The sequence below is a fragment of the Vibrio casei genome (assembly GCF_002218025.2).
Lineage (GTDB): Bacteria > Pseudomonadota > Gammaproteobacteria > Enterobacterales > Vibrionaceae > Vibrio > Vibrio casei.
Genome location: NZ_AP018680.1, coordinates 57,672 through 173,014, shown reverse-complemented (window position 1 = coordinate 173,014; position 115,343 = coordinate 57,672). Strand labels below are relative to the sequence as shown.

At 42.3% G+C, this 115,343-nt stretch carries 88 protein-coding genes, 9 tRNA genes and 3 rRNA genes (1 of these 100 only partly in view); 45 read left to right on the top strand and 55 right to left on the bottom strand.

Annotation, left to right across the window (positions count from 1 at the left end; all coding sequences use genetic code 11):
- The 3 genes from hslO to VCASEI_RS00785 form a co-directional block, all read left to right on the top strand.
- A protein-coding gene (hslO, locus tag VCASEI_RS00795; protein WP_089111204.1) for an Hsp33 family molecular chaperone HslO crosses the window boundary here: on the top strand, window positions 1–203 show its 3' portion. It extends 664 nt beyond the left edge of the window; 203 of the gene's 867 nt are visible here — the last part of the coding sequence; its start codon lies beyond the left edge, outside the window; it ends in the stop codon at window positions 201–203.
- A gap of 281 nt (window positions 204–484) precedes the next feature.
- Window positions 485–2,116 carry a phosphoenolpyruvate carboxykinase (ATP) gene (gene pckA / locus VCASEI_RS00790; protein ID WP_089111203.1) on the top strand — a complete coding sequence of 544 codons (1,632 nt, stop codon included), beginning with the start codon at window positions 485–487 and terminating at the stop codon, window positions 2,114–2,116.
- A gap of 238 nt (window positions 2,117–2,354) precedes the next feature.
- Window positions 2,355–4,352: an AsmA family protein gene (locus VCASEI_RS00785; RefSeq protein WP_089111202.1), complete on the top strand. Its 1,998-nt coding sequence runs from the start codon at window positions 2,355–2,357 to the stop codon at window positions 4,350–4,352.
- A gap of 90 nt (window positions 4,353–4,442) precedes the next feature.
- Here VCASEI_RS00785 and VCASEI_RS00780 read toward each other — a convergent pair whose 3' ends face one another.
- The 4 genes from VCASEI_RS00780 to typA all read right to left on the bottom strand — a co-directional run bounded on the left by VCASEI_RS00780 (window position 4,443) and on the right by typA (window position 8,913).
- Window positions 4,443–5,366: a bifunctional GNAT family N-acetyltransferase/hotdog fold thioesterase gene (locus VCASEI_RS00780; protein ID WP_086962313.1), complete on the bottom strand. Its 924-nt coding sequence runs from the start codon at window positions 5,364–5,366 to the stop codon at window positions 4,443–4,445.
- Window positions 5,367–5,416: 50 nt separating this feature from the next.
- Complete coding sequence (gene dtd / locus VCASEI_RS00775) at window positions 5,417–5,854, bottom strand: D-aminoacyl-tRNA deacylase (RefSeq protein WP_086962315.1); 438 nt, start codon at window positions 5,852–5,854, stop codon at window positions 5,417–5,419.
- The gene (locus VCASEI_RS00770; protein WP_086962317.1) at window positions 5,851–6,723 is read right to left on the bottom strand and encodes a virulence factor BrkB family protein; all 873 of its coding nucleotides are present in this window, start codon (window positions 6,721–6,723) and stop codon (window positions 5,851–5,853) included. The genes dtd and VCASEI_RS00770 overlap by 4 nt, the downstream gene beginning before the upstream one ends.
- Window positions 6,724–7,083: 360 nt before the next feature.
- Window positions 7,084–8,913, bottom strand: a complete 1,830-nt coding sequence (typA, locus tag VCASEI_RS00765; RefSeq protein ID WP_086962319.1) for a translational GTPase TypA — start codon at window positions 8,911–8,913, stop codon at window positions 7,084–7,086.
- A 551-nt stretch (window positions 8,914–9,464) separates the two neighbouring features.
- Here typA and glnA point away from each other — a divergent pair.
- The 5 genes from glnA to VCASEI_RS19835 all read left to right on the top strand — a co-directional run bounded on the left by glnA (window position 9,465) and on the right by VCASEI_RS19835 (window position 14,757).
- A complete protein-coding gene (gene glnA, locus VCASEI_RS00760; protein ID WP_086962321.1) occupies window positions 9,465–10,874 on the top strand; it encodes a glutamate--ammonia ligase in 1,410 nt (469 codons plus the stop codon).
- Between the two features lie 252 nt (window positions 10,875–11,126).
- Window positions 11,127–11,765 (top strand): DUF4124 domain-containing protein, encoded by a 639-nt coding sequence (locus VCASEI_RS00755; RefSeq protein ID WP_089111201.1) that lies wholly within the window; start codon window positions 11,127–11,129, stop codon window positions 11,763–11,765.
- A gap of 165 nt (window positions 11,766–11,930) precedes the next feature.
- Complete coding sequence (gene glnL, locus VCASEI_RS00750) at window positions 11,931–13,016, top strand: nitrogen regulation protein NR(II) (protein WP_089111213.1); 1,086 nt, start codon at window positions 11,931–11,933, stop codon at window positions 13,014–13,016.
- A gap of 48 nt (window positions 13,017–13,064) precedes the next feature.
- The gene (glnG, locus tag VCASEI_RS00745) at window positions 13,065–14,477 is read left to right on the top strand and encodes a nitrogen regulation protein NR(I) (RefSeq protein WP_086962325.1); all 1,413 of its coding nucleotides are present in this window, start codon (window positions 13,065–13,067) and stop codon (window positions 14,475–14,477) included.
- Window positions 14,478–14,622: 145 nt separating this feature from the next.
- The gene (locus VCASEI_RS19835; protein WP_086962467.1) at window positions 14,623–14,757 is read left to right on the top strand and encodes an EAL domain-containing protein; all 135 of its coding nucleotides are present in this window, start codon (window positions 14,623–14,625) and stop codon (window positions 14,755–14,757) included.
- 33 nt (window positions 14,758–14,790) lie between these two features.
- Here the strand turns inward: VCASEI_RS19835 and hemN are convergent, their stop codons facing one another.
- The 4 genes from hemN to VCASEI_RS00720 form a co-directional block, all read right to left on the bottom strand.
- Complete coding sequence (hemN, locus tag VCASEI_RS00735) at window positions 14,791–16,164, bottom strand: oxygen-independent coproporphyrinogen III oxidase (RefSeq protein WP_086962326.1); 1,374 nt, start codon at window positions 16,162–16,164, stop codon at window positions 14,791–14,793.
- Window positions 16,165–16,283: 119 nt separating this feature from the next.
- Window positions 16,284–16,772 carry a DUF2489 domain-containing protein gene (locus tag VCASEI_RS00730; protein ID WP_086962328.1) on the bottom strand — a complete coding sequence of 163 codons (489 nt, stop codon included), beginning with the start codon at window positions 16,770–16,772 and terminating at the stop codon, window positions 16,284–16,286.
- A 51-nt stretch (window positions 16,773–16,823) separates the two neighbouring features.
- A complete protein-coding gene (yihI, locus tag VCASEI_RS00725) occupies window positions 16,824–17,399 on the bottom strand; it encodes a Der GTPase-activating protein YihI (protein WP_086962329.1) in 576 nt (191 codons plus the stop codon).
- 504 nt (window positions 17,400–17,903) lie between these two features.
- Window positions 17,904–18,521, bottom strand: coding sequence for a c-type cytochrome (locus VCASEI_RS00720; RefSeq protein ID WP_086962331.1), 618 nt, complete (start codon window positions 18,519–18,521; stop codon window positions 17,904–17,906).
- A gap of 157 nt (window positions 18,522–18,678) precedes the next feature.
- On the opposite strand from VCASEI_RS00720, the gene yihA reads away from it, so the two are divergent.
- Entirely contained in the window at window positions 18,679–19,407 is a 729-nt protein-coding gene (gene yihA / locus VCASEI_RS00715) for a ribosome biogenesis GTP-binding protein YihA/YsxC (protein ID WP_226983319.1), read from the top strand.
- An 846-nt stretch (window positions 19,408–20,253) separates the two neighbouring features.
- Here the strand turns inward: yihA and polA are convergent.
- The 4 genes from polA to recQ all read right to left on the bottom strand — a co-directional run bounded on the left by polA (window position 20,254) and on the right by recQ (window position 26,995).
- Entirely contained in the window at window positions 20,254–23,073 is a 2,820-nt protein-coding gene (polA, locus tag VCASEI_RS00710) for a DNA polymerase I (protein ID WP_089111200.1), read from the bottom strand.
- Between the two features lie 844 nt (window positions 23,074–23,917).
- Window positions 23,918–24,655, bottom strand: a complete 738-nt coding sequence (locus VCASEI_RS00705; RefSeq protein WP_089111199.1) for a 7-cyano-7-deazaguanine/7-aminomethyl-7-deazaguanine transporter — start codon at window positions 24,653–24,655, stop codon at window positions 23,918–23,920.
- A 190-nt stretch (window positions 24,656–24,845) separates the two neighbouring features.
- Window positions 24,846–25,151, bottom strand: coding sequence for a DUF3630 family protein (locus tag VCASEI_RS00700; RefSeq protein WP_086962469.1), 306 nt, complete (start codon window positions 25,149–25,151; stop codon window positions 24,846–24,848).
- Window positions 25,152–25,153: 2 nt separating this feature from the next.
- A complete protein-coding gene (gene recQ, locus VCASEI_RS00695; protein ID WP_086962336.1) occupies window positions 25,154–26,995 on the bottom strand; it encodes an ATP-dependent DNA helicase RecQ in 1,842 nt (613 codons plus the stop codon).
- 231 nt (window positions 26,996–27,226) lie between these two features.
- Here recQ and rarD point away from each other — a divergent pair, with 231 nt between their 5' ends.
- Window positions 27,227–28,228 (top strand): EamA family transporter RarD, encoded by a 1,002-nt coding sequence (rarD, locus tag VCASEI_RS00690; RefSeq protein ID WP_086962338.1) that lies wholly within the window; start codon window positions 27,227–27,229, stop codon window positions 28,226–28,228.
- An 851-nt stretch (window positions 28,229–29,079) separates the two neighbouring features.
- On the opposite strand, the gene VCASEI_RS00685 is transcribed toward rarD, so the two are convergent.
- Window positions 29,080–29,613: a Spy/CpxP family protein refolding chaperone gene (locus tag VCASEI_RS00685; protein WP_162620991.1), complete on the bottom strand. Its 534-nt coding sequence runs from the start codon at window positions 29,611–29,613 to the stop codon at window positions 29,080–29,082.
- Between the two features lie 237 nt (window positions 29,614–29,850).
- Here VCASEI_RS00685 and VCASEI_RS00680 point away from each other — a divergent pair, with 237 nt between their 5' ends.
- The 3 genes from VCASEI_RS00680 (at window position 29,851) to trmL (ending at window position 32,460) form a co-directional block, all read left to right on the top strand.
- Window positions 29,851–30,534 carry a response regulator gene (locus VCASEI_RS00680; protein WP_086962341.1) on the top strand — a complete coding sequence of 228 codons (684 nt, stop codon included), beginning with the start codon at window positions 29,851–29,853 and terminating at the stop codon, window positions 30,532–30,534.
- Window positions 30,534–31,904: an envelope stress sensor histidine kinase CpxA gene (gene cpxA / locus VCASEI_RS00675; protein ID WP_089111197.1), complete on the top strand. Its 1,371-nt coding sequence runs from the start codon at window positions 30,534–30,536 to the stop codon at window positions 31,902–31,904. Before VCASEI_RS00680 ends, cpxA begins: the two co-directional genes overlap by 1 nt.
- 76 nt (window positions 31,905–31,980) lie before the next feature.
- On the top strand, window positions 31,981–32,460 hold the full coding sequence (gene trmL, locus VCASEI_RS00670) for a tRNA (uridine(34)/cytosine(34)/5-carboxymethylaminomethyluridine(34)-2'-O)-methyltransferase TrmL (RefSeq protein ID WP_086962345.1): 480 nt from the start codon (window positions 31,981–31,983) through the stop codon (window positions 32,458–32,460).
- Between the two features lie 120 nt (window positions 32,461–32,580).
- Here trmL and VCASEI_RS00665 read toward each other — a convergent pair whose 3' ends face one another.
- Window positions 32,581–33,066, bottom strand: a complete 486-nt coding sequence (locus VCASEI_RS00665) for an FxsA family protein (protein WP_086962347.1) — start codon at window positions 33,064–33,066, stop codon at window positions 32,581–32,583.
- A 348-nt stretch (window positions 33,067–33,414) separates the two neighbouring features.
- On the opposite strand from VCASEI_RS00665, the gene aspA reads away from it, so the two are divergent.
- The 8 genes from aspA (at window position 33,415) to VCASEI_RS00625 (ending at window position 44,142) form a co-directional block, all read left to right on the top strand.
- Window positions 33,415–34,860 carry an aspartate ammonia-lyase gene (gene aspA, locus VCASEI_RS00660; protein ID WP_086962349.1) on the top strand — a complete coding sequence of 482 codons (1,446 nt, stop codon included), beginning with the start codon at window positions 33,415–33,417 and terminating at the stop codon, window positions 34,858–34,860.
- A 192-nt stretch (window positions 34,861–35,052) separates the two neighbouring features.
- A complete protein-coding gene (locus tag VCASEI_RS00655; protein ID WP_086962351.1) occupies window positions 35,053–36,351 on the top strand; it encodes an anaerobic C4-dicarboxylate transporter in 1,299 nt (432 codons plus the stop codon).
- A gap of 202 nt (window positions 36,352–36,553) precedes the next feature.
- Window positions 36,554–38,434 (top strand): protein-disulfide reductase DsbD, encoded by a 1,881-nt coding sequence (locus VCASEI_RS00650; RefSeq protein ID WP_089111196.1) that lies wholly within the window; start codon window positions 36,554–36,556, stop codon window positions 38,432–38,434.
- A 194-nt stretch (window positions 38,435–38,628) separates the two neighbouring features.
- Complete coding sequence (locus VCASEI_RS00645) at window positions 38,629–39,264, top strand: response regulator transcription factor (RefSeq protein ID WP_086962355.1); 636 nt, start codon at window positions 38,629–38,631, stop codon at window positions 39,262–39,264.
- Window positions 39,265–39,526: 262 nt separating this feature from the next.
- Window positions 39,527–41,245: a potassium/proton antiporter gene (locus VCASEI_RS00640; protein WP_086962356.1), complete on the top strand. Its 1,719-nt coding sequence runs from the start codon at window positions 39,527–39,529 to the stop codon at window positions 41,243–41,245.
- A 34-nt stretch (window positions 41,246–41,279) separates the two neighbouring features.
- Window positions 41,280–41,903, top strand: a complete 624-nt coding sequence (locus VCASEI_RS00635) for a MarC family protein (RefSeq protein WP_086962357.1) — start codon at window positions 41,280–41,282, stop codon at window positions 41,901–41,903.
- Window positions 41,904–42,159: 256 nt separating this feature from the next.
- A complete protein-coding gene (locus VCASEI_RS00630) occupies window positions 42,160–42,426 on the top strand; it encodes a DUF4212 domain-containing protein (RefSeq protein ID WP_017026593.1) in 267 nt (88 codons plus the stop codon).
- A 12-nt stretch (window positions 42,427–42,438) separates the two neighbouring features.
- The gene (locus VCASEI_RS00625; protein WP_086962359.1) at window positions 42,439–44,142 is read left to right on the top strand and encodes a sodium:solute symporter family protein; all 1,704 of its coding nucleotides are present in this window, start codon (window positions 42,439–42,441) and stop codon (window positions 44,140–44,142) included.
- Window positions 44,143–44,230: 88 nt separating this feature from the next.
- Here VCASEI_RS00625 and VCASEI_RS00620 read toward each other — a convergent pair whose 3' ends face one another.
- From VCASEI_RS00620 to VCASEI_RS00610, 3 genes are all read right to left on the bottom strand, one after another.
- On the bottom strand, window positions 44,231–44,482 hold the full coding sequence (locus tag VCASEI_RS00620; protein WP_086962361.1) for a hypothetical protein: 252 nt from the start codon (window positions 44,480–44,482) through the stop codon (window positions 44,231–44,233).
- A 15-nt stretch (window positions 44,483–44,497) separates the two neighbouring features.
- A complete protein-coding gene (locus tag VCASEI_RS00615; protein WP_089111195.1) occupies window positions 44,498–47,938 on the bottom strand; it encodes a hybrid sensor histidine kinase/response regulator in 3,441 nt (1,146 codons plus the stop codon).
- Window positions 47,939–48,088: 150 nt separating this feature from the next.
- Window positions 48,089–49,261 carry a 3-phenylpropionate MFS transporter gene (locus VCASEI_RS00610; protein WP_086962364.1) on the bottom strand — a complete coding sequence of 391 codons (1,173 nt, stop codon included), beginning with the start codon at window positions 49,259–49,261 and terminating at the stop codon, window positions 48,089–48,091.
- Window positions 49,262–49,484: 223 nt separating this feature from the next.
- Here VCASEI_RS00610 and VCASEI_RS00605 point away from each other — a divergent pair, with 223 nt between their 5' ends.
- From VCASEI_RS00605 to VCASEI_RS00540, 13 genes are all read left to right on the top strand, one after another.
- Window positions 49,485–51,281, top strand: coding sequence for a DUF294 nucleotidyltransferase-like domain-containing protein (locus VCASEI_RS00605; RefSeq protein ID WP_089111194.1), 1,797 nt, complete (start codon window positions 49,485–49,487; stop codon window positions 51,279–51,281).
- Window positions 51,282–51,284: 3 nt separating this feature from the next.
- Complete coding sequence (locus tag VCASEI_RS00600) at window positions 51,285–51,917, top strand: 3'-5' exonuclease (protein WP_089111193.1); 633 nt, start codon at window positions 51,285–51,287, stop codon at window positions 51,915–51,917.
- Window positions 51,918–52,154: 237 nt separating this feature from the next.
- Window positions 52,155–54,101 (top strand): acetate--CoA ligase, encoded by a 1,947-nt coding sequence (gene acs / locus VCASEI_RS00595; RefSeq protein ID WP_089111192.1) that lies wholly within the window; start codon window positions 52,155–52,157, stop codon window positions 54,099–54,101.
- A gap of 382 nt (window positions 54,102–54,483) precedes the next feature.
- Entirely contained in the window at window positions 54,484–54,939 is a 456-nt protein-coding gene (aroQ, locus tag VCASEI_RS00585; protein WP_086962471.1) for a type II 3-dehydroquinate dehydratase, read from the top strand.
- A 166-nt stretch (window positions 54,940–55,105) separates the two neighbouring features.
- Window positions 55,106–55,561 (top strand): acetyl-CoA carboxylase biotin carboxyl carrier protein, encoded by a 456-nt coding sequence (gene accB, locus VCASEI_RS00580; protein WP_086962371.1) that lies wholly within the window; start codon window positions 55,106–55,108, stop codon window positions 55,559–55,561.
- 25 nt (window positions 55,562–55,586) lie between these two features.
- Entirely contained in the window at window positions 55,587–56,933 is a 1,347-nt protein-coding gene (gene accC, locus VCASEI_RS00575) for an acetyl-CoA carboxylase biotin carboxylase subunit (protein ID WP_086962373.1), read from the top strand.
- 426 nt (window positions 56,934–57,359) lie between these two features.
- Window positions 57,360–57,644, top strand: a complete 285-nt coding sequence (locus tag VCASEI_RS00570) for a YhdT family protein (protein ID WP_086962375.1) — start codon at window positions 57,360–57,362, stop codon at window positions 57,642–57,644.
- Entirely contained in the window at window positions 57,637–59,106 is a 1,470-nt protein-coding gene (gene panF, locus VCASEI_RS00565; RefSeq protein ID WP_086962377.1) for a sodium/pantothenate symporter, read from the top strand. Before VCASEI_RS00570 ends, panF begins: the two co-directional genes overlap by 8 nt.
- A 130-nt stretch (window positions 59,107–59,236) precedes the next feature.
- Complete coding sequence (prmA, locus tag VCASEI_RS00560; protein ID WP_086962380.1) at window positions 59,237–60,127, top strand: 50S ribosomal protein L11 methyltransferase; 891 nt, start codon at window positions 59,237–59,239, stop codon at window positions 60,125–60,127.
- Window positions 60,128–60,286: 159 nt separating this feature from the next.
- Complete coding sequence (dusB, locus tag VCASEI_RS00555) at window positions 60,287–61,252, top strand: tRNA dihydrouridine synthase DusB (protein WP_162621052.1); 966 nt, start codon at window positions 60,287–60,289, stop codon at window positions 61,250–61,252.
- 71 nt (window positions 61,253–61,323) lie between these two features.
- On the top strand, window positions 61,324–61,620 hold the full coding sequence (gene fis / locus VCASEI_RS00550; RefSeq protein ID WP_086962384.1) for a DNA-binding transcriptional regulator Fis: 297 nt from the start codon (window positions 61,324–61,326) through the stop codon (window positions 61,618–61,620).
- Between the two features lie 263 nt (window positions 61,621–61,883).
- Window positions 61,884–62,906 (top strand): LacI family DNA-binding transcriptional regulator, encoded by a 1,023-nt coding sequence (locus tag VCASEI_RS00545; protein ID WP_086962386.1) that lies wholly within the window; start codon window positions 61,884–61,886, stop codon window positions 62,904–62,906.
- A gap of 158 nt (window positions 62,907–63,064) precedes the next feature.
- Complete coding sequence (locus VCASEI_RS00540) at window positions 63,065–64,564, top strand: PTS transporter subunit EIIC (RefSeq protein WP_086962387.1); 1,500 nt, start codon at window positions 63,065–63,067, stop codon at window positions 64,562–64,564.
- A 118-nt stretch (window positions 64,565–64,682) separates the two neighbouring features.
- Here VCASEI_RS00540 and VCASEI_RS00535 read toward each other — a convergent pair whose 3' ends face one another.
- The 3 genes from VCASEI_RS00535 to VCASEI_RS00525 all read right to left on the bottom strand — a co-directional run bounded on the left by VCASEI_RS00535 (window position 64,683) and on the right by VCASEI_RS00525 (window position 67,919).
- Window positions 64,683–66,749, bottom strand: a complete 2,067-nt coding sequence (locus tag VCASEI_RS00535; RefSeq protein ID WP_086962389.1) for a starch-binding protein — start codon at window positions 66,747–66,749, stop codon at window positions 64,683–64,685.
- 152 nt (window positions 66,750–66,901) lie between these two features.
- Complete coding sequence (locus tag VCASEI_RS00530) at window positions 66,902–67,081, bottom strand: hypothetical protein (RefSeq protein ID WP_086962391.1); 180 nt, start codon at window positions 67,079–67,081, stop codon at window positions 66,902–66,904.
- Between the two features lie 13 nt (window positions 67,082–67,094).
- Window positions 67,095–67,919, bottom strand: a complete 825-nt coding sequence (locus VCASEI_RS00525; protein ID WP_309598717.1) for an AraC family transcriptional regulator — start codon at window positions 67,917–67,919, stop codon at window positions 67,095–67,097.
- A gap of 150 nt (window positions 67,920–68,069) precedes the next feature.
- Here VCASEI_RS00525 and VCASEI_RS00520 point away from each other — a divergent pair, with 150 nt between their 5' ends.
- Window positions 68,070–69,020 (top strand): DMT family transporter, encoded by a 951-nt coding sequence (locus VCASEI_RS00520; protein WP_086962395.1) that lies wholly within the window; start codon window positions 68,070–68,072, stop codon window positions 69,018–69,020.
- 44 nt (window positions 69,021–69,064) lie between these two features.
- Here VCASEI_RS00520 and VCASEI_RS00515 read toward each other — a convergent pair whose 3' ends face one another.
- Window positions 69,065–70,249 carry a MalY/PatB family protein gene (locus VCASEI_RS00515; protein ID WP_086962397.1) on the bottom strand — a complete coding sequence of 395 codons (1,185 nt, stop codon included), beginning with the start codon at window positions 70,247–70,249 and terminating at the stop codon, window positions 69,065–69,067.
- 125 nt (window positions 70,250–70,374) lie between these two features.
- A complete protein-coding gene (gene malX / locus VCASEI_RS00510; RefSeq protein ID WP_089111190.1) occupies window positions 70,375–71,955 on the bottom strand; it encodes a maltose/glucose-specific PTS transporter subunit IIBC in 1,581 nt (526 codons plus the stop codon).
- Window positions 71,956–72,230: 275 nt separating this feature from the next.
- Here malX and malI point away from each other — a divergent pair, with 275 nt between their 5' ends.
- The 4 genes from malI (at window position 72,231) to purD (ending at window position 77,036) form a co-directional block, all read left to right on the top strand.
- Complete coding sequence (gene malI, locus VCASEI_RS00505; protein WP_086962401.1) at window positions 72,231–73,253, top strand: Mal regulon transcriptional regulator MalI; 1,023 nt, start codon at window positions 72,231–72,233, stop codon at window positions 73,251–73,253.
- Between the two features lie 73 nt (window positions 73,254–73,326).
- A complete protein-coding gene (locus VCASEI_RS00500) occupies window positions 73,327–73,530 on the top strand; it encodes a hypothetical protein (protein ID WP_226983320.1) in 204 nt (67 codons plus the stop codon).
- A gap of 215 nt (window positions 73,531–73,745) precedes the next feature.
- Entirely contained in the window at window positions 73,746–75,356 is a 1,611-nt protein-coding gene (gene purH, locus VCASEI_RS00495; RefSeq protein WP_086962475.1) for a bifunctional phosphoribosylaminoimidazolecarboxamide formyltransferase/IMP cyclohydrolase, read from the top strand.
- Window positions 75,357–75,737: 381 nt separating this feature from the next.
- Window positions 75,738–77,036 (top strand): phosphoribosylamine--glycine ligase, encoded by a 1,299-nt coding sequence (gene purD / locus VCASEI_RS00490; protein WP_086962403.1) that lies wholly within the window; start codon window positions 75,738–75,740, stop codon window positions 77,034–77,036.
- Between the two features lie 117 nt (window positions 77,037–77,153).
- Here purD and VCASEI_RS00485 read toward each other — a convergent pair whose 3' ends face one another.
- The 3 genes from VCASEI_RS00485 to VCASEI_RS00475 form a co-directional block, all read right to left on the bottom strand.
- Window positions 77,154–77,882 carry a DUF1481 domain-containing protein gene (locus tag VCASEI_RS00485; RefSeq protein WP_086962405.1) on the bottom strand — a complete coding sequence of 243 codons (729 nt, stop codon included), beginning with the start codon at window positions 77,880–77,882 and terminating at the stop codon, window positions 77,154–77,156.
- A gap of 87 nt (window positions 77,883–77,969) precedes the next feature.
- Complete coding sequence (gene hupA, locus VCASEI_RS00480) at window positions 77,970–78,242, bottom strand: nucleoid-associated protein HU-alpha (protein ID WP_017026563.1); 273 nt, start codon at window positions 78,240–78,242, stop codon at window positions 77,970–77,972.
- A 255-nt stretch (window positions 78,243–78,497) separates the two neighbouring features.
- On the bottom strand, window positions 78,498–79,097 hold the full coding sequence (locus VCASEI_RS00475; protein ID WP_287031623.1) for a YjaG family protein: 600 nt from the start codon (window positions 79,095–79,097) through the stop codon (window positions 78,498–78,500).
- Between the two features lie 104 nt (window positions 79,098–79,201).
- On the opposite strand from VCASEI_RS00475, the gene VCASEI_RS00470 reads away from it, so the two are divergent.
- Both VCASEI_RS00470 and VCASEI_RS00465 read left to right on the top strand, forming a co-directional pair.
- Window positions 79,202–80,137: a D-2-hydroxyacid dehydrogenase gene (locus VCASEI_RS00470; RefSeq protein ID WP_086962409.1), complete on the top strand. Its 936-nt coding sequence runs from the start codon at window positions 79,202–79,204 to the stop codon at window positions 80,135–80,137.
- On the top strand, window positions 80,137–80,721 hold the full coding sequence (locus tag VCASEI_RS00465; protein ID WP_086962411.1) for a uracil-DNA glycosylase family protein: 585 nt from the start codon (window positions 80,137–80,139) through the stop codon (window positions 80,719–80,721). The genes VCASEI_RS00470 and VCASEI_RS00465 overlap by 1 nt, the downstream gene beginning before the upstream one ends.
- 2 nt (window positions 80,722–80,723) lie before the next feature.
- On the opposite strand, the gene VCASEI_RS00460 is transcribed toward VCASEI_RS00465, so the two are convergent.
- The 6 genes from VCASEI_RS00460 to nudC form a co-directional block, all read right to left on the bottom strand.
- Window positions 80,724–81,908, bottom strand: coding sequence for an ABC transporter permease (locus VCASEI_RS00460; protein WP_086962413.1), 1,185 nt, complete (start codon window positions 81,906–81,908; stop codon window positions 80,724–80,726).
- A complete protein-coding gene (locus tag VCASEI_RS00455) occupies window positions 81,905–83,062 on the bottom strand; it encodes an ABC transporter permease (protein WP_086962415.1) in 1,158 nt (385 codons plus the stop codon). The genes VCASEI_RS00460 and VCASEI_RS00455 overlap by 4 nt, the downstream gene beginning before the upstream one ends.
- Before the next feature lie 5 nt (window positions 83,063–83,067).
- The gene (locus tag VCASEI_RS00450; RefSeq protein WP_086962417.1) at window positions 83,068–84,054 is read right to left on the bottom strand and encodes an HlyD family secretion protein; all 987 of its coding nucleotides are present in this window, start codon (window positions 84,052–84,054) and stop codon (window positions 83,068–83,070) included.
- Window positions 84,054–85,439 carry a TolC family protein gene (locus tag VCASEI_RS00445; protein ID WP_086962419.1) on the bottom strand — a complete coding sequence of 462 codons (1,386 nt, stop codon included), beginning with the start codon at window positions 85,437–85,439 and terminating at the stop codon, window positions 84,054–84,056. The genes VCASEI_RS00450 and VCASEI_RS00445 overlap by 1 nt, the downstream gene beginning before the upstream one ends.
- A 273-nt stretch (window positions 85,440–85,712) precedes the next feature.
- Window positions 85,713–86,783 carry a uroporphyrinogen decarboxylase gene (gene hemE / locus VCASEI_RS00440; RefSeq protein ID WP_089111189.1) on the bottom strand — a complete coding sequence of 357 codons (1,071 nt, stop codon included), beginning with the start codon at window positions 86,781–86,783 and terminating at the stop codon, window positions 85,713–85,715.
- Between the two features lie 270 nt (window positions 86,784–87,053).
- Window positions 87,054–87,821 (bottom strand): NAD(+) diphosphatase, encoded by a 768-nt coding sequence (gene nudC, locus VCASEI_RS00435; RefSeq protein WP_086962423.1) that lies wholly within the window; start codon window positions 87,819–87,821, stop codon window positions 87,054–87,056.
- Between the two features lie 186 nt (window positions 87,822–88,007).
- Between nudC and rsd the strand changes: the two genes are divergently transcribed.
- Window positions 88,008–88,496, top strand: a complete 489-nt coding sequence (gene rsd / locus VCASEI_RS00430; RefSeq protein ID WP_086962425.1) for a sigma D regulator — start codon at window positions 88,008–88,010, stop codon at window positions 88,494–88,496.
- A 75-nt stretch (window positions 88,497–88,571) separates the two neighbouring features.
- On the opposite strand, the gene VCASEI_RS00425 is transcribed toward rsd, so the two are convergent.
- The 14 genes from VCASEI_RS00425 to VCASEI_RS00360 form a co-directional block, all read right to left on the bottom strand.
- Window positions 88,572–89,465, bottom strand: coding sequence for a DMT family transporter (locus VCASEI_RS00425; RefSeq protein ID WP_086962427.1), 894 nt, complete (start codon window positions 89,463–89,465; stop codon window positions 88,572–88,574).
- A 198-nt stretch (window positions 89,466–89,663) separates the two neighbouring features.
- Window positions 89,664–93,863: a DNA-directed RNA polymerase subunit beta' gene (gene rpoC / locus VCASEI_RS00420; RefSeq protein WP_086962429.1), complete on the bottom strand. Its 4,200-nt coding sequence runs from the start codon at window positions 93,861–93,863 to the stop codon at window positions 89,664–89,666.
- 133 nt (window positions 93,864–93,996) lie between these two features.
- Window positions 93,997–98,025 carry a DNA-directed RNA polymerase subunit beta gene (gene rpoB / locus VCASEI_RS00415; RefSeq protein ID WP_086962431.1) on the bottom strand — a complete coding sequence of 1,343 codons (4,029 nt, stop codon included), beginning with the start codon at window positions 98,023–98,025 and terminating at the stop codon, window positions 93,997–93,999.
- Between the two features lie 275 nt (window positions 98,026–98,300).
- Entirely contained in the window at window positions 98,301–98,666 is a 366-nt protein-coding gene (gene rplL, locus VCASEI_RS00410) for a 50S ribosomal protein L7/L12 (protein ID WP_086962433.1), read from the bottom strand.
- Between the two features lie 59 nt (window positions 98,667–98,725).
- Window positions 98,726–99,220: a 50S ribosomal protein L10 gene (gene rplJ / locus VCASEI_RS00405; protein ID WP_086962434.1), complete on the bottom strand. Its 495-nt coding sequence runs from the start codon at window positions 99,218–99,220 to the stop codon at window positions 98,726–98,728.
- 287 nt (window positions 99,221–99,507) lie between these two features.
- On the bottom strand, window positions 99,508–100,212 hold the full coding sequence (gene rplA, locus VCASEI_RS00400; protein WP_086962436.1) for a 50S ribosomal protein L1: 705 nt from the start codon (window positions 100,210–100,212) through the stop codon (window positions 99,508–99,510).
- Between the two features lie 4 nt (window positions 100,213–100,216).
- Complete coding sequence (gene rplK, locus VCASEI_RS00395; RefSeq protein WP_086962438.1) at window positions 100,217–100,645, bottom strand: 50S ribosomal protein L11; 429 nt, start codon at window positions 100,643–100,645, stop codon at window positions 100,217–100,219.
- A gap of 144 nt (window positions 100,646–100,789) precedes the next feature.
- On the bottom strand, window positions 100,790–101,338 hold the full coding sequence (gene nusG, locus VCASEI_RS00390; protein WP_086962439.1) for a transcription termination/antitermination protein NusG: 549 nt from the start codon (window positions 101,336–101,338) through the stop codon (window positions 100,790–100,792).
- Between the two features lie 12 nt (window positions 101,339–101,350).
- Window positions 101,351–101,728 carry a preprotein translocase subunit SecE gene (secE, locus tag VCASEI_RS00385; protein WP_086962441.1) on the bottom strand — a complete coding sequence of 126 codons (378 nt, stop codon included), beginning with the start codon at window positions 101,726–101,728 and terminating at the stop codon, window positions 101,351–101,353.
- 252 nt (window positions 101,729–101,980) lie between these two features.
- Window positions 101,981–103,165 carry an elongation factor Tu gene (gene tuf, locus VCASEI_RS00380; protein ID WP_110957749.1) on the bottom strand — a complete coding sequence of 395 codons (1,185 nt, stop codon included), beginning with the start codon at window positions 103,163–103,165 and terminating at the stop codon, window positions 101,981–101,983.
- Between the two features lie 111 nt (window positions 103,166–103,276).
- Window positions 103,277–103,353 (bottom strand) — tRNA-Thr (locus VCASEI_RS00375).
- 29 nt (window positions 103,354–103,382) lie between these two features.
- Window positions 103,383–103,457, bottom strand: a tRNA-Gly gene (locus VCASEI_RS00370).
- A gap of 65 nt (window positions 103,458–103,522) precedes the next feature.
- Window positions 103,523–103,607, bottom strand: a tRNA-Tyr gene (locus tag VCASEI_RS00365).
- Between the two features lie 38 nt (window positions 103,608–103,645).
- Window positions 103,646–103,721 (bottom strand) — tRNA-Thr (locus tag VCASEI_RS00360).
- Between the two features lie 206 nt (window positions 103,722–103,927).
- On the opposite strand from VCASEI_RS00360, the gene coaA reads away from it, so the two are divergent.
- A complete protein-coding gene (gene coaA, locus VCASEI_RS00355) occupies window positions 103,928–104,851 on the top strand; it encodes a type I pantothenate kinase (protein WP_086962480.1) in 924 nt (307 codons plus the stop codon).
- Window positions 104,852–104,878: 27 nt separating this feature from the next.
- Here coaA and birA read toward each other — a convergent pair whose 3' ends face one another.
- Together birA and murB are read right to left on the bottom strand one after the other, a co-directional pair.
- Window positions 104,879–105,841, bottom strand: coding sequence for a bifunctional biotin--[acetyl-CoA-carboxylase] ligase/biotin operon repressor BirA (birA, locus tag VCASEI_RS00350; protein ID WP_086962487.1), 963 nt, complete (start codon window positions 105,839–105,841; stop codon window positions 104,879–104,881).
- Window positions 105,842–105,865: 24 nt separating this feature from the next.
- Entirely contained in the window at window positions 105,866–106,921 is a 1,056-nt protein-coding gene (gene murB / locus VCASEI_RS00345) for a UDP-N-acetylmuramate dehydrogenase (RefSeq protein WP_086962482.1), read from the bottom strand.
- Window positions 106,922–106,987: 66 nt separating this feature from the next.
- Between murB and VCASEI_RS00340 the strand changes: the two genes are divergently transcribed.
- Together VCASEI_RS00340 and pssA are read left to right on the top strand one after the other, a co-directional pair.
- Complete coding sequence (locus VCASEI_RS00340; protein ID WP_086962484.1) at window positions 106,988–107,425, top strand: GNAT family N-acetyltransferase; 438 nt, start codon at window positions 106,988–106,990, stop codon at window positions 107,423–107,425.
- 85 nt (window positions 107,426–107,510) lie between these two features.
- Window positions 107,511–108,851 (top strand): CDP-diacylglycerol--serine O-phosphatidyltransferase, encoded by a 1,341-nt coding sequence (gene pssA / locus VCASEI_RS00335; RefSeq protein WP_110957748.1) that lies wholly within the window; start codon window positions 107,511–107,513, stop codon window positions 108,849–108,851.
- A 584-nt stretch (window positions 108,852–109,435) separates the two neighbouring features.
- Here pssA and VCASEI_RS00330 read toward each other — a convergent pair.
- From VCASEI_RS00330 to VCASEI_RS00295, 8 genes are all read right to left on the bottom strand, one after another.
- Window positions 109,436–109,512: transfer RNA gene (locus VCASEI_RS00330), tRNA-Asp, on the bottom strand.
- Between the two features lie 30 nt (window positions 109,513–109,542).
- A 5S ribosomal RNA gene (gene rrf, locus VCASEI_RS00325) occupies window positions 109,543–109,658 on the bottom strand.
- 119 nt (window positions 109,659–109,777) lie between these two features.
- A 23S ribosomal RNA gene (locus tag VCASEI_RS00320) occupies window positions 109,778–112,665 on the bottom strand.
- Window positions 112,666–113,015: 350 nt separating this feature from the next.
- Window positions 113,016–113,091: transfer RNA gene (locus VCASEI_RS00315), tRNA-Val, on the bottom strand.
- A 28-nt stretch (window positions 113,092–113,119) separates the two neighbouring features.
- Window positions 113,120–113,195: transfer RNA gene (locus tag VCASEI_RS00310), tRNA-Ala, on the bottom strand.
- A 19-nt stretch (window positions 113,196–113,214) separates the two neighbouring features.
- A tRNA-Lys gene (locus VCASEI_RS00305) sits at window positions 113,215–113,290 on the bottom strand.
- Window positions 113,291–113,309: 19 nt separating this feature from the next.
- Window positions 113,310–113,385, bottom strand: a tRNA-Glu gene (locus tag VCASEI_RS00300).
- Window positions 113,386–113,476: 91 nt separating this feature from the next.
- Window positions 113,477–115,033: ribosomal RNA gene (locus tag VCASEI_RS00295) — 16S ribosomal RNA — on the bottom strand.
- The 16S, 23S and 5S rRNA genes sit together here with 5 tRNA genes alongside, the layout of an rRNA operon.
- Window positions 115,034–115,343 lie beyond the last annotated feature (310 nt).

Below are 115,343 nucleotides of genomic sequence, written 5' to 3'. Positions count from 1 at the left end.
CTCAAGAAGTTGAGTTTTTCTGTGGTTGTTCTCGTGAACGCAGTGCTGGAGCAATTGCAACGGTCGCCAAAGAAGAGCTAGATGATATTCTCAGTGCAGAAGGCCAAGTCGCCCTGCATTGTGATTACTGTGGTACGACTTATTCTTTTGATACTGGTGAAGTTGCTCAGATCCTTAAAGCGGCGAAGAACAGCCTTCATTAATTCATTGTATACAATAAGTAACGTAATACATTGATAAAAGCCGTGTAAAAGCGGCTTTTTCATTTCTAATACATTTAAAATACTCACTTTTTTGCCTTTTCTTTATAACTTATTTTATTACAGATAATAATAAGACTGCTCTTGATCACAACTTTTTCTATTTCTTTCTTTGCTAAGATAAAGTTGTATACACCATCATAAAACCATACATATAAAGTGGTTATAGTGTATCTCATATAAAACGTATAAATATCCTACAAATTTCCTATTAAGGAGTCCCTATGACCGTTACGGAGACAGCCACCAAAATGGCAGCGCAGTTAGATTTAACCCCTTATGGTATTAACAATGCCAGTGAGATCATCCGAAACCCAAGCTATGAACTTCTATTTACAGAAGAAACGAAACCAGAATTAACAGGTTACGAAAAAGGCATCGTCACAGAGTTAGGTGCCGTTTCAGTCGATACAGGCATTTTTACTGGGCGCTCACCAAAAGATAAATACATTGTTAAAGATGCCGTCACCCAAGATACACTTTGGTGGTCTGATCAGGGAAAAAATGATAACAAACCGATCACGAAAGAAGTCTGGCAAGATCTAAAATCATTAGTCACAAAACAGCTTTCTGGAAAACGCGTTTTTGTCGTCGACTGTTTCTGTGGTGCGAACCCAGAGTCTCGCTTACAAGTTCGCGTGATCACCGAAGTCGCTTGGCAGGCACATTTTGTAAAAAACATGTTCATCCGACCAACTGATGAAGAACTAAAAACCTTCACACCTGATTTCGTCGTGATGAATGGGGCAAAAACCACCAATCCTAATTGGCAAGATCAAGGCTTGAACTCTGAGAATTTTGTTGCCTTCAATTTAACCGAACGTGTTCAAATCATTGGGGGCACTTGGTACGGCGGCGAAATGAAAAAAGGCATGTTCGCAATGATGAACTACCTATTACCATTACAAGGCATAGCCTCAATGCATTGCTCTGCTAACGTAGGCGAAAAAGGCGATGTTGCCATCTTCTTCGGCTTATCAGGCACAGGTAAAACAACCCTGTCAACCGATCCTAAGCGCCAACTAATTGGTGATGATGAACACGGTTGGGATGATGATGGTGTCTTTAACTTTGAAGGTGGTTGTTACGCCAAAACCATTAAATTATCCAAAGAAGCAGAACCGGATATTTATCATGCGATACGCCGTGATGCTCTACTAGAAAATGTCTCAGTCACTCAAGATGGCATCATTGATTTTGATGACGGTTCAAAAACTGAAAATACACGTGTGTCTTACCCTATTTACCACATTGATAATATCGTTAAGCCCGTATCTAAAGCTGGCCATGCTCAAAAAGTTATCTTTTTAACCGCCGATGCCTTTGGAGTACTCCCTCCGATCTCTAAATTGACACCAGAGCAAACCAAATACCATTTTCTATCCGGTTTTACGGCCAAATTAGCGGGGACAGAGCGAGGCATTACTGAACCAACTCCAACCTTCTCGGCCGCTTTTGGTGCTGCGTTTTTAACATTACATCCAACACAATACGCCGAAGTATTAGTAAAACGCATGAAAGCCTCTGGTGCTGAAGCTTACTTGGTCAATACGGGTTGGAATGGCAGTGGTAAACGTATTTCAATCCAAGATACTCGCGGTATTATTGACGCTATTTTAGATGGTTCAATTGACCAAGCAGAAACAAAAGTGATTCCAACATTCAATTTGGAAGTACCTACATCACTGCCAAATGTTGATCCGTCGATTCTTGATCCAAGGGATACCTACGCTACAACAGATGAATGGCAAACTAAAGCCGATGAATTGGCCGCATTGTTTATTAAAAACTTTGCTCAATACACCGACAATGATGAAGGGAAATCTTTGGTAAGTGCTGGGCCACAGCTGCCTTAAACATTAATTAAGCTATTCATAAATAAACGGGAAGCCACAAGGCTTCTCGTTTTTTATTCGCTTATGCTATTTTCAATCAAGATTATCAAGCTGACTTTTCTTACATCCATCAGTTAATAAAAAGAAAGCTTCAACCTTGGTGCTATTTTCTATAAATTACCCTCTATCGAAACTAATATTAAAATGTGGGTATAATCTAAATATCGCACCACATTGAATATGTACAACAGGATGTTACATGAGAAAGTTGCTTGCCATCATTGTCGGCTTGGTTTCATTATTAATGGTTGCTCTCGCCGCATCTTATGCCGCCCTTCATACTAAATATGCCCCACAGGTGGTGAATGCCGCACTTAAGTATGGCTTTAATCAACCCGTTAAAATTCGTTCAATTAATTATTCCTATCAACAACCTAAGCATATCCAGTTAGCAAGTGTATTAATCCAACGAAAAAATAAAGCCCCTATTTTGCTCGATCAAATGGATATTTGGTTAGGAGAATCTCTATGGCAAGACAACCGCCTTCAAGTAGATAACATACTAATTGACGGGCTAAAAATGAAAAATGGCTGGCCTAAACTCTTCACCTCAAACTATATTCAGTTAAACAAATTATCCATTGCTAACATCGACCTATCCACACAAGGCTGGGTTGGCCGTGATGTGAATATTCAAATAAAATCGCCCCGTGTTAGCCCATCAGCTATGTTACCTTTTTATGGGCAAATTCAACTTTCTGCTGAACAACTTTACTGGCAAGGAGAGGCGTTGAATAATGTATTTATTGATGGTGATATTACCGAAGATAACGCCACTTTTTATGACATTCACTTCAAATGGCGACAAGGTTCTTTCTCTGCTCAAGCCACCAAACCACGCAATCAAAAAGAATGGGTATTACCACGTGTTACAGTCTCAGGCTTGCGTTTACAGCAAGCGGATTTGGATAATATCAACCGCACCACGATCGATTTGATTAATTCTATACCTATGAATATTGAGCAATTAGATATCTCAAATTCAAGCTTTGAAACATCGGTGTTAACGGCAAATAACGTAATGGTGAATGCCACCAATTTAAATCTTCCTCTGAAACCTTGGCAACAACAAAATGCGACCGTTTTTGCAACCGCAGACAATATGAGCTTATTAGGCCAAGCCATTCATGCACCAGCTTTCGACATTAACTTTCAGCCAAACTTTATGAATATTCAGGATGCTTCTCTTGAAATGCTACAAGGTAATATGCATTTACAAGGGGAAGCGACTCCTACCAGCTTGCGTTTAAATCAACTTAACTTAAATAGTCTAAAATGGTTTCCAACTGACCAATCGAAACAAATTCTACAGGGTTATTTTGAACAACTTCAAGATATTCAAGCCAAAATGGTAACGATTAATAATGTTCAATTTATCGATCTCACCACGCCACCAAAGCAAGCATCAGGGTTAAGTATTGATGGCGATAATCTCCACATTAAACAAAATGGGAAATGGGGATTATGGAACGGCCAATTGAGTATTAGTGCTAGCAGTGCAAGCTATGACAGCGTCAACAGTCGCAATATATTAATGAATATGCATAGCAAAGAAGGCCACTTTTGGTTGGATAAATTATTTGCCCCACTGGATGATGGCTTAGTGAAAGGTACTGCAGACATCGCCTTTAACCAAACTAGCCAACCTTGGAAACTAGACTTAGAAGCATCCGGGATTCCGTTGCGCTTTTTTACTAGTTGGTTCAAGTTCCCTTTTCATTTAGATGGGATCACAGACTTTACCGTAAAAGGTGAAGGCTTGTATGGCGATCAACTCATTTTCAATCATAGTGTCACAGGCTCACTCAATGCGAGCGTCACACGGGCATTTAGCCATGATGATTTTCAAACGTTGTGGCTGCATCATCAAGGAATCAACATTCCTCCTTTAGTGCATCCTGATACCGTAAACGCTCAAAGCACCGAAAAGGTAGCATTAGAAAAAACCAATAAACCGAAAGCCGCACACCCCGTTACAATCAGTGATATTCACTTAACTGCCGATCGCGGGCGCTTATCATTAAAACCATTTGATATTGAAGCTAACGATTTCTCGGCGCATTTCGGTGGGGAGTATGATTTCTTATACCCAGATAAAGGTAATTTACAGTATCGTTTAGAAGGAAAATGCCAAGCCTTAACCTTTAATTTGCTTGGTAAACAAGATTCAGTACTTGTTGAAGATAACTGCAAATAGCCCCAAAAGACTACTTGCAATAATTCATTGAATCGCTGTGACTATTTAGCTGAAATAAACTTAAATGACCATTCGCTTAGTAACGTTAAATCATTTAATGAGCGGAGCTTCACCAAGAAAATCAGTCATCAGCATATAAGTGCCCGTAAACTCAACTGCCGCCACATCACCACTGTACACCGTCACTTTAACGATAATACGGGCGCGACGGCCACTGACTAATCGATCGAGATCACCGCTAATACCATCCAATGATGTCACTGCCGTTGGGCTTTGAGTGACGGGCGCTCTAAAACGTATTTGGCTATCTGCTAGAATAATATCGGCTTCAAGGCCTTTTTCCCTCATTAACAACCAAGCCATTCCCCAACCAGTTAATGTTGTCAGTGTAAACAACGACCCAGCAAACATGGTTTCATGTGGGTTGATATTTGGGTTCAATGGCGCCGAGCATTCAAACTGGTAACCCGTATATTGGCTAATACGAATCCCCATCGATGCACAAATTGGAATCTCTTGCCGCCAACGCTTTTGCAGCTCATCACACCAATCAGGGCGACGAGAAACTTTCGCAATCGCGTTAAGTTTCTTTACCATTTGTTGATGACGAATCGGGCCTCTCTCATCGCTGAGTTCACCTTGGTTTTCAAAACCATTACTCTTATAAAAATGAATCGCATCTTCGCGTGAGTTGCACACTAAACGCTTTGCGCCTTCTTGAAGCGCATAAGACTCTAAAGCCACCAAGATCAAAGAACCAAGGCCTTTGCTTCGATGTTGAGGGTGAACGGCCATATAGCGTACCTGACCTTCGCTATTAGGCGTTAAATACATGCGCCCCACCGCCATAATCCGCCCCCGTCCATCAACAATCATTCGATGGGCACTCATTTCATCATATTCATCACGCTCTGATCCAGCGGGTTGATGAAAGGGTTCACGCAACATTTGCCAACGAAAATGATAATACTTTTGCAAGTCAGATTCAGTCTTGGGCGTCACTAACTTAAACATGTAAATCCCTTACTATTCAATTTATTGATAATCCATTATTTGAGAGGTTGTTACACTTGAAGCCAAAATGTCACGGGGCCATCATTCACTAAGGAGACTTTCATATCTGCCGCAAAACGACCATTTTCAGTGGTGATACCCGTCTCGCGGCAACGGCTTGAAAAATAGTCATACCAAAGCTCCGCATCTTTAGGGTCTGCACCTTTAGAAAAACTCGGGCGAGTGCCTTTTTTTGTATCGGCAGGTAAAGTGAATTGAGACACCACCAACACACTACCACCAGCTTGTTGAACATTTAAGTTCATTTTACCGGCATCATCTTCAAAGATTCGATAACCTAGCACCCGCTCGACTAAGCGTTTAGCTTTCACTTCATCGTCCTCTTTTTCGACCCCAAGAAGCACTAACAAGCCTTTTTGTATTTCACCAACCGTTTCACCATCAACTTTAACACTGGCTTCACTTACTCTTTGGATAAGGGCGATCACAAATCATTCCTTTTTTTAAATTTTTCTTTGAATTGTACGATCGGATGGTAAGGTTCTTCATTATACCATTCATCTCTTTCCCCTAAACTTGCTGTCACTTCAGCGCCAATTAACACAATAAACCAGCACAAATAAATCCATACAAATAAGATAGGGATTGCGGCCAAGGCACCATAGATTAACTCATAAGAAGGAAACGCGGTGATGTACATCGCAAACGCTTTTTTTGATAATTCAAACAAGAGACCCGATACGATAGCCCCCGTGAGAGCATGGCGTATTTTTACTTTAATATTAGGCACTAATATATAAAGCCCAACAAACGCTAAAATCGACAACATGATAGGTAAAACACGATAAATACCACTGACAACTTCCTGGCTAATCATTCGCTCCGAAGTAATGTAAGAACTTAATGCTAAGCTAGAACCAATGAAAATAGGACCAAGCGTTAATACCATCCAATACATCGAAAAAGAATACACCAAGCGACGCTTGCGTTGTACACGCCAAATGAAGTTTAAATTTTTATCAATGGTTGAAATCAATAACATTGCGGTAATAAAAACAAAGGCACCACCAACTGCACTCATTCCGGATGTATTCGAAATGAAAGTATTCAGAGCTTCTTTAACGGCATCTCCCGCGGCAGGAACAAAGTTTTCAAAAGCAAAATCTTGTATTTGGTGACTGATCCCTTCAAAAACAGGAAATTTGGATAATGCAGTCACGACAACCGTCAATAAAGGTACTAAAGACAATAAAGTAATATAGGCCATATAACCTGCATTAACCGCTAATCGATCATGTATAACTCTATCTTTAAGATGAGAAAAGTAATGTAAAATAATACTGATTTTTTTTTCCATGACCTTTCCTCTATCCATGTTATTTATCACTAAAGCCACTCACTGACTATGTACTTTACCATAACTTAAAATGCTCATACTCTTAATAATTTTTCAGCCATAGTAGCACCAGAGCAGACACCACGACCAATATTGCAACGTAGGTCAAATACACTAACTTAAGATGGGTAGCTAGAATAGCAAATTGTCGACAAGCCTGAATTATCAGAACCACACTCGATAATCGATATAAACCATCTAATATTTCCATTTTCCAATGAAATAATGACTATTGCACTAATTAATAAGCACAAAAAAGCCGATGTCATTAACATCGGCTTTCAATAGAGTTTTTTCTAAAATGTATTTAGAAACACTGCTTTATTTAGGAGCACGACCCGCACGTTTACGCTCATTTTCACTCAAATGACGCTTACGGATACGGATGCTTTCTGGTGTTACTTCTACTAACTCATCATCATCGATGAATTCTAGTGCTTGCTCTAGCGTAAACTTGATTGCTGGAGAAAGCGTTTGAGCTTCATCAGTACCAGATGCACGAACGTTCGTTAACTGCTTACCACGAAGACAGTTGATGGTTAAATCGTTATTACGGTTATGGATACCGATAACTTGACCTTCATACACTTCATCACCGTGCTCAGCAAATAAACGGCCACGATCTTGAAGGTTGAATAAAGAATACGTTACCGCTTTACCCATACCATTCGAGATAAGTACACCGTTTGCACGTTGACCAATCACGCCGCCTTTATAAGGGCCGTAGTGATCGAATGAGTGGTAGATTAAACCTGAACCAGAAGTCATGGTTAAGAATTCTGTTTGGAAGCCAATAAGACCACGAGAAGGCATCATGAAATCCATACGAACACGGCCTTTACCATCCGGTGCCATATCGGTTAATTCACCCTTACGGATACCGATACTTTCCATGATTGCGCCTTGATGCTCTTCAACTACATCAATGGTTACGGTTTCAAACGGTTCTGTTTTTTGTCCGTCTTCTTCTTTAATAATTACTTCAGGGCGTGATACTGCAAGCTCGTAACCTTCACGACGCATGTTTTCAATCAGAATAGAAAGGTGAAGTTCACCACGACCAGAAACGCGGAAACGGTCTGGGCTATCGGTTTCTTCAACACGCAGTGCAACGTTATGAACTAATTCTTTTTCAAGACGCTCAAGGATATTACGAGACGTCACGAACTTACCTTCTTTACCAGCAAACGGAGAGTTGTTTACTTGGAAAGTCATGGTGACTGTTGGCTCATCAACAGAAAGTGGTTTCATCGCCTCAACTGTATTTACATCACAGATAGTGTCTGAAATTTTCAGTTCACCTAAACCTGTAATTGCGATGATATCACCAGCAAACGCTTGGTCAACTTCAGTACGATTAAGGCCCATATAGCCAAGCACTGTACCGACTTTACCGTTACGTTTCTTACCGTCAGCGCCAACAATAGTCACTTGTTGATTTGGTTTAACGCTACCACGAGTAACGCGGCATACACCGATAACACCAACATAAGAGTTATAATCTAGTTGGGATACTTGCATTTGCAGTGCGCCATCAACATCAACACTTGGGCATTCAACGTTATCAACAATAGCTTGGAATAGTGCTTCCATGTTTTCGCAAACTTCGCCTTCATCCATCGATGCCCAGCCATTCAATGCTGATGCATAAACGACTTTAAAGTCGAGTTGTTCATCGGTTGCGCCTAAGTTATCAAACAAATCAAAAATTTGATCCATAACCCAATCAGGACGAGCGCCAGGACGGTCAACTTTGTTGATAACAACGATTGGTTTTAAACCGTGTGAGAATGCTTTTTGAGTTACGAAACGAGTTTGAGGCATTGGGCCATCAACCGCATCAACGATAAGAAGCACAGAATCGACCATAGACATGATACGCTCCACTTCACCACCGAAATCGGCGTGTCCTGGAGTGTCTACGATATTGATACGGTAATCATTCCAGTTGATTGCCGTGTTTTTAGCTAGAATGGTAATACCGCGCTCTTTTTCGATGTCATTTGAATCCATGACGCGCTCTTCAGCTTCACCACGAGATTCAAGTGTACCCGATTGCTGTAAAAGCTTATCAACCAAGGTGGTTTTACCGTGGTCAACGTGCGCGATAATCGCGATATTTCTTAACTTATCAATCTGTGGAGTAGTCATGGAATTTGATTCACTTATAAAAGACACCCAATAGTGGGCGAACTTGATTAAAAAAACGGTCGTAAATGTACCAGATTCTAGAAAAAATCCTAGAAATATGTGATCAAAGTGGCGATTATTTACTCTTTTTTTTCGATTTACCCCTTTGATCAAGCATTCTGTTCCAAATACATGCTCAATCTAACCATAAATCTCAACATTTACGTCATTCATTTTGGTTTACAAAAACCCGATCTCATCTTCATAAACTCCATTGACAAACGATCAAATTCTCGGCTGAATAGAACGGTTATTTAACCGATTGCATCAACATCGCGCACCAAGCACCAATTTGGCGCATTGACGCACCAATAAAGTGCATAAGCGTGTACTTCACTGGTCATTGTAGCATTAGTTATTTGAATTTAAAGGATTTTATTTTTTGGCACGATTTTAGCTTAATATAAAATATCATTGATCATTTATTGTAAAAGAATCAAGATCGCCTAGAGCTCATATTTGAATGGCTTGAATCGTTCAGACCGTATTAATAACACCGGAGGTTATCCAAAATGTCAGTTGAAAACGTACTTTCTCTAATCGCTGAAAATGAAGTTAAGTTTGTTGATTTACGCTTTACCGACACTATAGGTAAAGAACAGCATATTTCTATTCCTGCACACCAAGTAGATGCTGACTTCTTTGAAGACGGTAAAATGTTCGACGGCTCTTCTGTCGCTGGTTGGAAAGGCATTAATGAATCTGACATGGTGATGATGCCAGATCCATCAAGTGCAGTATTAGACCCATTTACAGAAGACGCAACGCTCAATATTCGTTGTGACATTCTTGAACCTGCAACGATGCAAGGTTACGATCGCGATCCACGCTCTATCGCAAAACGTGCCGAAGACTTTATGCGCTCAGCGGGCTTTGCTGACACCGTGCTTGTAGGTCCAGAACCAGAATTCTTCCTATTTGATGATGTTAAATTTGGCAACGAAATGTCAGGTTCATTCTTCAAAATTGATGACGTAGAAGCTGCTTGGAATACAGGTACTGAATACGAAGGCGGTAACAAAGGCCACCGTCCTGGCGTTAAAGGTGGTTACTTCCCAGTCGCACCCGTTGATTCATCTCAAGATATTCGTTCTGCAATGTGTTTAATCATGGAAGAAATGGGTCTTGTGGTTGAAGCTCACCACCACGAAGTGGCAACAGCCGGTCAAAACGAAATCGCCACTCGTTTTAATACCTTGACTGAAAAAGCAGATGAGATTCAAATCTATAAGTATGTTGTTCATAACGTTGCTCATGCATACGGTAAAACAGCGACTTTCATGCCGAAGCCATTAGTTGGTGATAATGGGTCTGGCATGCACGTTCACATGTCTCTTAATAAAGATGGTGTTAACCTATTTGCTGGCGATAAGTACGGCGGCCTATCTGAAATGGCACTTTACTACATCGGTGGTATCATTAAGCATGCGCGCGCAATTAACGCCTTTGCTAATCCATCGACTAACTCATACAAACGTCTTGTACCTGGATATGAAGCGCCAGTTATGCTTGCATACTCTGCTCGTAACCGTTCGGCATCCATTCGTATTCCAGTCGTACCAAGCCCTAAAGCTCGTCGTATTGAAGCGCGCTTCCCAGATCCAGCGGCTAACCCATATTTATCGTTTGCTGCGCTATTGATGGCTGGTCTTGACGGTATTAAGAACAAGATTCACCCTGGTGATGCTATGGATAAAGACTTGTACGACCTACCGGCTGAAGAAGCAGCAGAGATCCCGAAAGTGGCTGAGTCTCTAGAAATCGCGTTGAAAGCACTAGATGAAGACCGTGCATTCTTAACCTCTGGTAGTGTATTCTCTGATGATTTCATTGATTCTTACATCAAACTGAAATCTAAAGATGTTGAGCGCGTTAATATGGCCGTTCACCCACTTGAATTTGAACTGTATTACTCTGTTTAATTTTCGTTGATTGATGCCTTCAGATTTATGTCTGTAATGGTGTAATAAATAAGAAAATTTTAGGCTCGCCTCTCAGGTGGGCCTTTTTTTTATTGTGGTTAAAACGCCATCAATTAATCTATATCAACGGCATTATTCCAATAATCATCAAAGTGGAAATGCGCCCGTCAACCACACGGCAACTTTAAGTATGAAGGCCATGAATACCATAAAATACAATAAGCCCAGCTAAAGTCATTAACGGAGATCATCATGAAATATTTATATCAGCTCCTTTTATTTACCTCCTTTATGTCGAGCTCTCCATTACTGGCAACTGAAGTTTATAAATGGACAGATAAGCAAGGTGTCTTACATTTCAGTGATACTCCGCCTCCCAAGCAAGTGAAAAATGAAGAGAAACTGAAACTGCCCGACATTAAAGCCCCTGCGCCAGCGCCTCAATATAGCGCTAAATCAGATGTGAATAAGCCACTATCTGATGTGGATAAACTAAAGGAGCAGCATAATACGCCAAATAAGGCTTCACAGATGGCAGACAGTTCAACCCCAGCAGTCCTACCGAACGCTGAACCTCAAATAGCAAAGCCAACCGTACCGAAAAAAATCACCGTCACGATTAACAATTTAGTAGAAGATCAAACCATACGCAGCAACCGAGGCTTGATGACCATACAGGCCGTAATAAACCGCCACTTAGACATTGGTGAGCAATTACAATTACTCCTCGATACGCAACCTTATGGGGCCCCACAAACCAAACCATTGTGGGAACTAAAAAATATCAACCGAGGAACACACACTTTTTCAATCAACATTGTCGAAAACGGCAAGGTTATTGCATCATCTCATCCAATCACGGTGCACTTACATAGAACAACCGTAAAGTAGTGGCATGATGTCGAAAAATTCAAAACCTAAGACAAGGCCTAGGCCCATCGAGCTTTGTTAAATCGCTTTACAGTGTTTGTTTTTTTATTTGTACTCATTTTTATCATGCCCCATACTGACACTTATTAATGCACCATTTAGGTGCAAGAAATGGGATTGAGCTTGATGACACTGTCTTCTGACGAAAGTAATGCACTATCAACGGCTATCTTAAGCAATTTAGTCACGGCGACTTTATTGCTCGATGACAAGCTGACCATTTATTACGCTAACCCTTCCGCTGAACAATTATTTTCTCAAAGTGCCAAAAGATTACAGCGCCAGCCACTATCTGGGTTAATTCAACACGCTTCCATGGATTTAGCGCTATTCACGCAACCACTGCAAAGTGGTCAAAGCATTACTGACAGCGACGTCACCTTTGTGATCAATGGTAAACCAATATTGCTCGAGGTCACGGCAAGCGCCTTATCCTTAACAGCCAATAATACGAATCAATTAATGTTATTGGTTGAAATCCGGAAAATTGACTCACAACGTCGTCTGAGCCAAGAGCTGAACCAACATGCTCAACAACAAGCGGCAAAATTACTCGTTCGTGGATTAGCACATGAAATTAAAAACCCACTAGGAGGGCTACGCGGGGCCGCACAATTGCTAGGAAGAATGCTGCCTGATCCTAACTTAAACGAATACACTCAAATTATCATCGAACAAGCCGATAGACTTAGAGCATTAGTAGATCGCTTACTCGGACCGCAAAAACCGGGAAAGAAAATCCCAGTCAATCTGCATGAAGTATTAGAAAAAGCTCGCCAGTTGGTCGAACTCGAATTTGGCCACCAAGTGGTTATCGAGCGTGATTATGATCCAAGCATGCCTCACATTGTGATGGATGCGGATCAAGTTGAGCAAGCCTTTCTCAATATCACCAGTAATGCGGCGCAAATACTTTCGAGCCAACCCAATGGCACCATCACTATCCGTACTCGAACCGTTTATCAAGCAAACATTCATGGCCACCGACATAAACTGGTTGCCAGAATAGAAATTAGTGATAACGGCCCAGGGATTTCAAGCGAATTACAAGACACCTTGTTTTATCCCATGGTCAGTGGGCGTGAAGGAGGAACTGGGCTAGGGCTCTCTATTTCACAAAATATTATCGATCAACACAACGGAAAAATAGACGTTGAAAGTTGGCCTGGTCACACCGTTTTCACCATTTATCTACCAATTCAAACTGCGTGATTAAATCATGTTGAATCACGCTATCGAACTGCACAAGGAATATAGGATATGAGTAAAGGATTTGTATGGGTCGTGGATGATGACAGCTCAATCCGATGGGTATTAGAGAAAACACTATCTTCTGCCAATATACATTGCGAAACCTTCGCCGATGCAGAAAGTGTTTTATTATCACTAGAAAGAGAAACCCCTGATGTTTTAATCTCTGATATTCGCATGTCAGGCATGGACGGATTAACCTTGTTAAAACAAATCCAAGGTAGTCATCCCGATCTGCCCGTGATCATCATGACAGCCCATTCTGATCTCGATGCTGCCGTCAATGCTTATCAAACTGGCGCATTTGAATATTTACCAAAACCTTTTGATATTGATGAAACCTTAACATTGGTTGAACGAGCAATAACTCATAGCCACGACCAAAGGAAAACCACACCAACAGAAGACGTGATTCAATCGGTAACACCTGAAATTTTAGGGGAAGCCCCTGCCATGCAGGAAGTATTTCGCGCGATTGGCCGCTTGTCTCGCTCTTCGATTTCCGTATTAATTAATGGAGAATCAGGCACAGGTAAAGAACTCGTGGCTCATGCACTACACCGCCATAGCCCTCGTTCAAAGAAACCTTTTATCGCGCTCAATATGGCAGCTATCCCTAAAGATTTAATTGAATCAGAGTTATTTGGTCATGAAAAAGGTGCATTTACAGGGGCGAATGCCGTTAGACAAGGGCGGTTTGAGCAAGCTAATGGCGGAACCCTTTTCTTAGATGAAATAGGCGATATGCCACTTGATATTCAAACACGATTACTTCGAGTTCTCGCCGATGGACAATTTTATCGTGTCGGCGGCCACTCACCTGTGAGCGTCGATGTGCGTATTATCGCCGCAACGCATCAAAATTTAGAAAAGTTAGTGAACCAAGGAGATTTTCGAGAAGATTTATTTCACCGACTGAACGTTATACGAGTGCACATCCCTGCATTACGCGAGCGTCGCCAAGATATCGAGAAACTGGCAAGCCATTTTCTCGCTCGTGCAGCAGACGAATTAGAAGTAGATGTGAAAACATTACACGTTACCACCATAGAAAAATTAACCACACTTCCATGGCCCGGTAATGTACGGCAACTTGAAAACATTTGTCGATGGTTAACCGTTATGGCAAGTGGAAGCGAAGTTCTGCCCAATGATCTCCCTTCAGAATTAGTTAATGAAAAACGCCATTCAAGTAGCGAACAGGGAACCGGTTCTTGGCAACAACTGCTCGCCTCATGGGCTCAACAAGCTTTAGTTCGCGGGGAGTCTGAGTTACTGAATATTGCCCAACCAGAATTTGAACGCATATTATTGCAAACCGCACTCAATCACACCAATGGGCACAAACAAGATGCTGCAAAATTGTTAGGATGGGGGAGAAACACACTCACAAGAAAACTCAAAGAACTCGATATTCCGTAGACTCTCATCCAAAAAATCAATCACGCTAAGCAGCCAGACGGAGATGATATATCACCATATCCGTCTGGCCTCACCATCTATTCATAAGAAGAATGCACAATCGTCCATTGCCACCGCTATTTTAAATATAACTAAATAATTAGATATTACGATTATTTCTGAATGGGTTGAGACTCAATATCAAGCAGATATATTAAAGAAGTTAGGCTGTCAGCAAGCGCAAGGTTTCCTATACAGCCATCCTTGTCCATTAGATGAATGGGCTAATTTTGTTAGCTAATTAATTTAAGCAGTAGGTGCTTACAGAACAGGTCTAAATCACCCGAGAAAATTGCTGTTGCCTCGCTCGACTGCGTAAATACTTATCAAAACACATACAAATGTTACGAATCAATAAACGACCTCGTAATGTTACCGTAATGTGAGATTCATTCACCTCGACCAATTCATCATCAACGAACGTTTGTAACAAACCAAGATCTTCTTGAAAATATTGTTCAAAATTTAAAGAAAAGTGCTTTTCAACCCACACTTTATCTAATGTAAAATTACAGATTAGTTGTTTGATCACTTCACGGCGAATAAGATCATCTTGATCCAATACAACACCTCGCCACAATGCTTGACGCTGCTCATCCACTTGAGCGTAATATTTTTTCAATTCTTTTTGATTCTGTGCGTAACTATTACCGACCATAGAAATCGCTGAAACACCAAAACCAATTAAGTCACAATCGCCCTGTGTGGTATAACCTTGAAAATTACGATGCAATACACCCGCTCTTTGCGCAACCGCCAACTCATCATCCGGTAAGGCAAAATGATCCATACCAATGAACTGGTAACCTGCCACCGTTAATGTGTTAATGGTATATTGTAAAATTTCCATTTTTTGCTCAGCCGAAGGCATGTGTTCTTCTTTCAATTTTGCTTGAGCCGCAAATAGTTGTGGCATATGCGCATAATTAAATATCGATAAACGCCCCGGTTTCATCGCTAAGACTTTTTCAAGCGTATTTGAGAAGGTCACCAATGTTTGCTTGGGTAAACCATAAATTAAATCTAGATTGGTCGAGCGAAACCCTAGATCTTTTGCCCGAGACACCATCTGAACAATAAAGTCTTCCTCTTGCTCACGGTTAACCAGTTTTTGTACTTCTTTATCAAAGTCTTGCACACCAATACTCAAACGGTTAAAACCTTCTAAGCGTAAGTGATCCAACATATCCAATTCAATTTCACGTGGGTCAACTTCAATACTAATTTCTGCGTCCGACGTAAAATGAAACTCGGATCTTAGCGCCGTCATAATACGAGTCATCTGAATTTTGCTCAAAAAGGTCGGCGTTCCACCACCAAAATGAAGCTGGCTCACTTGTCGTTGATTAATCAAGGGGGCTCGTTCACGGATTTCTTGGATAAGAACTTGTAAATAATCATCCGCTTTATGTTGATGGCGTGTAATCACTTTATTACAACCGCAGTAATAACAAAGCTTATGACAAAAGGGAATATGGATATAAAGGGACAATGGGCGTTCAGGGTAATCGGCACATGCCATGTCAAGATCAGAAATCGTAAAAGCTTCGTGGAATTCAACAGCCGTTGGATAAGAGGTATAACGCGGGCCAGAGTAATTGTATTTCTCTAGCATAGCTTGATCCCAAACAATTTGTTCTTTCAACATGTTATTTACCACTTAGATTCTAGACAATGAAGCTCACTTACACAGTGAGCATATAATGAATACCGATTATCGACGAACATTACCATACCAATAAAGATGTAAATGCCGCTCAACTTGTTCTACATCATTTTAATGGGAATTTGATTATTCAAGGGAGTGATTCTTTCTTTTAAATCCGCTAGTTCTTTTAAGATTTCATTGCTTAAACGTGCTTCGGCTTTTTGGCGTTCTAAGGTTTGCTTCATACGAACTTGTTTTGCCAATTTCTGACGTTCTTCACCACGAGCCATATCTTTAACGATATTATACAGCTCATAAATAGCTGGAAAATTAACAGAAAAATCGATTCGATCTTCCCCTTGAACATAATCCATGATGCAATACACACGAATGACAATTTCTGATAAGTCACACTGCTGTTGCATTCCTGCCATGCACAAGGTGTAAACATTTTCAAAAATATTAACGTTACGCTTCTCAATGGCTTTTTGCTGTTGAATTTGAATCAATCGTTTTTGTTTTTTCACCTTAACCAGTAAAAAACCAGCATAGCTGGCTAAAGCAACAATAACGATCGCTCCTGCAATAGATAGCAATACAATTGACATGACATTCCTTTTATAAGCCCCCTTACGGATACCAATAAAGGGGCATAGGTATTATTTAAAATCGTTAAGATCTAAGTCTTCAAATTGAGATAACAAATCATCATCTGAAGCTGGTTTTTTCGATTTTTTAGAACGCATTTCTTGTTTGAACTCATCTTCAGAATTTGGTTCCAATTCAGCGTCTTCTTCATCATAGATGCCAAGTTGTTTCATTAAAATCTCTAATCGATCCAACTTTTGATCTACATAATTTTGTAAACCAGCGCCTAATTTTTCACCATTATCCAAACGATCAATCAACACGTTCAACTGTGGATCATTCTGAATAAGTTCTAACTCTTGTTGCGCGTTAACTTTACGCTGCTGCTTGCTCGGTTTGGCTTTCGCTTCAACAACAAGCGGAATAAGTTTTTTGCTGCCATGGCGAGGATCTTTCATTTGGCCTCTGTTGCCAGAATTGCCTTCATTTGAACCATCTGAATGACGACTTCCTGACTTTAAGCCTTTACGCTTATTCACACGCTTACGTAAACGACCTTCTACATCTGATGCAGAACGATTACGGGTAACAATCACTTCTTCAGAACCTGTTGAGCCTGGCTTTCTAGATTTTTTATTACGAGACATTATTTATTTTCCTATCTACAGACACCGATATTAACGGTGTCTTTTCAGCAACATTATTACTGACAATTTTGAGATCAAGCTGATCTTGTGACCAAACTAACCATCAAATTCTACATATTCAACCATTGCAACAACACTAAATTAGACACTAGAAAATAGGCAATGGATTGATAAGAATAGCACCGTTATTTTGGCATTAGCATCTGTATATTGGAGTATAGTAAAAGGTATAAATAGACGACTTGACGATCTTATTATCCAATCATGAGAGATAATTAGTATGTTCATCCTCAAAACAAACTAAAGCGTAAAACTTTAGAGTGGAATGAACCCATTAGCTACCCCAAAATATTAGGATGCGCAACATACCAGAAATAGGGTTTATAGTGGAGTTTTATTAAGCAATTTTCCGAAACAAATTAAAAAATCCCCTTATCGTTTAAACCAATAAGGGGATTTTCGTGCAACGGTGGTGACAATACAAATTAAAGTGCGTTAATACGATTAATGCAGGCCACCAATATATTGAGATAAAATATCAATTTCATCATCGGTTAGATTCTTAGTGACATCTTGCATCATCTCATTCATATCGTTAGAACGTTCGCTGGAACGGAATTTGATAAGTTGAGCTTTAACATACTCCGCATGTTGACCTGAAATTCTAGGAAAACCGCCAAGCTCCATGCCTTCACCACGAGGGCCATGACAAGCACTACACGCAGTCAATCCTTTACTTGCATCACCAGCAAAGTACAACGCTTTCCCTTTTTCTACCACATTTTCAGGTGTTGAACCTTCTGATTGTGGTAACGAAGCATAGTAAGCTGCAAGATCAGCAATATCTTGATCGCTTAACGGCATCGCCATTGCGCTCATCACTGGATCATAACGGCCTTGCTTACCACCACTCGTCATGCCCAGTTTTAAATCATGAAGTTGTTTTTCAAGATATTTCACATGCTGGCCAGCAATTTTTGGATATTGAGTAACCAAGCTATTACCATCTGCGCCATGGCAAGCGCCACAAGTAACTGATTTTTCTTTTCCTGCGTCAATATTACCTTGTGCCCACACCGAACAACTGGCAACTAAACTAAAAATAAGGATTAATTTTTTCATGACATTCCATTTATAATTATTCAGCTTCCATTACCACGATACGCAAACGTTCATGGTACACTACATTGAGTCTTGCCAGTGACAAGTAAACTAATTGTACACAATTATACATAAAAGCAATCATTCCTCTACAAAAGTGGAGATGGAGTTAACAAATATGGAAAAAATCCATTATCAAAATACTCACTTTATTACGAGTGCCCCAGATATTCGCCACCTACCTGAAGATGAGGGTATTGAAGTTGCTTTTGCTGGTCGCTCTAATGCGGGAAAATCCAGCGCATTAAATCGCCTGACGAACCAAAAAAATCTCGCGAAGACCAGTAAAACGCCAGGTCGAACTCAGCTGATTAACTTATTTAAAGTGACAGAAAATTGTCACATTGTCGATCTTCCTGGCTATGGTTTTGCCCAAGTTCCGGTCGAATTGAAAAAGAAGTGGCAAAAATCTCTGGGTGAATATTTACAAAAACGCGAATGTCTAAAAGGCCTAGTGGTGCTGATGGATATTAGACACCCAATGAAAGATCTCGATCAACAATTGATCTACTGGGCGGTAGAAGTCAATATCCCAGTTCAAGTACTTTTAACCAAAGCGGATAAGCTAAAACAAGGCCCACGTAAGGCACAGTTACTCAAAATTCGTGAAGCTTCCATGGCTTTTTGCGGCGATGTACAAGTCGATGTATTCTCTTCCTTAAAAGGAATTGGCGTTGATCAATTACGCAATAAACTGGATTCATGGTTTGCCCCTGCATTACAACTAACAGATGAAACCCTAGAGCAACTTCGTCGTGAAGAATTAGCAGAAGAATTTGCAAATGAAGATGTGATTATCGCAAATCCTGAATTGGAACATAATATATCGAACGATAAAGAGAATTAATTTGATAGCATTATTCTAAATACTGAGCATTCAAACTTTCTAAACATCCTAAAAACCTGAACGGCCCCCAAGCCTTGGACAACCAACAACGGGGGTTTTTATATTTTAAGAAATCAAAGCAAAGAAATCCCCAAAAGCATGGCGACCAATGGGGTAAATAGGAGAGAAATGGAGGTTTTCTATTTTTATGATTTAAGCATCGTCTAGTTCAGAAAAAAACTCAAGCTCCCCCTATTTCCGCTTCATCACTCGACCTTATCTAGACCGGTATTTATTCCCCAAAAAGCCATATTTCATTCTGATTACAACTAAAATTTGATCTTATTCCCAATCTTATTTTCAAACGTAAATTAATAAGATTTTCAATTGAAATTGAACATCAAAAAATGATCGTTTTACTACATACTAAAAAAAGAGTCATTGAAGATAAAATAAAATTTTAAGTAAGCGTTACCGAGGAATAAAAAGTCTATGTATTTTTATTGTCACGATAGTTCTACGTTATCCATTCAAAATTAAACTCTTTAATTATCAATTACTTAACATTAAAGCTTTTTCTTTTCTGCAATAAAAAACGCCCCAGTCAAAAACTGACTGGGGCGGCTGAAACAGCCTAATCCAATAACGTGAAACAAAAGGTCTTAAAGATAGAACATCTTACCTATGTACCCTACGCCTATTAATTTACCGTAAATGTTGCTCAGTTCAAAGTTTTTTTGTGCTTTTTTTTCATAAACTTCGTTTTAATAACAATTTATCAAAATAAATCATGAGCTTATTTCGCATAAAAAAAAGCCACCTCGTGAGGTGGCTCATGTAATCTAATGTAATAAAAGTAACATAATTCTAATGGGCTTGATCCCAGTTATCTCCATGACCAAATTCAGCGACTAAAGGCACATTTAATTCCGCCGCCGACTCCATCAGTTTTTGTATTTTTATTTCAATCCGCTCTAATTCGCTTTCTTTCACTTCAAACACCAGTTCATCATGTACTTGCATCAGTAATTTCACATCACCATTGCCTTCTGCTTGAATCCATTGATCAACTATCAGCATCGCCTTTTTAATAATATCAGCAGCAGTCCCTTGCATTGGCGCATTAATAGCCGCTCGTTCAGCCCCTTTACGGCGCATTCCATTGCTCGATTTAATTTCAGGTAAGTGTAAACGACGACCGAACAAGGTTTCAACATAACCTTGATCTGTCGCTTGTGAGCGTGTGTCTTCCATGTATTGCATCACACCGGGATAGCGCTCAAAATACACATCCATATATTGCTGAGCTTCACCACGAGGGATTCCAAGTTGTTTAGCAAGCCCAAAGGCACTCATTCCGTAAATCAAACCAAAGTTGATCGCTTTCGCTCGACGGCGTTGTTCGCTAGAAACATCTTCTATGCTACACCCCATCACTTCTGCCGCGGTAGCAGAGTGAATATCTTTACCTTGAGCAAAAGCTTCTAATAATGCTTTATCACCTGATAGGTGCGCCATAATGCGCAGTTCAATTTGTGAATAGTCGACCGCTAAAATTTTCCAACCATGTGGTGCAATAAAAGCTTGGCGTATACGACGTCCTTCTTCATTACGAATGGGAATATTCTGTAAATTTGGATCGGTTGATGACAAGCGCCCAGTCGCGGTAACCGCTTGATGATACGAAGTATGAACTCGCCCTGTTTGTGGATTGATCATTTTCGGCAGTTTGTCGGTGTACGTTGTTTTCAACTTAGATAAGCCACGATGTTCTAAAATAAGCTTAGGCAGCGAGTAATCTAGTGCAAGTTCTTGCAGCACCTCTTCATTGGTCGACGGCGCGCCCGATGGGGTTTTCTTCACAACTGGCAAGCCCATTTTTTCAAACAAAATCGCTTGCAGTTGTTTTGGTGAACTTAAATTAAATTCTTGTTCTGCCACATCAAACGCTTTTTTTTGTAGCTCTTCTAAACGAATGGCAATTTCATGTGATTGAGTATTTAACAGCATGTCATCAATCATGACACCGGTACGTTCAATACGAGAAATCACAGGCACAAGGGGAACTTCAATCTCTTTATAAATAGAAAGCAGCCCTTCATCTTGTTCTAATGCAGCTTGTAGGCGATGATGAAGACGCAAAGTAACATCGGCGTCTTCAGCAGCATAAGGAGCGGCTTCTTCTAAATCTAATTGATTAAACGTTAACTGTTTTTTTCCTTTGCCCGCTAAAGATTCAAACGAAATACAATTATGTTGTAAGAAGCGGAACGCTAAGCTATCCATATCATGCTTACCACCCACGCTGTTAAATACGTAAGAGGCCAGCATAGTGTCAAACTCAATGCCCCGCATTTCAATATTGTATCGCGCTAAAACACTGGCATCGTATTTTAAATTCTGTCCCACTTTCGCTTGATTTGGATCTTCTAAGATAGGTTTAAGCTGTGCCAATACCCAATCACGATCAAGCTGCTCTGGCGCATCTAAATAATCATGAGCAACGGGGACATAAGCGGCAACGCCTTCTTCGGTGGCAAATGATAACCCAACTAAATTCGCGACCATGTAATCTAAGCTGTCGGTTTCAGTATCAAAGGCAAACACTTTCGTTTGTTGCAATTTTTCCATCCAAGCAAGAAAAGTCTCTTGATCAAAGATCGTTTCATATTGACTACGATCAATGTTCGCTGGACTCATATTTACTTCAAGTGCATCGGCAGTAGTCGCTGACTTCTTATTGGCATTTCCTTTTTCCGCTTTAACTTGCGCTAAACCATCGACTGCGGCGATTTTTCCATCTCCACCTTCCAATAATTCATTCAACCAAGATTTAAACGTGAGTTCACCGAATAATTTAATCAATGAATCTTTATCGGGTTCCGCTTTACAAAGATCCGTTGGCTTACAATCCAATTCTACATCCAATTTTATGGTCGCTAATTGATAAGACATATCGGCATTATCTTTATTGTCTAATAATTTCTTTGCCATGGTTTTTGAACCACGAAAAGACAACTCAACAATTTTATCCAAATTTTGATAAATGGTTTCTAAGTTTCCTAAGCCTTGTAGTAATGCAACTGCCGTTTTATCCCCCACCCCAGGAACACCAGGAATGTTATCCACTTTATCGCCCATTAAGGCTAGATAATCGATAATAAGCTCTGGCGGTAAACCAAACTTTTCAATCACTCCTTCTCTATCCATCACAACGTTCGTCATTGTGTTGATCAAGGTGACATTATCATCCACTAATTGAGCCATATCTTTATCACCAGTGCTGATTAATACTGGCATACCATCTTTAGACGCTTGAGAAGATAAAGTCCCTATCACATCATCAGCTTCCACACCCGGAACACAGATTAATGGTAACCCCATCGCACGAATAATATTATGCAAAGGCTCTATTTGATCGCGTAACTCTTGCGGCATCGAAGGACGATTGGCTTTATATTCTGAATACATGTCATCACGGAATGTTTTGCCTTTTGCATCAAAAATGACCGCAATACGTTCAGAAGAAAACTGTTTCATCATACTGCGCAACATATTCACCACACCATAAACGGCATTGGTTTGAATATTGCCATTATTCATGCTTTCAGGATAAGCGTGAAATGCGCGGTATAAATAAGATGAGCCATCAATGAGGATCAATGAATTGTCAGCGATTGTTGCCATAGTGTCTGATATCCAAGCTGAGAGAAAACAAAGGTAATAAGAGTAGAATGCCACGTCTAAGGATTCGAATCTATGTCTATACTCTTGTTACTCTAATTGCAAAACATCGCTTTTAACAAATATTTGTCTGCTCGCTTAAGATTGCAACGAATAGCGCCCCTTTCCTAACCATCCAGTTGCCCTTTTGTACATTTAATGCACCTAAAAGATTAAATATCGTTTGAATACAACAAAAAACTCTGTGGATAACTATGTTGTTAACTTTTTTTAAAAAATCAAAAAATTGTCAAGATCTTATCGTAAAAATGATTTAATAAATTAAAAAACAATAGGTTAAATAAAATCAGATCGTGAAGGGACCGAAAGTAATGTATGGATCCTTTGTGGAAAACAATTGATCACAGGAAAACATCAGCAAAAATTATGCCGATACAATAAAAAAGAAAATGAAAGAATTTAGAAAAAGTAGGGAATAAAACGATAAAAAAAGAAAGCGACACCGAATGGATGTCGCTTAGCAAAAAGTGGTTAGATGTAAAACTTGATGCACCTACCACGAAAGCTTAAATACACTGGAAGCAATGTGAGCAATGTCGTGTCTTAAAGAAGCAAAGAATCATACACCGTAATGCTGTGTTTCTCTTTTCCCTGTCGACGAGGTTAATAATAATCATTCTCATTAATAATGCAACCCTAAATGAGAAAAAATATCATTTAATTTTTAATTAAAAAACAAAAAACAAGTAACCAATTGATTAAAAAATAAAAACCCAAGATTAAAATCTTGGGTTTTTAAAGCTATAAAATGATTACTTACATTTCGTTATAAAATTGATCGTGTTATCTATCCATTACCCCTTACTTCAAGGCTTAATGTTGTAGAATTAACGCTTGTTAGCTTTTTCATTAAATAATTAAGCAACACGCCGTACACAGGAACAAATAAGCCCAAACTAATCAGCAACTTAACACTGTAATCTACTAAAGCGATTTCGGTCCAATGTTGTGCCATAAATGCATCAGTACTCATATAAAATGCTATTGAGAAGAAGGCTAAAGTATCTAATGCATTACCAAACAAAGTTGAGCAGGTAGGTGCAATCCACCATTGCTTCATTTGACGTAAACGATTAAACACATGAATGTCCATAATTTGGCCGAGTAAATACGCCATAAAACTCGCAATCGCAATCCGGGCAACAAACAGATTAAACACGGCTAATTGCGCCACACCTTGAAAACTGCCTTGGAAAAATAAAACTGACAAAACATATGAAATAGCTAAGGCTGGCAACATCACCCAAAAGATGATCCGTCTTGCCATACCAGCGCCAAAAATACGTACAGTTAAATCCGTGGCCAAGAAAATAAATGGGAAGGTAAAAGCCCCCCAAGTGGTATGTAACCCAAATAAGGTAAACGGAATTTGTACTAAATAGTTACTTGAGGCTATCACCATCAAATGAAACAGCACCAACCAGAAGAGGGCTTTATTTTTTTGTGGTTGAGAGAACTGTACTTTTTGATCAAGTGAAGCTTGTGGCGCTGCTACTTGAGCAACCCCGGAATTGGAACGTGTCATATTGTGACCTTTTTTTAGTGTATGGGGGCGAGGGAACCCATAATTCAGTTTGGCTAATGTAAGTTGTAATTTGATCTTACAACCTGACTTTAAAGTCAATCGAGCGCGATTATACCGAAATCATCACTTGCTGCAAGTGTTCAATTTTCATGCAAACGCTTCGTTCTCGAGCGCACATTTATAAGAGAAATTAACTAATGCCGATCGCAAACAACTTAGTCAAATATTGTAATTCTTCATGACCTTGTTGCGGTGATAAAGCTTCAATCCACATGGTTTCAGAGTAATGCTCCGCGCGTAAAAATAGCTGGCAGCCTTCAAAATCAATTAACCAAGAATGTAAATCCGCATCACTTTGTTTATCAACAATCGAAGCCGATAATATTGATACCAATCTTTGCCCTAAAGGCGGATAAGAATCAAAATCAAAGCTGGGATTCACTAAAATAATACGCCCGGCTTCAGCGTCAAATTCTCGTAAGCTAAACATCGCCATACTCATCTTTCACCTAAAGTAAGGTGCTCCTGAATCACATCTAAAAAGGCATCGGCGTATTTTTCAAGCTTGCGCTGACCAACGCCGTTCACTGCTAACATTTCGCCATAAGAGGTTGGCAGAATATCCGCCATATCCACCAGCGTCGCATCACTAAACACCACATACGGCGGTAAGCCATCTTCATCTGCAATCGATTTACGTAATTTACGCAACTTAGCGAACAGTTTTTTATCGTAATTTTTAGTGACTAATTTGTCATTTTTCGCCGAGCGAAGAGCAGTATCTAAACGAGGTACCGCTAATTGCAACTCCATATCGCCACGTAATAATGGACGAGCTTCTTCGGTAAGCTGCAAAGTCGAATTGCGGGTAATATTTTGCGACAACAAACCTTTATGGATCAGCTGCCGCATAATACTAACCCAATAATCATGACTGTGTTCTTTGCCAATACCATAAGTGGTTATTTTATCGTGCCCATTATCGCGCACACGAATATTTTGCATTCCGCGCAGAACTTCCACCACATAACCAACCCCGAAATTTTGATTGACTCGATAGACACACGACAATGCTTTTCTGGCAGCTTCTGTACCATCAAAATGCTTAGGTGGATCAAGGCAAATATCGCAGTTACCACAAGGTTTATGACTGTATTCACCAAAGTAATTTAACAGAACTTGGCGACGACAAGTCTGCGCTTCAGCAAAAGCACCCATAGCATGAAGTTTATGACTTTCGACTTGCTTTTGCGGCCCTTCATCTTTTTCATCTAGCATGCGGCGCAGCCAGCTCATATCAGCAGGATCGTATAACATCACAGCTTCAGCTGGTAGACCATCGCGTCCTGCTCGGCCAGTTTCTTGATAGTACGATTCAATATTACGTGGAATATCGAAGTGCAACACAAAGCGTACATTGGGCTTGTTGATCCCCATGCCAAAGGCGACCGTGGCAACCACAATTTGGATATCATCTTTCTGAAACGCCTCTTGAACATACGCGCGCTCATCGTTGTCCATTCCAGCATGGTAACCTGCTGCTCGAATATGGTTATTGCACAGCTTTTCAGTCACCATTTCGACTTTTTTACGGCTACCACAATAAATAATGCCGCACTGACCTTTTTGGGTGGCGAGATAACGGATCACTTGCGAAACAGGCTTGTGCTTTTCAAGTAAGGTATAGCGAATATTGGGGCGATCAAAGCTACCCAAATATTCTAAAGGGTTGTTCAATTCCAAGCGTGAAATGATATCTTTACGAGTTGCTTCATCCGCCGTTGCGGTTAACGCCATTACAGGGACATGTGGAAAGCGCTGTTTAAGTTGCCCGAGCAAAGCATACTCACGGCGGAAATCATGTCCCCATTGAGAAATACAATGCGCTTCATCCACCGCAATCATACTCAGCGGTAAATTCTCCAAACGTTCACTAAAATCACGGCTCAAGATGCGTTCTGGTGAGATATACACCATTTTTAGCTGACCGTTGTTCATGCGGTTATATACACGGATCAAATCTTCACGATCCATGGAGGAGTTAATGCATTCAGCCGCTACGCCATTGGCTTTAAGCTGATCGACTTGATCTTTCATCAAGGAAATAAGCGGCGAAATAACAATAGTTAAACCCGAAAATAGCAATGCTGGTACTTGGTAGCATAGCGATTTACCGCCACCAGTTGGCATAATAACTAAACTATCTTGCCCCAGAAGAACACTGTCGATGACCGGCTTCTGACCATCACGAAATGCTTGATAGCCAAAGACATCTTGCAGAACTTGCTCTGGAGTCATTTCTGATTGTGGGATCATTTCGGCCGTTTCAGTGCTGGGCATGCTATCTCAATACAAAAGGTGATCGGAACAGTCAAAGAAAAAACACGAACTTAAAAAGCTATGCATTGACTGGAAAGCCGCCCATTGTAGTGGGCTTTTAATACGATTGAAACCAACAATCGTTGTTGCTTTTACCGAACCGCAATTTGAGTATTCCTGTAATTCATTAGGTAATTAGTGTGCGGACTTTTATACTCGTGGTTTCTCAATAAAATACAAGTAAATCATAATATGGACGATGCGTTAAAACGGACAAAACAAGGTGTACTCTTAGCCATTATTGCCTATATCATGTGGGGTATAGCGCCTATTTATTTTAAAGCGCTTGGTGATGTACCCCCTTTTGAAATTCTATGCCACCGTGTGATTTGGTCTTTTATCTTCCTTGCTATCCTTCTGTATGTCACCAAAGGGTGGCAGATGGTGAAAGAAACCTTACGCTCAAAAACCAAAGTCATCTATTTATTAATCACCTCAATCACCATTGGTATTAATTGGCTGGTATTTATTTGGGCTATTAGCATCGATCATATGCTTGATGCTAGCTTAGGCTATTACATTAACCCACTGTTTAATGTCATTTTAGGCATGATTTTCCTTAATGAAAAATTAAGAAAATTGCAATGGTTTGCCGTCACCCTTGCCAGTATTGGGGTAATTGTTCAACTGGTTGTTTTTGGTTCTGTTCCCATTATTGCGATAGTGCTTGCTTTCAGCTTTGGCATTTACGGACTATTGCGTAAAAAAGTCAATCTCGATGCTTTTACCGGGTTATTTATTGAAACCCTCGTGTTACTGCCCGTTGCCTTTATCTACTTGTTTGCCTTTGCCGATACCGCGACGAGCCACTTAACAAACAACAGTATGTCACTCAACGTATTACTCATTTCAGCTGGTATTGTCACAACACTGCCACTGCTTTGTTTTGCTGGCGCCGCTGTACGTTTACGCTTAGCAACATTAGGTTTCATTCAATATATCGGCCCAAGTTTAATGTTTTTACTGGCAGTGTTTGTCTATGGAGAAGCCTTCACTCCAGATAAAATCATTACCTTTGCTTTTATCTGGGCAGCATTAGTTGTGTTTACTTGGGATGGACTTAACAATAATTCCAACAATAAAAGGTTGGCTGCCGCTCAACGAAAAGAGGCATTAGAAATCGAGATAACCAATGAAACGCTCATTCAAGATATCAACGATATTCAAACTCAAAATAACCATGAAACCAAATGAATAACAAAACGTTCATTCATCATGCTGAGAAATCGTTTTATTCTGAGTTAATAGTATTCTTTGATGAAAAATAAAGTCCGCATGGCCAATAATGCAGATTTCTTACCCCTCTCTTGTGCGAGATCTCGCACAAGAGAGTAAGAAAAACATCATTTCTACACACTAATAACACCCACAATAAAATTTAAATTATTGTTTTTAATATATAAAGTCATTTTCACCTTCACTTTTTTTAAATAAATTTGAACTCACGCTATTGTTCCATTTCACTATCTGCGTATTATTAACCCTGTCGGAAGGATGCTGACAGGAACAGGAAAGACCCAAGGATTGGTCATCTTCAGGATGAAGATTCGGTTACTTAGGATAGAGTAGCCAGCATGGAGCAAAATTGGACATTGAATGGACGCAATCATTACTAGGATGGTAATGACTAAGGAAAGACGATGGACACCTCAGGATTGAGGCAAGGAATAAACATCAGGATGATGTAATGGACACCGCTCATGGAACAAGTGATGCGCGCTAATTAGGATGAATTAGCAGGCTAGGATAAGGCCAAGGACACCGCTAGGACGGCGATGAAAAGGAATACGCTGAAGGATACAGCACTGCTATCAAGGATTTGATGCATGGAGCACATTTAGTAGCCGGATTGCTGCGAGTAAGACTATAACCCCGATGGGCTTTTGCCCTCGGGGTTTTTCTTTTTATGTATTACAATGCCATCTCCACCATCATGTTACGCCTCTATTACTGGGCAATATCAATCATAGGACAAGGTACTCCAACTAAAAAAGCAACCACCGAAGTGATTGCTCATCATGTTAATTCCAACTAATCATTGAAAATTAATTCGCTGGTTTTTTATTGGCGCGATCTTCCTTGTGGGCTTTCATTTTATCCCACTTATCCATGCACTGTTGATGTTGCTCACCTTTTAGTTTTTTAAACTCAGCTTTTTGCTCTGACGTTAATACATTGAACATCTCGTTACGATCTTTCGCGAAAGATACTTTCATATCGACACTTTCATTCGCTATTTTTTGGCTCAACGCACGTACAGCACCTTCGTCAAAATTATCAGCCATCACTAAGTTTTGCATTTGCTCATGATTGGCTTTCATAGTTTGCTTATGTGACTGACTTTTTGCTGTCATGGCTTCACGATCTTTTTGGCGTAATTCTTTTAACTGATTTTTCTGAGTCTCAGTTAAATCTAACTTCTTCCAAATACCACGCTCCATGCCCATTCCACATTTCTGGCCGTGTTTCCCTGGCATTTTTTGGTGCTCACCATGACTTGCCGCTAATGCTGAGGCAGAACCAAAGGCCAGAGGAGCCGCTAATAAGACTAAAACACTTTTCTTCATTATTGATTTCATCATCATCTACCTTTTCATTAAGGATAAAATAAAGCATAGAATTCACCGTCTCTGTGTTTTGTTGCTATTCTATGCTTCGTTGCTATAAGGTTAGAATAGATCCTGTAATGTAAACTGGTGTATCTCGTACGTAAAACTATGTAAATCGGTGTCTAAATAGTCGTTTTTCTGCCAAAAACAGTGATAATTGCATCATCGGACAGACTTTCTCTATATCGCTAGATAACAGGTACTTTTATGACACACATTCTTTTGGTCGATGACGATAGCGAGCTAACGGGATTACTTGAAGATATCCTCACGTTAGAAGGTTTCACTGTTTCTCAAGCAAACAATGGGATTGAAGGCTTAGATAAAGTAGATAACAACATTGATCTCATTTTACTCGATTATATGATGCCGAAAATGAATGGCATGGAGATGCTCAAGCAATTACGTCAACACTGGCAAACTCCCGTATTAATGCTAACAGCCAAAGGTGAAGAAATTGATCGAGTGATCGGTTTAGAGCTGGGTGCTGATGACTATTTACCAAAACCATTTAGTGATAGAGAATTACTCGCGCGTATTAGAGCCATTTTACGCCGCACTCAACTTCACAGCGATGAAAGTGATGACACGACACCTCCGCATGGCTTACAAGTATTTCCAGGCAAACAAGAAGCTTATCATGACGGTCAAAGACTCGATTTAACCACGACGGAATTTTTATTATTGGATTATTTCCTTAGTCACATGGGCGAATCCATTAGTAAAGAAACCTTAAGTTTAGAAGTACTTGGTAAACGTTTAAGCCCCTTTGATCGGGCCATCGATATGCACGTTTCCAATTTACGCAAAAAACTGTCTGAAAACCATGAAGACAAAGCCTTCATAAAAACCTTACGAGGACGTGGTTATCTAATGGTTGAAGATCAATAATGAAATTACCTAAGTTCTCAAGTTTATACGGACGTATTTTTGCTATTTTTTGGTTCACCATGTTTTTAGTCGTGGTGGCTATTTTAGCTGTATCACAATTTGATCCGCGTCAACTGCATGATATTCCATCGAAAGCATTAGTGAAAATGCAGCGATATGGTGAAAGTATCACGCAACAATATCAACACGAAACGTCCTTGCAGCAAGTACTTGATAAACTTCATAAACAAGACGAACGAGAAAAAGGCCCAGAGCGCTACTTTGCTGACTCTGAAGGAAAGTGGCTCAACCCCACTCATGGATTACGACAAAAAGCGCTCAATAACTTCATTACCCTATACGACAATACTTCCAAACAACCGCAACAGCGTTTATATGGCCGTTTTATGATAGCAGGCCCTGTTCCTGTGGTGATCGCACAGCAAAATGTTGAGATGTATATCGGCATGCGCTGGCACCGCCCTCCTCCTTTTTTACTTGAATCACTCGATCGCCCAGGACGTTTATTGTTAGCCGTCATGTTATCGAGTACGCCGCTACTTTTATGGCTAGCATGGGCGCTAAGTCGACCCGCAATGCGCCTTGAAAAAGCCGCACAAAAAGTGGCGAGGGGAGAACTGGAAGTCGATCCCGATTTAGAAAAAGGACCCAATGAATTTAAACAAGCCGGTGCCAGCTTCAACCAAATGGTGCTTGCGATTAATAATAAGATTTCTGAACAGCAGCGTTTGTTATCCGATATATCACATGAATTACGTTCACCATTAACTCGATTACGCATGGCAAATGCTTTGGCGATTCGTAAGCAAGGCGAAAGTGCTGAACATTCACGCATCGATACCGAAGCAGAACGGCTAGAAAAAATGATCAATGAATTACTAGAACTGTCTCGCCGCCAAATTGACACTCATTTGATCAGGCAACATTTACCCGCCTCTGAACTTTGGTCCGATGTGATCGAGGATGGCCAATTTGAAGCAGAGCAGCAAGGGAAACAATTATATTGCACGCCAATACCTGATGAACATTTAACTGGTAACCCTAGCTTACTCACCAGTGCCGTCGAAAATGTCATCCGTAATGCGATTCGCTATAGTGAGCAAGGCATTTGGGTAACGTTTAGTCAGCAAAATGGGCACATAAAAATCCGGATTGAAGATGATGGAGAAGGCGTAGATGAACATGAACTGGACGCTATCTTCCGCCCCTTTTACCGAGTCTCTACCGCTCGTGATCGTGACAGCGGAGGCGCAGGGCTTGGGTTAACAATTACTCAAAATGCTATCATTCATCATAATGGCACGATCAACACGAGCAAAAGCCAACATGGAGGCTTAGCCGTAGACATTCTACTTCCGACAAGCGTGTAATATTAGACAGATTGTATTATTACTGCGGTAAGGCTTATACTTTGCCGCACTTTCTTACCGTTATTCGAGTAACCTTATGTTCGACATTGCCTTATTTGAACCAGAAATAGCGCCTAACACAGGCAACATCATTCGCCTTTGCGCTAATTGCGGTGCAAACTTACATTTAATTGAGCCATTAGGGTTTGATTTGGAAGAGAAGAAAGTACGTCGTGCAGGGTTGGATTACCACGATTTAGCCCGAGTAAAGCGCCACAAAAATTACGCCGCCTTTATTGAATATCTACAACAAGAAAGAGGCGAAAGTTTCCGTATTTTTGCTTGTACCACTAAAACCACTGGCCATCATATTGATGCCCAGTTTCAATCGGGTGACGTCTTATTATTTGGGCCAGAAACCCGCGGACTACCTGCCGACACTATCGAAGCATTGCCAATGGAACAACGCATTCGTATTCCCATGATGCCAGACAGCCGAAGTCTCAATTTATCTAACGCTGTCGCTATCATCGCGTTTGAAGCATGGCGTCAAATGGGCTTTCAAGGCGCATTATAAAACACACCTAGTATTTTTACTTATTAACATAAAAAAGAACTTAACATAAAAAAGAGCGCCCCCAATAAAAGGTTCGCTCTTTTTATATACAGAAAAATCATGTCAAAACATGCGTAATAGCTACTTGTCTATTCTCTTATCTTCATCAGTTTTTTTTTCATATTCACCTTCAAACACATCACCTTGCTGATCGTGTTCAGAAGCACCAAACGGGTCTTGATGAAAACCACCGCCAAAGTTTACCGATGTATTCACTTTCACTCGCTTCATCAATTGTTTGGCTATCACCGCTCTTGGTGCGGGTAGTAATACTAACATTCCCAGAGCATCGGTCATAAAACCAGGCGTTAAAAGCAATACTCCTGCAACCGCTAACATAACCCCTTCTATAATTTGTTGTGCCGGTAACTCACCTTGTTGCAAGCGTGACTGTACTGACATTAACGTTTGAATCCCCTGACTGCGCACTAAAGAAGCACCAACAAAAGCGGTGATCAAAACAATCGCAATGGTCGGCCACAAACCAATAAGCCCACCCACTTGAATAAACAGGGCGATCTCAATAACAGGAACAACAATAAATAATATGACTAGAATCGGAAACACAAATACCTCCAGTAGTTATACCCAGTGTATGCCTTCCACGAAAAGACAACAAACTTTAACCCAATCAAAACGTAACTATTTATAAAATCTATTTATTTAGGAAATACTGTTTATTCACAATTTAAAAGCAATTTACAGCCTAAAAAGAACAAACTCTAAACAATTCAACTAAAAACCATAATAAAGATACAAGATGGAGATGAAAAGTTTGATCTATGATCTATTTTTCCACCTCCAAAGGGGTATGATTACATCACAAAAGTGAGCCACCAGTCTGCAATGAATGGATTCTAGCAACCGAGGCAAATAAGTTTTTTATTAGCGTTCCATGCTTATAGGGTCCATCCAATGACAACATTAACGATCGAAACTCCTGTTCAACAATACCGTATTGAAGAAGATTTACTCGGCACTCGTGAAGTCCCGTCTGAAGCGTATTATGGTATCCACACGGTCCGAGCCGTTGAAAACTTTAATATTTCTAATGTCACTATCTCTGATGTGCCAGAGTTTGTTCGTGGCATGGTAATGACTAAAAAAGCGGCGGCGCTTGCCAATAAAGAAATTGGCGTCTTACCTGCTGATATCAGCGATTATATTATTCAAGCTTGTGACGTTATCTTAAGCACTGGGAAATGCATGGATCAATTCCCTTCAGATGTGTTCCAAGGCGGCGCTGGTACCTCTGTTAATATGAATACCAATGAAGTTATCGCCAATCTCGCTCTTGAATTAATGGGGAAAGAAAAAGGCGAATACGACTTCATCAATCCCAATGATCATGTTAACAAAAGTCAATCAACGAACTGCGCTTACCCAACCGGTTTCCGCATTTCGGTTTACAGCAGCATCATGAAAACGATTGAAGCGGTTGAATACCTAAAAGGTGCTTTCGATCTAAAAAGCACAGAATTTAATACCATCATTAAAATGGGCCGTACCCAATTGCAAGATGCTGTGCCAATGACGGTCGGACAAGAATTCCACGCCTGGTCGGTAACACTGAATGAAGAAGTTCGTAACCTTCAGTACATTTCAAAACTTCTACTTGAAGTAAACTTGGGCGCAACGGCGATCGGCACAGGCTTGAACGCAGCACCTGAATACCAAGCATTAGCCGTCAAACATCTTTCAGAAGTCACAGGCTTTGAGTGCGTAGCAGCCGAAGATTTAATTGAAGCAACTTCCGATTGTGGTGCTTATGTAATGGCACACGGCGCCCTAAAACGCCTTGCGGTTAAACTGTCTAAAATCTGTAATGACTTACGTTTATTGTCATCAGGCCCTCGCGCAGGTCTTAATGAACTTAACCTGCCAGAGCTGCAAGCTGGCTCTTCAATCATGCCTGCAAAAGTCAATCCTGTCATACCTGAAGTAGTTAACCAAGTCTGCTTTAAAGTCTTGGGCAACGATACGGCATTGTCTTTTGCTGCGGAAGGTGGGCAACTTCAGCTCAACGTGATGGAACCTGTGATTGCACAGTGTATGTTTGAATCTCTAGAAATCCTGAAAAATGCTTGTGTCAACTTGAGAGACAAGTGTATTGATGGCATCACGGTGAATAAAGAAGTATGTGAAAACTACGTCTACAATTCTATTGGTATAGTCACCTACTTAAACCCATACATTGGTCATCATCAGGGTGATATTGTTGGCAAGATTTGCGCCGAGACAGGTAAGAGCGTCCGTGAAATTGTATTAGATCGTGGTTTATTAACAGAAGAGCAACTGGATGAGATTTTCTCCCCAGAAAACTTAATGCACCCTCAATACAAAGCAAAACGCTACAACTAAGCTCCGTTGGCGTATTGTTGGAATACATAAAATAAAAAAGGGAGCGTTTACCGCTCCCTTTTTTATGGCTTCTCGACATTACTTTTTATAATCAAATTACCAGTTAGATTTACACGAATTATCGATACCTTTCTTTTTCCACTCGATTGTCGATAACTCAGGTTAATTTATAAATTTAAAAGGAAACATTGTATGTTTTTACAACTTTTAATCGTTCTACTCTTTATTTATTTAGGGGCGAGAATAGGCGGTATTGGTATTGGGTTTGCTGGGGGTGCTGGCGTGGTCGTTCTCACCATGTTCTTTGGTGTGGATGCGGGTACGATTCCGGTTGATGTAATTTTAATTATAGCCTCCGTCATCACTGCGATTGCTGCAATGCAAGTAGCAGGCGGGATGGATTGGTTAGTCCAGCTTGCTGAGAAGTTTTTGCGTAAGAACCCAAAACGGATTACTTTTTACGCTCCCATCGTTACCTATTTTATGACACTGTTAGCCGGTACAGGCCACACTGCTTTTTCTACTTTACCGGTGATTGCTGAAGTGGCAAAAGAGCAAGGTGTTCGCCCTTCTCGCCCATTATCCATTGCGGTTATTGCTTCGCAAATTGCCATTACCGCTTCACCCATTTCTGCCGCAGTGGTGTTTTTTGCAGGCTTACTTGAGCCTTTAGGTGTTAGCTACTTACATCTTTTAATGGTGTGCATTCCAACCACCTTCTTAGCGTGTATGATTGGGGCATTCGTGGCCAATTTCATGGGTTGTGAATTAAAAGATGACCCTGTCTATCAAGATCGTATGGCAAAAGGATTAATCCAACTCAAAAGCACTAAAAAAACCGTCGTAACCGCTGCCGCGAAACATTCTGTCTATATCTTTGCTGCTGCGATTGTTTTTGTTGTCGTGTACGCCACCTTAATTAGTGGTTCAGTAGGGATAATCCAAGACCCTCACATCGATCGAAACCAAGCGATTATGGCGATTATGCTGACCGCTGCTGCCGTGATTGTGACGATATGTAAAATTGATGCTGGAAAAATCAGCACCGCAGCCACCTTCCGCTCTGGTATGAGTGCTTGTATTTGTGTACTTGGTGTGGCGTGGCTAGGTGATACTTTCGTATCCAGTCATCTTGTTGAAATAAAAAGTTTCGCGGGCGACTTATTACAACAATATCCTTGGATGTTAGCGGTTACGTTATTCTTCGCATCCATGTTGCTTTATTCACAAGGCGCAACCACTACTGCGTTAATGCCAGCGGCTTTAGCCATTGGTGTCGCCCCTTTAACAGCAGTTGCTTCTTTTGCCGCAGTGAGCGCTTTGTTTGTATTGCCGACTTACCCAACCCTATTGGCCGCTGTCGAAATGGATGACACTGGCTCAACTCGTATTGGGAAACTCGTGTTTAACCATCCATTTATGGTTCCTGGTGTGGTCACCATCGCTTCAGCAGTCGCGCTTGGCTTTTTATTCGGTGGTTTATTCTTATAACAACGGATTAACTTTACTACCTCAAGGGAAAAGTCAGCGTACTTTTCCCTTTTTATTGTCTTCCTACCCTATGATTATTAACATTAGTTCTGCTATACGTTCTGTTATACTTTGGTGCATTCTGCCTGATATATTGAAAGAACCATTTTAAAATATACTGGTCTGAACCTTATTCCATCTATTGATCATAAATGAGAGAACCATGTTACGAACGCGCTCCGTATTAATGCTGTTATTCGGATTACTGACCAGCTTTTCGCCTCTAGCGGCGAACTTTGATTCTACGAATAGCCCATTACAAGCCTTTCAAAATGCACCGAGTAATCTCAACACCCCAAAATTTGTCCCTGTTGATCAAGCTTTTCCTTTTAACTTTTCTCAACAAGGTTCAACCGTTCATTTAGACTGGCAAGTCAAACCCGGTTATTACTTGTACCAAGAGCGTTTTTCATTTCAGAGTACAGATGCCACAATAGGCGATGCTATAATCCCTGAAGGAACCTTCCACACTGATGAGTTCTTTGGTGATGTTCATATTTTTACTGAACCGGTTAGCATTAGCATTCCATTGTCCGCAGTGGGAAAAAATGGCGAACTGATCGTCCAATACCAAGGTTGCGCCACTAGCGGGTTTTGCTATCCACCAGAAACTCGGATCATTCCGCTTGATGCCATTGGATCAAAAACCAACACTAGCCAAGCCAATCCATCATTAAAATCAGAAAACCCATCGACAACGGCGGCTAAAAAAACAAAAAAAAGTGATATTGATAGTAAGGTAACAAGCAATACCAATGTCAAAGATGGTTCAAATGACGCAAACATAGCAGCTCAGTTAGCTGATTATTGGTGGACACCGTTCTTATTCTTAGCACTTGGAATTGGGCTGGCCTTTACGCCTTGTGTGCTGCCGATGTATCCCATATTAACGGGTATAGTCTTAGGTGGTGGACGCCTGCAAGCCAGCAAAGCGTTTAAACTGTCTTTTGTCTACGTGCAAGGCATGGCAGTCACCTACATGTTACTTGGACTCGTCGTAGCATCGCTTGGGGTACAATTTCAAGCCGCTCTACAAGCCCCTGCTGTATTAATCAGTTTAAGTATTTTATTCGTCTTGTTGTCTTTATCCATGTTTGGTGTTTACACCATTCAGCTGCCAAGTGGCTTACAAACTTGGCTAAATGCACAAAGCAATAAGCAACAAGGTGGCAACCTTATTGGTGTCTTTATAATGGGCGTAATTTCAGGATTAGTATGCTCACCCTGCACCACTGCACCTCTGTCTGGCGCATTATTATACGTGGCGCAAAGTGGCGATTTAATAACAGGAGCCGTTGCTCTATATGCCTTAGCCATAGGTATGGGTATCCCACTCATTTTAGTAGCGGTATTTGGTAATAAATTACTTCCACAAGCCGGTGAATGGATGAACCGAGTTAAAATTTCATTCGGTTTCATTTTACTGGCAGCCCCCCTCTTCTTACTAGAGAGAATCCTACCTGTCACTTGGGTTAACGGATTATGGGTGATACTTGGCCTAGTCGCATTTGGCTGGTTGTATCATATAAAACAAAACATGCACAATGGCAGTTGGAAACAAAGCGTGATTGGCATCGTCGCCATATTAGGTTTGGTGTTCTCTTTCTATGTAGGATTGCAATCACTGGGTGTCATTTCAGTCAGTCATCAAGATCAACAACAGCAAACCAAAGTTGAATTTACGCGCATTAAAACCGTCACAGATTTAAAGCAACAGTTGGCTCTTGCTAAACAAACTGGCAAGTCGGTGATGCTCGATTACTACGCCGATTGGTGTGTCGCTTGTAAAGAGTTCGAAAAATACACCTTTCATGATCTGAAAGTCTCACAACAATTAAAGCAATTTGTCTTGTTGCAAGCAGATGTTACCGCAGCCAACCCTGATGACATTGCACTAATGCAGAAAATGAAAGTACTCGGATTACCCACTATCGAGTTTTGGGATGCCAATGGTAACTACGTTCAAAAAGCGCGAGTGACCGGTTTTATGAAAGCAGAGCCTTTCTTTAACCACCTATTAGAAAATCAATTAATCAGCCCTTAACAACCGACCGTTAAGATGTCATACAAATATTTTCAAGCCATATTTTCAAGCATCGGTACTCTGTACTTTCATCAATCGCAGATAGTTAGACAAAAGTCGGATATGCTTCAGAGTTTTTGACATGGCCTATTGAGACCGAAAAGAAAACAGGTTAATAATAGATCCATTGCTACCAATACAGTGAACTTATTGTCATGGACTCGACATACAACATTATCATTGCTGATGATCATCCACTGTTTCGTAATGCCTTATTTCAGTCGATTCATATGGCTGTAAGTGGCGCAAACTTACACGAAGCAGATTCTCTTGATGCATTATTAGCTGTTTTACAAAAGATAGATGATCCCGACTTACTGTTGCTTGATTTAAAAATGCCCGGTTCAAATGGCATGTCTGGCTTAATTCATTTGCGTTCAACGTACCCAGACCTCCCCATCGTGGTGATTTCTGCCAGTGAAGAATCCAGTGTAGTCAGCCAAGTCAAAAGCCATGGTGCCTTTGGTTTTATTCCTAAATCAAGCGACATGAGAGAGCTCAATAGTGCTTTAAACCAAGTGTTAAATGGTGATCCTTTCTTCCCTGAAGGCTTAATCCATAATAATGATGCTTGTGATGATCTCACCCAAAAACTGGCCGCATTAACCCCTCAGCAATACAAAGTATTAGGCATGCTGTCAGACGGGCTGCTCAATAAGCAAATTGCCTATGAACTCAATGTATCTGAAGCGACCATCAAGGCACATATGACCGCTATTTTCCGCAAACTTGATGTCAAGAATCGCACTCAAGCCGTGATCTTATTGCAGCAATTAGAGTCCGAAAATTAGTTCATATTTATTAAGTTTTAGTGTTAAAATAAAAGCATGATGAGTTTTTTTGTTCATGCTCTTATTGTTTTTTTTAAAAATTTTGGTGATACGTAAATAGTTAGGAAAGTGCTCCGACACAACTTATATTTTCTTAATTTCAACCTGTCCTAAAACTTACCCACAAAAGAGCCTTCACCCCAAACAAAGCCTCTCTTCAAAAAAGAAAATCGATACCTTTTTCCATTCTTCTTCCTCTCCAATTAATGAAGAGAAACTGCTCATGTTTGTGATTGACCAAATTATTTTTCTGGCCGCCATTTTGATTATTTTTGGCATATTATCGAGTAAATTATCCGCTCGATTGGGTTTACCTCTACTGGTCATGTTTCTTATCGTCGGTATGCTCGCCGGAGAAGATGGGCCAGGTGGTATCGTATTTGATAACGCTCAAATAGCACATGCATTGGGCTCTTTAGCATTAGCCATTATTTTGTTTGATGGCGGGCTACAAACACCGATAACCTCGATTAAACAAGTCTGGAAACCGGCCTCCATACTGGCCACGTTAGGCGTATTAGTAACCGCAATGATCACCGGTGTCGCCGCCGCTTATATCCTTAATACCTCTTTGCTTTATGGCCTATTGATTGGTGCCATTGTAAGTTCGACCGATGCTGCCGCCGTATTTTCACTGCTGCGTAATGCCGGCATTCACATTAATCCAAGGTTAAAATCGACATTAGAGATCGAAAGTGCCACCAATGATCCTATGGCGATTTTCCTAACCGTTGGGCTTTTAGAGATCATGGTCAAAGGGCTGGAACCAGGCACGGGATTGATCATGTTATTTGTTCAGCAAATCGGCATAGGAACCTTAACCGGTTTAGCCTGTGGTTGGCTTTCTATCCGAATCATTAATCATATCAATCTCACTACCTTTGGTTTATACCCTGTGATGGTCGCCGCTTTAGGCTTGCTGTCATTCGGCATTGCCGCGAACTTAGGCGGCAGTGGATTCTTGGCGATTTTTATTACCGGTGTAGTCATCGGAAATAGCCGTTTTGTCTTCCAACGCAGTACGTTCTTATTCCACGATGGATTAGCTTGGTTAGGCCAAATCATTATGTTCGTGATTTTAGGCTTATTGATTAACCCTTCTTCGCTGATTGATGTTTGGTTTGAAGGCTTGATGATCGCGGTCGTACTCACTTTCATTGCCCGGCCGATTTCCGTTATGCCTGCTCTAAAGTTCTTTGGGTTTAACCTTCGAGAAATAACGCTCGTGTCTTGGGTTGGCTTGCGTGGGTCAGTGCCCATTATTCTTGCCATCTACCCACTCATTTATGGCTTACCGGGCGCTTATCTTATTTTTAATGTCGTCTTTTTCGTGGTACTCATTTCAGCCACAATACAAGGCTCAACCCTACCCTTAGTCGCCAGAGCCCTAAAACTAACAGAACCTGCGCCATCAACACCGGCTGCCACATTAGAAATCACCACCCTAGGAAACGTCGACACTGAAATTGTTGAATATAAATTAGGCGAGAATTCTCGGGCTGCGGGTCGACGTTTATCACAAATGGCTTTACCTGATGGTACCGTTGTTGCCATGATTACAAGGGAAACTCAAGTGATTCCACCACGCGGGTCAACATTAGTACAAGCTGGTGATCATTTATTTATTATGATGAAACCCCATATTCGTGATTTTGTTGATCTTGCCTGCTCTAGCATGACTGAGAACACTCAAGAAAACTTACCGGATACTGAACTCTTTTTAAAAGGTCACACTAAGGTTGCCGATTTACAGCATTCCTATGGCATTAAACTCCCTGTAGACAGCTATTTATCACTGCATGACGTATTGAATCAGGCTTTAGGTGGCACCCCAACAAAAGATGCCTACCAAGTCTTTGAGAATGTCACTTTATTTGTACGTGATATTGTTGATCAAAGAGTGACCACGGTAGGCGTTATCATGACACCCGAACCACTTTAATTATCATCATGATTCATTCATTTTAGGAGCTACCTTGTTAAGCGTTTTAATCACACAATTTGTCGTACTTTGGGCCGTTATTGACCCAGTCGGTACCGTACCCGTTTATTTAGCACAGACTCAAGGGTTAACCACCAAGCAAAAGCGTTTAGTGGCGCTTAAAGCGGTTGGTATCGCAACCGGCGTTTTATTGTTTTTTCTCATTATGGGGCAATTTCTTCTTGAGGCGATGCAGATTCCACTACCAGCCTTCCAAGCCGCTGGTGGACTAGTTCTATTATTATTCGCATTAAGTATGATTTTTGGTGAAGGCAAACCAGCACAAGAAGCCAAATTGAGTGAAGAATTAGGGCGAACTGAATTGGCTAACCTTGCGGTATACCCATTGGCGATTCCCTCCATAGCGTCACCGGGTGCAATGATGGCGATCGTGTTACTGACCGATAACCACAGGCATTCGATGATAGACCAAGGCTTAACCGCTGGCGTAATGGTGTTGGTGCTGCTCTGTACCTTATTATTATTGCTTGGAGCAACCAGTATTCATAAGATCATTGGAAATGTGGGCGCTGCTATCATCAGCCGAGTCATGGGGTTAATTTTAGCCGCCGTTGCCGTCAATAACTTATTAATGGGTATCAGAGACTTCTATTTTTAATTGATTATTTTTTATTAGACCTTAGGCTAACCCTATTAGACCTTAGCCTAGCCTTAATTAAGAGCTAGGCTAAAATATTTTAATCTGTCTCACAAAAAACCTTTTATAGTCTTACGTTTCTATATTTCCTCCCCGACTAAAGTTGAAAAGCCGCTAACGCATCCCACTGCTATTGTTTTCTCGTAACGTTTTATTAACAAATAGATTGGCTGCATTTGTAGCAAAATAATGAAGTAAAACAAAAGGAGAAATGGCCATGGCGTTTGAATCAGACAAACATGCCCAAGCCTACTGGAAAGAAAATCTAGGCATTATGGCGACCCTACTGACTATTTGGTTTGTGGTGTCTTATTGCGCAGGCATTTTATTTGTCGACGCACTCAATACCATCCAATTTGCAGGATTCAAATTAGGATTCTGGTTTGCGCAACAAGGATCGATATACACCTTTGTTGTGCTGATCTTCGTTTATGTAGCACGTATGAATGCACTAGATAAAAAATACAGCGTTCAGGAAGACTAAGGAGCATAAGATATGGAAATCCAAACTTGGACGTTTATTCTCGTCGGCATTACCTTCGCGCTGTACATTGGCATCGCCATTTGGGCTCGCGCCGGATCCACCAGTGAATTTTATGTTGCCGGGGGTGGTGTCCACCCTGTCGCAAATGGCATGGCAACCGCAGCCGATTGGATGTCTGCTGCGTCATTTATTTCAATGGCAGGTATCATTTCATTCGCAGGCTACGATGGCTCAGTTTATCTAATGGGCTGGACTGGCGGTTACGTATTGTTGGCATTATGTTTAGCGCCTTACCTACGTAAATTCGGTAAATTTACTGTACCCGACTTTATCGGTGATCGTTACTACTCAAGTACAGCACGCCTAGTAGCCATCTTTTGTGCCATCTTCGTATCCTTTACGTATGTAGCTGGTCAAATGCGCGGTGTTGGCGTTGTATTCTCTCGTTTCTTAGAAGTGGATATCAACCTTGGCATCATCATTGGTATGGCAATTGTGTTCTTCTATGCGGTTCTTGGCGGCATGAAAGGCATTACCTATACTCAAGTGGCTCAATTCTGTGTACTCATCTTTGCGTTTCTTGTTCCTGCCGTTTTTACCTCCATTATGATGACAGGCAACGTATTTCCACAAATCGGTATGGGATCAACCGTTTCAGGTTCTGATGTCTATTTGATGGACAAATTAGAAGGGTTAACACAAGAACTAGGATTTACGTCCTATATTAATGGTTCAAAAAGTACCGTTGATGTGTTTTTCATCACTGCTGCGCTAATGGTGGGTACTGCTGGTTTACCCCACGTTATTATTCGTTTCTTTACCGTTCCTCGTGTAAAAGATGCGCGAATTTCTGCGGGTTGGGCGCTACTTTTCATTTCTTTACTATACACCACAGCACCGGCGGTCGCGGCCTTTGCTCGTGTTAACTTAATTGAAACTATTAATGGCCCAGATCTTAAAGGTGTCACTGCAGAAAATGCACCAAGCTGGTATCACAACTGGGAAAGCACTGGATTGGTTTCTTGGGAAGATAAGAATGGTGATGGCAAAATGTTCTATTCGGGTGATGACCGTAATGAGATGAACATTAACCGTGACATCATCGTATTAGCCTCTCCTGAACTGGCGAAGCTACCAAACTGGGTTGTGGCATTACTGGCGGCTGGTGGCTTAGCAGCTGCGTTATCAACAGCGGCTGGTTTACTACTGGTGATCTCAACGTCAATTTCACATGACTTGTTGAAAAAAGGCTTGAAACCGAACATGAGCGATAAGGAAGAGCTTATGTATGCGCGAATAGCGGCGGCGGTTGCGATTGTCGGGGCGGGCTATTTAGGCATTAACCCACCAGGATTCGTGGCTCAAGTAGTCGCCTTTGCGTTCGGACTAGCAGCAGCTTCCTTCTTCCCTGCCATCATCTTAGGGATTTTCTATAAGAAGATGAACAAAGAAGGTGCTATTGCCGGTATGGTAACAGGTATCGTCTTTACCGCCGCTTACATCATTTACTTTAAGTTCATTAACCCAGCGGCTAGCACGCCCGATAATTGGTTCTTCGGCATCAGCCCAGAAGGCATTGGTACGCTCGGTATGTGTCTGAACTTTGTAGTATCGATTGTTGTGAACAAGTTCACAGCGGAAGTTCCACAAGATGTCCAAGACATGGTTGAATCCATTCGTTTCCCGAAAGGATCAGGACAAGCTCACGATCATTAATCGAAAGCGTTAACTCATAAAGACTAAAAACAAAGCCCAAAGTGCTTGAGCACTTCGGGCTTTTTTCTTTTTTTCTGAAAAAGTTTGCTTACGCTTGTTCGACTTCAAGCCCTAACATTTCAGCCAGAGCTTGCAGCTCATCTAAACTGTCAACGAATAATAAAGCATTAGAATCATCTACCGCTAAGTAAAAACTACGATTACCATCAAGCGCTTTAATGGTAATCGCGTGGACATTTTCTACCTTGTCAGTCACCACTAACCCACCCATCGCAATACGCACTTGGCCTTGATAAATCTCGACAAGTACGCCTTGTTTGGTTTGATATTCACCCATCATATTTGCTTCCTTATTTTATAAACGATTCAGTACGGCTCTTAACTTGAGAGGTTTAACTGGTTTAGCGAGGAACTGAAAACCACCTAACTCTATTTCTTTATTCACTTCTTCTGAGCGATCCGCACTGATGACCACACCCACAAAGCCATCTCCTAAACTCCGCCTAAGCTCGCTCAATACTTCCAAGCCTGTTCGCCCATTATCCAAATGATAATCCGAGAATACCACTTCAGGACACCAATCATTCTCTATCGACAGCATGCTATTTTTTAAATTAGTCGCGGTACGAACTTCGCATCCCCACCTCTCAAGTAAGGTTTGCATACCAAGTAAAATATCGGGCTCATTATCCACACATAACACTTTAATATTAGCCAAAGGAGCATGTTCGATTGGCGCAGCTACCACCGTTTCCGTTGGTTGTAATTGCCCTTTATTCAACGTAATCGAAAACACGGTGCCTTGATTGGGCCATGAACGTAACTCAATACGATGGTTTAATAAACGTGAAATACCTCGAGCAATCGCCAACCCTAATCCAAGCCCTTGGTCAGCACGGTTTTCATCCACACGAGTAAACTCATCAAAAATTTCATTTTGCTTATCTGGAGGAATACCTATCCCGTTATCCCACACTTCAATACGAACCTCGCCATTGAAGCGACGAACGCCCAGCAACACCCTTCCTTTTTGCCCTTCTTTATGGCTATAACGAAAGGCATTGGTCAGCAGGTTTTGTAAAATACGACGTAATAACTTTGGATCAGAATCCACCACCAAATTGGTTGGAATACGGCGAAAATCAATATCTTGTTCTTTCGATAGCACGCTGAACTCCGCGTCTAATTTATCGAGCACATCACGTAATTCAAAGCCTTTAATTTCGATTGGCACTTTTCCTGATTCCAAACGAGAAATATCCAATAAATCCCCGATCAAATCTTCAGCGGCTCCTAATGCACTTTCAATGTGCGAAGAAAACTTCTTGGTATTATCATCACTGGCCGTTTCCGACAATGAAGATGCAAATAAACGTGCGGCATTTAATGGCTGCATCAAATCATGGCTGACGGCCGCCAATAACCTGCTTTTTGATTGCGATGCTTGCTCTGCACTTTGAGTCGCAGACACTAGTTTGGTGTTTAAATTTTCAAGCTCATGAGTACGCTCTTGTACTCGATCTTCAAGATTTTCATTGGCTTCTTTTAACGCCTGCTCAGCACGACGGAATGCGGTAATGTCAGAAAAGCTCATCACAAAGCCACCGCCAGGCATCGGATTACCTTGAACTTCTATGACTTGCCCGTCTTCACGAATTCTCGATGAGGTATGCTTAGTACCACGCCCTAAGTGATCAACCCGGCGCCGTACATGAATTTCGGGATCGCCAGGCCCACATAAGCCTTGTTGAGCATTATGTCGAATAATATCGGCAATCGGCCTACCGACTTGAATTAACCCCGGAGGAAAATCAAACAATTCGACATATCGCTGGTTCCACGCCACCAGCCTCAGTTGTTTATCCACCACTGCAATGCCTTGGCTAACGTGCTCAATCGCGCCTTGCAATAAACCACGGCTAAAGTCATATAACTCTGATGCTTCATCGACAATTGCGGCCACTTCTTCCAGTTGCATATTGCGACCTTTCAAGGCAGACGTCAGCACCAAGCGAGCGGAAGAAGCGCCAAACACCCCAGCCAAAACCCTTTCGGTATGACGAATCAACTGCGCCGAGGCTTGATGTTGTGGTAAGGATATTTCACGCTGCTGAGACCAAAATAATTGAAAGGCATTTCGAGCACGCTTTCGTCCAACAAAACGCGAGGCCAGCATTTCCAATTCAATCACACTGACTCGGCTTTGATAAATACTCACGTCTTCACTTTCAGGCATTGGTGTCCCTACAAAAGAAGCCGCTTGCAGACGATCGCTTAAACTAGAACGGGTAAGTTGAGAAACCACGAAATAAGCCATTGTATTGACTACTAAACTTAGCGCCATCCCCCAATCCGAGGATTGTAAATTCAACGACTTCAGCCATTCTGGCGGCGTTAACAACCACACTAAAAAATTGGTTTCCTCACTGCCTGCGAGCATATTGGTCTGCAACATTAATGTCGCAAGCCACACCAAAAATCCCAACCCTAAACCAACATAAACGCCCTGTCGATTGCCTTGTCGCCAATACAGCCCCCCTAAAAGAGCCGGAGCAAATTGCGCAATAGCCGCAAAAGAAAGTAACCCAATCACCGACAACGAAGAAACTTGATCAAGCACTTGGTAAAAGCCCCAAGCCCCCAGTAACAATAACCCAATAAGAGCACGGCGAACATTCAACAATAAACCCGATATTTGGCCCGGCTTAGCATTAGAAAGCTTCATTCGGCGCAACAACATTGGCCACACCAAATCATTCGACACCATAATGGTCAGAGCAATGGTCGAGACAATCACCATTCCACTGGCAGCAGACGTTCCCCCTAAATAAGCCAACAGAGCAATATTGTTAGCCCCAACCGACAAAGGCACATTTATTACATACGCATCGGCGCTGCTGCCGGCTAATAAATATTGCCCAACCAAAGACAGCGGCAACACAAATAATCCCATTAATAATAAATACAAAGGAAAAACGCGCCTTGCCGTATGCAAATCGCGCGCTTGATCGTTTTCGACAATCGTAGTGTGAAATTGACGAGGAAGACAAATGATCGCCGCCATGGTAAGTACCATGTGGATGAGTAATGTGGGGATATTAGGCGATTGATAGTACTGCTTAGCCAGTGCCATCATAGACGTATTCGGCTCTTGATAAATCAAGTACACCACAAAAATTCCAACTGATAGAAAAGCGGCCAACTTGACAACCGATTCAAAGGCCACCGCCATCATAATTCCGCGATGATGCTCTGTATTATCAATATGACGCGTACCAAACAGCATGGTGAAGATCGCCATGACGACAACGACAAACCAAGAGACTTGCATATCCTGATAGCCAAGCTCATTCATTAAATTGGGCGCCACTAACTCCAGCCCCATGATGATTCCACGAAGTTGCAAAGCAATATAAGGAAGAACGCCAATAACGGCAATTAAGGTCACCACAATGGCTAAGCCCTGTGATTTACCATAACGAGCCGCAATGAAATCTGCGATCGAGGTAATGTGCTCTCGCTTAGTGACTAAAATAAGTCGCGCTAAAATACGCCAACCAAACGTGAAAACAAGAATAGGTGAAAGATAAATCGGTAAGAAAGACCACATGTCAGCACTGGCTTGACCGACCGTGCCGTAGAAAGTCCAAGAGGTACAATAGACCGCAATAGATAAACTATAGATCCAAGGTCGCCAACGAAATAACCAGCTTTTTTGCCTATCGCCATACCAGGCAATTAAAAACAGTATCCCTAAATACGCCAGTGATACTGGGATCACTATCCATCCTTGCATAACACCTCAAATGATACATCCGTGTATATTCTTTTCGCATTGTGCTACTGGCTTATAGTCATCTCAATCTATTTCCCCGTGATTTGTGGGATAGATGCGAAATTCGACTTAACCTAAAGTTCTGGATAAAAAAGCCGGCAACCTATTAATTTATAATATTTCATCACGGTGGATAGAAAGGGATTTAGGTTCATCTAGCTTAATCAGCAAAGCAATAGCCGCCATACCCGCCATTACCCAAAAAATACCGGCTCCCCAAGATTCATACCCCCAACCACTGACAGCGGTCATAATCGCAACAAAAGCCCCCAGAGGAATCGCATTGTACAAGGATTGTAAAGGTACCATTTGGCGGTCATCAGCCTGCTGGATATAGCGAATAGTGGCATAGTGAGTTAATGCAAAAGTCAATCCGTGCAACGTTTGCAGTAACGCCAACAACCAAATGTCGTTGGTCATCGCAAGGCCACTCCAGCGCACTATGGTCGCGACAGAAGCAAGCAAAAACATCGTGCGTAATGACCAACCTGCAAACAATCGGCCGCTAAAAGCAAACAAGAAAACTTCGGAAACCACCGAAAAACTCCACAAATACCCAATCACTGACTCAGAAACTCCCACCGCTTTCCAGTGAATGGCACTAAAACTGTAATAGGCAGCGTGCGAGCCTTGAATCAGCGCTACCAATAACAAAAACTTCACCACCGGCCACTGCTTCAATAGTTCGAACAATTTCGGTCTTGGAACGTGTTGAGTGTCAATTTGAGTTTGAGGAAGAATGGTTGGGGAACGCAATGACAATATAAAAGTACATAACAAACCAGCCATGGCGGTATATACAACCATATCAGAGCCAAACCCATTAACAAGATAACCGACCACAGTTGACCCGACAATAAACGCAACCGAGCCCCATAAACGGCTTCGACCGTAATCAATGATATTCAATTTACTGTAATAATTGGCTACCGCATCCGACAACGGAATACCTGGGCCAAAGCAGGCGTTAAAGCCAATCGTCGCCAACGCCAGTAACCAAAAACTGCCACCAGTAAAAAAATGTAATGTACAAAAAATCAGTGCCATAAACGTCAAAATACGCAAAGCTGGCATTAAATGTTCAACATTATGTAGCCTTGGCGTTAACAGTAAGTTCGTCACACACCGAGTAGCAAAACCTATACCCACCAATAAACCAATATCACCCGCCGACACACCTTGGTCTGAAAACCACAACCCCCAAAAAGGCAGGTATACACCGTAAGCAAAAAAGAAGCCGAGAAAATATTGAGAAATCCAACCAAATGGTGAAGGTGTAAGCATATTCAGTCCGTTAAAAAAACGCCGTTAAAGTGAAATACAATCATCGCCATTATGCCGTTAAATGGCGTAGTTTACTATGTCATAGCATTCCAGTTCATTGAATTTAATCTTTATTTCTTTGCATGTACTCCCTCTACAACCTTATTTAGACCAAAGTCGTCTGGCGAGAGAGCAAAAAAATGTACACACTCATGATCAGGTTATTTATTGGTGAGTGTATTCCATGCCAGATAAGTTCAACATGTCATTAGCGCCGTTTGATCGCTTATCAAAGCAGGAGCAACAATATCTTCGATCTCACTTAGATGTCGCTTATTTTCGCCAAGCTGACACTATTCTTACTCCAGGAAAATCAGGCAATTCGCTTTTTATCATGATAAAAGGGATCGTCGAAGAAACCGATGATGATGGGAAAGAAGTTTTTGCTCATTATTCAACCGAAGATTTGTTCGACGTACGCTCACAGATTGATGGCATAGTGAAGCACCGCTACACCGCATTGGAAGATACTTTAGCGTATTTGCTTCCGAAAAATATCTTCATCGAACTTTATCAATCCAATCCTCAATTTTCTGGGTACTTTGATAACAACCTCTCCAAACGACAAACACTGCTAGACAACGCACATAAGCAACAAAATTTAGCCGAGTTTATGCTTACCAAGGTCGACAACAATATTTATAATTCACCGTTATTGGTTGCCCCTAATACCAGCTTGCAAGATGTTGTCGAACAGATGCAACAAAATAACACCGATGCCGCTTTCGTCCCTCTACCATCATCTGAAGCATTTGGTATTATCACCAGAACCGACTTACTGCACGCCCTTGCTCTACAACAAAAAAGCTTAAGCAGCGACGTCAAAGCGATCGCTCAAACGCCAGTGATTGCTATCGAACATGGTGATTACTTATTTGATGCGATGATCAGCATGACCCGTCATAAGTGTAAAAGACTGGCGGTCACCCAAAGTAATGCCATTGTCGGCATTTTACATCTAACCCAAGTATTAAGCGCATTTTCTACCCATTCTCATGTTTTAACGTTACGCATCGCCAACGCTAACACCATTGAAGAGTTACTCTTAGCCGCTAGTAAACAACGTGAATTAGTACAAACACTGTACAAAAATGGCATTAGGACTCGGTTCATCATGGAGTTAATTTCCGCGGTTAACGAACAAGTTATAGAAAAAGCCTTCGCCCTAATTGTGCCACACCATTTACATGATCACTGCTGCTTACTGGTCTTAGGCTCTGAAGGTCGAGGGGAACAAATTCTTAAAACTGATCAAGATAATGCCCTAATAGTCAAAGATGGATTGCATTGGCACCAATTCGGCCCGTTAATGGATACGTTTAGCCAAACATTACAACAATTAGGTTACCCACCTTGCAAAGGAAAGGTGATGGTGAACAACCCTGAATGGGTTAAATCACAACTAAATTGGAAAAAAAACATCCAATTCTGGGTGGATCAAAATACTCCTCAATCCGTCATGAATCTTGCCATCATGGCTGATGCTCACGCCATTGCAGGCAACCAGGCCCTGCTCAGCCCAGTAAAGCAACATTTACAACAATGCATGCAGCAACAGTCTTTGCTCTTAATGGAATTTGCACGTCCTGCGGTGGGGTTTGCGGTTCCGCTGAACCTATTTGGAAATGTAAAACACAGCAAACAAGGCATCGACATTAAACAAGGTGGCATTTTTCCTATTGTTCATGGTATTCGTACTCTTGCATTAGAGTTTGGTATACCTGAAACCAATACCTTTGATCGTATTGACCAGCTTTGCCAGTATAACGTACTTGAACAACTGACCGCTGACAATCTATCTGAAGCCTTAAAGTTATTTATTAAATGGCGGCTTAGCCAACAAATTAGTCTGAACCACAGCCATAATCAATTGGACGTTCAACAGCTTAATCGCACCGACCGTGATCTATTACGTCATAGCTTACATGTGGTCAAAAAATTCAAACAATGGTTACGCTATCATTACCAAATTCGCGAGTAGATTATGAATGTATTACAACGGTTATGGTGGTATTACCAACTCAAAGGCTCCCCCTATCAGCCTTTATTCCACAAAGTCCCTCACGATGAATTCGTATCACTTGATTGCGAAACCACCAGCTTGAACCCAAAACAAGCAGAATTAGTCACGATTGCCGCCACGAAAATCATCAACAATAAAATCATCACCAGTGAGCCTTTTCATATCCGCTTAAAAGCACCGCAATCGCTTAACGAGCAATCGGTTCGTATTCACAAAATGCGTCACCACGATTTAGAAGATGGCTACTCCGAAACAGAAGGATTAACAAAGTTACTCGATTTCATTGGTAATCGCCCTCTCATTGGGTACCACATTCGATACGACAAAACGATTTTAGACCGCGCTTATAAAAAACATTTTGGCTTTCCTCTGCCGAATCCTCTCATTGAAGTCAGTCACCTTTACCATGAAAGAATTGAACGCTTACTGCCCAATGCTTATTGCGATTTAAGCTTAGAGTCCATTTGCCAACATTTAGATTTACCCATTCAAGATCGCCATGATGCCTTGCAAGACACCATCACGGCGGCATTAATTTATGTACGTCTCACCTATGGTTCGCTGCCAAACCCCAATTTTTCATACAAAAAGTAAACATAAAACGTCATATTCAAACGATAAAGTTAAGACTCAGTTCTCATTTTCCTGCTTTTCAAGCTTAGAAAAGCCTTAATTTACAAACTATAAGCCTAAAGTCTAATTGTGGAAAAACCTTGAGAGGCAGAGAGTTAAAACAGAGATTACAGTGAATAACAATTTTAACGAATGAACGATTCCAATTAAAAAACGACACCCAAAGGAATTGAGTCCATCTCATGCAAGGAGAGTACAATGAGTGAAGTCCATATTCATCCCGTCAAAGACAATATCAAAAAGCATACTCACGCCGATAACGATACGTATTTGTCGATGTACCAAGAATCGGTTAATGATCCGCAAGGATTCTGGGGTAAGCACGGTAAAATTCTTGATTGGATGAAACCGTTCACTCAAGTTAAAAATACATCTTTTGAGCCTGGTAATATTGATATTAAATGGTTTGAAGATGGTCAACTTAATGTCTCAGCCAACTGTATTGATCGTCATTTAGCCGAGCGTGGTGATGAAGTTGCCATCATCTGGGAAGGTGACAATACAAACGATGATGCTCAAATTACCTTCAAACAGCTCCACGAAAAAGTTTGTCGTTTTTCTAACGTATTAAAAGCACAAGGTATCAAAAAAGGCGATGTCGTCTGCCTATACATGCCAATGGTACCAGAAGCCGCCGTTGCTATGCTGGCCTGCACCCGTATTGGCGCGATTCATACCGTCGTATTTGGTGGTTTCTCTCCTGAAGCATTATCTGGTCGTATTATTGATTCTAACGCTAAACTGGTTGTTACCGCAGATGAAGGGGTACGTGGTGGACGCGCAGTCCCTCTTAAAGCCAATGTTGACCAAGCTTTGAAAAATCCTGATACCAATATCTCAAGTGTTGTCGTCTTTAAGCGCACAGGTGGTAATGTGGAATGGAACGCTGAACGTGATATTTGGTGGCACGAAGCAACAGAGCAAGCATCGAGTGAGTGCGCACCAGAGCCCATGAACGCCGAAGATCCACTCTTCATTCTTTATACATCCGGTTCAACCGGTAAACCGAAAGGCGTCTTGCACACCACAGGTGGCTATCTTGTTTACGCCGCCATGACGTTCAAATACGTATTCGATCATCAAGAAGGCGATGTTTTTTGGTGTACCGCTGATGTGGGTTGGATCACAGGCCACACGTATTTGGTTTATGGACCATTGGCTAATGGTGCCAAAACCATTTTATTTGAAGGTGTACCAAACTATCCAAACACCAGTCGCATGAGCGAAGTGGTCGATAAACATAACGTGACCATTCTTTACACCGCGCCAACAGCTATCCGCGCCCTAATGGCAAAAGGTAATGAAGCCATTAAAGGCACATCACGTTCAAGCTTGCGCATTATGGGTTCAGTGGGAGAACCTATTAACCCAGAAGCGTGGGAGTGGTATTACAAAACCATTGGAGATGAACGTTGCCCAATTGTCGATACATGGTGGCAAACGGAAACCGGTGGCATTTTAATTTCACCACTACCAGGCGCAACCGATTTAAAACCAGGCTCAGCCACTCGCCCATTTTTTGGCGTTCAACCTGTATTGGTCGATAACGAAGGGAATGTGATTGAAGGCGCAACAGAAGGTAATTTAGTCATCACCGATTCATGGCCAGGGCAAATGCGCACCATTTATGGTGATCATGACCGTTTCGAGCAAACATATTTCTCAACCTTCAAAGATGTTTACACCACAGGTGATGGTGCAAGACGTGATGAAGATGGTTATTACTGGATTACCGGCCGTGTTGATGACGTACTAAATGTATCGGGCCACCGTATGGGTACCGCAGAAATTGAATCGGCGCTCGTGGCATTTGATAAAATTGCGGAAGCGGCGATTGTCGGTATTCCTCACGATATTAAAGGACAAGCCATTTACGCTTACATCACGTTAAACGATGGTGAATACCCGTCAGCAGAATTACATAAAGAAGTGAAAGATTGGGTTCGTAAAGAAATAGGGCCAATTGCCACGCCAGATGTCCTACATTGGACAGACTCTTTACCAAAAACGCGTTCAGGTAAAATTATGCGTCGTATCTTACGCAAAATTGCGACTGGCGATACCGGCAATTTAGGCGACACCTCCACTCTTGCCGATCCAAGTGTGGTGGACAAGCTTATCGAAGAAAAAGCGAACTTGGTTTAATACTCACCGATCGCCGCATGCTTCATAACAAACCGTAGCCTAGGCTGCGGTTTTTATTTGTAATCCGTTAAGGCAAATTATTGATAATCATTTCAGCAATACCAATATAACGCCAAATCAAAATCGGCTAATGTCATCATTTGGACTAAATTTAAACTAAAGCCCCTCTTAAAGTGGGCAGAGCTTAAAAAAACCTTGAAGTTGACACGAATCGGCCAAAACAAGTCATTAGACCAGTAAAATGCTGCGATTTGCGTTGATTTAGCTATAATTGGCCAAATTAGTGGATGCATGGTCATTTTTTTTGCTATCTTACTTAGCAATTGATGAAAATTATGACATGATGCATTTTACATTCACTTTAATGGATATTACCCACACAATGTCAGCAAACTTACGAGTTCTAGTCTTAAATGGGCCGAATTTAAATTTGCTCGGGTTACGTGAACCGACGCATTACGGTTCTCACACATTGCCCGATATTGTTGCCAACTTAGAAGCGCAAGCGAAAGAGTTAGGTATTCAACTGTCTCACTTACAATCAAACCGTGAATACGAGTTGATTGAAGCGATTCATGCTGCCCATAACAATATCGACTTTATCGTCATCAACCCAGCCGCCTTTACCCACACCAGTGTGGCATTGCGCGATGCGTTGCTTGGGGTCAATATTCCATTTATTGAAGTGCACCTGTCTAACGTTCATGCACGTGAACCTTTCCGCCACCATTCTTATCTTTCCGATAAAGCGGTCGGCGTCATTTGTGGATTAGGCGCACAAGGTTACCAATTTGCACTGTCGGCGGCATTTTCCCATTTAACGAGACCAAACCATTAATGCTTATATAGCCAAAGACTTAAGTATTGAATGCCAGAGTCCGTTAAATAAGAAAACGCGGTCAGAAACTTATAGCAGCGTCGATACCATTTCGATAATGCATAAAGCCTTGGTGATAATTGATTATCACCTTGAAATAAATAATTAAACTAATAGAGAACACATTATGGATATTCGTAAAATAAAGAAGCTTATTGAGCTAGTAGAAGAGTCTGGTATTGCTGAACTTGAAATCTCTGAAGGTGAAGAATCAGTACGTATCAACCGCTACAGCAATCAAGCAGCGCCTGCGGCACCTATCCAATATGCAGCGGCTCCAGCACCAGTTGCTGCGCCAGTAGCCGCACCGGCAGCCGTTGAAGCGCCAGCCGAAGCACCGGTTCAATCTGGTCATAAAGTGCTTTCTCCAATGGTAGGAACTTTCTACCGTTCACCAAGCCCTGAAGCTAAATCATTTATCGAAGTCGGCCAAACGGTAGAAGAAGGTCAAACGATCTGTATCGTTGAAGCGATGAAAATGATGAACCAAATTGAAGCAGACAAATCCGGTGTAATTAAAGCGATCTTAGTAGAAGATGGTCAACCAGTAGAATTTGATCAAGCGCTTGTAATTATTGAATAATCGCACCGATTAAGAGGCAAGATAAATGCTAGATAAATTAGTCATCGCGAACCGAGGTGAAATTGCCCTCCGTATTCTTCGCGCATGTAAAGAGTTAGGCATCAAAACCGTTGCTATTCACTCCACCGCTGATCGTGATTTAAAGCACGTATTACTGGCCGATGAAACCATTTGTATTGGTCCTGCTCGCAGTACCGACAGCTACTTAAATGTTCCTCGTATCATTTCTGCAGCAGAAGTCAGTGGCGCTGTGGCGATTCATCCTGGTTACGGCTTTCTATCAGAAAATGCTGATTTCGCTGAACAAGTCGAAAATTCAGGCTTCATTTTTGTGGGACCAAAAGCAGAAACCATTCGCCTAATGGGTGATAAAGTGTCTGCAATTAATGCCATGAAAAAAGCTGGTGTACCTTGTGTACCAGGCTCTGACGGCCCACTAGATGACGATGATGCTAAAAACCGTGCGTTTGCAAAACGTATTGGCTACCCAGTGATCATCAAAGCATCTGGCGGCGGCGGCGGTCGTGGTATGCGTGTGGTACGCAGCGACAAAGATTTAGTTGAAGCGATCGCTATGACGCGTTCTGAAGCGAAGTCGTTCTTCAATAACGATATGGTTTACATGGAGAAATACCTAGAAAACCCTCGTCACATTGAAGTTCAAGTTTTAGCGGACGGACAAGGCGGAGCTATCCACCTTGGTGAACGCGATTGCTCAATGCAACGTCGTCACCAGAAAGTCGTGGAAGAAGCGCCAGCGCCGGGCATCACTGAAGAAATGCGCCAGTACATTGGTGAGCGTTGTACTCGTGCTTGTATCGAGATCAACTACCGCGGTGCCGGTACATTTGAATTTCTATACGAAAACGGTGAGTTCTATTTCATTGAAATGAACACGCGTATTCAGGTAGAGCACCCGGTGACAGAAATGGTAACTGGTATTGACCTAATCAAAGAGCAGTTGCGCATTGCTGCTGGTCAACCGTTATCATTCACACAAAATGATATAAAAATCCGCGGCCATGCCGTTGAATGTCGTATCAATGCAGAAGATCCAGAGCGTTTCCTTCCTTGCCCAGGTAAAATCCAACATTTCCACCCACCTGGTGGCATGGGCGTTCGTTGGGAATCTCACGTTTATGCGGGCTACACCGTACCACCGCATTACGATTCGATGATCGGCAAACTCATCACCTTCGGTGAAAACCGTGATGTTGCGATTGCCCGTATGAAGAATGCATTAGGTGAAACCATCATTGATGGCATCAAAACTAACATTCCTCTACAAATTGACATCATGAACGACGAAAATTTCCAACACGGTGGTGCAAACATTCACTACCTTGAGAAGAAGCTAGGCTTGCAAGACTAAACCTCTCGCTAGCCCTATATTCAGAAGACATCAAGACCGCAGTGAAAACTGCGGTCTTTTTTTTGTTTTCGGGTGTCGGGACTCGGGCGCTGCTCGCCGCTTGGAACAGCAAAAAGATGGTTGCGTGCTGCGTGAGGATTATTTCTTTGCCTAAATAGTATCTCAACTCTATCTTTTAGTTATTGCTTACTTTTATACCCAAAAAAACCGTCATTCCTGAGGAGCCGTAGGAGACATCAGGAATCTAATCTCCTTATTGAACTAGATCCCTGATAGCTCCTTCGTCGCTTCAGGATGACATCCTTTTCTTTTCCTAACAACTCGGTACCAGAAACTAGAAACCGCGACCATTTGTCTTTCCTGCCATAGTTTGTAAAAAAAATGCTTCCCCTCTTTTCATTTCATTCCAGTAAAGATAAATCTCCTATGAAAACACTACAGGCTCGTTATCAACAAGCACACAAAGAAGCAAAATGGGCGATTGGGCTTGCTTTAGCTTATTTTGTTTGGTGGTATGTTTCCGCTTATGGCTTAGCGCCCAGCCCTGATGATATCTCCAGCATGCCTAGCTTGTATTTTGGTTTTCCACTTTGGTTTTTAATGTCCTGTGTGATCGGCCCAATTGTCTTTACTTTATTATGTGCGGCAATGGTTAAATGGATCTACCAAGATATGTCCTTAGAAGTAGAACAAGAAGACAACCATGAATAACCAAATCCTCATCCCATTATTCCTCTATTTGATCGCCGTATTTGCTCTGGCATTTTGGAGTAGTCGTCATAGCAATAAACAAGGTTTTTTAAATGAATACCTCGTCGGCGGACGTAGTATGGGTGGCTTTGTACTTGCCATGACCCTTGCCGCTACCTATGCCAGTGCCAGTTCGTTTATCGGTGGCCCGGGAGCAGCTTATAAGATGGGATTAGGGTGGGTTTTACTTGCCATGATCCAATTGCCTGCCACATGGTTAACGCTAGGTGTTTTAGGAAAGAAATTTGCGATTGAAGCTCGTCGCCATAATGCCCTGACCTTAAATGACATTCTTTACGCTCGCTATCAAAATAGAGGCGTGGTTGTCTTTGCTTCGTTATCTTTATTATTAGCCTTTTTTGGCACTATGGTGGTTCAGTTTGTCGGCGGTGCGCGTTTGCTGCAAACCGTCACAGGGCTTTCGTATACTCACGGCTTGATGATATTTGCTATCACCGTAGGTCTGTACACCACTATCGGTGGCTTTCGCGCAGTGGTCATGACCGATACTCTGCAAGGCATCATGATGATAATTGGCACCATCGCACTACTGGTGGGCATTGTGCACGCCGGTGGCAGCATTGGGGAAATCGTGACCGACCTGCACACCATCGATCCTGCGCTCATTACCCCCTATGGACCCAACCATTTCTTAACTGGCCCCTTTATGATGAGTTTTTGGGTACTAGTCTGCTTTGGCGTGATTGGCCTACCTCACGCCGCGGTACGTTGTATGTCTTATAAAGACAGCGGTTCACTGCATAAAGGTATGGTGATCAGTACCATTATGGTGGCGCTGCTGATGCTAGGCATGCATTTAGCCGGTGCTTTTGGCCGTGCCATTGTGCCGGATATCGCCAGCCCTGACCAAATCATGCCGACATTAATGATCACGGTTCTCCCTCCTATAGTTGCCGGTATTTTCTTAGCCGGCCCCATGGCGGCAATTATGTCTACCATCGACTCACAGCTAATTCAAGCTTCCGCAACCCTATTGAAAGACTTGTACATTAATTACATTAACCCTTCGATGGCCGAGGGTGAAAAAGCGGAAAAAACACTGCCTAAATTATCATTATGGATAACGGGGATTTTTTCAGCCTTAGTCTTTGTGGCGGCGCTTAATCCACCAGATATGATCATTTGGCTCAACTTACTCGCATTCGGAGGCATGCAAGCGGTGTTCTTATGGCCGCTAGTCTTGGGCTTATATTGGAAAAAAGCCTCCGCAACAGGCGCTTTTGCATCAATGCTGGTTGGATTATTCTCTTACATTGCATTCAGTACATTCAAACCAGATATGGGAGGAATGCACGCCATTGTTCCAACACTATTATTTGGCCTTATCGCCTTTATTGTGGGCAGCAAGATCAAACCAAACCCAATCACTGTCGAACAGTTTCGCAGCCAAACATCACCATAAAGTGATTAATTCAAACAAAATACACACACAATCCCACTTTTAATTCGTATAATTGGCACAGAAGCGCAAAGAGCATTCATGGTAAACTTTGTGCCTGTGCCGATAAACTCAACCAATAAGCGAAACCATCATGCCTTGGATTCAAATTAAACTTAATGCTACCGACACCAACGCAGAAGCCATTGGCGACATGTTAATGGAAGAAACGGGGGCATTATCCGTTACATTTCTCGATGCCAAAGATACTCCCGTATTTGAACCACTACCGGGTGAAACACGTCTGTGGGGCGAAACCGATATTCTGGCGTTATACGATGCAGAAATAGATACCCAACAGGTACTGTTTCAAATTAAAAACAGCCATATGTTGAATGACGACTTCGCTTACAAAATTGAGCAAATCGAAGACAAAGACTGGGAACGCGAATGGATGGACAACTTCCACCCAATGAAATTTGGTGAACGCTTATGGATTTGCCCAAGCTGGCGTGATATTCCCGATCCAACAGCCGTTAACGTTATGCTCGATCCAGGACTTGCTTTTGGTACAGGCACCCATCCAACGACCTCCGTCTGTTTAGAATGGCTAGAAGGCTTAGCTCTAAAAGGAAAAACGGTGATCGATTTTGGCTGTGGTTCTGGCATTCTGGCTATTGCAGCAATCAAACTGGGCGCGGCTAAAGTCATTGGTATTGATATCGACCCACAAGCTATTCTCGCCTCAAAAGACAACGCAGGACGAAATGGTGTTGCTGATCAACTAGAGCTGTTCCTTCCTCAGAACCAACCAGAAGGTTTAGTGGCCGATGTGGTCGTCGCTAACATCCTTGCAGGGCCATTACGTGATCTTTCTGGCGTGATTACCAGCTTAGTCAAACCAAACGGCTTACTGGCGATGTCTGGCGTCTTAGATTCCCAAGCGGAAGACGTGGCTACCTATTACGCCGAACAATTCAACCTAGACCCAATCATTGAACAGCAAGAGTGGTGTCGAATTTCTGGTCAAAAAAAACCAGAGTAATGGAATGCGATAAACAATTCGTTACGACTATTAAGGCTAATTGACTGAAAAATAGACAATTTGTAAAACTAATTGCGAAATGGTCAAATATTAGTCTTTTCACGCCCCGAAAAAATGCGTAAAATGCGCGCCCTTGCTGATACGAACTGTGATGCTGTTTTGAAAATCGGAAACTACACATTACCGAACAACTTAATTGTGGCGCCAATGGCTGGTGTCACCGATAGACCGTTTCGAGAATTGTGCCTTCGATATGGTGCAGGAATGGCCGTCAGTGAAATGATGTCCTCGAATCCAAAAGTTTGGAACACATCAAAATCCCAACAACGCATGGTACATGAGGGCGAATCGGGCATTCGTTCGGTACAAATTGCAGGGGCAGATCCACAGCTAATGGCACAAGCGGCCCAAATCAGTGTTGAAAACGGTGCGCAAATCATCGATATCAACATGGGTTGCCCAGCTAAGAAAGTAAATAAGAAACTTGCAGGCTCCGCGTTACTGCAGCACCCAGACATCATCGAACAGATTTTGACCGCGGTCGTCAACGCAGTAGAGGTTCCAGTAACCCTAAAAACGCGCACAGGATGGGATACAGACAACAAAAACTGTGTCGAGATTGCAAAAATGGCCGAACAATGTGGCATTCAAGCCTTGGCACTCCATGGGAGAACCAAAGCCTGCATGTACAAAGGCGAGGCAGAATACGACAGCATCAAAGCCGTAAAACAGGCTATTTCTATCCCAGTGATTGCCAATGGTGATATTGATAGCCCAGAAAAAGCGAAATACGTACTGGATTACACCGGTGCGGATGCTTTGATGATAGGTAGACCAGCCCAAGGTCGACCATGGATTTTTAACCAAATCCAACATTTTTTAACGACGGGTGAACACTTGCCACCGATTCCAAAAGAAGAAGTGCAAAACATCTTACTCGGCCATGTTCAGGCTCTGCATAAATTTTATGGCGAGTTTTTAGGCCCTCGCATCGCGCGCAAGCACGTGGGTTGGTACCTAAAAGAACATGACGAATCAGGTGACTTCCGTCGTATTTTCAATGCCATCGAGGATGCCGATCAGCAACTTGATGTGCTTAAAGGTTATTTTATATATCCAAGTTGATTTAAGGTCATCGCTTTAAACGACCGATATAGATAACGTTGCATTATAATTAAGAAGAGCTAAGACTAATTATGTTCGAACAAAATCTGACTTCAGAACCATTAACAGTTACTACTGTCACATCACAAGACCAGATCACACAGAAGCCACTACGTGACTCTGTTAAAGCATCTTTAAAGAACTACCTTGCTCAATTAAACGGCCAGGACGTTAACGATCTTTACGAATTAGTATTAGCAGAAGTTGAGCAACCAATGCTTGATATGGTTATGCAGTACACTCGCGGTAACCAAACTCGCGCAGCGAACATGATGGGTATCAACCGTGGTACGCTTCGCAAGAAATTGAAAAAATATGGCATGAACTAAGATTAAGTTAGTTCGATATAAGAAAGGCTTACGATGATTTGTAAGCCTTTCCTATTATTGAAAACTCTATAAAAGAAATACTTCTATCTATTTCAAACATATCCAAAACCATTACTTTTTATAAATTAATAACACTCTCTCAATTTCTCCATTAACTTTCTTCTCACCATTCTCGAAGATGCAAGATAAATCCGCAAAATATCAGCTATAGTTGACTCTCTAAGCCGTGATGATGGCCATATTTCACTATTCAAGCAGAGTTCATGAAAAATACAGTTACGATCAAAGACATTGCCAAAAAAGCCGAAGTATCAACCACAACAGTGTCAATGGCATTAAGGAACAAGGGAAATATTTCACCCGAAACAAGAGATAGAGTCATTAAGATTGCTCACGATATTGGCTATGTACGCAATCACCTTGCCGCCAAATTGCGATCTAAATACAGCAAAACCGTTGGTATCGTGGTAGGTGACATAAGCTGTGAATACACATCCCATGCTTTAAAAAGCTTGCTTGATAGACTGCAAGAACAAGATTATCTGATCAATATTTATCAATGCGATCATCAATGGAAAAAACTCACCGAGCAAACTCATCAGCTCGTATCCCAAGGGGTTGATGGTATCTTTTACTGTTTATCTGAAGGCGCTTGTTATCACGCGGCATTAGATTTTGTCCCGGATGATTTACCCATTATTGATTTATCAAAAAATACTATCTTTACCGATAAAGTCGATTATCTCGGTATCGACCACGCTAACTCAGGAAGAATGGCAACAGACTATTTCATTAATCAAGGTCACAGAAAAGTTGCCTATGTCGGAGGCGAAACCGGCTCAATGTGCAGAGCAGAGCGAATTTCGGGCTACTTTAAAGCCCTTAATCACGCCAATTTATCCGTAAGCATTCATTGTGTTTTGGATTCAGATGAAGGGTTGTCTGAAAGAATTTTCCATTTATTAAAAGAAGATGCCGCTATCTCGGCCGTGATCTGCCATGACCTTCAATCCTACGGTGAAGCGTGTATTGCCATTGAACGTTTAGGCCACAAGGTTGGCTACGATCAAGTCTTCGGTAAAGTCGTCTCTTTGATCTGCTTTGTGGATACAAAACCAACCTTCAATTTTAACTATCAACCCTTATTTATTTCAGCCGATTTGGGGGAAATAGGCGTTCAAGCTTGCCGACGATTTTTTGAGGTCAGCCAAGAAATCGAAGACTCTCCCAAAGAGAAATCTCCTTCTTTTCGCCTGATGATCCCGTCTAGCATTCATCATAAATAACCATTTTATTAAAATTTTCGAGAAGTAAAACGTTTAACTAAAAAGTCGATTTATAAAGTAAAACGTTTAATTTTTAATAAAAACATCGCTTTATTTCGCTTACTTGACTTGGCCCTTCTTATAATCTCCTTATCATGAATTCAAGGAGGAAATGATTTATGAATCTTATAAAATCACTCACTGGCGCCGTTTCCAGATTATCGTTAATTGGCCGTGCGTTAATGCTACCGATTTCACTCTTACCCGCTGCAGGCTTATTGCTCGCGTTTGGAGACAAGTTTGACCTACCATTAATGATGCACGCAGGTGGCGTAATCTTTGATAACTTACCCTTATTATTTGCTATTGGATCGGCGGTGGGCTTAGCTGGAGAATCGGGCATTGCGGCATTATCAGCTGCGGTTTCTATTCTCATCATTAATACCACAATAGGCACGATGTTAAATATCACGCCTGAAATGGCAATGTCCGGTGGAAAATATGCATTAGTGCTTGGTATTCCTAGCCTGCAAATGGGTGTGTTTGGGGGGTTAATTTCCGGTATTTTAGCGGCCTACTGCTACAATAAATTCCATGCGATACAGCTTCCTGAATTTCTAGGATTCTTTTCTGGAAAACGTTTTGTTCCCCTCGCCACAGCATTATTTTCTTTTTTGCTTGGTTTATTACTCCCTTATATTTGGGGGCATATTCAAGATGGTATCAATGCCTTATCTGGCATCGTCAATGGTGGCAATCAAGCATTATCCACCTTCATTTTTGGCTTAACAGAAAGGGCGTTAATCCCTCTTGGGTTGCACCATATTTGGTACCCTTCTTTCTGGTATTCGTTTGGTGAATACACCACGACAACAGGACAAGTTATTCATGGGGATCAAACCATTTGGTTCAAAATGCTTGCCGAAGGTGTGAAGTCCTTCTCGACTGATAGCTACCAAAATGCCGGGAAGTTTATGCAAGGCGAGTTTCCTTTGATGCTGTTTGCACTGCCTGCGGCTTGTTTAGCCATGTACCATGAAGCTCACACCAAAAACAAAAAAATCGCCGCGGGTATTTTATTTTCTGCTGCATTAACTTGTTTCTTAACCGGCATTACGGAACCTGTGGAATTCACCTTTATTTTTGTTGCACCTATTTTGTACGTCTTTAACGCTATCATGGCGGGGCTGTCTTACATGGCGATGTATTTATTAGATGCTCATATTGCGAAATCGTTCTCAGCGGGATTAATTGACTACATCTCATTTGGTATTGTTCCATCACTCAATGGTTTTGAAACCAATTATTTAAGCGCGGTGATTGTCGGCATCCCAATGGCGATCATCTATTATGCTGTATTCCGATTTGTAATCAGAAGGTTAGATGTAAAAACGCCGGGGCGTGTCACCATCACGACTAACATTGATGACATTTCAGACAATGAATTGGCCACCAAAGTACTCGCAAGCGTGGGCGGGCTTGATAACGTTCAATCGTCTACGGCTTGTATCACCCGATTGCGATTGCAGCTTAAACAAGGTGATCTTATTGATAAAGATGGCCTCACTCAATTAGGCGCTAAAGGGGTGGTTTATGTCGGCGATACCGGAATTCAAGTAATCCTTGGCTCCCGAGCACAATTTATTTCTAATGAAATTGAAGAGCTATTAAAAGCATAACTCCCCCATTAGCTCAATATGAAAAGGCTTACGTTAATACGTAAGCCTTTCTTTATATAAGATAAGCTCTCTTCACATTTAAAATAGGCTATTGCAATAACTTACGTATAAGCACAAGTCAGATGCAGTTCTCCAATGCTGTCCAAGTATTATTTTGATAACAAGTAGCTTGTTTGGTAGCGTTAAGGTCACTGGTTTGATTACTGCCATTATTACTAAAAATCAGATTGATACTTTCAATTGATTCTGAGAACTCATGACAATATTGATTCCCAACTTGCGTTAACGACACACCAGGCCAAATTGCATCGCTGATGCTATTGCCTGATGCTGTTACTACATTCCAATAGTAAATTGTCGGACTATCGAAGTATTGGTTATTGTCGTAACACACCTTAGCAAGGTCACTTACCGGTAAACTAGGATTTGAAATCGTCACGTTAAAGCCACAATCCGCTAACGATTTCCATGTCCCGTTATCGTAACAATGATTGCCTTGCATTCGTAAATCTTCCGTTTGGTTGACACCATTATCATTGAAAATAATGTTGATGGCATCAACTTCTGCGCCAAGATCATAACAATGATAATTTCCTTTTTTCACCATACTTTCTCCTGGCCACGTGGCATTTACTACGCGTTCAGAAGGTTGTGAGCCCCAAAAATACACAGTTGGATTCGTAAAGCTTTGATCATTACTCAAACAGACTGCTGTACTGGCTATTTCTAGCGTAATGGGGTTTGGATCGGGGTTGCATTCACTACCTGAACAACCGCCAATTTTAGCACCGATATGTATTGCTGAGGCACTAACCGTATTCACGGTAAAATAAGCCATACCTTCGGCATTAACCGAGATAGTTGGTCCGCTGCACGTATGTGTTGCTTCATCGTAATTGCCGTTAATAATGTCGCAATATTCTCCCGCAGGCATGCCTGTTTGGAAGCTTCTATTTATAGCCTTATTATCGTCTCGGTTAATCACCACAAACCCTGAACTGCCTCGACCAAAAGCAATTTGGTTATAACCGTCATCCCACCAATTGTTAAGCATAAATTCATTGGCGGTATGATTTCGAAAAGACACCATATTGGCGATACCACGCCAACGGTGCTCACAAACCCAATCTCCACCATCAAATCCACATGCATTGCCAAAGTTAGCGCCTGAACTTGGTGGGCCTTGATCAAAATTCCCGCCAAAATAATAACCCGACATCACCTTCGGGTAGCCATATGGGTAAGCCAACATAAAAATATTTCCGATATAGTACAAATCACCTACATCTAAATGGGTTAACGTGGCCCCTTCATTGTGTCGTTCATCATCATGGTTAGCAACGAAGACTACTGCACTATCGCTTGGTAGCATGCCCGGCCATGTTTTTAAATCTTTTAACTCGTTAATTCCTCCATTTTGAAATTTATCCCCGATCGCCCTTTCGTAGCCAAATTCCGTCACATCTCCATTTCCTGTGTATTCAAATGGCGTAATAGGTTCACCATAGGCACCAATTACCTCTTGGAAAATATAAGGGCTGCCCGTCAGCTTAGATTTTATCGCGGCAATATCTTCGTTAGGTATATGTTTGGCGGCATCAATTCGAAAACCAGCCACCCCTATTTGCGTCATATCGTTGAGGTAATCGGCAATTTTTTGACGTACATAATCCGACCCAGTCTTTAAATCATTCAACCCAGTAAGATCACAGTTTTGCACCTGCCAACGATTTTGATAATTGATTGGCGTCGTGCAGTTATTAAAGTCATTAGAGGAATAAGGCACTCGGGGGAAGTCTCGATTCCAAGCGGCCATATGGTTAATCACCGCATCAACATAGATATCAACGCCTGATGTCTTGCAGCGTTGAACCATATTAATAAAGGCATTACGATCACCACTTCGCCCTGAAATTTCATAACTTACTGGTTGGTAACGCGTCCACCAAGCCGAGCCATCTATACTCAAGTTCGGAGGGGACACTTGAACCGCTGAATAACCTTTTGGCCCTAAAACAGTTTCACATTCCGTGGCAATATCAGCCCATGGCCATTCAAATAAATGTACAAATGCTGTTCTCGGTACATTGGCATCCTGCGCCAAAGCCGAAGATATATTCCCTCCCAGTGCAGCACTAAAGCCGATTAAAGCGGCTATTTTCGATATTTTATAATGACGATACATTCAAACAGCTCCTTGTTTATTATTTACTCTTGTGAGTACCTAAAAATAAGCAAGAAGTCTCTTTTCTACAAAGCTGAATATCCAAAACAAGCGGAGTTATCACTATCAGTGCAATCATGCGGATAACAATCATACCCCAACAATGCATTAACTCACGTTTGGCGCAATGCCCTTTTTAACAACTCTTGCTGCGCGGCGTGTTTTTGCGCTTTTGATTCGCCATCTATGCTTAAGGCTTTTAATTTCTCATCACTTAATTGTTCTAAATAGCGGAAATTTTCGCTACTTTGTAGGCTTTCAAGCCGTTGTTTTAATCGATTGATGATACCCATATTGGTCTCTTTCTTACTCGTTTGAATGGGATTGAAGACCACTAACTTGTTGGCGGTAAACAGCTGGGGTTAGCCCTGTATGACGACGAAACATTTTGATGAAAGCTGATGCGTCGCTATAACCTAACAAGAAAGCTACTTGATTAATTGAGTCATTTTTCTTAAGCAACTGCAAAGCCGTCACGACTTTTAAGCGTTGTCGCCATTCATTAAAACTCATGCGCAATTGCTTTTGAAAGCGACGAGTTAAGGTTCTCTCAGTCGAAAACACCGATTTAGCCCAATCAGACAAACTGCGGTCATCGGCGGGATTATCCTCTAAGGCGCGCAGGATAGGCTGTAATAAAGCATCTTGCGTTGTGGGTAGGAAATCATCTACTTTGTGAGCGTTAGCTAACCTCTCAAGCAAAACATCAGTTAAACATTTGTCTTGATGGCTTTCAATTTTATCCACTTGACGAGTGGTTAAATCGTCAATAATCGCAAGCACTAAAGATGGTAAGGCAATCATACAAGCCTCATTAGGTAGCCCTCCCGAACGGGCAATATCGATATTAATTGCGCAATACTCAACATCCCTTCGGTTAAAAGCACGATGCAACACATTAGCGGGAGTCCAAATAGCATAACCGGCAGGTGATACCATTTTTCGACCATTCACTTCCATCTCTAACACGCCTTGTTTAATGAGATGAATTTGCCCCCAATTATGTTGGTGCGGCAAAGTTTCTGTGCCACCAGCAATGTGAAAGTAATGTATGAATACAGTGCTTGGCAATTGATCGACCAATTTAGGCATAAAGGTTGGGTTGCCACTCATTTGATTGCTTGTCATCATTCCACTCCATTCATCAGCTTGTCTGAATCGACCTATTCAGTGTCCGATTCAACCTACGGTCTTTTATTTCTTTCATGCCACACTGCATATTCAGTTTGATAAAACGTTTTACCATCAAGGTATAACAAGTTTCTTCAAGGAGGAACAACCATGATAACAGACTCCAAAACCTTATTTGTTCGCAGTTTATTTCCGATCATCGCTGTCGCAATATGGGCAACTAATGCGGTCGTCAGTAAAATGGCAACGGCAACCATTGAGCCTGGCACCATCGCATTTTATCGCTGGTTTGTGGCATTACTAGTTCTCACACCCTTTTGTTTAATGGAAGTGTCTCGCCAATGGCCGGCAGTCAAAAAATGCTTATTGAAATTAACGATACTGGCTTCTTTAGGTATGGTTCTCAATCAAAGCTTGGCCTATTACGCGGCTTACACCACCAGCGCCACCAACATTGCTATTTTCTTATCGTTAATGCCGCTGATTGGTTTATTTCTCGCTGTGCCACTCTTAGGTGCTAAGTTGCATAAAATGACTTTACTCGGTGCAGTGATTTCATTCTGTGGCTTAATTTACATGCTCAGTGAAGGCAACCCAATACACATTGTTAGCCAAGGCTTAAAACAAGGTGATCTGTTGATGCTTGCGGCATCTTGTGCTTATGCCTTGTATTCCGTCTTGCTAAGCCGTTGGAAGTTACCTTTAACCACCTGGTGTGCGGTCTATTGCCAAGTGTTTCTTGGCGCGCTTCTGCAACTGCCTTTATTGTTTTCAAGCCAACACTGGGGAATCGAAATAAAGGCTTGGCCTATGGTAGGGTTTGCCGCGCTGGCCGCTTCCATCATCGCCCCTTGGTGTTGGTTAAAAGGCGTCGCATTAATTGGCGCTGAACGTGCGACTTTATTCATGAACTTAGTGCCTATTTTTACCGCTAGCATCAGCATTGTTTTACTGGGCGTACATCCCACTCAATACCATCTTATTGGCGGCGCACTGGTATTTGCAGGCTTAACGTTGGCGCAGCGGAAACCCAAAGCGAATATGCCGTCATCACCTCAATCATCCACTGCGAGCCCATCACTGTCCAGCACTCGTAAATAAAGACTTATCAAGATTCCTCCCAACCTCTGTGGTTGGGAGACTTTTCACCGTGATGAACGAGACTTCAGCTGCTCAATCGCACCAATTAATGCATTCAATCCAGTTTCCACTTTACTGCGTGGGCACCCCACATTTAGGCGAATATAACCTTGCCCTTCTTTGCCATAGGTATCGCCACGCATAATTGCCACTTTATGATCTTCAATTAAAATCCGTTGCAGTTTATCCATATCAATGTTCAATGGATTTAAATCTAACCATGCTAAGTAAGTGCCTTGAGGAACCTGATAATTCAGCTCTGGTAGGTGTTCATTGAGTGTCTGTGCAACGTATTTGAGATTTCCATGTAGGTAAACCTTCAAGGCTTCTAACCATTCCTCACCTTGTTGATAAGCGGCAATGTGCGCGATCACCCCAAGAATCGAAGGCGAAGATAAACCATGCGCGGCTTTTAACTGATTAAGATAAGCATTACGATCATCTTGGCTCGGAATAAAAGCATACGCTCCCGTTAAAGCCGGAATATTGAATGACTTAGATCCAGAGCTCACCAATGCCCATTGGTCATCTGGAGCCACTTGCGACCAAGGGATGTAACGCTCAAACGCCATATCCATATGGATATCATCGGAAACAACTTTCACATCATAACGTTGACAAATTTGTGCCATGCGTTGCAACTCATCGAGTGTCCACACTCGACCTGTAGGGTTTTGTGGACTACAAAGCAGTAAGATTTTGCATTGCGGCAACGCGACTTGAGCTTCAAATTGCGGCCAGTCTATTTCATAGCTGCTTTGGGTTTTTATTAAAGGGCTAGTCAGCATTTGACGGTAGTTTGCCGATAACATATTGCCAAAGGCATCATAAGCCGGAGTGTGTACTAACACACCATCTCCCAGTTTGCTCCATTGCAAAATAAGCTGTGAGATAATGTAAATGACCGATGGACCATAGACTAAGTGATCATTATCTAACTTGGCTTGATAACGACGCCCAAACCAACCTGTCACGGCAGACTTAAATTCATCATGATTCCAACGGCTATAACCAAGTACGCCGTGTTCCATACGTTTTTTAATCGCAGCTAATACACAAGGCGCGGTTTCAAAGTCCATATCAGAAATCGTAAACGGCAATAAGTCGGCATGACCAAACCGGTCTTGAACATAATCCCATTGAGTACAAAATGTGCCATGGCGATTCACCACTTGCGAGAAATCAAACATAACTAACCTCAACCATCGATCCAAATACCTTTGCAGCTCTCACCTCAAGCTGCAAAGGTATTAAGATAAACCCAAAAAAGGGAGGAGTCGAAATCTCCTCCCTTAATAGACTAATTCACCTCTTTTTACGCAGAGGCATTCATGAGCGATTGCATTTCATTTTTAACCATATGAACTTGTGGGCCAATCACAACTTGTAAATTATGGTCATCTAACTTAACCACACCCAATGCGCCATTGGCTTTCAATATGGCGTCATTGACCAAAGACATATCTTCTACCGACATGCGAAGGCGAGTAATACAGTTATCAAGCGAGGTAATATTCTTCGCGCCACCCAATGCTTCAAGAATAATGTCACCTTTGTAACCTAACTTGCTCTCTTTTATTTCAGCAGCAAAAGCTAGCTCATCATTGGTTTCTACTTCACGTCCAGGCGTTTTCAAATTAAAGCGAGTTATTGCAAAACGGAATACACCGTAATACACCGCAAACCACACCGCAGCTACAAGCGGTACTAAATACCATTCCGTTTTGGTACCCTGCAGTACACCAAAGATGAAGAAATCGATAATGTTGCCATCGGTATTACCAATCGTGACATCCAACAAGCCCATCACCATAAAGCCAAGGCCAGTTAAGATAGCGTGTACAAAATACAGTACCGGCGCAACAAATAAGAAGAGGAACTCAAGTGGTTCGGTAATACCACCCACGACACACGCCACCACACCAGAAAGTAATAATGCTTTTACCTTGCTGCGGTTTTCAGGTCGAGCACAGTGATACATAGCCAACGCCGCACCCGGCAAACCACCTAAGAAGGTTGGCATTTTACCTTGAGACAAAAACGCCGTCGCTTGTGGATCAAAGTTGGTCACGCTTGAACAAGAAAGCTGCGCATAGAAGATGTTCAATGCACCACTCACCTCTTGCCCACAAACATGCAGCGTACCACCTGCCTCTGTAAAGCGAATTAATGCGACAAGAATATGATGTAAACCAAACGGTAAAAGTAAACGCTCACCAGTACCGAATAGGAATGGGCCAAATGGACCCGCATGAGAGATAACCGACCCAATACCATTAATCCCCATCGCAAAGTAAGGCCAAACTACCGGAACCGCTAGCCCCACCAGACCTAAAACGACGGATGTAATAATAGGCACAAAACGGGCCCCACCGAAAAAGGCAAGGGAATCGGGCATCTTATAAGTGTAAAAACGGGCATGCAGCTTCGCCACAATAATCCCCACAATAACCGCACCCAAAATCCCCGTATCAATCGATTGAATACCAATAATCGATTTAACGCCATAAGCCGTTTCAAGCTCCGGATTACCCAGTACTCCCGCTACAGTTAAGTAAAAGTTGACCGACAAGTTCAGAGCTGCAAAACCAACAAAACCAGAGAAAGCCGCCACCCCTTTTTCTTCACGAGCCAATCCCAGAGGAATCGCAATCGCAAACATCACCGGTAAATAGATAAAGGCGACTAAACCGATCTTGGTCATCCATAAGAAAATCATTTGAAGGACAAAGTTGTCTAAGAAAGGGAGGCTTTCCTTCACAGCAGAGCTCGAGAGAGAGCTACCGACACCAAGCAAAATTCCTGAAAAGGCAAGCAGTGCCACCGGTAGCATGAAGGTTTTTCCCAGGCTTTGGAAAAACTCCCACATGGTGGTTTTTTTCTTTATGTTAGACATAGTTTGTCACTCCAAGTGATAACGTATTCGTTATAAAATCGATGATAAAAAGACTGCTAAAACGTTTTATCAAATTATATTTAAAAAATGCCGACACGGTACAAAGTGATTGAGTGTCAGCATTGTTTTAAAATTAGAAATAAAGGATAAAACGTTTTACCTACATATTTTGCAGACTTGATCACGGTTATTTACGACCAAAACAAGCATTGTTTGATTTTGTGATCCGGATAAAAGAATCTATCTTCATGCACTTTTTATTAATTTAGCGGACAATGAGCATACCCAAACCGAAAATCACCGATGTCGCCAAATATGCTGGCGTTTCTGTTTCTACCGTATCACTGGCATTAAGTGGTAAAGGCCGAATTTCTGAAGCGACTATCAGTAAAGTCAATCAAGCAATCGAGACCTTAGGGTACGTACGTAATACCGCGGCGGCGAATTTACGATCACATACGTCCAATCTCATTGGATTAGTGCTGAAAGACATTACCGATCCCTTTTATATGGGCATCACGGCTGGTCTAAGTGATCAATTAGAAAAACAAGGCTATATGCTGTTTCTCGCCCAATCGGGTAACGATAAAAGTAAACAGCTTCATTGCATTCAATCGATGATCCAACAAGGTGTCGCAGGCATTGTGTTTTGCCCTGTCCGCGAGGGAACACAATCGTGTCTTGATCTTATCGAACAAGCGAATATTCCGGCCATCAGCATTGCCCGAGCCGACATAAACGCCAAGATTGACTACGTAGGCCCAGATAACACTCACGCTGCTACACTAGCCACCCAACACTTAATCGCTCAAGGCCATCGCCATATTGCTTACTTAGGTGGAACCAGTGGCTCCCTAACTCGAGCCGAACGCATTGGAGGGTATTGCTCAACCTTAATGCAATATGGTCTGCCCTTTAAAAATGAATGGGTCGTAGAATGCGACAAACGCCAACAGTCGGCCGCCGATGCCGCACAAAAATTGTTAAATAAACATCCGAAAATCACAGCTATTTTATGCCATCGCTCCGCGACAACCATTGGTGCTATTTACGGTGCTCAAGCGGCGGGAAAAACCATAGGGAAAGATAATTACATCGGCCAACAAGTTGCCCTTCTTGGGTTTGATGATGCTGCAGAAGCAGAACTCACAACCCCTTCACTCAGCTTTGTGAATACGTCAACCAAACAGATAGGCCAACAAGCCGCACTGCAAATGGTCAGAAAAATGAAGCAGCCACATCTACCGCCACAACGTATCATTATTTCTCCTACCATAATTTTACGCGACTCAGCTTGATAAAAACCTGACTTAACACCAGATACTATTGAGGTTATTATTTACACACCACTTATTCATTTTAAGGATCGAAATGAAAACACTCACTATTCAAGCTATCTTGATATGCTCTACTTTATTGACTCTCGGTTGCGCAAGCCAAGATAAACAAGAGTTCAAAGAAAGCGCGCGTGATGCCGCTCAAGCCACCAAAGAAGCTGGCCGAACGATTGGTCATGCTACTCGCGATGCGGCTAAAGAAACCGGCCACTTTTTCCGCGATATATTCAAAGATTAACCTACTGATATTTATTAACAAACGAAAAAGCCAAACGATTGCGCGAGCTTTTTAGTCTGAAGTTAGTTAGAATGTGCGCCATCAAATCTTGGAGTATGGTTCGCGATTTGCACCACTCTACAATCATAAAGGTTTTTACCAAAGTCGTGCTTATTTAGGCCTATTTTGGCAAACATCTTTATTTTTAACTCCGTGATTTAAGGAATATGGAAGCCATGCAAAACGCTCGCCCAATTCGCCGCGCTTTAATCAGCGTATCTGACAAAACTGGTATTGTAGAATTCGCTCAAGCACTGACTGAACGTGGTGTTGAAATTCTTTCCACTGGCGGTACTTTTAAGCTGCTACAAGATAATGCCATCACCGCTACAGAAGTCTCTGATTACACAGGTTTCCCTGAAATGATGGACGGCCGCGTTAAAACCCTTCACCCGAAAGTACATGGTGGCGTATTAGGCCGTCGTGGTACGGATGAAGTGGTAATGGAACAACACGGCATCAACCCAATTGATATCGTAGTGGTTAACCTTTATCCATTTGCAGAAACAGTCGTAAAAGAAGGCTGCACACTAGAAGATGCCGTTGAAAACATCGACATCGGTGGACCAACGATGGTTCGTTCTGCCGCGAAAAATCACAAAGATGTAACGATTGTGGTGAATGCGCACGATTACGATCGCGTCATTACTGAAATGGATGCTAACGACACGTCTTTGACTTTAGAAACCCGTTTCGATTTAGCGATTGCTGCCTTTGAACACACAGCCGCTTACGATGGCATGATCGCTAATTACTTCGGCACTATGGTTCCTTCTTACGGGGACAATAAAGAAGGTGATGCAGCTCCTTCTCCTAAAAATAAAGTTAAATTTCCTCGCACCTTCAACCAACAGTTCGAGAAAAAACAAGACATGCGCTACGGTGAAAACAGCCACCAAGCTGCGGCATTCTATGTAGAAGCTAACCCTCAAGAAGCATCCGTTTCTACCGCTCGCCAAATCCAAGGTAAAGCCCTGTCTTACAACAACATTGCCGATACGGACTCAGCCCTTGAGTGTGTGAAAGAATTCAATGAGCCAGCTTGTGTGATCGTAAAACACGCCAACCCTTGTGGTGTGGCGCTAGGTAAAGACATTCTAGAAGCTTATAACCGCGCTTATCAAACCGATCCAACATCAGCATTTGGTGGCATCATCGCGTTTAACCGTGAATTAGATGCCGCGACAGCAACCGCTATCACTGAGCGTCAATTCGTTGAAGTGATTATCGCCCCGTCTGTTTCAGCAGAAGCGATTAAAGTTGTGGAAGCGAAAAAGAACGTACGTCTACTAGAATGTGGCGAATGGACAAGCAAAACCACTGAATTTGATATTAAACGTGTTAACGGTGGCCTACTGGTCCAAGATCGTGATCAAGGTATGGTAGGACTGGATGACCTTAACGTGGTATCGAAACGTCAACCAACGGAAGAAGAGCTAAAAGACGCGCTATTTTGCTGGAAAGTGGCGAAATACGTGAAATCGAATGCGATTGTTTACTCAAAAGGCGATATGACGATTGGTGTGGGCGCTGGCCAAATGAGCCGCGTTTACTCAGCAAAAATTGCTGGCATTAAAGCGGCTGACGAAGGTCTACAGGTTGAAGGTTGTGTGATGGCATCGGATGCATTCTTCCCATTCCGTGATGGTATCGACGCTGCAGCTGAAGCTGGCATTAAGTGCGTGATTCAGCCCGGCGGTTCAATGCGTGATGATGAAGTGATTGCCGCAGCCGATGAACACGGCATGGCGATGATCTTTACCGGCATGCGTCATTTCCGTCACTAATTTAACTCTTCATATTTGGCGTTGTGGCGTTGTTAACTGCTTTCACTCACTCCGGTCACATAGCGAGCTATGCTCCCGAAGATGAGCTCAATTGTAGCCTAGCCACAACACCAACTATTTTGAGTAAAGATCGTATAATTGAGGAGTAGTGTAATAACTCTTCCAATTATGTCGAAAAACGGTTTGATAAATTTAGATGCCCTTCTTGTCGTCATCCCGGAAACGAGGAACGAGTTATCCGGGATCTTATGCAACAAACGCACAGGTCCATCCCCAGTGCGCTTCATAAGATTCCGTATCTTCTTCGCTTAGGCTCATGTACGGAATGACGGCTCCAAAAAACGGATCTAAATAAAAATTAATTTTAGGGATACCTTACATATGCAAATTCTGATTATCGGCGCCGGCGGCCGCGAACACGCACTAGGCTGGAAAGCAGCACAAAACCCAAATGTTAAAAAAATCTTCATTGCGCCGGGTAATGCCGGCACCGCGCTTGAGCCAAAATTGGAAAACATCAACATTGGCGTTGAAGATATTGAAGGCTTAGTTGAATTTGCTCAAAACAACAGTATTGAACTGACGATTGTTGGCCCTGAAGCACCGCTGGTCATTGGTGTGGTTGACGCTTTCCGTGCGGCAAAACTGCCTATCTTTGGCCCGACTAAAGATGCGGCGCAACTTGAAGGCTCTAAAGCGTTCACTAAAGACTTCCTAGCGCGTCATAAGATCCCAACGGCTGATTACGCTAACTTCACGGAAATCGAGCCAGCATTGGCTTATGTGCGTGAGAAAGGCGCCCCTATCGTGATTAAAGCGGATGGTCTTGCAGCTGGTAAAGGCGTGATTGTTGCGATGACGCTACAAGAAGCTGAAGATGCCATTCAAGATATGTTGGCTGGCAATGCCTTTGGTGACGCGGGTAGTCGCGTGGTGGTTGAAGAGTTTCTTGATGGTGAAGAAGCCAGCTTTATCGTGATGGTTGATGGTTCAAGCGTTCTGCCAATGGCGACGAGCCAAGACCACAAACGTGTTGGCGATAAAGATACCGGACCAAACACTGGCGGCATGGGCGCGTATTCTCCAGCCCCTGTAGTGACACCTGAAATCCATGAACGTGTACTTGAAGAAGTCATATACCCAACCGTGCGCGGTATGGATGCTGAAGGTTATCCATACACAGGTTTCCTTTACGCTGGCCTTATGATCATGGCAGATGGCACACCAAAAGTGATTGAATACAATTGCCGCTTTGGCGATCCAGAAACGCAACCTATCATGATGCGCATGCAATCAGATTTAGTTGAGCTTTGCTTAATGGCGATTGATGAAAAATTAGATGAAGCGGAATCTCACTGGGACCCTCGCGCTTCGATTGGCATCGTACTGGCTGCGGGTGGTTACCCTGCTGATTACGCCAAAGGTGATGTCATTAGCCTACCAAGCGGCGCAGAAGTGGAAGGTGAGAAAATCTTCCACGCTGGCACCAGCAACAATGAAGCCGGTGAAGTGGTCACATCTGGCGGTCGTGTACTATGTGCGACCGCATTAGGTAACACCGTTTCAGAGGCTCAACAACGCGCTTATGAGCTTGCTAAACAGGTTAGCTGGAATGGTATGTTCCATCGCAATGATATCGGTTATCGTGCGATTGCTCGCGAAGAAGATGCTAAAAAATAAAAACGACCCACTCGCCGAATTATTATCGGTGAGTGGTTTTTGGTTACATCAATGCATAAAAAAGGTGCTCACAGTAACTGTGAGCACCTTTTTTATATTCGTTAAATAGCAAACTTATTAGTTCATAATCAAATGAGAGCGCTGTATACAGCCATGGCTTACCTTTTCAAGAGCCAATAAGTTCTCAACAGTTACCGTTTTACTTCTCTTATTACTGCTGCCAATAAAGGCGGCATAGCTGGTTAACCCATTTAAACGTTGTTTAACCATGATAGGTAATGAAGCTTCTTCAAATTCCACATTCTTATATTGCACACCATCGCAAGATTCAAACGTCTGCCCATCCCATACCCCTTGGATCAACTTCAAACCTTGTGAGTTTAAGTTTTCGACGGTTTCAACCAATTTACTGGCATCTTGCGCATAACCATTTAAATCATTTTGGTTAAGAGGCAACACTTGATTGTTCACTCGATAACGCTGATAAATCGCTTCACCTTCAGTACTAAAGCGAATATGAACAAGAAAAGGCTTAAGGGCTTGGTCAGATTGTAACATTTCCCCTTCACGAACAATTTCTTTTATGGTGCCATCTTGCCATTGATAACTAGTCTTATACCAAGCATTATCAGGAAGTTCAACGAAATCAGAAGCGGTTTGAGGTTTAGACATCGCCCGGGTAAACCAATAAAAAGATTTCATTTGGCCGTCATAAGCGCCGCCAGATAAATTAACAGCTTCCACAGAACCACTGAATTTTCTGCTTATTTGATCCTGCCAAGAAAGAGTTGAAGAACAACCCGCAAGCAGTAAAAGAGAGACAATAGGGAGAAATATACGCTTCATAAAAAAACTACGTTGAGAAGAAACTCAACGTAGTATATACGCAAACAACCGCAATATGCGAGTTGCGAATAGTCAGAATTTAGCTAATTATTTAACCGCGTCTTTTAAGGCTTTACCAGCTGTGAATGCAGGAACGTTTGCTGCAGAAATTTGGATTTCTGCACCCGTTTTAGGGTTGCGGCCAGTGCGAGCTGCACGATGGTTAATTTTAAAAGTACCAAAACCAATTAGTTGCACTTGGTCGCCATCTTTAAGTGCTTCTGTAACACCACCAATAGTTGCTTCTAGAGCTGCTTTCGCTTGTGCTTTAGATAGGTCAGCTTTTTCAGCTATTGCATCGATTAATTGAGTCTTGTTCATTCTAGGTTTCCCTTCTCATTTTGTTTTAGAAATCTGAATCCACTCTAAAACATAAATGCCCCGTCTGGCAAAGGTTTGTCGCGATTCTTTTGCTCTTATGACGTATTTTTAACCGTAAATTGAGCTTTAACTCACAATTTATATTTTTTAGGTAAAAACCATGACAAATTTATGAATTTTAAGCTATTAGAGCCCCCCCATCATTGCAGGGTTAGCATTCAGCATTCTTATGGTTTTTCTTTCATTTTTAACATATTAATAATCAACACTAATGCCAATATTGCTGACACCTTCTTCACGCAATTCTATACGCAGCTCTTTGATCAATTCAATATCGCGAATCTCCGTTTCTCGTAATGGGCGAAATAGTGCCCATTGGACATCCCACTCCTGACAAATGGCTTCATTTTGCTTTTGGTTTTCATTGGTGATTTCGTCACAGCCTTGTGCTTCTTCTAATTGAGCAACCGTTTTAACCGACACTTGGCTTAAATCGATCATCGCTTCAAACATCTCTTCTCGATCAAGCAATGCGTGCAACAAAATAGAAAGCCCGATACAAGCATCAATTGCTGGGTACACAGCGTAGAACTCAAATTCTTCTGAACTTGGGATCAACTCTTCAAGTTTTTCCAACTGACGCTCAAAATTTATTTTGGCCGTTTTAACCGTTAATAGCTCCCACACGCTATCTAAAATTTCACGATATTTACGGGCGTCGGCAAACTCTGTATTTTCACAGAACAAAGCATAATTTGGGTACATGCGTTCACATAGGCAAGCCATAAATGTCATTTGCTGCCAAGGAACGAATTTTTCTAGACGGACTTGCAGGGGATTCTGTAGCATAATCACTCAAAATATAATCAAAAAAGACAGCAGAAGTGTACTTGATAACCGATCCGTTTACTTGAAAAAGCATTCGGTTTTCTAAAAAAACCAGGAGAAACGTTCATCTTATGGCATCTATCTTACCCCAACGACAACCATTGTTGTACATTGCATCAAAACAGGCCAAGATTTATCGCCAGTTGTTGCAACATTCCAATCTACAAAGTCTGCCTCTAACAGAAGACAAAACACAAGCGACCATTGTTCTGGCCGACCCACCGATATTGGCCACTCAATTACAAGATTTTCCTAAATTAGAATGGGCACAATCTACCTTTGCGGGTATCGATGCCTTAACCGAACCATCACTGAGAAAAGATTATCAACTCACCAATGTAAAAGGCATTTTTGGGCAATTAATCAGTGAATATGTACTCGGCTACTCGTTAAGTTACTTTCGACACTTTCAGCAATACCAGCAACAACAACAGCAATCTCTATGGCAGCCCCATACTTACCAGTCGGTGATGGGAAAAAAAATGATCATTCTAGGCACAGGCTCCATTGGTGCTAAATTGGCCCAGACGGCATCAGTCTTAGGGTTTATACCGATTGGAGTTAACCGCCGTGGCATCACAACAGAAAGTACCTTTCAGTATTGTTATGCTATTGAGAAACTTGATGAAGCATTAAGCCAAGCCGACATAATAGTGAATACTCTGCCAAGCACTGAACAAACAAGAAATCTATTGAACGAATCTCACTTGTCGTATTGCCGTGAGGCATTACTCTTTAATGTCGGAAGAGGCGATACTATCGATGATGAAGGCTTATTCATCGCATTAAAAAATAATTGGATCGCGCAGGCTTATTTAGACGTATTCCCCATTGAACCTATCGCCAAAGATCATCCATATTGGCAACACTCTAAAGTCACCGTGACTCCACATATCGCGGCGATCAGCTTTCCTGAGCAAGTCTTCGAAATATTTGAACAAAACTGTCAGCAATGGATAAACCGCCAACCATTATTCAATGAAGTTAACTTTACACGAGGCTATTAATGTCGCGAGCGCACTTTAATGATCTAATGAAACAAGTGTCACAATGTCAAATTTGCGCCCCACATCTTGCTCAAGGCTGTCGGCCTGTACTGCAAGTAAACCCTCAAGCGACCGTGCTGATTATTGGCCAGGCTCCCGGTTTGAAGGTGCATAAAAGTGGCATCCCTTTTGATGACGCTAGTGGTGAGCGTTTACGATTATGGATGGGAATAGACCAATATACTTTCTATCAAGCCGAAAAACTGGCGATTATGCCAATGGGGCTGTGTTATCCAGGTAGAGGTAAAAGTGGGGATTTACCTCCTAGGAAAGAATGCGCGCCACAATGGCACCCTACGATTTTAGAACACTTACCCAATATTAAGTTGATCTTGTTGATAGGACAATACGCACAACAAGCCTACTTAGAGAATAAACCAAAGACCCTGACAGAAACGGTTCAGGCATGGCAGCAATGGGCCCCGAAATATATTCCGTTGCCTCATCCTTCACCTCGTAACAATATCTGGCTGAAAAAAAACCCTTGGTTTGAACACGATGTCCTGCCGTATTTACAGCAACGCATCCACAAACATTTAAGATAATATCATGGTGCCGAGCGTTTGGATTTACATCGGTGATGAGCATCGAACTTTGATTGCCTTGCCATCAACCATAGCGAGATGGAGCCATAAATGAACACCTGAGCCCATAGTTGCCAGAGATACGGTAAGACTTGTTCAAAACTGGTCCCCATTTGATTTAATCGTAAAAAACCATTAATGGCAGGCGTAGACGGTACAAGTTGTGCCAACCAATTCAGTACGGTGGGTAGCTCTGAGGTTGGCCACACAAAACCGGCACAAAAGACCAAGGGTAAAGAACTGAGCACCACGATTACGGTCGCAATTTCACGCCGCGGAACCAATTCACCGATCACCATCCCCGTAAAAATCACCGCCAATAAGAAAGGGAATATCATCGCAAGCAAAGGACTAATCGAAGCCAACTTACTGATCCCATAAAATTCAAAGCTAAAACCAAAGTAATACATCACCAGTGGTATATAGGTTAAGAATAAAATCACCGTTCGAGCCGACCATAAATCAAATGGATGACATTCTCGCCAGTAGCCACTTTGATCAATTTTTCTTTTTTCATTTTGCTCGCCACCAAGTAATCCTGCCGCAATCAATAATGTTTGATGCAAAATCAATACAAATACAGCCGGGACGATGTAATTTATATACCCATTTGTGGGGTTAAAAACTGGTTGCATCGATAAATTAATTGGAGCGTATTGCAGAGAAGCCAACACTAGATTTTCACCGGACATCACCATACGAGAAACTTTGGCTTTCGTCGATAAGGTACCACCAGCGGTCGCAAGCCCTTCAACCACCGTGCCATAAACTAAGAAATACGCTGCATCCCCTGCGTAAGCCAATGTTGGGCTTTTTCCCAACAATAAATCTCGGCTAAAATGGCTAGGGATGACTAAAATGCCATGCACATCACCTTGATCAAACAAGTACTTTGCCGCATCTAAACTGTAGGCATGTTGTGTGATATTAACTTGCGGTGTGGCATTCACCATACGTTCCAGTTGACGACTGGTTGAAGTATTGTCTAAATTAACCACTACGATCGATTGTTCTCTTGGCAACTGCTGGCTATACGGCAATGGATATAAAAAAGAATACATCACAACACCACCAAAAACCGTCAGCAATAATGCGCTATTGGTGTAGATAGTTTTCATCTCATCACGAAAGACCTCCCACCAACTCATTTTACTTCTCCTCGATTAGCGCTATCGACCAAAGACCGAGCTTTCAAAAAAACGACGCCCAACAAACTCAGAAATAAAGCTAAAGCCAATAATTGTCCTGCCGCTTGGTCTAATCCGACACCGTTGTTGACTTGCTTTATCTGTACATCAATATAATGGCTCACTGGCAATAAATTTCGCCAGATTTGTGCCAGCATCGTCATGTCGCTCGAAGGGAAAGTGACGCCCATAAAAGCAAATGCCGGCGCGGTGAAGGCCGCGACAAAACTCATGGAACGAGTCACATCTTGCGTGAGCATAAAAAAGGCGGCACCAACACTTTGACACGCGAGTACCATCAGGATCTGTCCAAGTAATAATATTCCCCAACTGCCATGCATTGGCCACCCTAACAAACCATACATCGCCGATAAGAACACCAGTCCCTGTATTAAAAATAAAACCGAATAAGGTAATAATTTTGCAAAAACCGAATGAATAGGATGCTTCCCCAACCAAGTAATCACCCCTTGTCGCCTCTGCTCAATGGCAAAACTTAATACCGTTGTCGCGACAATGAATATCTGCCAAAGCGCGGGCACCGCCGCGGATACCAAAAACTGACCATAATGGCTATTGCTGTTAAACAACGCCGTAATTTGAGTTTGGATGGGCACCGCTTGTGCTAAAGCTTGTTGGGGCGCAACATTCCCTTGGCTCATATTTTTCACAGCACTAATCTGTGCATTATATGTGCCTTGGGCTTGCTGCATTGCTGAGTTAACGAGCTTACCAATCAAAATAAACTGGCTATTATAAAACGTCGTAACTGTTGGAGCATGGCCTAATACCACACTTCTTGTAAGATCATCAGGGATAACCACTAACGCATAAATTTGACCCGACTTCATAGCGTCACTGCCTTTTTTAACCGACGTAAAGCCCTGAGTAACCGCCAATGTTGGCGAGGCATCGTAGTAACGAATTAAACCACGAGATAGAGTGCTTTGTTCAAGATCAACCACCCCGATGGGGAGATCTCGTGCCGTTCCGCTTGAAAAGACCCACCATAATGCAAAAAACATCAGCAATGGTAACCACAGCAACAATGCCTTCAACCAAGGTTGTTGACCAATAATCTGAAGTTCTTGAGTCACCCTCTCACGCATAAGCATCTCAACTACTCACCTTGTGAGTCGAGTAAGACACTCATGCCCACTCGTAAATCGGCAATAGGTTTTACCGGGCGAGCTTCCACTTCAAAGGTTCTCATATCAAACCCTTGACTTGAATCGGTCGTGCGCCACGTCGCAAAATCCCCCATAACGGCAATGTGAGTCACGATAAAAGGGTAGCTTTCCCTCCCCAAGGCGGGTATAGAAACGGAGATTGTTAAGCCTTGTTTAAATTGTTTTAATTTATCCTCTCGAATATGAAATATTGCCCATGCATCCTTCATATCGATTATCGTCACTACCGGGAAGCCTTGAGGCGCTAACTCCCCAGAATGCAAAAAGATGTCACTCACTTCACCATCATGCCAACTTGAAACTTTGGTATCGGCAACATAGGCTTCAACCTCGGCAACCGCCCCTGCAGCTTGTTGCTGTTGTGCTTGCGCAGCACGTTTGGTTTCATCACGAGCACCCTCTTGCGCCATTTGAAACATTTGATAGGCCGCCCGCTCGGTATAAAGCGAGGCTTGCCATTGCGTATAAGCTTCATCACGTTTTTGTTCAGCTACAACGCCATCTTGATAAAGATTTTGTACTCGTCGATAGGTTTTCTCCATCAAAGAAGACGCGGCTTTGGCTTTACGCCACTGATCTTGAGCGGCGGCAATTTCTTGGCTACGAGCTCCGGTTTTTGCTTGATCAGCCATTGCCCCAGCCGCTCCTTCCGCCGCTTTCGCTTGCGCCAATTTCGCTTCAATTTCTGGGCTGAGTAAGGTGAAAATTTGCTGTCCTTGTTGAACTTCATCACCTTTTTTAACCAATACTTGGTCAATACGTCCCGGTACTTTCGAGGATATCAGATATTGCTGAGCTTCAATTTGACCCTGAAAACGTTCTGCTTTTGGTTGATAGGCCAGCCAAAAGGTGTACCCAAGCCAACTGATGACAACAATGGCAATAACAGCAAAAATAATTGATTTGGTTGAGCGCATTATTGAACCTCTAATCCTTGGTATTGTTGATATTGTGTAAAGCTGTCCTCCTCACCACTGACAGCCAGCAAACGAGACAAAGACAACACATATTGATAAGCCGCTGCAGAACGCTGAGTTTTGATGTTGTTTAAATACATTTCAGCATCAACCACATCTAACGAGGTAGATAACCCCTGACTAAACGCTTTTTTCTGCAAACGAATATTTTCTTCTGCCATATCAACATTCGACCCAAGCCCGTTATATTCTTCTAATGCTTGATTGGCTTCGCGGTAGGTTTTTTCCACCAGCAACGATAAGTCTTGCTTTGCTTGAGCCCTCAAGTACCCCACTTTTTTAATCGCACTATGTGCCGCACCAACCTTATCAGAGCGACCAGACGTATCTAAAAGGGGGATACTGACCCCAACCCCAACAAGCCAATCTGGAGAGCTATCCCCAACTAAAGTGTCATCTTTGTAAATATTATAATTACCGTATACATAGACTTCTGGGTAATATTTTCCTTTCTCGACTTCAACCAATCCACTGGCTTGCTTTTCTTTCGCATCTAAAATACTTAATCCCGGATAATCAGATAAGGTCTTGTCTAAAAAAACTTGCATCGGGGGCAGGCTTTCATTAATAAACAACTTAGTAGATGGTTGTGCTAAAGAAGGCGATTTAATTAAATGGGTTAAAGCCATTTGAGCTATTTCAACATCACGTTGAGCTTTCTTAGTTTCTACTTTTGCTTTGTCGTAAGATACTTCAGCTTGCAAGCGTTGTACTCGGGCTATTTGCCCTTGCTCTTCCATCTTTTTGGCATGATCTAAATGTTCTTTTAAGCCTTGCTCAACATTTCTCCTAGTTTCTAACACTTGCTGAGTGAGAACGACACCAAAGTAATATTTAGACAGGTCTTCAAACTTTCCCTGCTGCTTCATGGCGAGCATATATTTCGCCTCATCGGCTTGAGCGGCAGCAATGTCTTGCGCAGCTGAAATACGCCCACCCGTAAAAATAGGCCAAATAGCACGAATCGAGCTGGTAAAAATATCTTTCTCAAGCAAAGTCGAGGTTAACATGCCATCAAAAGCTTGAATCAATGCATTGGAACCAACGGAAGTGCTATCTGCAAGCTGAGAGGGAGAAACGGTGACATCATCGTCAAGCCTTGTGTAGTTAGCGCTTAACGTCACACTTGGTAAGTTTAAAGCGCCAGTGGCTTCTTGTTTAAATTGGGCTTGTTCAACCCCGGCACGCTCTGCCGCTAGGCCATCGTTATTATTCAGTAAGGTCTGCCACGCTTGTTGAAAACTCGTGTCTTGTGACCATGCAGGCCATGAAGACAATACGGTTAAGGGGAGCCATATCAGTGAAAATTTGGTCTTCCATTTCATGCCTTTCGTCCTAAATAACTATCGTCATAAATCAAATCTATACCTAAACAGCGTCATATACCGGACTCAATCAATAATCATCGATTATAAATTAAGTGCCCGTTTATTGATGTTGTCACCTTACGCTATTAAAGCATAACTGATCGGATCTGATTAAAAAACAATTCAAATCAGTGCATTCGCCTACATTTTCATACCGAGAATCCAAAAGATAAAAAAGCGCAACCAACTGGCCGCGCTTTCTTTATGGTTTATCGTTTTTATTTATGGTGACTATTTTTGATGATAAGGCTTAGAAAGTTCATGCACTGCATCGACAAACACGCCTGCATTTTCTGGTGGAACGTCTAAGTGAATACCATGCCCCAAATTAAAGACGTGGCCAGTACCAGCATCACCGAAACCTTCTAGAATCGAAGCCACTTCTTGACGAATACGTTCCGGTTGAGCATATAACATTGATGGATCCATATTACCTTGTAGCGCCACTTTATCGCCCACACGCGCAACGGCGTCAGCAATGTTAATAGTCCAATCCAATCCAACCGCATCACAGCCTGTCGCGGCAATTTTCTCCAACCACATACCGCCATTTTTAGTAAATAATGTGACAGGAACACGGCGACCATCATTTTCGCGAATTAAACCATCGACGATTTTGTGCATGTACTGCAATGAAAAGTCATTATAATCACGTGGCGTTAATACGCCGCCCCAAGTATCAAATACCATGACAGACTGAGCGCCAGCTTTAATTTGGGCATTCAAATATTCAATGACACTATCGGCCAACTTATCTAAAAGCGCATGTAGGATGGCCGGATCGGCGTACATCATTTTTTTGATTTTGGTAAAGGCTTTTGAACTTCCTCCTTCAACCATATACGTCGCCAGTGTCCAAGGACTACCAGAAAAACCAATCAGTGGAACTTCACCTTGCAAGTCTTTACGAATTTGGCGAACCGCGTTCATCACATACTGTAATTCCCCTTCAGGATCCGGCAGACCAATTTTATCCACATCAGCTTTACAAGTAATTGGGCGCTCAAACTTAGGGCCTTCACCGGCTTCAAAATACAAGCCTAAGCCCATTGCATCGGGAATGGTCAAAATGTCTGAAAATAAAATGGCCGCGTCTAATGGAAAACGGCGCAGTGGTTGAAGGGTAACTTCTGATGCCAATTCAGCATTTTTACACAACGACATGAAATCACCCGCCACGCTGCGTGTTTGACGATATTCAGGTAAATAACGACCGGCCTGGCGCATCATCCATACTGGTGTGTAATCCACAGGCTCTTTCATTAGAGCGCGTAAGTAACAGTCATTTTTTAATTCTGTCATTTTTCTATCCTAAAAAATTGGGCAATCTTTATTCTGCTCGTATTCTAACATCGCACAGCGCACATTTTGCTAATGGTTTGTAATAGAGATCATGTTCTTGAACATTAAATTCTGTTGATATTTGCTTGATCAGGGCTATTTGTTAATACTTTATTGGCTAGCAATTGATTTGCTAATGAAAATCATAACAAGCTCGAACACATGAATGTTCAGCATCTCATAACGACATCTTACTTACCCCTCCGGCGATCCCGGAGGTTTTTTTAGCTATTAATCAACAATACCAGTATTTAAGGTGTGCTCAATTAAAGCTCGAGCAATTGTTCCTTTTGGCGCAACAGGCGGTAACGTATCTTTGTTAAACCATCCAGCCGACGATAGTTCTTCTTTGTCAACTAGAATTTCTCCACCCGCATAATCCGCGAGAAAAGCCACCATCATACTGGATGGAAATGCCCAAGGTTGACTACCAAAATAACGAATGTTCGCGACCTCAATTCCTGTCTCCTCTTTAATTTCACGCGCTACGCATTGCTCAAGCGTTTCCCCAACTTCAACAAAACCTGCAATTACCGTATGCATTCCACTAGTGTGGCGAGCATGCTGCGCCAGTAATATTTGATTATCTTTTTTTATTGCCACAATAATACAAGGAAAAATACGTGGGTAATGCAAGGTTCGGCAATCTGCACACTGCATTGATAATTGATTATGATTAAGATGATTACGCCCCCCACATTGATTACAAAAGCGTTGAGCGCTTGCCATATGGCCATATTGAATAGCACGACTAGCCATTAAGAATAACGACTCAGATTCCGTTAATAATTCTCTCAATGGCGTCATTTCTAGCTCATCATCAAGGTCACTCGCATTTAACCAATAGCAAGGTTGACCATCTAGTTCACCAATATAAATGGCATGCTCTATTGGTAAATTGAGCGCTTCAGCCGTTTCATAAGGCAATGTTTTGTCTTGTAAATGTAACGTGCTGTTGTCAACGATACACCAGTTTACTTTTTGATCTTTTTTTAACATCAGCCTATCTCATTGCTTGAAGTTCCACCATTTTACTGGCAATCTATTTTCATACCAGTGCTTATCGATTAACGGTCAATAATCACTCATATAACTACATGGTATACACTGTCAAAAAGGACACTCTATTTCATGAATAGAGCCGCTATTCGCAATCAATGCGTTAGCCATTATGAGGATATAGCCATGCTAAATAAATTAAAACAAACTCAAGCTCAATTTGGCGGATCCAGCGATGTTATCGACCATTGGCTCGATACAAGACAACGTTTGATCGTTGAATATTGTAAATTAGCGGCTTTAAAGCCTAGCTCTCAAAAAGTGGCATTAACACAATTACCATCCCCACAGGAACTGCAAAACTTTTGTCAGCATGTTGTTGATTATATTTCTGAAGGCCATTTCAAAATTTACGATATGGTCATGCAAAAATGGCAAGCAACGGGATTTTCTCCAACTGATGAGATCGATCAAACTTACTTCAAAATAGTCACAACAACAGAACCCTTACTCAATTACACCGATAATTATGCAGAAGTGGATACTGAAGACGAATTAGAAGATTTTGATGCCGATTTATCTCAAATTGGTGAAGTTTTAGAAGAGCGCTTTGAACTTGAGGATCAACTCATTCAAATGATCGCGGAAAGTTTAGAAATCCCTCCGGGAGCGTAGCGGTTTTAGGATTATCGCGTCACTTGTTTTTGATATGTCAAATAACCGTATTAACGATAATCCACCCCTTCGAGCTTATTTTTGTGGCACTTCAGCCATCACAGGCTTAGTGCTATTACTTCTTTGAGCCAAAATAACCCCACCAATGATCATCGCCATTCCACTATAATGAAACAAGGTTAATTGCTCATTCAAAATAACACTGGCAAATACCGCTGTCACCGCTGGCATTAAATTCATAAAAATCGCCGCTTTATCTGCACCTAAATGTTCAATGCCCATCATCCAGCACCAAGGTGCAATGATTGAAGCTAATAATCCTGCGTATAAGATCAAAGGAGTAGTTTGTTGATTGAAATTTACGGGAGTACTGACGCTAAAAAGCGGTAAAAGCATCACTAACGCGCAACACACTTGCACGTAAACAGATTGCCAATTTGAGATCGGCATCCGCCAACGCTTAATAAGCACGACATATAAGGCATAGGCTAATGTTCCTAATAGTACCAAGGTGTCACCTCGGTTCATGCCTTGGGAAAACAATCCCACCACGTCTCCATGGCTAAGCATAATAACCAAACCGCCGAAAGAAATAACGGCACCAAGTACGGCATACCAAGTCAGTTTTTGATTCAGTAATGGAATACTCAGAAAAAGCCCCATCAAAGGTACTAATGAAGTAATTAACGACAGATTTAATGCTGTGGTACTTAGCCCTGCGTAGTAACCTAAAGATTGATTAATCACCATGCCAAGTAAGGCTAGCAAGGCTAATTTAGGGAGATAAACCGCAATGGTTTTTCGGTTTTTCCAAGCAGGAGAGATTAAAAAAGGCGTTAAAACAATAAAAGCCACCAGCCAACGGTAAAATGAAATCGCTCCCGGATCGATGACCGTCGAAGCCATCTTATTAATAATAGAATTACCCGCCCATATGAAAACGGTAATGATAGGAAAAAGATAGAGCATATTATTGAGTATCTTAGAAAAAGTATGATCGCAGTATACCCCTTCTATTTTGTATGGCTATTGTCTTGTTCCACTCTCCATTAATATACTTAACGTCAGTGATCAGTCTCCAAAACGTTTCACCACAAAAACAAAAAGGCACCTATAAAGGTGCCTTTAAAAACTGTCATTCTACTGAATGCTTATGACTCTTAAGAGTTAATCTTCAGAGAAACCGGCATTAAGAAGTGCAGCTAGATTATCAGTTGCTTGTTCAGCTGAAGGACCTTGTTCTTGGTCTTCGCGTTGCTTCTGACGCTCTTGATGGTAAGCATAACCTGTACCAGCTGGGATCAATCGGCCCACAATTACGTTCTCTTTCAAGCCACGTAGTTCATCACGTTTACCAGAAACTGCTGCTTCTGTTAGTACGCGCGTCGTTTCTTGGAACGATGCGGCAGAGATGAACGACTCAGTTGCTAGAGACGCTTTAGTGATACCTAATAGATCACGCTCGAATTGCACAAGCTCTTTGCCTTCAGCTTCAAGCTGACGGTTAGCAATTTTAACTTGTGAAAATTCAACTTGCTCGCCTTCAAGGAATTCTGAATCACCTGAACGGGTGATTGTACACTTACGTAGCATTTGACGAACGATAGTTTCGATGTGCTTATCGTTAATCTTTACACCTTGTAAGCGGTAAACTTCTTGAACTTCATTAGCAATGTATTGCGTTACAGCGTGAATACCACGTAAACGTAAAATGTCATGCGGTGTTTCTGGGCCATCAGAAATGACATCACCACGTTCTACTTTCTCGCCTTCAAACACGTTCAATTGACGATGCTTAGGAATCATTTCTTCATAAACATCCCCGCCTTCACGAGTAATCAATAGACGACGTTTACCTTTGGTTTCTTTACCAAATGCAACCGTACCAGTATGCTCAGCAAGAATCGCAGGCTCTTTCGGCTTACGTGCTTCAAACAAGTCCGCTACGCGAGGTAGACCACCGGTGATATCTTTGTTTCCGCTCGATTTTTGAGGGATACGAGATAACGTGTCACCAATACCTACTTCTGCACCATCTTCGATGTTTACAATCGCTTTACCCGGCAAGAAGTAGTTCGCTGGCATATCTGTACCAGGGATCATTACATCATTACCTTGAGCATCAACAAGCTTGATTGCTGGACGCATATCTTTACCTGCTGTTGAACGCTGCGCAGGATCTACTACTTCACTTGAAGATAGGCCAGTTAGGTCATCAGTTTGGCGAGAAATGGTTACACCATCAATCATGTCTACGAACTGGATGCGACCTGCCACTTCAGTGATGATTGGCATGGTGTGTGCTTCCCAGTTAGCCACAACATCACCAGCCGTAACTGCTTCGTTGTCTGCTTTGCTTAGCAATGAACCGTAAGGAAGTTTATGCTTCTCTTTAGTACGGCCAAACTCATCAATGATAGTCATTTCTGATGCACGTGAAGTGATAACCAATTTCTTATCTTTATTGATAACAAACTTAGCATTGTGAAGTTTCACAGTACCAGTGGTTTTCGCTTGGATGCTGTTTTCTGCTGCTGCCGTTGATGCCGCACCACCGATGTGGAAGGTACGCATGGTTAGCTGTGTACCCGGTTCACCGATAGATTGAGCAGCAATAACACCAACTGCCTCACCTTGGTTTACCTTGTGACCACGAGCCAAATCACGACCGTAACAGTTTGCACAACAACCGAAGTCTGCTTCACACGTTACAACTGAACGTACTTTGATCTTATCAACTGAGTTATCTTCAAGGATCTGACACCACTTCTCATCAATTAGAGTATTACGTGGGATCAATACTTGCTCAGTACCTGGCTTAACAATGTCTTCCGCTACAACACGACCAAGCGCAAGCTCCGCCAGTGCAACTTTAACATCACCACCTTCGATATGAGGCATCATGTCAACGCCTTCGAAAGTGCCACAGTCATGCTCTGTAACCACAACGTCTTGAGCAACGTCTACTAGACGACGAGTCAGGTAACCTGAGTTCGCGGTCTTAAGTGCGGTATCGGCCAAACCTTTACGAGCACCGTGGGTTGAGATGAAGTATTGAAGTACGTTTAGACCTTCTTTGAAGTTTGCTGTGATCGGCGTTTCGATGATTGAACCATCTGGACGCGCCATCAGACCACGCATACCGGCTAACTGACGAATCTGCGCTGCAGAACCACGAGCACCGGAGTCAGCCATCATGTAGATGCTGTTAAACGATTCTTGCTGTTCTTCTTCGCCATTGCGGTTAGTTACCGTTTCAAAAGAAAGGTTATCCATCATTGCTTTTGCAACGCGGTCGTTGGTAGACGCCCAAATATCGATAACTTTGTTGTAACGCTCACCCGCAGTAACAAGACCTGATTGGAATTGTTCTTGGATTTCACGTACTTCTTCTTCTGCTTCTGCAATTTCAGTATATTTCGCTGCCGGTACAACCATGTCGTCGATACCAACAGAAACACCAGAAAGTGCCGCGTAGGCAAAACCTGTATACATGATTTGGTCTGCAAAGATTACAGTATCTTTAAGGCCAAGTTTACGGTAGCACTCATTCAACAACGTTGAAATTTGTTTCTTACCTAGCTTTTGGTTCACGATTTCAAAAGGAAGACCTTTTGGAACGATCTGCCAAAGCATAGCACGACCAACTGTCGTATCACGCATTGCCGTATTCGTTGTGGTGTTACCATCTTCATCAACGATCGTTTCAGTAATGCGTACTTTAACGCGAGCGTGTAACTCAGCAGTCTTAGTACGGTATGCCTTTTCAGCCTCTTCAGGGCCAGCAAGGTACATACCTTCACCTTTAACATTGATCTTATCACGAGTCATGTAGTAAAGACCCAATACAACGTCCTGAGAAGGTACGATGATCGGATCACCAGATGCTGGTGAAAGGATGTTGTTGGTCGACATCATTAGCGTACGAGCTTCAAGCTGCGCTTCCAACGTTAACGGTACGTGTACCGCCATTTGGTCACCATCGAAGTCGGCGTTATAAGCCGCACACACGAGTGGGTGAAGCTGAATCGCTTTACCTTCGATAAGTACTGGTTCAAACGCTTGAATACCAAGACGGTGAAGTGTTGGTGCACGGTTTAGTAGAACTGGGTGTTCACGAATCACTTCATCTAGGATATCCCAAACGATCGCTTCTTCGCGCTCTACCATTTTCTTCGCCGCTTTAATCGTTGTAGCCATGCCACGTGATTCTAGCTTGCTGTAGATAAATGGTTTAAATAGCTCTAGTGCCATCTTCTTAGGAAGACCACACTGGTGTAGACGAAGGTATGGACCTACTGTGATTACAGAACGGCCAGAATAGTCTACACGTTTACCAAGTAAGTTCTGACGGAAACGACCTTGCTTACCTTTGATCATGTCAGCCAAAGATTTAAGAGGACGCTTGTTAGAACCCGTGATCGCACGACCGCGACGACCGTTATCTAGCAGCGCATCAACAGATTCTTGCAACATACGCTTTTCGTTACGTACGATGATATCTGGAGCAGCTAAGTCTAGAAGACGCTTCAAACGGTTATTACGGTTGATCACTCGACGGTATAAGTCGTTCAGATCTGAAGTCGCAAAACGACCGCCATCTAATGGTACTAGAGGACGTAGATCTGGCGGTAAAACTGGAAGTACAGTCAAGATCATCCACTCAGGGTTATTCCCTGAAGCAATGAACGCTTCGACCAATTTTAGACGCTTAGTCAATTTCTTACGTTTAGTTTCAGAGTTAGTGGTTTCTAGCTCTTCACGCATCTGCTCAGCTTCTGCGTGCATGTCCATGGTGTGTAGCAGATCTTTGATCGCTTCAGCGCCCATTTTCGCAACAAATTCGTCGCCCCACTCTTCTAAACGGTCTAGATATTCTTCTTCCGTTAGCATTTGACCTTTTTCAAGATCCGTCATGCCAGGTTCCGTCACTACATACATTTCGAAGTAAAGTACACGTTCGATGTCACGTAGCGGAATATCCATTAATAGGCCGATACGAGATGGTAGTGATTTTAGGAACCAGATGTGTGCAACTGGAGACGCCAGCTCGATGTGGCCCATACGGTCACGACGAACTTTAGTTTGTGTAACTTCTACGCCACACTTCTCACAGATAACACCACGGTGTTTCAAGCGCTTGTATTTACCACAAAGACATTCGTAGTCTTTCACTGGACCAAAAATACGCGCACAAAACAAACCGTCACGCTCAGGCTTGAACGTACGATAGTTAATAGTTTCTGGCTTTTTAACTTCACCGAAAGACCATGAGCGAATCATGTCTGGAGAAGCTAGACCGATTTTGATTGCATCAAATTCTTCGGTCTTATGCTGTGCTTTTAGAAAGTTCAGTAAATCTTTCACAATCAGCTCCTGTAAGGAGTTAAGAGACGCTCAAGTTGAACGCCTCTTTTCTACCGGGTTAAATCCGAGAGTTCTTTGTTATCAATAGCCGCCGTTGCTTTTAATATCGCAACGGCATTTCTATAAATAATAATTACTCTTCGTCTTCTAGCTCGATGTTAATACCTAGCGAACGAATCTCTTTCAACAATACGTTGAACGATTCTGGCATGCCAGGCTCCATGCTGTGATCGCCATCTACGATGTTTTTATACATCTTAGTACGACCGTTCACATCATCAGATTTAACAGTTAGCATTTCTTGAAGCGTGTAAGCAGCACCGTATGCTTCTAGTGCCCATACTTCCATCTCACCGAAACGCTGGCCACCGAACTGAGCTTTACCACCAAGTGGTTGCTGAGTTACTAGGCTGTAAGAGCCAGTAGAACGTGCGTGCATTTTGTCATCAACCAAGTGGTTCAGTTTCAACATGTACATGTAACCGACAGTTACAGGACGTTCAAACTTATCACCAGTGCGACCATCGTATAGGTCTAATTGACCCGATACAGGAAGGTCGGCAAGCGCAAGCAATTCTTTAATTGCTGGTTCATTTGCACCATCGAATACTGGTGTTGCGATCGGTAGACCGCCACGCAAGTTTCCGATCAGAGTACGAACTTCATCATCAGACAATTCAGCAATATTTACTTCTTGGCGGGTATCACCCAAGTCATAAACTTTTTGTAAGAACGTACGGAACTTAGCAAGCTCTTGTTGCTCTTTAACCATCTGATTAATCTTGTCACCAATACCTTTGGCAGCAAGACCTAAGTGTACTTCTAAGATCTGACCGATGTTCATACGTGAAGGTACACCCAGTGGGTTTAACACGATATCAACAGGTTGACCTTTTTCATCATAAGGCATGTCTTCAACAGGGTTAATCTTAGAGATAACACCCTTGTTACCATGACGACCCGCCATCTTATCACCAGGTTGAATACGACGTTTAACGGCTAAGTAAACCTTAACAATCTTCAGTACGCCCGGTGCAAGATCATCACCTTGAGTGATCTTACGACGTTTAGTTTCAAACTTCTTATCAAAGTCAGCTTTGATCTCATCCCACTGTTCAGCAAGTTGTTCAAGCTGAGATTGAAGAGTGTCATCTTCCAGTGTTTGAACTAACCATTGCTTACGATCAATCGCATCCAGCCTTGCTTCAGAGAAGCCACCAGATAGAAGCAATGAGCGAACACGAGCCAATAGACCGCCTTCTAAGATTTGAAACTCTTCAGTCAAATCTTTCTTCGCTTCTTTAAGCTGCATTTGTTCAATTTCAAGCGCACGCTTGTCTTTTTCTACGCCATCGCGAGTAAAGACTTGAACATCAATGATCGTACCAGAAACAGAGTTTGGTACACGTAGCGATGTATCTTTAACATCCGATGCTTTTTCACCGAAGATAGCTCGTAGAAGCTTCTCTTCAGGAGTCAGTTGCGTTTCACCTTTAGGCGTTACTTTACCAACTAGAATGTCACCACCTTTCACTTCAGCACCAATGTAAACAATACCTGACTCATCTAGTTTAGACAGAGCAGACTCACCTACGTTTGGAATATCAGCGGTAATTTCTTCGCTACCAAGCTTGGTATCACGAGCCACACAAGACAGTTCTTGAATGTGAATCGTAGTGAAACGGTCTTCTTGAACAACACGCTCAGAAACCAAGATGGAATCTTCGAAGTTGTAACCATTCCAAGGCATAAATGCGATACGCATGTTTTGGCCAAGCGCTAACTCACCAAGGTCAGTTGAAGGACCATCAGCAATAACATCACCGCGTGCACAGCGTTCACCAGGCAATACGGTTGGGCGTTGGTTAATACATGTGTTTTGGTTAGAACGAGTGTATTTAGTTAAGTTATAGATATCGATACCAGCTTCGCCAGGTACTAATTCATCTTCATTAACTTTTACTACGATACGAGAAGCATCAACAGATTGAACTGTACCGCCACGTTTCGCGACCGCTGTAACACCTGAATCGACCGCCACATTACGCTCAATACCAGTACCTACTAACGGCTTATCAGCGCGTAATGTAGGAACCGCTTGGCGTTGCATGTTCGCACCCATCAATGCACGGTTCGCATCATCGTGTTCTAGGAACGGGATAAGCGAGGCAGCGATAGATACTACTTGGTTTGTTGCCACGTCCATGTAGTTAACATGGTCACGCGGGTGAAGACCAGATTCACCTTTTTGACGAGCTGTGATCAGCTCTTCAGCAAATGTGCTGGTTTCAGTCAAGTGTGCGTTCGCCTGAGCGATAACAAACTGACCTTCTTCAATAGCAGAAAGGTAATCCACTTCTTCGGTTACAACACCATCAACAACGCGACGGTACGGAGTCTCAAGGAAACCGTATTCATTACAACGAGCAAACGCTGATAATGAGTTGATCAAACCGATGTTTGGACCTTCTGGCGTTTCGATTGGACATAGACGACCGTAGTGAGTTACGTGAACATCACGTACTTCAAAGCCGGCACGCTCACGTGTCAAACCGCCAGGACCTAAAGCAGAAATACGACGCTTATGCGTCACTTCCGACAACGGGTTGTTCTGATCCATAAATTGAGAAAGCTGTGATGAGCCAAAGAACTCTTTCACTGCTGCTGAAATCGGCTTAGCATTGATAAGATCTTGAGGCATAATCGCATCTAAATCACCAAGACTTAGGCGTTCTTTTACTGCACGTTCAACACGGACTAGACCAACTCGGAATTGGTTTTCAGCCATTTCACCAACGCTGCGGATACGACGGTTACCAAGGTGATCAATATCATCGACCTCACCAATACCGTTACGGATACCGATCAGCTTTTTCATTACTGCAATGATATCCGTTTCATCGAGGATACCTTGCTCTTGTGCGCCTTCACGTTCAATAGAGCTATTAAACTTCATACGACCAACAGTCGATAAGTCATAACGCTCTTCAGCAAAGAATAAACTATTAAATAGTGATTCAGCAGCTTCTTTTGTTGGTGGCTCGCCAGGGCGCATCATGCGATAGATTTCTACTAATGCAGAAATACGATCGGTTGTACTGTCAACACGTAAAGTGTCAGACATAAATGGGCCATGGTCTAAGTCATTAGTAAACAGAACTTCAAGCTTTTTATAACCAGCTTGAGAAAGGTTCGCTAATGCTTCTAAAGAAATTTCTTGGTTCGCTGAGACAATCACTTCGCCAGTTGCTTCATCGATGTAATCTTTCGATGCAACTTTCCCAACGATGTACTCCACTGGCACTTCAATGAATTCGACACCGTCTTTTTCTAGGTTACGAATATGACGAGCTGTAACACGGCGACCAGCTTCAACGTAAACAGTACCATTTGATTCAATATCAAATGATGCCGTTTCACCACGTAGACGATCTGGTACCAACTCCATTAATAGAGTTTGATCTTTCACTTCAAAGCGTACTTTTTCAAAAAAGATATCTAAGATTTCTTCTGTTGTTTTATGCAAAGCACGTAAAATGATAGATGCAGGTAGTTTACGACGACGATCGATACGAACGTACAAGTTATCCTTAGGATCAAACTCAAAGTCTAACCATGAGCCGCGATAAGGAATAACTCGTGCATTATAAAGCACTTTACCTGAAGAATGGGTTTTACCCTTATCGCTGTCGAAGAACACGCCTGGGCTTCGGTGCAACTGGGATACGATAACCCTCTCAGTACCATTGATTACGAAGGTGCCATTGTCTGTCATGAGAGGAATTTCACCCATGTAGACTTCTTGTTCTTTAATATCTTTTACGGTACCTGCTGGTGCGTCTTTATCAAAAACGACTAAGCGCAGTTTAACGCGTAGCGGTTTCGAATAAGTGACACCACGTATTTGACATTCTTTAACATCAAATACTGGCTCACCAAGACGGTAGCTAACGTATTGCAGCTCAGAATTGCCGTTATAGCTCTGAATTGGAAAAACAGAACGAAAGGCAGCTTCAAGACCATATTGGCCTTCTGGATCCTGTTCAATGAACTTGTCGAATGAATCGAGCTGGATCGATAGCAAATATGGAACGTCCAAAACTTGTGGACGCTTACCAAAATCCTTACGGATGCGCTTTTTCTCGGTGTAAGAGTAAACCATGGGGTTCCTCAGCTAGCTGATAAGTGACCCAAACTGCCCAAGACTCGTTGATATCAATTACATTGATAAAACGGAGGACAGTGACTAACAACACTGTTTTACTGGACACTCTAACCTCATCTGAAAGTACATTTCAGCAGAACCTTAGAAGTGTTTTTTGCTTGAATATAGACGCCTAAACAGCGGGAAAATTAGCCTATACCCTACAGCGCAAAAAGGCTGGTGGTTAATTAACCACCAGCCATTAGCCTTACGGCTAAGAAACTAAGTAAAAATTACTTAATTTCAACAGAAGCACCAGCTTCTTCTAGTTGTGCTTTAAGAGCTTCAGCTTCTTCTTTAGAAGCAGCTTCTTTGATAGCTGCAGGTGCACTATCAACTAAACCTTTAGCTTCTTTCAGGCCAAGACCTGTAGCGCCACGTACCGCTTTAATTACAGATACTTTGTTTGCGCCAGCAGAAGTTAGAATTACGTCGAATTCAGATTGCTCTTCAGCCGCTTCAGCAGCAGCACCGCCAGCAACAACAGCAGCAGCAGCAGATACGCCGAATTTTTCTTCCATAGCTTCGATAAGCTCAACAACTTGCATTACAGACATTTCTGCAACTGCGTCTAGGATTTGCTCGTTAGTAATAGACATAACAATTCTCTTTTAAAGTTAACAATAAGTTTATATGGTAATCAGAAATAAGTGTGGGCTTATGCCGCAACTTCTTGTTTTTGATCACGAACAGCAGCGATAGTACGTACCAACTTGCCAGCAGAAGCTTCTTTCATGCACATCATTAAGCGTGCAATTGCTTCGTCGTAAGTAGGTAGTGTCGCTAGTACATCAGCGTCAGCTAATGCGCCTTCAAATGCAGCAGCTTTGATCTCAAATTTTTTGTTCTCTTTTGCAAAGTCTTTAAAAAGACGCGCAGCAGCACCAGGGTGCTCATTAGAGAAACCGATCAAAGTAGGACCAACGAATACCTCTGTTAGACATTCGTAGTCTGTGCCAACTACCGCACGACGAGCCAATGTGTTACGAACAACTTTCAAGTAAACACCCGCTTCACGAGCTTGTTTACGTAGAGAAGTCATCGCGCCAACAGCAACGCCACGAGAGTCAGCAACAACTGCAGAAAGTGCACCATTGGCTGCTTCGTTAACTTCAGCAACAATTGCTTGTTTGTCTTGAAGATTTAAAGCCATTTGGATTTACTCCTGGTTGTAGTTACACCATTCACTAATTATTTAATGAATGTTCTTACGGTGCATTCCCAAATGAATATCTCTAATGAAATACAACCATCCGTTCGGGCACCATCTACGTAGGTATAATTAAGTTTTATTCATAAAAATGAATAAAACGCCTACGGTCTTGGATGAAAGCATCATTTTTCCTGTCTTTTTCCAAAAAGAATCAGACAAAACAAGCAACACTCCAACCATGAATTAGGCGCAAAATTATACACAAATTTTACGCCTAAGCAAATTAATTAAACTGCTTGAGTATTCAAACTAGCTTGATCAACCGTCACACCAGCACCCATAGTGGTAGAGATGCTTACTTTCTTCAGGAAAGTACCTTTCGCTGAAGATGGTTTTGCTTTCTTAAGAGCAACTAAAAGAGCTTCTAAGTTCTCTTGTAGCTGGTTAGATTCAAAAGAAACTTTACCAATAGTAGTGTGAATTATGCCATTTTTGTCATTACGGTAACGAACCTGACCAGCTTTAGCATTTTTAACTGCTTGAGCAACATTAGGTGTTACAGTGCCAACTTTAGGATTTGGCATTAGACCACGAGGACCTAAGATAGTACCTAATTGACCAACAACGCGCATTGCATCTGGAGAAGCAACAACAACGTCAAAGTTCATTTCGCCTTTCTTAACTAGCTCAGCAAGATCTTCCATACCAACAATATCTGCGCCAGCTTCTTTAGCTGCTTCAGCGTTTGCACCTTGAGTGAACACTGCAACGCGGATGTCACGGCCTGTACCATGTGGAAGTACCGTTGCGCCACGAACGTTTTGGTCTGATTTACGAGCATCGATGCCAAGATTAACAGCAACGTCAACGCTTTCTACGAATTTTGCAGTTGCTAATTCTTTAAGAAGAGCTACCGCTTCATTGATTTCGTATTCTTTTGTCACTTCCACTTTAGAGCGGATAGTTTTCATACGCTTAGTAAGTTTTGCCATGATCTTATCCTTCTACCACTAGGCCCATTGAACGAGCAGTACCCGCGATAGAACGCTTCATCGCTTCGATGTCTGCGCCAGTCATATCTGCAGCTTTAGTTTCAGCAATCTCTTGAATCTGAGCATCAGTAATTGTACCAACTTTCTCAGTATTTGGACGGCCAGAACCAGACTTAACGCCAGCAGCTTTCTTAAGAAGAACAGCAGCAGGTGGAGTCTTAGTTACAAATGTGAAAGAACGGTCATTGTATACAGAGATAACAACTGGTGTTGGAAGACCTTTCTCAAGAGATTCTGTTTTTGCGTTAAATGCTTTACAGAATTCCATGATGTTTACACCGTGTTGACCTAATGCAGGACCAACTGGTGGACTTGGATTCGCCATACCAGCTGCAACTTGCAGTTTGATATAAGCTTCTACTTTCTTAGCCATTTTAATTCCTAATTTTTGGGTACAAACGCTAATCAACCGATCAGCTCCCCGCTAGCTTTACATTAATACCTGTAAAAAGGCGCGAAATTATAGTCAAATTTCACACCAAAAACAAGTCTTTTGATGCTTTATTAAGCAAACGTATTAGTCTGCCTTTTCAACTTGACTGAACTCAAGCTCAACTGGCGTAGCACGACCAAAGATCGATACTGACACTTTTAAGCGGCTTTTTTCATAGTCAACTTGCTCAACCGTACCATTAAAGTCAGCAAATGGGCCCTCTGTAACACGCACCACTTCACCTGCTTCAAATAAAGTTTTAGGCCTTGGAGCTTCACTCGCTTGCTCTAAACGGTTTAAAATAGCATCAGCTTCTTTATCCGAAATAGGAGCAGGGCGATCGGAGGTCCCACCAATAAAGCCCATAACACGCGGAATACTGCGCACTAAGTGCCATGATTCGTCATTCATCACCATTTGAACTAATACATAGCCTGGGAAAAATTTACGCTCACTCTTACGACGCTGACCAGCACGCATTTCAACAACTTCTTCAGTAGGGACTAAAACGTCACCGAAAAAATCTTCCATTTCGTGCATTTTAATATACTCACGAAGAGATTGTGCAACACGACCTTCAAAACCAGAAAAGGCTTGAACGACATACCAGCGTTTTTTTGGTGCTTCACTCATGCTTAAAACCCCTTACACCCCAGTTGCTAGAGCAATTAGACGAACCATAATGCCGTCAATTCCCCATAGCAATAGAGCCATTACAATACTTACGGCTAATACGATAAATGTGGTTTGTATGGTTTCTTGGCGAGTTGGCCAAACAACTTTACGGACCTCAAGCTTTGCTTCTCGAGCAAATGTTATCGTAGCTTTACCTTTCGTTGTTAACGCTGCAACACCTAAAGCGGCCGCGATTAAAATAACAACGGCTGCTGCTCGAATGGCAACAGACATTTCACCATATAGGGAATTCCCCACAACAGCAGTAGCTAGCAGAGCAAAAGTGATAAACCACTTAAAAGCATCTGCCGCTTTTGAGCTCTCATGAGTTTCAACATTGGCTTTCATATACAAACCTGTGAAAAGTTTTACTTAAACGACAATAACCCCGCTATTGCAGGGCTAACTCATTAGTCTCATGACAAGCCATGAACTAAATAAATTAGATAAACATCTAATACAATTCTTTACTGAAATATTGCTAAAATCAGCGCAAAAGCGCCTTAATTTTATTCAGTGTAGAAAAAGGGCATCAAATGATGCCCTTTTTGATAGTCGTTAGTCAAATACAATTCGTATTTAAACTTAAAGTTTGGCTAATTAAGCGATAACTTTCGCAACAACACCAGCACCAACTGTACGGCCACCTTCACGGATTGCGAAACGTAGACCTTCATCCATCGCGATTGGAGCGATTAGCGTTACGATCATTTGTACGTTATCGCCAGGCATTACCATTTCAACGCCTTCTGGCAATTGAATGTCGCCAGTTACGTCCGTTGTACGGAAGTAAAACTGTGGACGGTAACCTTTGAAGAATGGAGTGTGACGTCCGCCTTCGTCTTTTGAAAGAACATAAACTTCTGATTCAAAAGTTGTGTGTGGGTTAATTGAACCTTTAGCAGCCAATACTTGACCACGTTCAACGTCATCACGCTTAGTACCACGTAGAAGTGCACCAACGTTCTCACCTGCACGACCTTCGTCAAGCAGTTTACGGAACATTTCAACACCAGTACAAGTAGTAAGAGTTGTATCTTTGATACCAACGATTTCTACTTCGTCACCTACGCGTAAGATACCGCGCTCGATACGACCCGTTACCACTGTACCACGACCTTGAATTGAGAATACATCTTCAATTGGTAGTAGGAATGGTTGGTCTACTGCACGCTCTGGCTCTGGGATGTAGTTGTCTAGTGCTTCTGCAAGCTCAACAATTTTCGCTTCCCATTGCTCTTCACCATTTAGTGCGCCAAGAGCTGAACCTTGGATTACTGGTAAATCATCACCTGGGTAATCGTATTCGCAAAGAAGTTCACGAACTTCCATTTCTACTAGCTCTAGAAGCTCTTCATCATCAACCATGTCACATTTGTTCATGAATACGATGATGTAAGGAATACCAACCTGACGACCAAGTAGGATGTGCTCACGAGTTTGTGGCATTGGACCATCAGTTGCAGCAACAACTAGGATACCACCGTCCATTTGAGCAGCACCAGTGATCATGTTTTTAACATAATCGGCGTGTCCTGGGCAGTCTACGTGTGCGTAGTGACGCGCTGGAGTATCGTACTCAACGTGAGAAGTTGCGATTGTGATACCACGCTCGCGCTCTTCTGGAGCGTTATCGATAGATGCGAAGTCTTTAGCAACACCACCGTACACTTTTGCAAGTGTAGTACAGATAGCAGCAGTAAGAGTTGTTTTACCGTGGTCAACGTGGCCGATAGTACCAACGTTTACGTGCGGTTTCGTACGTTCAAATTTTTCTTTAGACATGGATAGTCCCTCTAGGTACGGATTTGGTGGCTTTGATGACCACGTAACCAAAAAATAATATTACTTTTTAGTAAAGTAAGTGTATCTCAATCGGAAAATATTGCTTAAAACTGGTGCTGATACCCAGACTCGAACTGGGGACCTCACCCTTACCAAGGGTGCGCTCTACCGGGCTGAGCTATATCAGCACTGATTTGTTTTAAAAAAATGCAACTCTTGGAGCGTGCGGCGGGAATCGAACCCGCATCATCAGCTTGGAAGGCTGAGGTAATAGCCATTATACGACGCACGCATCTTTTATTAACACTGCATTTAATGCAATTTATCCATCAAACAGGAAAAACCGTTTGATAAATATGGTGGAGGGGGACGGATTCGAACCATCGAAGGCGGAGCCGGCAGATTTACAGTCTGCTCCCTTTGGCCACTCGGGAACCCCTCCAAATTTTTTTGCATACCATTTACTTAAAAATAAACAAATGGTGCCGACTACCGGAATCGAACTGGTGACCTACTGATTACAAGTCAGTTGCTCTACCTACTGAGCTAAGTCGGCGCAAGTGGTGCGAATTCTATTGAATGTTATTAAAGCTTGCAAGGGTAAAATGCAAAAAACCACTATTTTCAATAGTGGAATTGTCTTTTGAGCAGAAATACAGCAAAAAAACCTCAATTTACTACGAAAGTCACTTAACTGTTATTTGAAATCAAGCGAGCATGGTGTATCTTCCCACATCCTTTTTGGTGATTTTCGAGTCTTTTATGAACCCATACCTGTCATACAACCGAATTCAATGGTCTGAATTACGTAATTCAGTTCCAATGACTCTGACTCCTGATGATTTGACAGAGCTACAGGGAATTAATGAAAATCTTTCTATGGATGAAGTGACGGAAATATATCTTCCTCTTTCTCGCTTACTTAATTTATATGTCGCAGCAAGACAAAGCCGCAACCAAGTTCTTCATCAATTTTTTAATAAAGAAGAGAAATCGCCTCCTTTTATTATTGGAATTGCCGGTAGTGTTGCAGTAGGAAAAAGCACAACAGCTCGCTTACTTAAAGCCCTATTATCTCGATGGGAGAATCACCCTAAAGTTGAATTAATTACAACAGATGGATTCCTTCATCCAAATGAAAAATTAATTACGAACAATTTAATGGCAAGAAAGGGGTTTCCTGAATCTTATGATACAAAAGCATTGGTTGAATTTTTAAGTGATGTAAAAGCGTGTCGACGAAATATTGAAGTTCCTATCTATTCACATATCACCTACAACGTTACTGATGAAGTGAAAATTGTTGACCAACCCGATGTACTTATCATTGAAGGATTAAACGTTTTACAAAGTGGCAGCGATTACCCGGATAACCCTTTTAAAGTGTTTATCTCAGATTTTTTAGATTTCTCTATTTATGTTGATGCTGAAACTCAGAAAATTAAAGAATGGTACGTATCTCGATTTATGAAGTTACGCAAAGGAGCTTTCACTAAACCAGGGTCTTATTTCAGCCATTACACAAAGTTAACAGAGCAAGAATCTATCGATAAAGCGCAAAATATCTGGCAATCAATAAATGGAGTAAATCTTGAGCAAAATATATTACCTACACGGGATAAAGCTCAGTTAATCTTACGAAAAGGTAATAAACACATGGTTGAGGAAGTATTACTCCGTAAATAAAGCACATTATTAATGATCGGTTATCATTTATTCCACTTTACGTAATGAAATTTCACCACCAATATAAGTTTCAATCCCATTAATCGTCTCTATTTTAACCGCGCCCTGCTCAGTAATACCTTTACCAATACCAAAAACTTCTTTATTTCCTATCAGTAACTTAATGGGTTTATCTTTAAAGTTATCAAGTTCATTCCATCGTTTAACAAAGCTTGTCATTCCTTGTAATTCGTATTGCTCTAGCACCTTCACCCACCCTGCAATTAAAGCGATAACCACGTTATTTCTTGATGGCATATTCCCATCAAATACATGTGACAAATTGGACCATGGTTGATCAATAACAGATGACTCTCTATTCATATTAATATTCAACCCCATTCCAATAACAAGGTGAGCAACACCTCCAGTTTGCCCAGACATTTCAACAAGAATACCCGCTAATTTTTTATCTTGATAATACAAGTCATTTGGCCATTTTAGTTTTAAATCTTTAGCTCCAAGTGATTCAAGTGCATCCACTATTGCAACACCAATAGCAAGACTTAAACCCATGGCAGCAGCAACACCTGATTCTAACTTCCAATACATTGAAAAATACAAATTTGCCCCATAGGGTGATATCCACTGACGGCCACGACGACCGCGGCCATTAGCTTGATATTCAGCTATACAAACGGCACCATTATTCAAACGTTGTACGTTATCGAGAAGGTATTGATTCGTAGAATCGATTACAGGAAATAACTCAACTTCCCCTATAGAAGCCTGATTAATAATATTGAGGTCTAATAAGTCAATGGGATCTGTCAGTTGGTAGCCTTTACCTTGAACACGATAAACATCTACCCCCCACTCTTGAATACCTTTAACATGCTTGCTAATCGCAGCACGAGAAATACCTAATTGAGCCCCCAACATTTCCCCAGAGTGAAATTCACCATCAGATAATAGCTGCATGATTTGATGCTTCACAACATGTCCTTTGATTTTTTTTTCAGACATGATTACCTCTTATTCACAATTATTTTCAGAAAAAATAGCATCAAGATTTGTCTCACATTCAGAGTCAAAAAATCGAACTTCGTGCTCAAGTTCTACACCGTACTTATCCTTAACGGATTGTTTAATAAACCAAGCAAGATCAAGTACATCATTGGGTGTTGCACCTCCGCTATTAACAAGGACTAAAGCTTGCTGGGGATGCACTAAAGCCCCACCAATCTGATAACCTTTCAATCCACATCGATCGATTAACCAACCAGCTGCAATTTTAACGCCACCATCTTGCATAGAAAAGCCCGATAGCTCTGGGTAGATAGCTTTAAGCCGATTAAAGCACTCAAGAGAAAGAACTGGGTTTTTGAAAAAACTACCCGCATTACCAGTGACAAGCGGGTCCGGTAATTTTGAACGTCGAATATCACATATATACTCAAATACAGATTTTGGTGATGTTAGAAGCTCTTTTTCTTCTTTTAGTGGCCCGTAGGATAAATTGGGTTGCCACTTTTTAGGCAGCTTTAAGCCAACAGCAACAATAACCACTTTTCCTAATAATTGGTGTTTAAAAATTGAATCTCGATATCCAAATAGACATTGCTCTGCCATTAAACGAGTAATAGTAAATGTCTCTAGATTAAGATATTCAACATATTCACATATATCTTTTAGTTCAACGCCATAAGCGCCTATATTTTGAATTGGTGCACTGCCTACGCAACCCGGAATTAGAGCTAAATTTTCTAAGCCATGTATATTTTCCCCTAAAGTCCACTCCACTAATCCCGGCCAATCTTCACCCGAGGAAACATGTAAATGAACATGGTCAACCGATTCAACGACTGATTTACCAAGTAACCCATTAATAACTACGACGCCATGAAAAGGTTCCGTGAACAAAACATTACTGCCCTTTCCTAAAACTAATTTGGGTAACAAAAGCCACTCTGTTTTTTGATAAGCTTCGGTCAACTCATTAATTGTCGACGCCTCCACTAAAAAATCGCACGGCACATCAATACCGAAAGTATGGAAAGACTTAAGGCTTACATTTCGATTCACATTCATACTATTGATCACCTAAATTTATATTATGCTATTCTACCTTATCCATTAAACAAACACAGTGCTTCAATGAGTGAACTTACTTTTCAAGAACTTGAGCCTATAAAACTGCCGCTAATAAAGTCCATATATAAAGCGTTTTATCCATCCGCCAAGCCTAAAAAAACTGACACTATTATAGTTGGTTACCTTGAGCATGAAATTATCGCTATCGTTCGCTTTAGACCAATAGATAATGTTAATTTACTCACTGGTATGCTAGTCATACCCAAGTATAGGCTTTCTGGAGTGGCTCAAAAGCTATTACAATTTTGCCAGTCTGGATACTTAACAGATTCTTGCTATTGTTTTGCCTATCCTCATTTGAAAAATTTTTACCTAACCGCAGGCTTTAAAGTAAGAAAAACTGAAGATCTTCCTGCTCCACTCCAGCAATTATTTTCTCGGTATACATCAAATGGTAAGAATCTACTACCAATGCAGTACAAATACCAAGATATGGCATAAGATATCAACCATATAAGAATATGTTTACATAATTTGATAAAATAACGCCTATGATTTAGGCAGCATTTAAGGTTAATGAATTAATATGATAGCTAGTAAGGACTTACTCGAACAGCTACCAACCATAGCTCAAGATCCAGACGCTTTTGAAGTGCTATTCACCGCACAAAAATTTCGCGAACGATTATTGTCTGAAATCAAACAAGCATCCCAGCGTATCTATATCGTCACTTTATATCTAGAGAATGACGAAGCTGGTCGTGAAATATTGACTGCACTTTATGAAGCGAAACAACGCTATCCTGAAATGGAAGTAACTGTTTGCGTCGACTGGCATAGAGCTCAACGTGGGTTAATTGGTGCGGCAGATAGCGAGGGAAATGCTGCTCTTTATCAAGAATTTGCAAAAAAGTACCAATATCCAATATCCATTTTAGGTGTCCCTGTTCGTAGTAAAGAAGTTTTTGGCGTACTTCATTTAAAAGGCTTTATTATTGATAATACTGTTATTTATAGCGGGGCAAGTTTAAATAATATCTATTTACATCAAAGCAATAAGTATCGTTTTGATCGCTATCATATAATTCAAAACTCAAACCTTGCCAACACCATGGTGAATTATATAAAAAAATACATTAGCCTAAATCCTGCGGTAAATTGCTTATCACAAAAAAGCAAGCCGACGACAAAATCCATCAAACTAGAAATTAAACAATTTAGATCTCAATTAGCTCAATCCAGTTACGAGTTTGATTCAGAAGTAGTTCCAGCCGGAAAAGTAGGAATATCACCGTTAGTTGGTGTAGGAAAAAGGCGAAATAAACTAAACCTCCACATCAATAACCTAATAGCTTGTGCAGAAAGAGAAATAACGATATTAACTCCTTATTTTAATTTCCCTAATAGCATAGCTAAAGAGGTAAAACGGGCAATTAGACGGGGCGTCAAAGTCACAATTATTGTAGGAGATAAAACAGCCAATGATTTCTATATTCCACCAGAGGAAAAATTTAAAACAATTGCAGGCCTACCTTACCTGTATGAAATGAACCTGCGCCAGTTTGCTAGAATCAATGAGGCACATATGGCCAGCCGCCAACTTTCTATTTATCTCTGGAAACATGGCAATAACAGTTTTCATTTGAAAGGAATGTGGGTTGATAAAGAATACATGTTACTTACTGGTAATAATTTTAACCCAAGGGCATGGAAATTAGACCTAGAAAATGGGTTACTAATCAAAGATCCTGAAAATTTACTCACAGAAAAATTTAACAACGAAATCAATTTAATATTAGAACATACTCATTTAGTTGGAAGTTATAAACAATTAGAATGTATAGATCATTACCCTGAAGGCGTTCAAAAACTGATTCGTAAAATAAAGCGCGTCAGAGCGGATAGAGTGTTAAAACAAATCCTATAAACTATTTGCACATGCGCACCCCAATAGATAATCCATTACTTTCTATGAAGTTTATAGCATTAAATAATAGGATCAATTGAATAGGTATAACTAAAAACTCTATAACTACCAACATTTTAAAGTAACGTAGATCCAGTCTAATATGAATTGATACTTTTATTCAAACGTCCGATGTACATTAAACTAACTTTAAAGTTCAATATCATTGGGCGTTTGTATTTTAGGGTTCCACTGATCCTTTAACCATTACCATACCTCATCTATGTCCTTCACAACTGGTCCTCCTTTCTGAATAAATACAGGTATTCCTCTAGACCAATCTAGTCGACCACAACCCCGAAGCCAAGTTAAAATCGTAAAGCGGCTATTGAATACCATATTATCTTGAGTTAATTCATAAATAAATTCACCATTTTCTACTTGGTTTACAACGGTAAATTTAAAAGTAAGGGAGTAATCTCGTTGAATTCATTTAGTGGTTATTCTCCAATTTTTAAGCTTGGAAAGTATCAACCTTATTTAACACTAGCTATAAAAACAAAAAAGCCTGACTCTTTCGAATCAGGCTTTCATCTAAAAATAAGTGGCGGAGTGGACGGGACTCGAACCCGCGACCCCCGGCGTGACAGGCCGGTATTCTAACCAACTGAACTACCACTCCGCAGTGTCTATTCAGTAAACTAAATTTAAAGCCTGGCGATGTCCTACTCTCACATGGGGAAACCCCACACTACCATCGGCGCTACTTCGTTTCACTTCTGAGTTCGGCATGGAATCAGGTGGGTCCAAAGCGCTATGGTCGCCAAGCAAATTCTTTGGTTAAACGCAAAAGCGTTTAACTTAATTCGGAAAGCTGTTCGTTCTCACACTCATTCAAGTATGTCTTATATCTATTAAATCCAACAACAAAACCCTTTAGGTGTTGTATGGTTAAGCCTCACGGGCAATTAGTATTGGTTAGCTCAACGCCTCGCAGCGCTTACACACCCAACCTATCAACGTCGTAGTCTCCGACAACCCTTTAGGACGCTTAAAGCGCCAGGGAAGACTCATCTCAGGGCTCGCTTCGTGCTTAGATGCTTTCAGCACTTATCGATTCCGAACTTAGCTACCGGGCAATGCCATTGGCATGACAACCCGAACACCAGAGGTTCGTCCACTCCGGTCCTCTCGTACTAGGAGCAGCCCCCTTCAATCTTCCAACGCCCACGGCAGATAGGGACCGAACTGTCTCACGACGTTCTAAACCCAGCTCGCGTACCACTTTAAATGGCGAACAGCCATACCCTTGGGACCGACTTCAGCCCCAGGATGTGATGAGCCGACATCGAGGTGCCAAACACCGCCGTCGATATGAACTCTTGGGCGGTATCAGCCTGTTATCCCCGGAGTACCTTTTATCCGTTGAGCGATGGCCCTTCCATTCAGAACCACCGGATCACTATGACCTGCTTTCGCACCTGCTCGAATTGTCATTCTCGCAGTCAAGCGGGCTTATGCCATTGCACTAACCACACGATGTCCAACCGTGTTTAGCCCACCTTCGTGCTCCTCCGTTACTCTTTGGGAGGAGACCGCCCCAGTCAAACTACCCACCAGGCACTGTCCTCACCCCAGATAATGGGGCTAAGTTAGAACATCAACACTACAAGGGTGGTATTTCAAGGTTGACTCCACATCCACTGGCGTGAATGCTTCAAAGTCTCCCACCTATCCTACACATGTAGGGTCAATGTTCAGTGCCAAGCTGTAGTAAAGGTTCACGGGGTCTTTCCGTCTAGCCGCGGGTACACTGCATCTTCACAGCGATTTCAATTTCACTGAGTCTCGGGTGGAGACAGCGTGGCCATCATTACGCCATTCGTGCAGGTCGGAACTTACCCGACAAGGAATTTCGCTACCTTAGGACCGTTATAGTTACGGCCGCCGTTTACCGGGGCTTCGATCAAGAGCTTCTCCGAAGATAACCCCATCAATTAACCTTCCGGCACCGGGCAGGCGTCACACCGTATACGTCATCTTACGATTTTGCACAGTGCTGTGTTTTTAATAAACAGTTGCAGCCACCTGGTATCTGCGACTCCCGTCAGCTTAGAGAGCAAGTCTCATCACCAACAAGAGCGTACCTTCTCCCGAAGTTACGGTACCATTTTGCCTAGTTCCTTCACCCGAGTTCTCTCAAGCGCCTTGGTATTCTCTACCCGACCACCTGTGTCGGTTTGGGGTACGATTTCTTACAAACTGAAGCTTAGAGGCTTTTCCTGGAAGCATGGCATCAATGACTTCACTACCGTAGTAGCTCGACATCGTGTCTCAGCCTAACAATTTCCCGGATTTACCTAAGAAATTAGCCTACGCACTTGAACCTGGACAACCATCGCCAGGCCCACCTAGCCTTCTCCGTCCCCCCATCGCATTTATAAGAAGTACGGGAATATTAACCCGTTTCCCATCGACTACGCTTTTCAGCCTCGCCTTAGGGGTCGACTTACCCTGCCCCGATTAACGTTGGACAGGAACCCTTGGTCTTCCGGCGAGGGAGTTTTTCACTCCCTTTATCGTTACTCATGTCAGCATTCGCACTTCTGATACCTCCAGCAAACTTCTCAGTTCACCTTCAACGGCTTACAGAACGCTCCCCTACCCATCCTAGTAAACTAGGATGCCGCAGCTTCGGTGTATAGCTTAGCCCCGTTACATCTTCCGCGCAGGCCGACTCGACCAGTGAGCTATTACGCTTTCTTTAAATGATGGCTGCTTCTAAGCCAACATCCTGGCTGTCTGAGCCTTCCCACATCGTTTCCCACTTAGCTATACTTTGGGACCTTAGCTGGCGGTCTGGGTTGTTTCCCTCTCCACGACGGACGTTAGCACCCGCCGTGTGTCTCCCGGATAGTACTTACTGGTATTCGGAGTTTGCAAAGGGTTGGTAAGTCGGGATGACCCCCTAGCCTTAACAGTGCTCTACCCCCAGTAGTATTCGTCCGAGGCGCTACCTAAATAGCTTTCGGGGAGAACCAGCTATCTCCAGGTTTGATTGGCCTTTCACCCCTAGCCACAAGTCATCCGCTAATTTTTCAACATTAGTCGGTTCGGTCCTCCAATTGATGTTACTCAATCTTCAACCTGCCCATGGCTAGATCACCTGGTTTCGGGTCTATACCTAGCAACTCGACGCCCAGTTAAGACTCGGTTTCCCTACGGCTCCCCTATACGGTTAACCTTGCTACTAAATATAAGTCGCTGACCCATTATACAAAAGGTACGCAGTCACACCACGAAGGTGCTCCTACTGCTTGTACGTACACGGTTTCAGGTTCTATTTCACTCCCCTCACAGGGGTTCTTTTCGCCTTTCCCTCACGGTACTGGTTCACTATCGGTCAGTCAGGAGTATTTAGCCTTGGAGGATGGTCCCCCCATGTTCAGACAGGATATCACGTGTCCCGCCTTACTCGTTTTCACTTAGTATGCGTTGTCGGTTACGGGGCTATCACCCTGTATCGCGGCACTTTCCAGAGCCTTCACCTGACGCATATAAAGCTTAAGGGCTAATCCAATTTCGCTCGCCGCTACTTTCGGAATCTCGGTTGATTTCTCTTCCTCGGGGTACTTAGATGTTTCAGTTCCCCCGGTTCGCCTTATTAACCTATGTATTCAGTTAATAATACGTGCTTATGCACGTGGGTTTCCCCATTCGGAAATCGTAGACTCAAGTGGCTTTTACTGCCTAATCTACGCTTATCGCAAGTTAATACGTCCTTCATCGCCTCTGACTGCCTAGGCATCCACCGTGTACGCTTATTCACTTAACCATACAACCCAAAAGGGTCTTTATGTATGTCAACTAAATAAGGTTTAGTTTTTGTTTATTTTGGAGGGTAATCCAAAATAAACGATTTGCCGGACTCAATAGAACAAACCATTACTGGTTTGTAGAATACAAGACACTTGAATGTGTGTTGTTACTCATCACTTGCAAGCAATAAGATTTGAGAACTTTTATTAAGATAAACAGTAAATGTTTATCTAGTCAGCTTTCCAAATTGTTAAAGAGCAAGAGTTTATTCTTTTCAAACAAACCACTTTTTAAAGACTTTCGGCGACAAAGAATCCCATCCAAAGTAGTTATTGGATGCGAAGCATCGTAAAAGCATTTAAAGAGTGGTGGGCGATACCGGGCTCGAACCAGTGACCCCCTGCTTGTAAGGCAGGTGCTCTCCCAACTGAGCTAATCGCCCTTAATATTTCAATTCCTTAAGGAAGGAATGGTGGAGCTATGCGGGATCGAACCGCAGACCTCCTGCGTGCAAGGCAGGCGCTCTCCCAGCTGAGCTATAGCCCCATATATCTAAATAAGATAATGGTGGGTCGTGCAGGATTCGAACCTGCGACCAATTGATTAAAAGTCAACTGCTCTACCAACTGAGCTAACGACCCAGATCTTCATTAAAGAAGATGGTATCCCGTAGGGGAGTCGAACCCCTGTTACCGCCGTGAAAGGGCGGTGTCCTAGGCCTCTAGACGAACGGGACACGGACGGTGAAAGCATTGGGATGCTTTCAAACTCTTTTCTATATAAACCTAATCAATCTGTGTGGGTACTCATCAATAATAAATCTTTCGTAAGGAGGTGATCCAGCCCCAGGTTCCCCTAGGGCTACCTTGTTACGACTTCACCCCAGTCATGAACCACAAAGTGGTAAGCGTCCTCCCGAAGGTTAAACTACCTACTTCTTTTGCAGCCCACTCCCATGGTGTGACGGGCGGTGTGTACAAGGCCCGGGAACGTATTCACCGTGGCATTCTGATCCACGATTACTAGCGATTCCGACTTCATGGAGTCGAGTTGCAGACTCCAATCCGGACTACGACGCACTTTTTGGGATTCGCTTACTTTCGCAAGTTCGCTGCCCTCTGTATGCGCCATTGTAGCACGTGTGTAGCCCTACTCGTAAGGGCCATGATGACTTGACGTCGTCCCCACCTTCCTCCGGTTTATCACCGGCAGTCTCCCTGGAGTTCCCGACATTACTCGCTGGCAAACAAGGATAAGGGTTGCGCTCGTTGCGGGACTTAACCCAACATTTCACAACACGAGCTGACGACAGCCATGCAGCACCTGTCTCAGAGTTCCCGAAGGCACACCTGTATCTCTACTGGTTTCTCTGGATGTCAAGAGTAGGTAAGGTTCTTCGCGTTGCATCGAATTAAACCACATGCTCCACCGCTTGTGCGGGCCCCCGTCAATTCATTTGAGTTTTAATCTTGCGACCGTACTCCCCAGGCGGTCTACTTAACGCGTTAGCTCCGAAAGCCACGGCTCAAGGCCACAACCTCCAAGTAGACATCGTTTACGGCGTGGACTACCAGGGTATCTAATCCTGTTTGCTCCCCACGCTTTCGCATCTGAGTGTCAGTATCTGTCCAGGGGGCCGCCTTCGCCACTGGTATTCCTTCAGATCTCTACGCATTTCACCGCTACACCTGAAATTCTACCCCCCTCTACAGTACTCTAGTTTGCCAGTTTCAAATGACCTTCCGAGGTTGAGCCCCGGGCTTTCACATCTGACTTAACAAACCACCTGCATGCGCTTTACGCCCAGTAATTCCGATTAACGCTCGCACCCTCCGTATTACCGCGGCTGCTGGCACGGAGTTAGCCGGTGCTTCTTCTGTTGCTAACGTCAAGCAACGCCGCTATTAACGACGAAACCTTCCTCACAACTGAAAGTACTTTACAACCCGAAGGCCTTCTTCATACACGCGGCATGGCTGCATCAGGCTTTCGCCCATTGTGCAATATTCCCCACTGCTGCCTCCCGTAGGAGTCTGGGCCGTGTCTCAGTCCCAGTGTGGCTGATCATCCTCTCAGACCAGCTAGGGATCGTCGCCTTGGTGAGCCATTACCTCACCAACTAGCTAATCCCACATAGGCGTATCCTAACGCGCGAGGCCCGAAGGTCCCCCGCTTTGCTTCTTTCCTTTAACAGAAAGGAGATTATGCGGTATTAACAGTCGTTTCCAACTGGTATCCCCCTCGTTAGGGCAACTTCCTATGCATTACTCACCCGTCCGCCGCTCGACGCCGAAGGTGCAAGCACCTTCTCGTTTCCGCTCGACTTGCATGTGTTAGGCCTGCCGCCAGCGTTCAATCTGAGCCATGATCAAACTCTTCAATTAAAGTTTTGTTGATGCTTTCGCATCGGCTCAATGATTACTGACTTCAAACTCATTTCTACCGAGGTAGAAAGTAACTTTAAAGTTTATTACCATTTCCCAGCAGGAAATGATAATGAATTGACTGTGCCAATTATTAGTAAACTAATAATCGATTTGGTCACTCAGTTCATTGATAATTCTTTTTGATTATCATCAACGAGTGCCCACACAGATTGATAGGTTTAAATTGTTAAAGAGCGTTGTTCTTTCGGCTTTCGCCTCAGTGAACAGGTCGGTCATTTTAGTCATTTAAGCTTCGGTGTCAAACACT

What these genes read in the sequence shown, in the direction of transcription:
- VCASEI_RS00530 (WP_086962391.1), bottom strand. Translation starts at nt 67,081, where the DNA reads ATGGGTATCATCAATCGATTAAAACAACGGCTTGAAAGCCTACAAAGT.
- glnL (WP_089111213.1), top strand. Translation starts at nt 11,931, where the DNA reads ATGACACTGTCTTCTGACGAAAGTAATGCACTATCAACGGCTATCTTA.
- accC (WP_086962373.1), top strand. Translation starts at nt 55,587, where the DNA reads ATGCTAGATAAATTAGTCATCGCGAACCGAGGTGAAATTGCCCTCCGT.
- VCASEI_RS00755 (WP_089111201.1), top strand. Translation starts at nt 11,127, where the DNA reads ATGAAATATTTATATCAGCTCCTTTTATTTACCTCCTTTATGTCGAGC.
- VCASEI_RS00470 (WP_086962409.1), top strand. Translation starts at nt 79,202, where the DNA reads ATGGCATCTATCTTACCCCAACGACAACCATTGTTGTACATTGCATCA.
- VCASEI_RS00640 (WP_086962356.1), top strand. Translation starts at nt 39,527, where the DNA reads ATGTTTGTGATTGACCAAATTATTTTTCTGGCCGCCATTTTGATTATT.
- aspA (WP_086962349.1), top strand. Translation starts at nt 33,415, where the DNA reads ATGACAACATTAACGATCGAAACTCCTGTTCAACAATACCGTATTGAA.
- coaA (WP_086962480.1), top strand. Translation starts at nt 103,928, where the DNA reads ATGAACCCATACCTGTCATACAACCGAATTCAATGGTCTGAATTACGT.
- VCASEI_RS00465 (WP_086962411.1), top strand. Translation starts at nt 80,137, where the DNA reads ATGTCGCGAGCGCACTTTAATGATCTAATGAAACAAGTGTCACAATGT.
- nusG (WP_086962439.1), bottom strand. Translation starts at nt 101,338, where the DNA reads ATGAGTGAAGCACCAAAAAAACGCTGGTATGTCGTTCAAGCCTTTTCT.
- VCASEI_RS00545 (WP_086962386.1), top strand. Translation starts at nt 61,884, where the DNA reads ATGAAAAATACAGTTACGATCAAAGACATTGCCAAAAAAGCCGAAGTA.
- glnG (WP_086962325.1), top strand. Translation starts at nt 13,065, where the DNA reads ATGAGTAAAGGATTTGTATGGGTCGTGGATGATGACAGCTCAATCCGA.
- VCASEI_RS00625 (WP_086962359.1), top strand. Translation starts at nt 42,439, where the DNA reads ATGGAAATCCAAACTTGGACGTTTATTCTCGTCGGCATTACCTTCGCG.
- VCASEI_RS00680 (WP_086962341.1), top strand. Translation starts at nt 29,851, where the DNA reads ATGACACACATTCTTTTGGTCGATGACGATAGCGAGCTAACGGGATTA.
- VCASEI_RS00705 (WP_089111199.1), bottom strand. Translation starts at nt 24,655, where the DNA reads ATGACACGTTCCAATTCCGGGGTTGCTCAAGTAGCAGCGCCACAAGCT.
- accB (WP_086962371.1), top strand. Translation starts at nt 55,106, where the DNA reads ATGGATATTCGTAAAATAAAGAAGCTTATTGAGCTAGTAGAAGAGTCT.
- VCASEI_RS00535 (WP_086962389.1), bottom strand. Translation starts at nt 66,749, where the DNA reads ATGTATCGTCATTATAAAATATCGAAAATAGCCGCTTTAATCGGCTTT.
- recQ (WP_086962336.1), bottom strand. Translation starts at nt 26,995, where the DNA reads ATGCCCAGCACTGAAACGGCCGAAATGATCCCACAATCAGAAATGACT.
- rpoB (WP_086962431.1), bottom strand. Translation starts at nt 98,025, where the DNA reads ATGGTTTACTCTTACACCGAGAAAAAGCGCATCCGTAAGGATTTTGGT.
- VCASEI_RS00700 (WP_086962469.1), bottom strand. Translation starts at nt 25,151, where the DNA reads ATGGCGATGTTTAGCTTACGAGAATTTGACGCTGAAGCCGGGCGTATT.
- VCASEI_RS00630 (WP_017026593.1), top strand. Translation starts at nt 42,160, where the DNA reads ATGGCGTTTGAATCAGACAAACATGCCCAAGCCTACTGGAAAGAAAAT.
- cpxA (WP_089111197.1), top strand. Translation starts at nt 30,534, where the DNA reads ATGAAATTACCTAAGTTCTCAAGTTTATACGGACGTATTTTTGCTATT.
- VCASEI_RS00685 (WP_162620991.1), bottom strand. Translation starts at nt 29,613, where the DNA reads ATGAAATCAATAATGAAGAAAAGTGTTTTAGTCTTATTAGCGGCTCCT.
- VCASEI_RS00515 (WP_086962397.1), bottom strand. Translation starts at nt 70,249, where the DNA reads ATGTTTGATTTCTCGCAAGTGGTGAATCGCCATGGCACATTTTGTACT.
- malI (WP_086962401.1), top strand. Translation starts at nt 72,231, where the DNA reads ATGAGCATACCCAAACCGAAAATCACCGATGTCGCCAAATATGCTGGC.
- VCASEI_RS00785 (WP_089111202.1), top strand. Translation starts at nt 2,355, where the DNA reads ATGAGAAAGTTGCTTGCCATCATTGTCGGCTTGGTTTCATTATTAATG.
- hupA (WP_017026563.1), bottom strand. Translation starts at nt 78,242, where the DNA reads ATGAACAAGACTCAATTAATCGATGCAATAGCTGAAAAAGCTGACCTA.
- rsd (WP_086962425.1), top strand. Translation starts at nt 88,008, where the DNA reads ATGCTAAATAAATTAAAACAAACTCAAGCTCAATTTGGCGGATCCAGC.
- glnA (WP_086962321.1), top strand. Translation starts at nt 9,465, where the DNA reads ATGTCAGTTGAAAACGTACTTTCTCTAATCGCTGAAAATGAAGTTAAG.
- malX (WP_089111190.1), bottom strand. Translation starts at nt 71,955, where the DNA reads ATGTCTAACATAAAGAAAAAAACCACCATGTGGGAGTTTTTCCAAAGC.
- VCASEI_RS00655 (WP_086962351.1), top strand. Translation starts at nt 35,053, where the DNA reads ATGTTTTTACAACTTTTAATCGTTCTACTCTTTATTTATTTAGGGGCG.
- rplL (WP_086962433.1), bottom strand. Translation starts at nt 98,666, where the DNA reads ATGTCTATTACTAACGAGCAAATCCTAGACGCAGTTGCAGAAATGTCT.
- VCASEI_RS00730 (WP_086962328.1), bottom strand. Translation starts at nt 16,772, where the DNA reads ATGTCAATTGTATTGCTATCTATTGCAGGAGCGATCGTTATTGTTGCT.
- rarD (WP_086962338.1), top strand. Translation starts at nt 27,227, where the DNA reads ATGGACGATGCGTTAAAACGGACAAAACAAGGTGTACTCTTAGCCATT.
- prmA (WP_086962380.1), top strand. Translation starts at nt 59,237, where the DNA reads ATGCCTTGGATTCAAATTAAACTTAATGCTACCGACACCAACGCAGAA.
- aroQ (WP_086962471.1), top strand. Translation starts at nt 54,484, where the DNA reads ATGTCAGCAAACTTACGAGTTCTAGTCTTAAATGGGCCGAATTTAAAT.
- VCASEI_RS00720 (WP_086962331.1), bottom strand. Translation starts at nt 18,521, where the DNA reads ATGAAAAAATTAATCCTTATTTTTAGTTTAGTTGCCAGTTGTTCGGTG.
- hemN (WP_086962326.1), bottom strand. Translation starts at nt 16,164, where the DNA reads ATGTTGAAAGAACAAATTGTTTGGGATCAAGCTATGCTAGAGAAATAC.
- VCASEI_RS00340 (WP_086962484.1), top strand. Translation starts at nt 106,988, where the DNA reads ATGAGTGAACTTACTTTTCAAGAACTTGAGCCTATAAAACTGCCGCTA.
- VCASEI_RS00620 (WP_086962361.1), bottom strand. Translation starts at nt 44,482, where the DNA reads ATGATGGGTGAATATCAAACCAAACAAGGCGTACTTGTCGAGATTTAT.
- rplJ (WP_086962434.1), bottom strand. Translation starts at nt 99,220, where the DNA reads ATGGCTTTAAATCTTCAAGACAAACAAGCAATTGTTGCTGAAGTTAAC.
- VCASEI_RS00610 (WP_086962364.1), bottom strand. Translation starts at nt 49,261, where the DNA reads ATGCTTACACCTTCACCATTTGGTTGGATTTCTCAATATTTTCTCGGC.
- VCASEI_RS00645 (WP_086962355.1), top strand. Translation starts at nt 38,629, where the DNA reads ATGGACTCGACATACAACATTATCATTGCTGATGATCATCCACTGTTT.
- yihA (WP_226983319.1), top strand. Translation starts at nt 18,679, where the DNA reads ATGGAAAAAATCCATTATCAAAATACTCACTTTATTACGAGTGCCCCA.
- panF (WP_086962377.1), top strand. Translation starts at nt 57,637, where the DNA reads ATGAATAACCAAATCCTCATCCCATTATTCCTCTATTTGATCGCCGTA.
- VCASEI_RS00500 (WP_226983320.1), top strand. Translation starts at nt 73,327, where the DNA reads ATGAAAACACTCACTATTCAAGCTATCTTGATATGCTCTACTTTATTG.
- fis (WP_086962384.1), top strand. Translation starts at nt 61,324, where the DNA reads ATGTTCGAACAAAATCTGACTTCAGAACCATTAACAGTTACTACTGTC.
- trmL (WP_086962345.1), top strand. Translation starts at nt 31,981, where the DNA reads ATGTTCGACATTGCCTTATTTGAACCAGAAATAGCGCCTAACACAGGC.
- VCASEI_RS00600 (WP_089111193.1), top strand. Translation starts at nt 51,285, where the DNA reads ATGAATGTATTACAACGGTTATGGTGGTATTACCAACTCAAAGGCTCC.
- VCASEI_RS00450 (WP_086962417.1), bottom strand. Translation starts at nt 84,054, where the DNA reads ATGCGCTCAACCAAATCAATTATTTTTGCTGTTATTGCCATTGTTGTC.
- typA (WP_086962319.1), bottom strand. Translation starts at nt 8,913, where the DNA reads ATGACTACTCCACAGATTGATAAGTTAAGAAATATCGCGATTATCGCG.
- secE (WP_086962441.1), bottom strand. Translation starts at nt 101,728, where the DNA reads ATGAAAGCCAATGTTGAAACTCATGAGAGCTCAAAAGCGGCAGATGCT.
- yihI (WP_086962329.1), bottom strand. Translation starts at nt 17,399, where the DNA reads ATGTCTCGTAATAAAAAATCTAGAAAGCCAGGCTCAACAGGTTCTGAA.
- VCASEI_RS00780 (WP_086962313.1), bottom strand. Translation starts at nt 5,366, where the DNA reads ATGTTTAAGTTAGTGACGCCCAAGACTGAATCTGACTTGCAAAAGTAT.
- VCASEI_RS00615 (WP_089111195.1), bottom strand. Translation starts at nt 47,938, where the DNA reads ATGCAAGGATGGATAGTGATCCCAGTATCACTGGCGTATTTAGGGATA.
- purH (WP_086962475.1), top strand. Translation starts at nt 73,746, where the DNA reads ATGCAAAACGCTCGCCCAATTCGCCGCGCTTTAATCAGCGTATCTGAC.
- VCASEI_RS00460 (WP_086962413.1), bottom strand. Translation starts at nt 81,908, where the DNA reads ATGAGTTGGTGGGAGGTCTTTCGTGATGAGATGAAAACTATCTACACC.
- VCASEI_RS00540 (WP_086962387.1), top strand. Translation starts at nt 63,065, where the DNA reads ATGAATCTTATAAAATCACTCACTGGCGCCGTTTCCAGATTATCGTTA.
- rplA (WP_086962436.1), bottom strand. Translation starts at nt 100,212, where the DNA reads ATGGCAAAACTTACTAAGCGTATGAAAACTATCCGCTCTAAAGTGGAA.
- nudC (WP_086962423.1), bottom strand. Translation starts at nt 87,821, where the DNA reads ATGTTAAAAAAAGATCAAAAAGTAAACTGGTGTATCGTTGACAACAGC.
- rplK (WP_086962438.1), bottom strand. Translation starts at nt 100,645, where the DNA reads ATGGCTAAGAAAGTAGAAGCTTATATCAAACTGCAAGTTGCAGCTGGT.
- VCASEI_RS00520 (WP_086962395.1), top strand. Translation starts at nt 68,070, where the DNA reads ATGATAACAGACTCCAAAACCTTATTTGTTCGCAGTTTATTTCCGATC.
- VCASEI_RS00525 (WP_309598717.1), bottom strand. Translation starts at nt 67,919, where the DNA reads ATGATGACAAGCAATCAAATGAGTGGCAACCCAACCTTTATGCCTAAA.
- pssA (WP_110957748.1), top strand. Translation starts at nt 107,511, where the DNA reads ATGATAGCTAGTAAGGACTTACTCGAACAGCTACCAACCATAGCTCAA.
- purD (WP_086962403.1), top strand. Translation starts at nt 75,738, where the DNA reads ATGCAAATTCTGATTATCGGCGCCGGCGGCCGCGAACACGCACTAGGC.
- polA (WP_089111200.1), bottom strand. Translation starts at nt 23,073, where the DNA reads ATGGCAACAATCGCTGACAATTCATTGATCCTCATTGATGGCTCATCT.
- VCASEI_RS00455 (WP_086962415.1), bottom strand. Translation starts at nt 83,062, where the DNA reads ATGCTTATGCGTGAGAGGGTGACTCAAGAACTTCAGATTATTGGTCAA.
- murB (WP_086962482.1), bottom strand. Translation starts at nt 106,921, where the DNA reads ATGAATGTGAATCGAAATGTAAGCCTTAAGTCTTTCCATACTTTCGGT.
- VCASEI_RS00485 (WP_086962405.1), bottom strand. Translation starts at nt 77,882, where the DNA reads ATGAAGCGTATATTTCTCCCTATTGTCTCTCTTTTACTGCTTGCGGGT.
- VCASEI_RS00650 (WP_089111196.1), top strand. Translation starts at nt 36,554, where the DNA reads ATGTTACGAACGCGCTCCGTATTAATGCTGTTATTCGGATTACTGACC.
- VCASEI_RS00570 (WP_086962375.1), top strand. Translation starts at nt 57,360, where the DNA reads ATGAAAACACTACAGGCTCGTTATCAACAAGCACACAAAGAAGCAAAA.
- hemE (WP_089111189.1), bottom strand. Translation starts at nt 86,783, where the DNA reads ATGACAGAATTAAAAAATGACTGTTACTTACGCGCTCTAATGAAAGAG.
- VCASEI_RS00425 (WP_086962427.1), bottom strand. Translation starts at nt 89,465, where the DNA reads ATGCTCTATCTTTTTCCTATCATTACCGTTTTCATATGGGCGGGTAAT.
- VCASEI_RS00445 (WP_086962419.1), bottom strand. Translation starts at nt 85,439, where the DNA reads ATGAAATGGAAGACCAAATTTTCACTGATATGGCTCCCCTTAACCGTA.
- acs (WP_089111192.1), top strand. Translation starts at nt 52,155, where the DNA reads ATGAGTGAAGTCCATATTCATCCCGTCAAAGACAATATCAAAAAGCAT.
- pckA (WP_089111203.1), top strand. Translation starts at nt 485, where the DNA reads ATGACCGTTACGGAGACAGCCACCAAAATGGCAGCGCAGTTAGATTTA.
- VCASEI_RS00770 (WP_086962317.1), bottom strand. Translation starts at nt 6,723, where the DNA reads ATGGAAAAAAAAATCAGTATTATTTTACATTACTTTTCTCATCTTAAA.
- VCASEI_RS00605 (WP_089111194.1), top strand. Translation starts at nt 49,485, where the DNA reads ATGCCAGATAAGTTCAACATGTCATTAGCGCCGTTTGATCGCTTATCA.
- tuf (WP_110957749.1), bottom strand. Translation starts at nt 103,165, where the DNA reads ATGTCTAAAGAAAAATTTGAACGTACGAAACCGCACGTAAACGTTGGT.